This is a genomic window from Rhodanobacter sp. C03 (assembly GCF_002001175.1).
Lineage (GTDB): Bacteria > Pseudomonadota > Gammaproteobacteria > Xanthomonadales > Rhodanobacteraceae > Rhodanobacter.
In genome coordinates this window covers 1,153,433-1,266,913 of sequence record NZ_MUNT01000001.1, presented here as the reverse complement: position 1 = coordinate 1,266,913, position 113,481 = coordinate 1,153,433, and the positions used below count along the sequence as shown (strand labels likewise).

106 protein-coding genes and 1 tRNA gene (2 of these 107 only partly in view) are annotated in these 113,481 nt (G+C 63.1%); 45 read left to right on the top strand and 62 right to left on the bottom strand.

Annotation, left to right across the window (positions count from 1 at the left end):
• The 5 genes from B0E48_RS05420 to B0E48_RS05400 form a co-directional block, all read right to left on the bottom strand.
• Positions 1–1,939: the 5' portion of a two-component regulator propeller domain-containing protein gene (locus tag B0E48_RS05420; RefSeq protein ID WP_077516589.1), read on the bottom strand. Its footprint begins 989 nt before the window's first position; 1,939 of the gene's 2,928 nt are visible here — the first part of the coding sequence; the start codon lies at positions 1,937–1,939; its stop codon lies beyond the left edge, outside the window.
• Between the two features lie 248 nt (positions 1,940–2,187).
• A complete protein-coding gene (locus tag B0E48_RS05415) occupies positions 2,188–2,646 on the bottom strand; it encodes a DUF3617 family protein (RefSeq protein WP_168170289.1) in 459 nt (152 codons plus the stop codon).
• A 94-nt stretch (positions 2,647–2,740) separates the two neighbouring features.
• On the bottom strand, positions 2,741–3,991 hold the full coding sequence (locus B0E48_RS05410) for a DUF6596 domain-containing protein (protein WP_077516585.1): 1,251 nt from the start codon (positions 3,989–3,991) through the stop codon (positions 2,741–2,743).
• 2 nt (positions 3,992–3,993) lie between these two features.
• Positions 3,994–4,341, bottom strand: a complete 348-nt coding sequence (locus B0E48_RS05405) for a YciI family protein (protein WP_077516583.1) — start codon at positions 4,339–4,341, stop codon at positions 3,994–3,996.
• A 209-nt stretch (positions 4,342–4,550) separates the two neighbouring features.
• Positions 4,551–5,666 carry a twin-arginine translocation signal domain-containing protein gene (locus B0E48_RS05400; protein WP_077516581.1) on the bottom strand — a complete coding sequence of 372 codons (1,116 nt, stop codon included), beginning with the start codon at positions 5,664–5,666 and terminating at the stop codon, positions 4,551–4,553.
• Positions 5,667–5,766: 100 nt separating this feature from the next.
• Here B0E48_RS05400 and B0E48_RS05395 point away from each other — a divergent pair, with 100 nt between their 5' ends.
• The gene (locus B0E48_RS05395) at positions 5,767–6,705 is read left to right on the top strand and encodes a LysR substrate-binding domain-containing protein (RefSeq protein ID WP_077516579.1); all 939 of its coding nucleotides are present in this window, start codon (positions 5,767–5,769) and stop codon (positions 6,703–6,705) included.
• Between the two features lie 187 nt (positions 6,706–6,892).
• Here B0E48_RS05395 and B0E48_RS05390 read toward each other — a convergent pair whose 3' ends face one another.
• The 3 genes from B0E48_RS05390 to B0E48_RS05380 form a co-directional block, all read right to left on the bottom strand.
• A complete protein-coding gene (locus tag B0E48_RS05390; RefSeq protein WP_077517016.1) occupies positions 6,893–7,468 on the bottom strand; it encodes a DUF924 family protein in 576 nt (191 codons plus the stop codon).
• A gap of 20 nt (positions 7,469–7,488) precedes the next feature.
• Entirely contained in the window at positions 7,489–9,114 is a 1,626-nt protein-coding gene (locus B0E48_RS05385) for a TIR domain-containing protein (protein ID WP_139350151.1), read from the bottom strand.
• 279 nt (positions 9,115–9,393) lie between these two features.
• Positions 9,394–10,788 (bottom strand): M20/M25/M40 family metallo-hydrolase, encoded by a 1,395-nt coding sequence (locus B0E48_RS05380; protein WP_077516575.1) that lies wholly within the window; start codon positions 10,786–10,788, stop codon positions 9,394–9,396.
• Positions 10,789–11,207: 419 nt separating this feature from the next.
• Here B0E48_RS05380 and B0E48_RS05375 point away from each other — a divergent pair, with 419 nt between their 5' ends.
• Positions 11,208–11,561: a hypothetical protein gene (locus tag B0E48_RS05375; protein ID WP_254423852.1), complete on the top strand. Its 354-nt coding sequence runs from the start codon at positions 11,208–11,210 to the stop codon at positions 11,559–11,561.
• A gap of 73 nt (positions 11,562–11,634) precedes the next feature.
• Positions 11,635–12,960: an MFS transporter gene (locus tag B0E48_RS05370; protein WP_077516571.1), complete on the top strand. Its 1,326-nt coding sequence runs from the start codon at positions 11,635–11,637 to the stop codon at positions 12,958–12,960.
• Positions 12,961–13,021: 61 nt separating this feature from the next.
• On the opposite strand, the gene B0E48_RS05365 is transcribed toward B0E48_RS05370, so the two are convergent.
• The 4 genes from B0E48_RS05365 to B0E48_RS05350 all read right to left on the bottom strand — a co-directional run bounded on the left by B0E48_RS05365 (position 13,022) and on the right by B0E48_RS05350 (position 16,416).
• Positions 13,022–15,010 carry a TIR domain-containing protein gene (locus B0E48_RS05365; RefSeq protein ID WP_168170288.1) on the bottom strand — a complete coding sequence of 663 codons (1,989 nt, stop codon included), beginning with the start codon at positions 15,008–15,010 and terminating at the stop codon, positions 13,022–13,024.
• A 70-nt stretch (positions 15,011–15,080) separates the two neighbouring features.
• Positions 15,081–15,512: a DUF1801 domain-containing protein gene (locus B0E48_RS05360; protein WP_077516567.1), complete on the bottom strand. Its 432-nt coding sequence runs from the start codon at positions 15,510–15,512 to the stop codon at positions 15,081–15,083.
• Positions 15,509–15,922: a VOC family protein gene (locus B0E48_RS05355; RefSeq protein WP_077516565.1), complete on the bottom strand. Its 414-nt coding sequence runs from the start codon at positions 15,920–15,922 to the stop codon at positions 15,509–15,511. Before B0E48_RS05355 ends, B0E48_RS05360 begins: the two co-directional genes overlap by 4 nt.
• A gap of 29 nt (positions 15,923–15,951) precedes the next feature.
• Positions 15,952–16,416: a helix-turn-helix transcriptional regulator gene (locus B0E48_RS05350; protein ID WP_077516563.1), complete on the bottom strand. Its 465-nt coding sequence runs from the start codon at positions 16,414–16,416 to the stop codon at positions 15,952–15,954.
• Between the two features lie 173 nt (positions 16,417–16,589).
• Here B0E48_RS05350 and B0E48_RS05345 point away from each other — a divergent pair, with 173 nt between their 5' ends.
• Complete coding sequence (locus B0E48_RS05345) at positions 16,590–17,120, top strand: polymer-forming cytoskeletal protein (protein WP_077516561.1); 531 nt, start codon at positions 16,590–16,592, stop codon at positions 17,118–17,120.
• On the top strand, positions 17,117–17,482 hold the full coding sequence (locus tag B0E48_RS05340; protein ID WP_077516559.1) for a hypothetical protein: 366 nt from the start codon (positions 17,117–17,119) through the stop codon (positions 17,480–17,482). Before B0E48_RS05345 ends, B0E48_RS05340 begins: the two co-directional genes overlap by 4 nt.
• A 46-nt stretch (positions 17,483–17,528) precedes the next feature.
• On the opposite strand, the gene B0E48_RS05335 is transcribed toward B0E48_RS05340, so the two are convergent.
• Positions 17,529–18,239: a hypothetical protein gene (locus B0E48_RS05335; protein ID WP_077517014.1), complete on the bottom strand. Its 711-nt coding sequence runs from the start codon at positions 18,237–18,239 to the stop codon at positions 17,529–17,531.
• A gap of 235 nt (positions 18,240–18,474) precedes the next feature.
• Here B0E48_RS05335 and B0E48_RS05330 point away from each other — a divergent pair, with 235 nt between their 5' ends.
• Positions 18,475–19,377, top strand: a complete 903-nt coding sequence (locus tag B0E48_RS05330; protein WP_077516557.1) for a hypothetical protein — start codon at positions 18,475–18,477, stop codon at positions 19,375–19,377.
• Between the two features lie 126 nt (positions 19,378–19,503).
• On the opposite strand, the gene dsdA is transcribed toward B0E48_RS05330, so the two are convergent.
• From dsdA to B0E48_RS05315, 3 genes are all read right to left on the bottom strand, one after another.
• Entirely contained in the window at positions 19,504–20,865 is a 1,362-nt protein-coding gene (gene dsdA / locus B0E48_RS05325; RefSeq protein WP_077516555.1) for a D-serine ammonia-lyase, read from the bottom strand.
• Positions 20,866–21,018: 153 nt separating this feature from the next.
• Complete coding sequence (locus tag B0E48_RS05320) at positions 21,019–21,468, bottom strand: nuclear transport factor 2 family protein (protein WP_077516553.1); 450 nt, start codon at positions 21,466–21,468, stop codon at positions 21,019–21,021.
• Entirely contained in the window at positions 21,465–22,028 is a 564-nt protein-coding gene (locus B0E48_RS05315) for a hypothetical protein (protein ID WP_077516551.1), read from the bottom strand. Before B0E48_RS05315 ends, B0E48_RS05320 begins: the two co-directional genes overlap by 4 nt.
• A gap of 104 nt (positions 22,029–22,132) precedes the next feature.
• On the opposite strand from B0E48_RS05315, the gene B0E48_RS05310 reads away from it, so the two are divergent.
• Positions 22,133–22,561, top strand: coding sequence for a helix-turn-helix domain-containing protein (locus B0E48_RS05310; RefSeq protein ID WP_343124592.1), 429 nt, complete (start codon positions 22,133–22,135; stop codon positions 22,559–22,561).
• A gap of 235 nt (positions 22,562–22,796) precedes the next feature.
• On the top strand, positions 22,797–24,743 hold the full coding sequence (locus B0E48_RS05305) for a CocE/NonD family hydrolase (protein ID WP_077516549.1): 1,947 nt from the start codon (positions 22,797–22,799) through the stop codon (positions 24,741–24,743).
• 54 nt (positions 24,744–24,797) lie between these two features.
• On the opposite strand, the gene B0E48_RS05300 is transcribed toward B0E48_RS05305, so the two are convergent.
• A complete protein-coding gene (locus B0E48_RS05300) occupies positions 24,798–25,934 on the bottom strand; it encodes an SRPBCC domain-containing protein (RefSeq protein WP_077516547.1) in 1,137 nt (378 codons plus the stop codon).
• Positions 25,931–26,314: a metalloregulator ArsR/SmtB family transcription factor gene (locus B0E48_RS05295; RefSeq protein ID WP_077516545.1), complete on the bottom strand. Its 384-nt coding sequence runs from the start codon at positions 26,312–26,314 to the stop codon at positions 25,931–25,933. The genes B0E48_RS05300 and B0E48_RS05295 overlap by 4 nt, the downstream gene beginning before the upstream one ends.
• A 185-nt stretch (positions 26,315–26,499) precedes the next feature.
• On the opposite strand from B0E48_RS05295, the gene B0E48_RS05290 reads away from it, so the two are divergent.
• Together B0E48_RS05290 and B0E48_RS05285 are read left to right on the top strand one after the other, a co-directional pair.
• Positions 26,500–27,255: a M90 family metallopeptidase gene (locus B0E48_RS05290; protein WP_077516543.1), complete on the top strand. Its 756-nt coding sequence runs from the start codon at positions 26,500–26,502 to the stop codon at positions 27,253–27,255.
• A 219-nt stretch (positions 27,256–27,474) separates the two neighbouring features.
• Positions 27,475–28,461 (top strand): hypothetical protein, encoded by a 987-nt coding sequence (locus B0E48_RS05285; protein ID WP_254423851.1) that lies wholly within the window; start codon positions 27,475–27,477, stop codon positions 28,459–28,461.
• 73 nt (positions 28,462–28,534) lie between these two features.
• On the opposite strand, the gene B0E48_RS05280 is transcribed toward B0E48_RS05285, so the two are convergent.
• Positions 28,535–28,789 carry a hypothetical protein gene (locus tag B0E48_RS05280; RefSeq protein WP_077516541.1) on the bottom strand — a complete coding sequence of 85 codons (255 nt, stop codon included), beginning with the start codon at positions 28,787–28,789 and terminating at the stop codon, positions 28,535–28,537.
• A gap of 168 nt (positions 28,790–28,957) precedes the next feature.
• On the opposite strand from B0E48_RS05280, the gene B0E48_RS05275 reads away from it, so the two are divergent.
• Both B0E48_RS05275 and B0E48_RS05270 read left to right on the top strand, forming a co-directional pair.
• Positions 28,958–29,788: a restriction endonuclease gene (locus B0E48_RS05275; RefSeq protein WP_077516539.1), complete on the top strand. Its 831-nt coding sequence runs from the start codon at positions 28,958–28,960 to the stop codon at positions 29,786–29,788.
• Between the two features lie 73 nt (positions 29,789–29,861).
• Entirely contained in the window at positions 29,862–31,586 is a 1,725-nt protein-coding gene (locus tag B0E48_RS05270; protein ID WP_077516537.1) for a restriction endonuclease, read from the top strand.
• A gap of 971 nt (positions 31,587–32,557) precedes the next feature.
• Here B0E48_RS05270 and B0E48_RS05265 read toward each other — a convergent pair.
• The 6 genes from B0E48_RS05265 to B0E48_RS05240 all read right to left on the bottom strand — a co-directional run bounded on the left by B0E48_RS05265 (position 32,558) and on the right by B0E48_RS05240 (position 37,541).
• The gene (locus B0E48_RS05265; protein WP_077516535.1) at positions 32,558–33,262 is read right to left on the bottom strand and encodes a hypothetical protein; all 705 of its coding nucleotides are present in this window, start codon (positions 33,260–33,262) and stop codon (positions 32,558–32,560) included.
• A gap of 135 nt (positions 33,263–33,397) precedes the next feature.
• Positions 33,398–34,273, bottom strand: a complete 876-nt coding sequence (locus B0E48_RS05260; protein WP_077516533.1) for a DUF2806 domain-containing protein — start codon at positions 34,271–34,273, stop codon at positions 33,398–33,400.
• 177 nt (positions 34,274–34,450) lie between these two features.
• Entirely contained in the window at positions 34,451–34,807 is a 357-nt protein-coding gene (locus tag B0E48_RS05255) for a methylmalonyl-CoA mutase (RefSeq protein WP_077516531.1), read from the bottom strand.
• A gap of 127 nt (positions 34,808–34,934) precedes the next feature.
• Positions 34,935–36,200: a HAMP domain-containing histidine kinase gene (locus B0E48_RS05250; RefSeq protein ID WP_077516529.1), complete on the bottom strand. Its 1,266-nt coding sequence runs from the start codon at positions 36,198–36,200 to the stop codon at positions 34,935–34,937.
• Positions 36,197–36,895: a response regulator transcription factor gene (locus tag B0E48_RS05245; protein ID WP_077517008.1), complete on the bottom strand. Its 699-nt coding sequence runs from the start codon at positions 36,893–36,895 to the stop codon at positions 36,197–36,199. The genes B0E48_RS05250 and B0E48_RS05245 overlap by 4 nt, the downstream gene beginning before the upstream one ends.
• Before the next feature lie 70 nt (positions 36,896–36,965).
• On the bottom strand, positions 36,966–37,541 hold the full coding sequence (locus B0E48_RS05240; RefSeq protein ID WP_077516527.1) for a Spy/CpxP family protein refolding chaperone: 576 nt from the start codon (positions 37,539–37,541) through the stop codon (positions 36,966–36,968).
• Positions 37,542–37,805: 264 nt separating this feature from the next.
• Here B0E48_RS05240 and B0E48_RS05235 point away from each other — a divergent pair, with 264 nt between their 5' ends.
• Positions 37,806–38,546, top strand: a complete 741-nt coding sequence (locus B0E48_RS05235; RefSeq protein WP_168170287.1) for a hypothetical protein — start codon at positions 37,806–37,808, stop codon at positions 38,544–38,546.
• Positions 38,547–38,622: 76 nt separating this feature from the next.
• On the opposite strand, the gene B0E48_RS05230 is transcribed toward B0E48_RS05235, so the two are convergent.
• The gene (locus B0E48_RS05230; RefSeq protein ID WP_168170286.1) at positions 38,623–39,567 is read right to left on the bottom strand and encodes an RDD family protein; all 945 of its coding nucleotides are present in this window, start codon (positions 39,565–39,567) and stop codon (positions 38,623–38,625) included.
• A 218-nt stretch (positions 39,568–39,785) separates the two neighbouring features.
• Here B0E48_RS05230 and B0E48_RS05225 point away from each other — a divergent pair, with 218 nt between their 5' ends.
• A complete protein-coding gene (locus B0E48_RS05225) occupies positions 39,786–40,301 on the top strand; it encodes a lysozyme inhibitor LprI family protein (RefSeq protein WP_254423850.1) in 516 nt (171 codons plus the stop codon).
• Between the two features lie 27 nt (positions 40,302–40,328).
• On the top strand, positions 40,329–41,867 hold the full coding sequence (locus tag B0E48_RS05220; protein WP_077516521.1) for an XVIPCD domain-containing protein: 1,539 nt from the start codon (positions 40,329–40,331) through the stop codon (positions 41,865–41,867).
• A gap of 16 nt (positions 41,868–41,883) precedes the next feature.
• Here B0E48_RS05220 and B0E48_RS05215 read toward each other — a convergent pair whose 3' ends face one another.
• The 5 genes from B0E48_RS05215 to B0E48_RS05195 all read right to left on the bottom strand — a co-directional run bounded on the left by B0E48_RS05215 (position 41,884) and on the right by B0E48_RS05195 (position 48,230).
• Positions 41,884–42,174, bottom strand: coding sequence for a HigA family addiction module antitoxin (locus tag B0E48_RS05215; protein ID WP_077517006.1), 291 nt, complete (start codon positions 42,172–42,174; stop codon positions 41,884–41,886).
• A gap of 139 nt (positions 42,175–42,313) precedes the next feature.
• Positions 42,314–42,910 carry a 2'-5' RNA ligase family protein gene (locus B0E48_RS05210; protein WP_077516519.1) on the bottom strand — a complete coding sequence of 199 codons (597 nt, stop codon included), beginning with the start codon at positions 42,908–42,910 and terminating at the stop codon, positions 42,314–42,316.
• 5 nt (positions 42,911–42,915) lie between these two features.
• Positions 42,916–46,458: a methylmalonyl-CoA mutase family protein gene (locus B0E48_RS05205; RefSeq protein ID WP_077516517.1), complete on the bottom strand. Its 3,543-nt coding sequence runs from the start codon at positions 46,456–46,458 to the stop codon at positions 42,916–42,918.
• A 225-nt stretch (positions 46,459–46,683) separates the two neighbouring features.
• On the bottom strand, positions 46,684–47,616 hold the full coding sequence (locus tag B0E48_RS05200) for an alpha/beta hydrolase (RefSeq protein WP_077516515.1): 933 nt from the start codon (positions 47,614–47,616) through the stop codon (positions 46,684–46,686).
• 11 nt (positions 47,617–47,627) lie between these two features.
• Positions 47,628–48,230, bottom strand: a complete 603-nt coding sequence (locus B0E48_RS05195) for a TetR/AcrR family transcriptional regulator (protein ID WP_077516513.1) — start codon at positions 48,228–48,230, stop codon at positions 47,628–47,630.
• A 215-nt stretch (positions 48,231–48,445) separates the two neighbouring features.
• Here B0E48_RS05195 and B0E48_RS05190 point away from each other — a divergent pair, with 215 nt between their 5' ends.
• From B0E48_RS05190 to B0E48_RS05170, 5 genes are all read left to right on the top strand, one after another.
• Positions 48,446–48,769, top strand: a complete 324-nt coding sequence (locus B0E48_RS05190; RefSeq protein ID WP_077516511.1) for a YXWGXW repeat-containing protein — start codon at positions 48,446–48,448, stop codon at positions 48,767–48,769.
• 128 nt (positions 48,770–48,897) lie between these two features.
• Positions 48,898–49,254 (top strand): YXWGXW repeat-containing protein, encoded by a 357-nt coding sequence (locus tag B0E48_RS05185; protein WP_077516509.1) that lies wholly within the window; start codon positions 48,898–48,900, stop codon positions 49,252–49,254.
• A gap of 147 nt (positions 49,255–49,401) precedes the next feature.
• Positions 49,402–49,752 carry a YXWGXW repeat-containing protein gene (locus B0E48_RS05180; protein WP_077516507.1) on the top strand — a complete coding sequence of 117 codons (351 nt, stop codon included), beginning with the start codon at positions 49,402–49,404 and terminating at the stop codon, positions 49,750–49,752.
• 248 nt (positions 49,753–50,000) lie between these two features.
• On the top strand, positions 50,001–51,104 hold the full coding sequence (locus tag B0E48_RS05175) for a Glu/Leu/Phe/Val dehydrogenase dimerization domain-containing protein (protein WP_077516505.1): 1,104 nt from the start codon (positions 50,001–50,003) through the stop codon (positions 51,102–51,104).
• A 130-nt stretch (positions 51,105–51,234) separates the two neighbouring features.
• The gene (locus tag B0E48_RS05170; RefSeq protein ID WP_077516503.1) at positions 51,235–52,392 is read left to right on the top strand and encodes an isovaleryl-CoA dehydrogenase; all 1,158 of its coding nucleotides are present in this window, start codon (positions 51,235–51,237) and stop codon (positions 52,390–52,392) included.
• A 5-nt stretch (positions 52,393–52,397) separates the two neighbouring features.
• Here the strand turns inward: B0E48_RS05170 and B0E48_RS05165 are convergent, their stop codons facing one another.
• The 6 genes from B0E48_RS05165 to B0E48_RS05140 form a co-directional block, all read right to left on the bottom strand.
• The gene (locus B0E48_RS05165) at positions 52,398–54,269 is read right to left on the bottom strand and encodes a beta-galactosidase (protein WP_077516501.1); all 1,872 of its coding nucleotides are present in this window, start codon (positions 54,267–54,269) and stop codon (positions 52,398–52,400) included.
• An 85-nt stretch (positions 54,270–54,354) separates the two neighbouring features.
• Positions 54,355–56,346, bottom strand: coding sequence for an enterotoxin (locus B0E48_RS05160; protein ID WP_254423849.1), 1,992 nt, complete (start codon positions 56,344–56,346; stop codon positions 54,355–54,357).
• A gap of 210 nt (positions 56,347–56,556) precedes the next feature.
• Positions 56,557–59,640: a TonB-dependent receptor gene (locus B0E48_RS05155; RefSeq protein ID WP_254423848.1), complete on the bottom strand. Its 3,084-nt coding sequence runs from the start codon at positions 59,638–59,640 to the stop codon at positions 56,557–56,559.
• A gap of 186 nt (positions 59,641–59,826) precedes the next feature.
• A complete protein-coding gene (locus B0E48_RS05150; RefSeq protein WP_077516498.1) occupies positions 59,827–60,756 on the bottom strand; it encodes a 1-phosphofructokinase family hexose kinase in 930 nt (309 codons plus the stop codon).
• Positions 60,753–61,676, bottom strand: coding sequence for a carbohydrate kinase family protein (locus tag B0E48_RS05145; RefSeq protein ID WP_077516496.1), 924 nt, complete (start codon positions 61,674–61,676; stop codon positions 60,753–60,755). Before B0E48_RS05145 ends, B0E48_RS05150 begins: the two co-directional genes overlap by 4 nt.
• On the bottom strand, positions 61,673–62,866 hold the full coding sequence (locus B0E48_RS05140) for a tagatose-6-phosphate ketose isomerase (RefSeq protein ID WP_254423847.1): 1,194 nt from the start codon (positions 62,864–62,866) through the stop codon (positions 61,673–61,675). The genes B0E48_RS05145 and B0E48_RS05140 overlap by 4 nt, the downstream gene beginning before the upstream one ends.
• Before the next feature lie 102 nt (positions 62,867–62,968).
• Here B0E48_RS05140 and B0E48_RS05135 point away from each other — a divergent pair, with 102 nt between their 5' ends.
• From B0E48_RS05135 to agaR, 3 genes are read left to right on the top strand one after another with little or no spacing between them, the layout of a single operon-like run.
• Positions 62,969–63,874 carry a fructose-bisphosphate aldolase gene (locus tag B0E48_RS05135; protein ID WP_254423846.1) on the top strand — a complete coding sequence of 302 codons (906 nt, stop codon included), beginning with the start codon at positions 62,969–62,971 and terminating at the stop codon, positions 63,872–63,874.
• Positions 63,875–63,895: 21 nt separating this feature from the next.
• Positions 63,896–65,137 carry an amidohydrolase family protein gene (locus B0E48_RS05130; RefSeq protein ID WP_077516493.1) on the top strand — a complete coding sequence of 414 codons (1,242 nt, stop codon included), beginning with the start codon at positions 63,896–63,898 and terminating at the stop codon, positions 65,135–65,137.
• Positions 65,134–65,931 (top strand): transcriptional repressor AgaR, encoded by a 798-nt coding sequence (gene agaR / locus B0E48_RS05125; RefSeq protein WP_077516492.1) that lies wholly within the window; start codon positions 65,134–65,136, stop codon positions 65,929–65,931. The genes B0E48_RS05130 and agaR overlap by 4 nt, the downstream gene beginning before the upstream one ends.
• A gap of 58 nt (positions 65,932–65,989) precedes the next feature.
• On the opposite strand, the gene B0E48_RS05120 is transcribed toward agaR, so the two are convergent.
• A complete protein-coding gene (locus tag B0E48_RS05120) occupies positions 65,990–68,821 on the bottom strand; it encodes an autotransporter serine protease (protein ID WP_077517000.1) in 2,832 nt (943 codons plus the stop codon).
• A gap of 223 nt (positions 68,822–69,044) precedes the next feature.
• Between B0E48_RS05120 and B0E48_RS05115 the strand changes: the two genes are divergently transcribed.
• The 3 genes from B0E48_RS05115 (at position 69,045) to B0E48_RS05105 (ending at position 72,572) form a co-directional block, all read left to right on the top strand.
• A complete protein-coding gene (locus B0E48_RS05115) occupies positions 69,045–70,229 on the top strand; it encodes an acetyl-CoA C-acyltransferase (protein ID WP_077516490.1) in 1,185 nt (394 codons plus the stop codon).
• 160 nt (positions 70,230–70,389) lie between these two features.
• The gene (locus B0E48_RS05110; RefSeq protein WP_077516488.1) at positions 70,390–70,794 is read left to right on the top strand and encodes a hypothetical protein; all 405 of its coding nucleotides are present in this window, start codon (positions 70,390–70,392) and stop codon (positions 70,792–70,794) included.
• A gap of 170 nt (positions 70,795–70,964) precedes the next feature.
• On the top strand, positions 70,965–72,572 hold the full coding sequence (locus tag B0E48_RS05105) for a carboxyl transferase domain-containing protein (RefSeq protein WP_077516486.1): 1,608 nt from the start codon (positions 70,965–70,967) through the stop codon (positions 72,570–72,572).
• Between the two features lie 42 nt (positions 72,573–72,614).
• Here B0E48_RS05105 and cgtA read toward each other — a convergent pair whose 3' ends face one another.
• The 4 genes from cgtA to B0E48_RS05085 form a co-directional block, all read right to left on the bottom strand.
• Positions 72,615–73,694 (bottom strand): Obg family GTPase CgtA, encoded by a 1,080-nt coding sequence (gene cgtA, locus B0E48_RS05100; RefSeq protein WP_077516484.1) that lies wholly within the window; start codon positions 73,692–73,694, stop codon positions 72,615–72,617.
• Positions 73,695–73,804: 110 nt separating this feature from the next.
• On the bottom strand, positions 73,805–74,062 hold the full coding sequence (gene rpmA, locus B0E48_RS05095) for a 50S ribosomal protein L27 (RefSeq protein ID WP_077516482.1): 258 nt from the start codon (positions 74,060–74,062) through the stop codon (positions 73,805–73,807).
• Between the two features lie 19 nt (positions 74,063–74,081).
• On the bottom strand, positions 74,082–74,396 hold the full coding sequence (rplU, locus tag B0E48_RS05090; RefSeq protein ID WP_077516480.1) for a 50S ribosomal protein L21: 315 nt from the start codon (positions 74,394–74,396) through the stop codon (positions 74,082–74,084).
• Between the two features lie 160 nt (positions 74,397–74,556).
• On the bottom strand, positions 74,557–75,078 hold the full coding sequence (locus B0E48_RS05085) for a DUF2059 domain-containing protein (RefSeq protein WP_077516478.1): 522 nt from the start codon (positions 75,076–75,078) through the stop codon (positions 74,557–74,559).
• A gap of 163 nt (positions 75,079–75,241) precedes the next feature.
• Here B0E48_RS05085 and uvrA point away from each other — a divergent pair, with 163 nt between their 5' ends.
• From uvrA to B0E48_RS05065, 4 genes are all read left to right on the top strand, one after another.
• On the top strand, positions 75,242–78,181 hold the full coding sequence (uvrA, locus tag B0E48_RS05080; RefSeq protein ID WP_077516476.1) for an excinuclease ABC subunit UvrA: 2,940 nt from the start codon (positions 75,242–75,244) through the stop codon (positions 78,179–78,181).
• Positions 78,178–78,675 (top strand): thioesterase family protein, encoded by a 498-nt coding sequence (locus tag B0E48_RS05075; RefSeq protein WP_077516474.1) that lies wholly within the window; start codon positions 78,178–78,180, stop codon positions 78,673–78,675. The genes uvrA and B0E48_RS05075 overlap by 4 nt, the downstream gene beginning before the upstream one ends.
• Positions 78,676–78,766: 91 nt before the next feature.
• Positions 78,767–80,236 carry a DUF4139 domain-containing protein gene (locus B0E48_RS05070; RefSeq protein WP_077516472.1) on the top strand — a complete coding sequence of 490 codons (1,470 nt, stop codon included), beginning with the start codon at positions 78,767–78,769 and terminating at the stop codon, positions 80,234–80,236.
• A gap of 22 nt (positions 80,237–80,258) precedes the next feature.
• Positions 80,259–81,017, top strand: coding sequence for an enoyl-CoA hydratase/isomerase family protein (locus tag B0E48_RS05065; RefSeq protein WP_077516470.1), 759 nt, complete (start codon positions 80,259–80,261; stop codon positions 81,015–81,017).
• 111 nt (positions 81,018–81,128) lie between these two features.
• Here the strand turns inward: B0E48_RS05065 and B0E48_RS05060 are convergent, their stop codons facing one another.
• From B0E48_RS05060 to B0E48_RS05050, 4 genes are all read right to left on the bottom strand, one after another.
• Positions 81,129–81,980 (bottom strand): sulfurtransferase, encoded by an 852-nt coding sequence (locus B0E48_RS05060; RefSeq protein ID WP_077516468.1) that lies wholly within the window; start codon positions 81,978–81,980, stop codon positions 81,129–81,131.
• Positions 81,977–82,570 (bottom strand): CoA pyrophosphatase, encoded by a 594-nt coding sequence (locus B0E48_RS05055; RefSeq protein WP_343124593.1) that lies wholly within the window; start codon positions 82,568–82,570, stop codon positions 81,977–81,979. The genes B0E48_RS05060 and B0E48_RS05055 overlap by 4 nt, the downstream gene beginning before the upstream one ends.
• Positions 82,570–82,761 carry a DUF1289 domain-containing protein gene (locus B0E48_RS18165; RefSeq protein ID WP_139350148.1) on the bottom strand — a complete coding sequence of 64 codons (192 nt, stop codon included), beginning with the start codon at positions 82,759–82,761 and terminating at the stop codon, positions 82,570–82,572. Before B0E48_RS18165 ends, B0E48_RS05055 begins: the two co-directional genes overlap by 1 nt.
• An 82-nt stretch (positions 82,762–82,843) precedes the next feature.
• Positions 82,844–83,569 carry an FKBP-type peptidyl-prolyl cis-trans isomerase gene (locus B0E48_RS05050; RefSeq protein ID WP_254423845.1) on the bottom strand — a complete coding sequence of 242 codons (726 nt, stop codon included), beginning with the start codon at positions 83,567–83,569 and terminating at the stop codon, positions 82,844–82,846.
• A gap of 166 nt (positions 83,570–83,735) precedes the next feature.
• On the opposite strand from B0E48_RS05050, the gene B0E48_RS05045 reads away from it, so the two are divergent.
• Complete coding sequence (locus tag B0E48_RS05045; protein ID WP_077516464.1) at positions 83,736–84,518, top strand: enoyl-CoA hydratase-related protein; 783 nt, start codon at positions 83,736–83,738, stop codon at positions 84,516–84,518.
• 17 nt (positions 84,519–84,535) lie between these two features.
• Here B0E48_RS05045 and B0E48_RS05040 read toward each other — a convergent pair whose 3' ends face one another.
• The 6 genes from B0E48_RS05040 to B0E48_RS05015 all read right to left on the bottom strand — a co-directional run bounded on the left by B0E48_RS05040 (position 84,536) and on the right by B0E48_RS05015 (position 91,505).
• Positions 84,536–84,916, bottom strand: a complete 381-nt coding sequence (locus B0E48_RS05040) for a VOC family protein (RefSeq protein WP_077516462.1) — start codon at positions 84,914–84,916, stop codon at positions 84,536–84,538.
• Positions 84,917–84,939: 23 nt separating this feature from the next.
• The gene (locus B0E48_RS05035) at positions 84,940–85,860 is read right to left on the bottom strand and encodes a DUF1684 domain-containing protein (RefSeq protein ID WP_077516460.1); all 921 of its coding nucleotides are present in this window, start codon (positions 85,858–85,860) and stop codon (positions 84,940–84,942) included.
• Positions 85,861–85,930: 70 nt separating this feature from the next.
• Positions 85,931–87,745 (bottom strand): DNA mismatch repair endonuclease MutL, encoded by a 1,815-nt coding sequence (gene mutL, locus B0E48_RS05030; protein WP_077516458.1) that lies wholly within the window; start codon positions 87,743–87,745, stop codon positions 85,931–85,933.
• Positions 87,746–87,805: 60 nt separating this feature from the next.
• Positions 87,806–89,362 (bottom strand): N-acetylmuramoyl-L-alanine amidase, encoded by a 1,557-nt coding sequence (locus tag B0E48_RS05025; RefSeq protein WP_077516456.1) that lies wholly within the window; start codon positions 89,360–89,362, stop codon positions 87,806–87,808.
• A 183-nt stretch (positions 89,363–89,545) separates the two neighbouring features.
• Entirely contained in the window at positions 89,546–90,019 is a 474-nt protein-coding gene (gene tsaE, locus B0E48_RS05020; protein WP_174566710.1) for a tRNA (adenosine(37)-N6)-threonylcarbamoyltransferase complex ATPase subunit type 1 TsaE, read from the bottom strand.
• Positions 90,012–91,505 (bottom strand): NAD(P)H-hydrate dehydratase, encoded by a 1,494-nt coding sequence (locus B0E48_RS05015; protein WP_077516452.1) that lies wholly within the window; start codon positions 91,503–91,505, stop codon positions 90,012–90,014. The genes tsaE and B0E48_RS05015 overlap by 8 nt, the downstream gene beginning before the upstream one ends.
• A 15-nt stretch (positions 91,506–91,520) precedes the next feature.
• Between B0E48_RS05015 and queG the strand changes: the two genes are divergently transcribed.
• Positions 91,521–92,618, top strand: coding sequence for a tRNA epoxyqueuosine(34) reductase QueG (gene queG / locus B0E48_RS05010; RefSeq protein WP_077516450.1), 1,098 nt, complete (start codon positions 91,521–91,523; stop codon positions 92,616–92,618).
• A gap of 49 nt (positions 92,619–92,667) precedes the next feature.
• On the opposite strand, the gene panD is transcribed toward queG, so the two are convergent.
• The 5 genes from panD to pcnB form a co-directional block, all read right to left on the bottom strand.
• Entirely contained in the window at positions 92,668–93,054 is a 387-nt protein-coding gene (gene panD / locus B0E48_RS05005) for an aspartate 1-decarboxylase (protein ID WP_077516998.1), read from the bottom strand.
• A gap of 98 nt (positions 93,055–93,152) precedes the next feature.
• Complete coding sequence (panC, locus tag B0E48_RS05000; protein ID WP_077516448.1) at positions 93,153–93,998, bottom strand: pantoate--beta-alanine ligase; 846 nt, start codon at positions 93,996–93,998, stop codon at positions 93,153–93,155.
• An 18-nt stretch (positions 93,999–94,016) separates the two neighbouring features.
• Positions 94,017–94,847, bottom strand: a complete 831-nt coding sequence (gene panB / locus B0E48_RS04995; protein ID WP_077516446.1) for a 3-methyl-2-oxobutanoate hydroxymethyltransferase — start codon at positions 94,845–94,847, stop codon at positions 94,017–94,019.
• A 54-nt stretch (positions 94,848–94,901) separates the two neighbouring features.
• Positions 94,902–95,381 carry a 2-amino-4-hydroxy-6-hydroxymethyldihydropteridine diphosphokinase gene (gene folK, locus B0E48_RS04990; RefSeq protein WP_077516444.1) on the bottom strand — a complete coding sequence of 160 codons (480 nt, stop codon included), beginning with the start codon at positions 95,379–95,381 and terminating at the stop codon, positions 94,902–94,904.
• Positions 95,378–96,733, bottom strand: a complete 1,356-nt coding sequence (pcnB, locus tag B0E48_RS04985; protein ID WP_077516442.1) for a polynucleotide adenylyltransferase PcnB — start codon at positions 96,731–96,733, stop codon at positions 95,378–95,380. Before pcnB ends, folK begins: the two co-directional genes overlap by 4 nt.
• 170 nt (positions 96,734–96,903) lie before the next feature.
• Here pcnB and B0E48_RS04980 point away from each other — a divergent pair.
• A tRNA-Glu gene (locus B0E48_RS04980) sits at positions 96,904–96,979 on the top strand.
• 154 nt (positions 96,980–97,133) lie between these two features.
• Positions 97,134–97,457 (top strand): ferredoxin FdxA, encoded by a 324-nt coding sequence (gene fdxA, locus B0E48_RS04975; RefSeq protein ID WP_077442435.1) that lies wholly within the window; start codon positions 97,134–97,136, stop codon positions 97,455–97,457.
• A 69-nt stretch (positions 97,458–97,526) separates the two neighbouring features.
• On the opposite strand, the gene B0E48_RS04970 is transcribed toward fdxA, so the two are convergent.
• Complete coding sequence (locus tag B0E48_RS04970; protein WP_077516440.1) at positions 97,527–98,120, bottom strand: hypothetical protein; 594 nt, start codon at positions 98,118–98,120, stop codon at positions 97,527–97,529.
• Positions 98,121–98,154: 34 nt separating this feature from the next.
• Positions 98,155–99,051 carry a 4-hydroxy-tetrahydrodipicolinate synthase gene (gene dapA, locus B0E48_RS04965; RefSeq protein WP_077516439.1) on the bottom strand — a complete coding sequence of 299 codons (897 nt, stop codon included), beginning with the start codon at positions 99,049–99,051 and terminating at the stop codon, positions 98,155–98,157.
• A gap of 125 nt (positions 99,052–99,176) precedes the next feature.
• Between dapA and B0E48_RS04960 the strand changes: the two genes are divergently transcribed.
• The 7 genes from B0E48_RS04960 to B0E48_RS04930 all read left to right on the top strand — a co-directional run bounded on the left by B0E48_RS04960 (position 99,177) and on the right by B0E48_RS04930 (position 105,690).
• A complete protein-coding gene (locus B0E48_RS04960; RefSeq protein ID WP_254423844.1) occupies positions 99,177–99,752 on the top strand; it encodes a glycine cleavage system protein R in 576 nt (191 codons plus the stop codon).
• 218 nt (positions 99,753–99,970) lie between these two features.
• Complete coding sequence (locus B0E48_RS04955; RefSeq protein ID WP_077516438.1) at positions 99,971–100,432, top strand: peroxiredoxin; 462 nt, start codon at positions 99,971–99,973, stop codon at positions 100,430–100,432.
• A 133-nt stretch (positions 100,433–100,565) separates the two neighbouring features.
• The gene (locus B0E48_RS04950) at positions 100,566–101,948 is read left to right on the top strand and encodes a PhoH family protein (protein WP_077516437.1); all 1,383 of its coding nucleotides are present in this window, start codon (positions 100,566–100,568) and stop codon (positions 101,946–101,948) included.
• A 170-nt stretch (positions 101,949–102,118) separates the two neighbouring features.
• Complete coding sequence (locus tag B0E48_RS04945; protein WP_077516435.1) at positions 102,119–103,219, top strand: class I SAM-dependent methyltransferase; 1,101 nt, start codon at positions 102,119–102,121, stop codon at positions 103,217–103,219.
• Positions 103,220–103,279: 60 nt separating this feature from the next.
• Positions 103,280–104,236, top strand: coding sequence for an aspartyl/asparaginyl beta-hydroxylase domain-containing protein (locus B0E48_RS04940; protein ID WP_077516433.1), 957 nt, complete (start codon positions 103,280–103,282; stop codon positions 104,234–104,236).
• A gap of 58 nt (positions 104,237–104,294) precedes the next feature.
• The gene (locus tag B0E48_RS04935; RefSeq protein WP_077516431.1) at positions 104,295–105,197 is read left to right on the top strand and encodes a sigma-70 family RNA polymerase sigma factor; all 903 of its coding nucleotides are present in this window, start codon (positions 104,295–104,297) and stop codon (positions 105,195–105,197) included.
• A 37-nt stretch (positions 105,198–105,234) separates the two neighbouring features.
• On the top strand, positions 105,235–105,690 hold the full coding sequence (locus B0E48_RS04930) for a carboxymuconolactone decarboxylase family protein (protein ID WP_077516430.1): 456 nt from the start codon (positions 105,235–105,237) through the stop codon (positions 105,688–105,690).
• A 65-nt stretch (positions 105,691–105,755) separates the two neighbouring features.
• Here the strand turns inward: B0E48_RS04930 and B0E48_RS04925 are convergent, their stop codons facing one another.
• From B0E48_RS04925 to grxC, 3 genes are all read right to left on the bottom strand, one after another.
• Positions 105,756–106,769, bottom strand: coding sequence for an isocitrate dehydrogenase (locus B0E48_RS04925; protein WP_077516428.1), 1,014 nt, complete (start codon positions 106,767–106,769; stop codon positions 105,756–105,758).
• A 210-nt stretch (positions 106,770–106,979) separates the two neighbouring features.
• Positions 106,980–107,378 (bottom strand): carboxymuconolactone decarboxylase family protein, encoded by a 399-nt coding sequence (locus B0E48_RS04920; protein ID WP_174566719.1) that lies wholly within the window; start codon positions 107,376–107,378, stop codon positions 106,980–106,982.
• The gene (grxC, locus tag B0E48_RS04915) at positions 107,357–107,620 is read right to left on the bottom strand and encodes a glutaredoxin 3 (RefSeq protein ID WP_077516424.1); all 264 of its coding nucleotides are present in this window, start codon (positions 107,618–107,620) and stop codon (positions 107,357–107,359) included. The genes B0E48_RS04920 and grxC overlap by 22 nt, the downstream gene beginning before the upstream one ends.
• A gap of 115 nt (positions 107,621–107,735) precedes the next feature.
• On the opposite strand from grxC, the gene B0E48_RS04910 reads away from it, so the two are divergent.
• The 4 genes from B0E48_RS04910 to ppk1 all read left to right on the top strand — a co-directional run.
• Positions 107,736–109,418, top strand: coding sequence for a M48 family metalloprotease (locus B0E48_RS04910; protein ID WP_077516422.1), 1,683 nt, complete (start codon positions 107,736–107,738; stop codon positions 109,416–109,418).
• A gap of 82 nt (positions 109,419–109,500) precedes the next feature.
• Positions 109,501–110,190: a phosphate regulon transcriptional regulator PhoB gene (gene phoB / locus B0E48_RS04905; RefSeq protein ID WP_077516994.1), complete on the top strand. Its 690-nt coding sequence runs from the start codon at positions 109,501–109,503 to the stop codon at positions 110,188–110,190.
• A 256-nt stretch (positions 110,191–110,446) separates the two neighbouring features.
• Positions 110,447–111,541: a phosphate regulon sensor histidine kinase PhoR gene (gene phoR / locus B0E48_RS04900; protein WP_254423878.1), complete on the top strand. Its 1,095-nt coding sequence runs from the start codon at positions 110,447–110,449 to the stop codon at positions 111,539–111,541.
• A 35-nt stretch (positions 111,542–111,576) separates the two neighbouring features.
• Positions 111,577–113,481: the 5' portion of a polyphosphate kinase 1 gene (gene ppk1 / locus B0E48_RS04895; protein ID WP_077516418.1), read on the top strand. 189 nt of this gene lie beyond the right edge of the window; only the first 1,905 of its 2,094 coding nucleotides appear in the window; it begins with the start codon at positions 111,577–111,579; the stop codon falls past the right edge of the window.

The window sequence follows — 113,481 nt, the reverse complement described above, 5'->3', positions numbered from 1 at the left end:
TCGCGACTGGCGGACTCTGCCGGTTCACACGCTCGTGCTTCGGATCAACGATGACCACGCCGTTGGCCGTGCCGAACCACATGCGCCCGTCGCGCGTGCGCCACGCCGGCGTCTGCGAGGCGCCGTTGGCCTGCTGCGACAGCATGCCGTCATTCTTGCCGTACCAGTGCGGCTCTATCTGCTTCAGCGTACCGCGGTCGAGCGCGTCGAGGTCGGTCCGCGCGAGCCGTGCAATGCCGCGATTCGAGCTCACCCAGAAGTGGCCCGCATCGTCGTCGAGCATGGCGAACACCGCGTCGCCGTAGAAGCCCGCCCGCTCGGTGAAGGTCTGCACTTTCTGCCTGCGAATGCGCATGAGGCCGAGGCTGGTACCTAGCCAGAGGTCACCATCGGGTTCGGGATGAAACGCGAACACGCTGATGCCCGGCAAGCCATCGGTGCCGCAGCGGTCGACCACCCCATCGTGCAGGCAGCGCAAACCGCTGCGCTCGCCGATCCACAGACGCCCGGCCGGATCCTCGTACAGGGCGCGCGTGTCGTCGCCGCGCGTGCCCTGAAGCACGCTGACCTTGTCACCGCCGATCTTGTCCAGCGTGATCTTCGCCACACCCTGCAGGCTCGCCACCCACATGCCGCCATCGCGACTCGGCGCGAACGCGAACACGATCGTACCGGGCAGGCCATCGCCGACGCCGAAGTTGCGTACCGTGCCATCGGGCGCGATCCGGCTCACCCCATCGGTCGATCCCACCCACAGGTTGCCAGCCGCGTCGGACTCGATCGCACGCAGCAGCTGACTCGACAACTTGGCGTTGATCGCCGCCGCCGGCACCAGCACCTGGTTCTCGTATCGCGACAGCCCCGAGCCGTCGGTGCCGATCCAGAGCGTTCCCGCGGGATCCTGATAGACGGCGCGTACCGCATTGGAATCCATTTTCCCGGTGACAGTGATGAGCTTCGAATCGCTGAAGCGATGGATGCCGCTGGAAGTGGTTCCCATCCAGAGGTTGCCTTCGCTATCCTCGAACATCGAGCGCACGGTCTCGCCGACCAAGCCGGCCAGCGTGTTGTCGCATTCGAGGCGCGCGGCCGTCAGGCGGCAGATACCCACGCCGCCGAGCGGCGCGAACCACATGCTGCCGTCGCGATCACCGTACAGGGTATAGATGCGCTTCCCATCGAGCGCGGCCACGCGCGGATCGCGCTCGAAGCGCCCATCGCGGTAGCGCACGGGGCCGGCCTGCGTGCCCACCCAGACCGTGCCGGCATGATCGATCGCGAGGCTGTGGACGGCGTTGGTCGGCAGGCCGCGCCGGGTGTCGAATGTCTCGACGTGACCATCGAGCCAGTGCACGACACCGAAATCATCGGCGGCGATCCATATGCCGCCTGCCGCATCGGCCACGATCGCGTGATAGAACCCGCGCGGCGGAAACCCGCTTTCCTCACCCAGCAGACCGATCCCTTTCGCGCCCATCCGCGCGACACCGGCATTGGTGGTCAGCCACAGCGCGCCGCCACGATCCTGCACGATGCCTAACACGCTCTTGATGTTTGCCGGCAGCGCCACCGGCTCCAGCTCGCGCCCACGGCGGCGGTACAGCCCGTTATTCAGCGTGCCGACCCACAACGTGCCGTCACGATCGACATAGACTGCGGTGATCGCCGTGCTCTTCAGCGCCGGTGCCACACGCGGGTCGATGGTGTCGAATTCCGCGCCGCTGTAGTGCACCAGGCCACCGTACGTCGCCAGCCAGATCGAACCGCCGTTGCCCTGTGCGATCGACAACACCGTGCCCTGCGGCAGCTGGTTCTCGTACCAGACATGGGTCAGCTGCCCGATCGCGCGATCGGGATCAAGCGCGCGGGCCGGCGACACCGCCAGCAAGCTGCACACCACCAGGACAAGTGACCCCCATCCCCTGATCCAACGATTCATGTGCAATCCAATCGCTCCCCTGCGACCCGGCCTGCCATCCAGCAGCGCGCCTATCGGCCGTCGGTCCCGAAGACCGATGCGTGGACTATCGCATATCCCGGTGAGGGTGACGGCCTGACCGTTTTCGCGGGCTACTGGGGCAAGGTCATGACGGCCCCGCCAAAATCGGCACTCCTGCAACCCTTCGATCTAGGAAATCGCACTCCAGCCCCTGCTTCGACCCCTTACATCCGGCGCTGCCTTCGTGGCTAATGCACGATGCCCGGCTTCATCCCGGCCGGGCAGCTGCCCAGGTATGTCTGGTCACTGATCATCGTTTGATCCGTTTCGCCATTCATGGCGGGGGTGTAGCTGACATGGGATTCGGAGTGCACTGCCGCGTCACTCTGGAACGTGGTCGCTGCCTTCGAGTCAATCACCGTACCTGCGATGGCACAATGCATTGCGAGGGAATACACATTGCCACTGAGGCTTTCGTTGCTGATGGTGCAACCCTTCATATTTCTCATCACTGCCTCTCCCGCCTTGTCGGAAGCATGGTCGCGGCAAACCTTCATCGTGTTCTCGGACTTCTTGCCGCCTGGATTACCAATGGTCTGGATCCGGACCAGCCAGAGTCCTTCCTTCGTTGGTGGGTGATCGATGGCATAGGCCGTCCCAATCGGCATCGCGAGCACAGCCACAACGGAAATCATCAGCTTGTTCATCGCGGTTTCCTCCTTATCCAGGCAAGTGCCGCGTAGCCTACTCCCGATCAAGGCGGGGCAGAGCCCTTTTCCAATCCAGTGCACAGGGACCGACTCAGCGCGGTAATTCAGCCTGCCGTCCCTGCAGGAAGCGCCGGACGGCGGGGTCGCCGGCGAGGCCGATCGCGATGTCGAAGGCAGCGCGAGCTTCGGGGTAGGCATGGGTTCTGGTCAACAGCGTCGCGCGTGCTGCCCAGTAGGGTTGGTAGTCGACGAGCCGGCCGTCGGCAGCGAGTGCATCCACGATCTCGAGTGCGGCGCGCGGACCTTGCAGTTCCGCGATGGCCAGCGCGCGATTGAGGGCGACCACCGGCGAACCGGAAAGAGCGAGTAGTGCGTCGTAAATCTGTACCTCGGGCGTCCAGTCAGTGCGCCCGCTGCAGCGACGCTCGACATGCGCGGACTGCAGCGCCGCTTCGAGCTGATAACGACCGATGTGACCCAGCGCGCTTGCACGCAACAGCAGCGCTTCGGCCTCGGCGATCATCGCGGCATCCCACCGCGCGACATCCTGCTCGGCCAGCGGTACGTAGTCGCCGTCCGTATTGCGGCGCGCGCGGCGCCGTGCCTCCGCATGTAGCATGCAGGCCAGCAGGCCCAGCGCCTCTGGTTCCTGCGGCAGCAGCCCGGCCACCAGACCAGCGAGGAACAACGCTTCGGCGGTGAGATCACGCCGGATCACATCGGTGCCGCCGGGATCGCTCCAACCCTCCGCAAAGGCGGCGTAGATCGCATCCAGCACACCGTCCAGCCGTCCGGCCAGCTCGTCGCGTGTGGGGATGGCAAACGGGATGCCGGCCTCGCGGATCTTCTGTTTCGCCCGCCCCAGGCGTTTGCCCATGGCGTCAGGTGAAGCGAGAAACGCCGAGGCGATGGTCTTCGCATCCAGCCCGAGTACGGCCTGCAACATCAACGGCGCGCGGATGCCCGCATCGATGGCTGGATGCGCGCAGGCGAACAGCAGCGCCAGGCGCCGATCCGGAATGGCCGCGTCATCCATCACCGCCGATGTGGTCTCGCCGACCTCCGCCAGGATCTGCAACTGCACGGCCGCTGCTTCGCCACTGTGACGGCGCCGGATGCCATCGATCCCCTTGCGCCGGGCCACGGTCAGCAACCATGCCTCCGGATTCGCCGGACAACCGTTGAGCGGCCAGTCCGCCAACGCCGCGGCAAACGCTTCCGACAACGCATCCTCGGCCGCCGCCACGTCACGCATGGCGGCGGCCAGAAAGGCGATCAGCTTGCCGTAGCTGCGGCGCGCGACGGCGTCCGCGATACTGCGCGCCAGCGCCGCGCGACCCAACCCTACATGCTCCACACCGGCCGCACTTCGATCGTGCCATGGCTCGCCCCGGGGCAACGTGCCGTCCAGGCAAGCGCCGCATCCAGGTCAGGTACGTCGATCAGGTAGTAGCCGGCCAACTGCTCCTTGGAGTCGATGTAGGGGCCATCGAGCACCTGCGATTTGCCGTCCACCACATGCACGGTGGTTGCAGTCGTGCTGCTTTGCAGGCGGTTCGAGCCAACCAGTACACCCGCCGTCTTCAGCGCCTGCGTATACGCCCCATAGGCCGCGACACCCTGCTCCTGTTCGGCCGGCGTCATCTGCGACCATCCGTTCTCGTTTGAATACAGCATCAACAGATATTGCATCGGGATTCTCCGCATTGAGTAATCGGCAGGCAGTGTGCGCCGCCATTCCCATGACGCGCGAGGTTCGGTGATTTGGACAGCACCGATCTTATCGGAGGTCGACGCGGGCAAAAACGACCGATCCTTTTGTTCCCTGCATGGTGCCGATGCTCTGACACGACGTTGCGAAAATCGCCTTCGGTATGCTCGCATTGGAGAAGGAAAAGCTCTCAGGTCGTTCGCGCAAAGTCGCTGACCCAGTTCAGCTCCCAGGTCGCACCACCGTTCGCCGAGCAGGACTGTTCCCAGCGCGCCGAGTGCGGGGTGATGCGCGACCAGACCACGCGCGTCTTGATCGGACGGCCATCCAACTGGTCGTCGCCGATGAAGGTGCCGACGTCGCCCGTGCGGCGACCGCGCACGGGTGGCTCGATGACCGAGGGCGTCCCGCCATCGAGCCACCAGCTCAGCCACTGCCCGCTCGCCCGGTCGAAGGCGCGCAGGCCAATGCCGCGTATCGTGCCGGAGGGCAAGGCCATGACGTTGTCGCCTGCGTTGCCATACCCGCCAAGCACCGGCCAGTTGACCAGCGTGCCGCCGAAGCTGTCCCAGTCGCGATTGCCGACCAAACGGTGGCGAAGGCGGCGGTGCCGTACGTTCCACGACCCCACCAGGAAATCGAAGTCGTGCGGCGCACCCGCCAATCTGGGCAGCGGCGTCGGCACAGGCGAGGTACGCGTGAAGTAGTTGCGCCAGTTGACCTCCCAGCTGGCACCGTCGTCGGCGGAGAACGCCTGCTCCCACCATGGCCGTGAGCTGTGGATGTCGTTCCAGCGGAAGCGCATCGTGATCGGACGGCCCTTGAGCGTGTCATGCCCGACGAAGAGGCCGGTATCGCCGTGGAAGCCGCCCAGCACGGGTGGATCGATGTGCGCCGGGTTGCGCCCGTCGAGCCACCAGATCGACCACTTGCCGCTGTCGGGGTCGAACGCGCGCAAGGTGAGTCCACGGTAGGGATCGCCGGGCAGCTCGATCACGTTGTCGTCGATCGTTCCCAGACCACCCATGGTCAGCCACAACGCGCTGCGGCCGGTAAACGTCTGCCAATGTGTGTCGCCGGCCAGGCGTTCCTTCAACCGACGGTGCCACACGTCCCAGTTGCCGACCAGCCACGCCCAGTCGCGCATGTGATCGTCGTGTTCCATGAGCCTGCCGCTTGCCACCACGGGCGAACCAGGCCGCGCCCCGACCCACTCCGGCAGGCCAAGTACCGCGGCCCCGCCGGCCAGCGCCAGGGTCCTGAGGAACGTACGACGCGAAAACGGGATGGCAGGATGGGAAGGCATGAGACGGATCCTTGCGGAGGCGAGGAACAGGATCCTGATCATGGCGAATACGGCGCACGGTTGACCACGCGAAAGCGGACCTGCAGCATAAGGCAGACTTATGGTCGATCCGCACCGCTTCCCGTCCCTTTTGGCCATCCGTGCGTTCGAAGCCGCGGCCCGCCTGGGCAGTTTCGCGCGGGCGGCACAGGAACTCGACACCACAGCAGCATCCGTCAGCTACCACGTGCGCCGTCTTGAGGAGCAGATCGGCGTAAGGTTGTTTGCACGTTACCCGCAGCGGGTGGAACTGACCGAGCCCGGTCAGCTGGTCGCGCATGAAGCCATCAACGCCTTCGCCGCCTTGCGCGCCAGTTTCATCCGCGCCGCCAACGTGGACGAGGCGCGACTGTCGCTGACGACCCTGCCAACTCTTGGCACCAGCTGGCTGACACCGAAGCTCGGCCGCTTCCGCGCGAAACATCCGGAAATCGCACTCGACCTCGACCTGTCGCCAGACGCTCAAGACCTCAGCGCCGGTCATTTCGACGCAGCCATCCGCAACGGCCATGGCCGCTGGCCGGGTCTGCGCACGACCGAACTGCTTCCCAGCATCTTCATGCCGCTGTGCGCACCGGCGCTGAAGGACGCCGCCGCAAGCATCGCCGACCCGCGCCGTCCACTGGACGTTCCGCTACTAGGCCGGTCCGACTGGTGGACGCTGTGGTACCGCACACGGGGTTTCGACGACGTCGTCCTGCACGGCCGGTTCGGCACTCATCTGTCCGCCGAATACCTGGACATCGCTGCGGCGGTGGCCGGCCACGGCATCGCGATCGGCTCGCCAATCCTGTTCCGCAACGAGATCGAAGCCGGTCGACTGGTGCCAGCGCATGATGCCGTCGCCAGCGATGGCCGCGCCTTCTGGTTTACCTTCCCGATCGCCCGACAGCACAGCGGCAAGATCGCCATGTTTCGCGAATGGCTTTGCGACGAAGCGTCGCGCGATCGCGATGCCGCCCACCACTACATCCGCAGGGCGGTCATCGTCGAACCGTGACAACAGGTAGCGCCGGGCTGGTCAAGATTTTTCGGATAGCTCTGCGCGACAACTGCCCTCGTACCGGATTCGACTTCCTCCGCCCCATGGGTTCTGTATCAGGAATTCTCCCCGGCACCTTTTCTTTTCCACGACAAAAAAGTCAAAGCCGATCCTGACCCATCGTGACTACGCTCCGCGGAACCATTCAGAACGAACTCATCGGCGACTTCAGGAACGCGATCTCCTCCGGCGTCGAGCGTCGACCCAGGGTGGCGTTGCGGTGCGGAAAGCGGCCAAAGCGATCGATGATGACCTGATGCGCAATCGCGTACTCGGTCATTTCCGGATCGCCGAGCGGTTCAGTCAGATTGACTGACAGCTGCTGGTCGTGAACATCCTCGCTGTGCTCGAACGGGAGATAGAGGAAGCGCTTTTCCTGGACTGCCATCGTGGCGTCGTAACCTTGGTCGATGGCGGAGCGGGCGATCCGGCGCGCGAGCGGATCGGCAGCGTAGGCACGCGCATCATCGCGGAAGATATTGCGCGAAAACTGGTCGAGTACGATCACCGCGGCGAGCATGGTGCGTGGCGCCGCCAGTCCACGTTCCTCTTCCGCAAGCAGGTGTGCGTGCAAGTCGAAAAAATGATCGCGGATGCGCGCATCAAGCGCGTCATTCTTCTTGAACCAGTCGGCATGCGAGAGCTCCTCAAACCAGAAGCGCAGAACATCGCCGACCCACGCTGGCTCGATGGCTTCGGATTCATGCGTGCTAGCTGACATCATTCCTCCAGGTCGCGGGTTCAAGTCGGCAAGCCGGCCAGCAGCAGGCTTTCGGCCAGGTGCTCGGCATCGGCCGTTTTTTTGTACGGCTCCTTGCTCATGAAATGTCGCATGGAGAAATCGGGTTTCATCGCCACGCAGGTGGACGCGCTGGTGCGGGCCTGGTCCATGTTCCCGAGCCGGGCATGGCAGCAGGCAGAAAACGCGGCGGACCGGTAGTGGCTGGCGGACAGGTGTTCGAACATCGCCAGTGCTTCCTCGTCCCGATGCAGGCTCATGAGTGCCTGGCCGATCGAGCGCCAATACCATGGCTGATCGAAGTACGGATCAATCTCCTTGGCCCGCTTGAACCACGCCAATGCTTCTTCGGGCTGACCGAGATAGATCAGGATGATGCCCATATCGGCGTTGTTCCATTGGTTGTTCGGATTGATCTCGATTGCCCGCTGCATGTGTTGCAGTGCCATGTCGAACGAGCGCCGCAGCAGGCAGACCTGCGCCATGATGGAAAAGCAGGTGCTGTCGTTTTCGTCCAGTTCGACCGCCCGCCGTGCCAGCACATACGCTTCCGCGAGAAGCGCGTCCGAGTCGTCTGGACCGTCGCGCCACTGCCCGGAGCGGATGGAGGCCAGTAACGCGTGGGCCATGCCATAGCCGGAATCGAGCTCGATAGCTTTCTCGAACAGCTTCTTCGCTTCCTCCGCACCACCCGGATCGTCCCAGGACAATGCATTGCCCTTCAGCACGTATTCGTAGGCCGCGAGATTCGCCGGATTCTTGCGCGCCCGTTCGGCATGCGACACCTGCACGCGACCGACGAGCGTGCTGACGATCGTTCGCACGACCTCATCCTGCACGTTGAAGATGTCGGCCGACTCACGGTCGAATTTCTCGGCCCAGATGTGGTCGCCAGTTTCGGTGTCGATCAATTGTGCGGTGATGCGGATGCGTTCGCCCATGCGCCGGATGCCGCCCTCGACGATGAAACGCACATTCAATTCGCGGGCCACGAGTTTCACATCGACAGCGTCGCCGCGGTAGCGAAACGACGCCGAGCGCGAACGCACCGCAAGGAAACGCCAACGCGACAGCTCGGTAATGATGTCCTCGGTGATGCCGTCACTCAGGTATTGCTGCCCGGGATCGGCGCTCAGGTTCCCGAACGGCAGCACGCAGATGGCCACGCGTGTGGATGCGACGCCTGGAACAGACGGTAGCGGAACGGACTTCACCGACTCAGGTGGGCGCCCGGCATGCCGGGCGATCTGGCCTTCGAGTGCCTGCAGCAGTTCATTGAGTTGCGGGCCGCCAGCGGACACCGCCGCATCGTCGAGTTCGATGGTATGGAATGCGCGCACATCGATCGGCAGAATCGCGTTATCGAATCGCACGGGAACGAGGATGTCGCGATCGGCGGCGTCACGCGCCTCGCCGCGAACCCAGCGCGAATCTACCGAATGCGCGGTCCAGACGACCAGGACAGCGGCAGCGATCTTCAGTTCGGCATCGATCTGGCGGTCGAACTCCTGGCCGGGAAGGATTTCCGGATCCCACCAGACCGACCACCCCCGCGCCTCGATCGCCGCCACGAGCGGTGCGACGCGAGCCTTGTCGCGGCGGGAGTAGGAAACGAAGACATCGGCCATGCCTGTGCCACCTTCGATCGTGCCGGTCGCCGCAATCCGTTCGGCCCGCAATCACCCCGCCGCCATGCGCATGACAGCGGCAGGAGCGGCGTTACATATTGCGCCGGCATTTCCCACCCACGCCATACAACGCGTGGCCGATCTGCCCTAGGCCATGCGTCTTCACCGCTTCCATCGGCGATTCGAAGCGCGTTCTGGCGATTGCGAGCGGGTTTCAGCAGGCAGTCCAGGGGACATTCCGAAGGAACAACCAGGAATTGCCCCTGACACCTTTTGTTTTCAGTGCGTCACTGCAGCCGGCGAGCGCTCGAAACTGCCCGCATAGCCGGGAAACACCACCGGGCTTTCGTAGCCGTCGGCAGAGACGGACGACACGCCGAAATACCAGTCGTCGATCACCACGTCCTTGATGACAGCATGGTCGACGTCGCCGACAGCTCGCGCGAACTGCCATTGCGGCGCAGTGGTATCGCGCCAGTGCACGCGGTAGCCGGCCGCCGCAGGCACCTTGTGCCATGTCACCGTGGTGTCGGTAGCCAGAGAGCCGGCGATGTCGACACCCGTGGGCGGTGCGGGCGCCCGGCTCAAAGCCGCCATCGTGATCGTGTTGAGTGCCGTGACATGCGCCAAATAGCGGAAGTCAATGCCGTCGATCGTGTCGCCGTAATGAACGCCGCGATCGTGGTCGGTATTGCCGACACGCAGATCCTGATGCTGGCGCGTGTAATCCTCGTGGCCTTCGCTTACGCGTACTGCCGGGAAGCCCGCTTCGAGGAACGGCACCTGATCCCCGCCCCGGCTGTAGCGATCGGTGCGATAGACCATGTGCACATGGAAATCCGGCAGGTACTGCCCCGCCAGCTGCGACATCAGGCGTGCGAGATTGCGCGAGGGCGAATCCACCTCGCCACCATGGTAGCGACGGTAGTTGGCCTGCGCGGGCGTTTCGTTGCTCTTGGTGCCTTCGGAGAACACGCGTACGACAGTATTGTCCCGCACGCCGTTCTGACCCCGGCTGTTACCGACGATGTCGTTGTTGAGATCGGCCTCGACGGCCCAACCCTTCGCGACCGCGTAGTCGGCCAGCACCTTGCCGCCGTACAGCCCCTGTTCTTCGCCGGATACCGCGGCGAACACCAGGGTGGCCTGGTTGTCCTGCTTCGACAGCAGGCGTGCCGCCTCGATCAGCGCAGCCACACCGGAAGCGTCGTCATTCGCTCCGGGCGCATCGCTGGTGGCATTCATGACATCGGTGACGCGCGAATCCAGATGGCCGGTCATCACGATCACCCGTTGCGGATCGGTGCTGCCGCGCTTGATCGCGACCACGTCCATCACGTCGGTGGGCTGCGGTACGCGCTTGCCGGTGAACGTTTGTGCCGGCGTAACCACCTCGATGCAGCCGCCGCAATCATGTGAAATCTGCTCGAAGCGGGCTTTCACCCAGCGCCGCGCGGCGCCAATGCCACGCTTGTCTGACCGGGTATCGGACAAGGTGTGGCGTGTGCCGAAACCCACCAGGCGGCCGATCGTCGCATGCAGCTCGGCCTCGCTCGGCGCCGCCGCCAGCGCATGCAGTTGCAGCTGTTCGCGCGGTTCGGCCGTTGTCTGGGCCTGGCAGGCAAAGACAACACCGAGCAATACGAGCGTGAGCAGCCGCTGGCAACCGATCATGGGGAACCTCCTCCGGGAAAGCGCCGACCTTACTACGCTTGCGGTCCACGCCTCACAACCCAGACACATCCACCTTGACCAGCTTGGCAATAATCGTGTCAGCGACAATTTGAACGACCCGGTGGCCGGCCGGCAGCACCGGGATTTGTCCCCGACACCTTTTCCATCACGGTCAGCCATCGTGGCTCACCTTGGCCGAGTGCTTTTCAACGCCCTGCTAGACTCTGTCAGCCGGCTCCCGCCGAGGTTTCGTCGGGGTACGGAGGGTGCGGAATTCTCCACAAGTCTTGCAGGGGTTGGGTGTCATGGCCATGCCGTTGTCGTGGAAAATCGGAGCCGGCGTGGCGGGTTTGATCGTCGCCGTGTTTGCCTGGAATGGGCTTTCCCAATACCTTGCGGCGCGCCACGCCGATGAGCTCATGCGCGATTCCGCTCGCGCCGCCGCGCTGGATGCACAACAGGCCAAGGCGCACGCCGAGCAATACCATGCACAGCTGGCGGCCAATCTGAAGCAGCAGCGTGAGGACTTGTCCAACACGTACCAGCAGGTGAACGAGCAGGCGCGGCAATACCAGGCCGAACAGGCCATGCGCCTGGACAAGCAGCACCAGGAAGACCTTCGCGTACAGGCGAGTTACCGGCTGGACCAGAACCAGCAGTGCGCCGACGGCATCGTGATCAACCGCAGCGGCTCAAGCTTCACGCAAGCTGTCGGCAAGGATGGCGGGCCGATTCCATGCAAAGGTGATCTGGCGACCGAACCGCTGCGCTGATCCTGCAGCGCCATCGGCACGGCTGCGTCAGGTATTGTCCCTGACACCTTCTCGCTTCCGGCAATCCGACGGCATGACCTCGACCGAAAAGCGCAGTACCCCCGAAATCTCGCGTGCCTCCATGGTGGTCGCAGCGCTGTCGACGGTGGTGGAGTGGTACGACTTCACGCTCTACCTGTATTTCGCCACGGTGCTGTCGCGGGTGTTCTTTGGTGGCGGCGCCAACTCGCTGCTGGCCACACTCGCCGGGTTCGCCATTTCCTATGGCATGCGGCCACTGGGCGCGATGGTGTTCGGACATATCGGCGACCGTGTCGGGCGGCAGCGCACGCTGGTGCTGTCGATGATGCTGATGACGCTGGCGATGCTCGCAACGGCGTTGCTGCCTGACTATGCCGCGATCGGGCCGGCGGCGGGCGCCCTGCTATTGCTGCTGCGCTGTTTCATGGCGTTCTCTGTCGGCGGCGAATATACGGGCGTAGTCGCCTACCTGCTGGAAGGCGCACGCGAGGACCGGCGTGGCTTGATTACCTCGCTGGCCTCCGCTGCCAGCGAGGTCGGCGCGCTGTTCGCCGTGACGATCGCCGCACTGACGGTCGGCGCGATGAGCACCACCCGTCTCGACGCATGGGGCTGGCGCATTCCGTTCTTCGTGGGCGCGGCGCTGGCCGGCTGCGTCTGGTTCGCCCGATCCACCATGGAGGAATCGCCGGATTTCCTGCGACAAGTGAAGCAGCGGAGCGTGCCCACGTCCCCGCTCCGCTACACGCTCATCCATCACCGGCCAGCACTGTTGCGTACCTTCGCCATCTCGGCGCTTGGCTCGATCACGTATTACGTCGGCATCACCTATGTGCCAGCTTTCCTGAGCTCGTCGGGCATCCTCGCCGAAGGCCGCTCGCTGTGGCTGTCGACCGTTGCCGCGGTGGCAGTGATCCTGGTCACACCGCTGGCCGGTGCGCTCTCCGACCGGGTCGGACGCAGACCGGTGCTGATCTGGCTGGGCATCGCCGGCATGCTGCTGCCGCTGTCGATGTTCGGCCTGATGGCAGGCGGCGGCGAACTGCACATTGCCGCCAGCGCGATCGTGCTGGCCTGCCTCGCCGGCGGCGTGAGTGCGGTAGGCGCCCCGGCGACCGCCGAGCAGTTTCCCGGCGAAGGCCGACTCAGTGGGTTGGCCCTGGGCGTGACCGTCGCCACCGCCATCTTCGGCGGCCTGACACCTTTTCTCGCCGAGCTGTTCGTCCGGATGACCGGATGGATCGCCCTGCCCGGCGCCATGATCGCCGTCGTCGCCCTGGCTGTGATGCCCGTGTTGCTGACCATGCCGGAGACGCAACCGGGACTGGCCAGAGCGCATGCCCGAGAGCAGCCCACAAAAGAGGTCCCGGAGAACTAGCCAGCAAAGAGCTGCCGCTGACCTCGACAGCGAAATGGCGACACCGTTTTTGCATGCCCGGCTAACGCGCCAGCTTCTCCGCCACGGCACGGCAGTCGTAAGGTGCGTCTCTCGCCGTGCAGAAATCCGGCCACTTCGTCGCCTTCCAGATCGCGACGAGGCCCAGCTTCGCGGCCAGCGGCATGAAGCGTGGATCGGCGCGGAACTTCGCAGCGTAGGGTACAAAGAACGGCCACGGATTTCGGGCGTAAGGCGCGTTGCGCAGAGGCGTTCGCATCTCGCCGAGACTGGCATAGGCATCGTCGACGCGACCGATCGCCATGAAGTTGGTCGCCGCGTTGAAAGCACCTTCCGGGCCGACATAAAGCGCCTTGATCGCACCAGCCGCCGCCTCGACCGTGGCTGGCGACGGATGCGCCCTGGCATTCGCCTCCAATCGGTCCAAGTGCAGGCGCGCCTGATTTTGGCCCGCCGTGAGTACGGGATCGTCAAGCGTCGCGGCGGCCTTTGCCGGGTCGGCGTAGCGCACCGCCAGGATCATCGCAAAACCCTTGAATGCATTGTTATCGGGCCAGGTCTTCAGCGCCGTGGCCAGCATCGCCTGCGCCTCGTCGACGTGATCGAGGTCCGCCAACGTCTCGATGACCTTCATCGTCTTGGGCCAGAATTGCGGTCCCGAATTGGCTCCGCGCATCGCATAATCGAGCGCTTCGCGAGTGCGGCCGACGCTGATGAGGTTGGATGCGTAGAAGTAGTTTCCGATCGGATCGTCCGGGTTGAGCGTCAGTGCTTGCGTGAGGTCAGCCTGCGCCGCCGACCATTCGCTGATCTGCGTCTTGATCATGCCGCGTCCCACCCAGGCGGCCGAGTTGCGTGGATCGATCGCGAGCGCGCGTGCCGCGGCATCCAGCGCTTCCTTGCGTGCAGCAGGCTCGTCGTCATCACTTTCCCCGACGATGAAGCCGTTCATTTCGGCCAGCGTGCCCCAGCCCTGCGCGAAATCGGGGGCCAGTCGGGTGACGTCACGCAGCAGCTTGCGGGTTTGCAGGTCGTCGCCGCTCGGCAGCGCTTCGCAAGCCTGCAGATAGACCTTGAGTGCCTCGACGCTGACGATCGAGCGGTCGCGCGCAGTCTCGTCGAGCGCGCAAACGAACACCGCGCCCATGCGTACCTCGGCCTCGTGATGCATGGCGTCGGCCTCGGCGATCGGCCGCGTCAGGTTGGTCGACCAGATGATCGCGCCATCCGCCGCCGAGTTCAGCGTCAGCGTCGCGCGCAGGCTGCCCGCCTCGCTACGGACGCTGCCGTTCAACGTGAAATCGGTGGCGTTGGCGGCGGGAGCTCCTGCGGCTGTCCCGTCGAGCACCCGCAGCGTGGAGCCGCCGGACGTGACGATTTGCGCGAGATCGGCGGCAAAGCCCTGCGAGAAGGACGCCGACGCCTGATCACCGGGCAGCGTATCGAACGCAGCGACACGGATGCTCGGCGCTCCGCCATGATCGACCTTCGGCCAGTAGACGAAAAACGCGGCCAGCAACGCGACGATGGCGAATGCGGCGACGATCAGCGTCCTTCGACTCAGCCAGCCCGGCAGGCGAGCGCGTCGGTCGCGCAGCAGCGGCTCGGTCGCAGGTCCCTGCGTGTCCAGCCATTCGATCAGCTTGCACCACGCCGGATCGTTCGGCGACTCGCGCCAGCGCGACAGGTCGATGGACTGTTTCAACATGAAGGCCAGCGGGACGGTGCACGGTTCGATCAGGACCGGCACGAGCTTGGAACGGTCCTGTGCGTAATGCGCCTCGCTGCGAACCCAGTCGGACGCGACCGAGCGCGTCGACCACAGGACGATGACGCTCGCCGCCGCCGCGATCTCCTGCTCGATCGTCGCATCCCATGCCTGGCGCGGAGTCAGGCCTTCGTCCCACCATACCGTCCGGCCGCTCTTGCGCAGCGCAGCGACGATCAAGCCGGCCCGGGCGCGATCCTCTCGCTTGTAGCTAAGAAAGATATCCGCCACGCCGATACCCGCGTCCCATGGTCCCCCGATCATCGTAGCAGGCCCATGCGATCGCGAAGTCAGGAACAATTTGGCGAATGCGATGGCAGTCTGACCGACTAAATCAAGACTTGCCCCTGGCAACTTTCTTGCCGGCAGACGCATTCAATGCCGCTGCGGCGCGAATCAACGCCTTCAACGCCTTTTCATCGATCTTGTCGCCTTTGTGGAAATCGATGGCGCGCCGGGTGTTGCCGTCGAGACTGGAGTTGAAGAGGCCTGACGGATCCTCCAATGAGGCGCCCTTGGCGAAGGTCATCTTCACGGCGTTCTTGTAGCTCTCGCCGGTGCAGATCATTCCACCGTGGTACCACACCGGAACCCCTCGCCACTTCCACTCCTCGACCACGTCGGGAACGGCTAGTTTGATGATCGCGCGAACGTGGGCGAGCGTCTCGCCACGCCAATCGCCGAGTTCCTTGATCCGCGCATCAATCAGCTTGGAGGGAGCGTCGCCTGAGCTTGCTTCTTTCGCGCCGCTCTTCTCGTTCTTCATGAGCGTCGCTCCTGCACGCGCAGAAGGTTACCCGCGGGATCGCGCACAGCGCAGTCGCGAACGCCGTACGGCTGCTGGGTCGGTTCCTCGACGATCTCGGCGCCGCTGGCCTGGATCCGCTCGAAGGCGGCGTCGAGGTCTTTGGTAGCCAGCAGCATGATGGCGTAGGTGCCCTTGGCCATCATCTCGGTGATAGTGCGTTTCTCGTCATCGGTGACGCCTGGGCTGGCGGCCGGCGGATACAGGACGATGGACGTGCCGGGCTGGTCGGGCGGCCCGACCGTGATCCAGCGCATCCCGTTGTAGCCGACATCGTTGCGCACCTCGAAGCCCAGAGTGTCGCGATAGAACGCCAGCGAGGCGTCCGGGTCGGTTTGCGGAAGAAAGCTCGCGTGAATATTGATATCCATGGTCGTCGTGCTCGATGTGAGTGGAGCCGTCATGCTAGATCCGGCTCGGTGTTCTGCGCTTCTCCATTCCTGATCGGTTGCGTCCTGACCGGTCGCGTCACTTGTCTCGCCACGCAGGATGGCATGCCCGCGGTCGCGGCCGCCGCGTCACGCCGATACACGCTGGGCGGTACTCCAGCCAGCTCGGTGAAGCGCGTGCTGAAGGTGCCCAGCGATGCGCAGCCGACCGCGAAGCAGACATCGGTGACGCTGAGGTCGCCACGACGCAGCAGCGCCATCGCGCGCTCGATGCGCCGGGTCATCAGATAGCTGTAGGGCGACTCACCGAAGGCGAGCTTGAACTGGCGGCTGAGATGCCCGGCCGACATGTGCACGCCGCAGGCGAGTGCCTCGACGTCCAGCGGCTGCGCGTATTCCCGATCGATCCGGTCACGCACGCGACGCAACCGCGCGAGGTCGCGCAGGTGCTGTGCAGCGGGTGGTTTGCTCGTCATCTGAGTGATCGTCCCACTTGGCGCCTGAGTGCTCAAGTCCATAACAAACAGCCAATTAGGAAGCGAACCTGAACCTAACCCTGCTTTTGCGCAGGTAAGTGACCCTGACCCCGTTTTTGCATGCCGTTTGGGGGGTAGGCTGACCCTCCGTCTGACAGAACTGGAGTCCCGCCATGGCCTTGTGGAAAGAACCCGTCAAGACCTCCGCTGCCGAAACGCCCGAAGCCATGGACCTGGCGCGCCTCGGCATCCCGGACACGAAACCCGAAGCGCAAACGCCAGTGCAGCCCGCATTCCGCCCCACGCCCACGCCTGCGCAGGGCAAGCCCAAGACCGAATCGCTGATCGCGCCCGATATCACCATCGAGGGCAAGATCGAAGGTGCGGGCCATGTGCGCATCGCCGGCAGCTTCAAGGGCGACATCAACGTGCGCGGCGACCTCACCATCGAGCAAGGCGCCAAGGTGACCGGCAGCGTGCGCGCCGAGAAGGTCATCATCGCGGGCGAACTGATCGGCAACATCGAATCCGCGGCGCACGTGGAATTGCAGCAGAGCGGCGCGCTGACCGGCGACCTGAAGGCAGGCTCGCTCAGCGTGGCGGCAGGTTCGCGCATGCGCGGCCAGGCCGAGTTCGGCTGGGACGACGCGAAGGACGGCAGCAGCGCGCACAAGACCCAGGGACACAACGGCACAGCTTCGTGACCAGCGCAAACTCGGGCGCGGCGGGGGCGACGCGCACCTGTCCGCACTGCCGGGAGACCATCCTGGAAAGTGCGGAAGTGTGTCCCGCCTGTCGCCACAAGCTGCGCTTCAGTGAGACCACCAGCGCTACCAAAGCGCCAGCGTCCGTGCCGCTGCGCGTGGAAGGCAGCTTTCGCAATCCCGCCGACAGCGGTGCGTGGGAATACTCGATGGTGCTGACCATCCGCAACGAACGCGGCGAGGAGATCGCGCGCAAGCTGGTGGGCGTCGGCGCCATGCAGCCGGACGAACAACGTACCTTTACCCTGAGCGTCGAGATGAACCCCGCCAGCGCGGGCGGCAAGCGCAACACATGGCATTGATGCCACATGCACTCTCAGCCGCTAACGCGGGGCGGCGCCGCTGCCGCTACATCGCCGGCGCGGGCGTTCCGTCAGACCACTTGCCGGCCGAAACCATGAACACTCTTATTTTCTCGGGAACCTGAAACTGCGGGTTCAGCATGATCGGAGAGCCTGACAAGTCGGCACCCCAGTCCGCTTCAAGTGGCACATAGAACATCAGGTGAGGCATCCAGTGCCCCACGCCATCATTCAGGTAGCCCTGCTTCGACATCATGTAGCACATCGCGCCAGGTTCCAGCGGTGGCAACTGCTTGCTGGCGAGTGCAGCCTTGATGCCTTCCATGATTTGACTCCTGGATTGTCCGGCGAGAGCCAGCTCGGTCCTCTTGTAGGTTATCGGCAGGATGGATCGTGCCGCCTGCGGGTTGAAGCAGGTGGGTCCACGCAACTTGGGATTCCAGAATTCCGGAAAATCGAACTGTGCAGACCAGGACCGATCGACCATGCATACAAAGCCGTTCTTGCCTTCGACCGCGGTGACATAGCCATGCGGCCCGAGCACGAGGATCGTGGCTTCCGCGGAAATGGCCTTGGGCGCCGCGCTTCGCGCCAATGCGATTTCCGCATCGCGATCCGCCATCAGGTATTGGGATAGCGGCGCCATGCTCGGATAGGCAGGTTGCGGATTTTTAGCTGCCGAACTATCAGCAACGGCTATGGCCAAAAGCAGGCTTAGCACCACGCCAATCTTCAAGCGGCCGGCATCTTGCTTCATCTCATTTCTCCCGATCGGATAAGGCGCCAGTGAGAGAACCTCTTCCACGACGAACAAGATAGAGCGAAATCGACACTCGATCGGAACCGCGCATCATTACAAGTGGGTCAAGCCCCTCTCCAGACCAAGCCTCCTGCAAGGGGCGCTGAGCCGGTCAGCTCTCCACGCATTGGCCGCTACCCGCTATGCTCGGCCTGCACGGCGCGGGGGCGCCGATCATCAGGGAAGCAACACCATGACGACACGATCCAGGGGACCGTCGGCCGGCTTTGGCTGGCTGACGAAGGGCTTCAGCGTAGGCTTCCGCCATCCAAAGCCACTGCTCGGAGGGGCAGCCTTCCTGGCGGTGGTGTGCCTGTTGCCGTCGCTGATCACGATGCCGCTGCAATTCCACGCGATCAACGCAGGCACGCCGTTGAGCCCGGCCGCCTTCGGTTGGATCATGGCGGTCTCCATGCTGCTCAGTCTGCTGACCGTGCCGCTCTACGCGGGCTATCTGCAAGTGGTCGATGCAGCCGAGCGTGGGCTGCCGGCACGCGCACTCGACATCTTCAAGCCCTATCGCGAAGGCGAAGCATTGCGCCTGATCGGCTACGGACTGGCGATCATTGTGGTCTATGTCGCCATGTTCGGTATCGTCATCGCGGCGACGGGAGGTGGCGTCGCCAGCTGGTACATGCAAGCGTTCACTGCACAGGCCAACCATCAACCGCCGCCAACGGCGTTGCCCGACGGCTTCGGGCTCACCATCGCACTGTTCATGGTGCTCGGCCTTTTCATGATGGGTTTCTATGCGATCAGCCTTGGCCAGGTCGCGCTGCGCCGCCGCAACGTGTTCGGTGCCATCGGCGACGGCATGATCGGCGCGCTGAAGAACGTATTGCCGCTACTCGTATTCGCGCTGACCTCCATTCTTGCCTGGATTGCCGTGACCATCGTCCTTGTGATCGTGATCATGCTGCTCGCCCTGCTGGCCAAGCTCATCAGCTCCTGGCTCGTGCTCGTGGTGATCGTCCCGTTTTATATCGCCCTGTTCCTGGTGATGTTCACGGTAATGTTCGGGGTGATGTATCACCTGTGGCGTGATGTGTGTGGCGACGACAGCGTGACCGGCATGGCGCCGGCGCTCGCCGCCTGATCTGGCGTCATTCACTCCCATACGAAGGCGGCCTCGGCCGCCTTCGTCATTTGCGCCCGAAACAATTGTCTCTGCGCTGGCCCGATCAGCTCTTTGCGGAAACCCTACCCCGGGAATCAACGCATCTCACACTGCGGTTGAATCCTTCGCCAGTAACCGGCGGCCCTTGTCCAGATAGGTTTGCATCTCATCTGGCGGCACCATGTTGCCACCGGTGGCCCAGACCAGATGGGTGGCTTGCGCCATGGCGTGGCTGTCCAGGCCAACACGAATCAGATAGCCCTGTTCACCATGAACTCGGGCGATGCCCGGCACGCCGGCGAGCGCAGACGGTTCCAGGCGCACACCCTCGCTGCGCTCCATCAGCGCCAACAAGCTGTACATCTCCTCATCGCTGACTGTGTAGTAGCCATCCACCAGACGCTGCATGGCTTTCCCGACAAAACCCGAAGCGCGCCCAACCGCCAGTCCATCGGCCGCCGTCATGTTGTCGATGCCGAAGTCCTGCACGCTTACCGCGTCGTGCAGGCCGGTATAGACGCCCAGCAACATGCACGGCGAGTGCGTGGGCTCGGCGAAAATGCAGTGAACCGCATCGCCGTAGGCCAGCTTCAGGCCGAAGGCCACGCCACCAGGTGCGCCACCGATGCCGCAGGGTAAATAGACGAAGAGTGGATGTTGCGCATCCACGGCTATACCGGCTTCCGCCAATTGCTTCTGCAGTCGCTCGGCCGCGACCGCGTAGCCCAGAAACAGGTTGATCGAGTTTTCATCGTCGACGAAATGGCAGGCGGGATCGAGCTCGGCCTGCTTGCGGCCTTCGGCAATGGCCACGCTGTAATCGAATACATACTCGATGACCGTCACGCCGCGCGAGCGCAACATGTCTTTCTTCCATTGCCGCGCATCCGCGGACATGTGCACCGTCACCTGAAAGCCCAGCGCCGCACCCATGATGCCGATGGACAAGCCCAAGTTACCGGTGGAGCCGACCGCTATCTTGTATTGGCCGAAGAAGGCCCGGGCCTTGTCGCTGTCCAGCACCGCGTAATCGTCGTCAAGCCTCACCAACTTTCTCGCCAACGCCAGATCCTCGGCGTGCTTGAGCACTTCATAGATGCCGCCGCGTGCCTTGATCGAGCCGGAAATCGGCAGATGGCTGTCCCGCTTGAGCCACAGCGATCCGCCCAAGGTCCGACCGTAGCGCTCGCCCAGCAACGCATGCAGCTTGGGCAAAGGGCAAACGTCCGACTCGATGATGCCACCGCTGGCTTCCGTCTCCGGAAACACGCGCCGGAGGTAGGCAGCAAAACGCGTCAATCGCGCACTGGCATCGGCGACGTCTGCCGCCGTCAATCCCACATCAGCCATCGACTCCGCGACCGGAGCCACCGCGGGATTGAACCAGCTGGTTTCCCGCAGCGCGACCAGCTCGCGAATCAGCGGATGGCTGGCGTACCAGCTTTCAAGTGCTCTTCCGGAAATCATGACCCGCCTCTTTGGACAGTCGAAAGCTGTGAGAGGCATGGATGGTGTCAAAAAAACGGAAGGGTGTCAGGGTGTGCCAGTCAAAACGGGGCGACGTACTCAAGTCTGCCGGGTAAGCGAGGACATACCGAGGCGTCCCGGTTTCGCACGCCGTTATGGAACACGCGTGACTTGCGCATAGACGGCTTGCCACCGACCGCCTCTCTCTTCCCATACGTACACGATGCGCAGCTTCCGCGACTGATGCCTGCCGTCCTGCGTCCATCTGAGGTTTAGAAGTCCACCGGTGATTGCACCACCGCTCCACGCACGATCAATTCTTTCCTCGATCGCATAAGGGTCGATCTTGAATCCCGGAAGGTTGAAATCGGCGAGGAACTGCCGCTTGTCTTCGACCGACGCGTTCGAGTTCACCAGGATGAAGTCGTCCGATACGAGCGCGCTCAAGGTGCCAACGTCGTTGTGTGTTTGCGCCTGCTCGTAGGCTTTGATCGTTTGCACCAAAGCGGGTGGCAACGTACCCGCAAAGGTCGATAACGAGACAGCAAGCAGGACAGAAGCCAGGATTCTTTTCATGATTTGCGGGGCCTTGGCGAGCGTCATGGATCAAGCCGGACGTCCGTGGCAACCCAGTTCAGCTCCCAGGTTTTCCCGCCATCCGCCGAACAGGATTGCTCGAAGCGATCGGAGGTGGGGGTGATGTCAAGAAATACGTCACGGACCAGCACCATGCGCCCGTTGATCGCTTCCTCGTCGTAAAACTCGCCACGCCCATGCTTGAACTCGCCTACGGTCGGAACGCTGAATGCGCCGCCGCGACTCGTGGCGTAGTTCAAGCTCCACTGATGAGACTGAGGGTCGTAGAGGCGAACACTGACACCCTCGATGTGTCCCGCTGGACCATCGACTTCCAGTTCGACCAGATTGGCCTTGCCGCCCCAGATCTTTCGCACCACCGAGGTGCCGTTGTAATCCACCCACTGATGAGAACCGGCCAGAGGGTTGAGTAGCCGATGGATGTGGGTTTTCCAGGTACCGATTTCGAAATCGAAATCGTGGCTTCCGTCGATGGCCGGCTTTTGAGCAAGGCCCTGAGACATTCCGCCGTTCGGCCATAGCAAAATGCTCACCACCCAAACTGCAAGCACAGGTACAAAACGCATGTTGCCTCCGAACTCGTTCGATCGCACTGGCGTGCCGACTTGCGAATTGACAAGGCCAAGCGTAAAGAAGCTGTGCTGCCCGCACCAGAACGTACCTTGAGGTAATGATGAATTACTTGGCTCGACGAAATCTCGTCCACAACTGCCCCTTGACGGCGACATGGGCGGCGATTGGCGGCAAGTGGAAGATGACGATCATCTACTGGCTTGCCGAAACGCCGCGGCACTTTGCTGCGTTGCGCAGAAAGCTGAATGACGTTTCGGATGGCATTTCCGAAAAAGTTCTGACGCAGCAATTAAGCGAGCTGGTGGCAGATGGCATCATCACCAGGCGAAGCACGGGAGCCATTCCGGCGCCCGTGGTCTATTCGTTGAGCGAGTATGGAAATTCAGTTCTTCCCATGCTCGAAGCGGTCAAGGTGTGGGGCGCAAGGCATCTGGAGAGAACCCGTGCAGCGAGCGGGAACGCGCAAGGCGAGATGAGCTGCATGGCAGTTCGGTCACTTGAGGATGGTCTGATCATCCAGCGCTAGTGACGGCAACCATCACGTACGTCGTCGCCTCATACTCGCCAATGGATACATGCCGCCTCGCAGCGGAATTTCGCCCCCTGATTTGCTGCGCTTGAGCGCAGCGGTTCGCTCGGCGAGCGCACTTGTTCCATTCAATCCCTCTTTGTGCACGGTTGCAAAATCCCTGCGAACATTCCCATAGTGGCAAACGGCAGCCATCAAGGATTGCTGACTCCCCCAAGAGGACCCTCTGCACATGAAAAAAGCCGCCCTGGCCTCGGCGCTCGTTTCGCTCGCCTGCCTCCTTTCAGTCGCCTCGCCTGTAGCACCCGCAGCGGGCTCCGATACCTCGAAGGTCACGCCCGACATGATCCAGACCGCGTCGGACATTCCGGCCGACTGGAAGCAGCCGCAGGGCAACTTCGACTACGTCAAGCGCGAAGTCATGATCCCGATGCGCGACGGCGTGAAGCTGCACACCGTGCTGCTGATCCCGAAGGATGCGCACAGCCTGCCGATGCTGCTCGAGCGCACGCCTTACAACGCCAGCGGTTTCATGCCGAACAAAAGCCCGCACATGGCTGACGCGGTGTGGTCGGGCGACAAGGACTGGGCCGACGGCAGCGCCATCCTGGTCTGGCAGGACGTCCGCGGCAAATACGGCTCGGAAGGCGAGTACATCATGACGCGCCCGCCGATGGGGCCGCTCAACCCGACCACCACCGACGACACCACCGACGCCTGGGACACCATCGACTGGCTGGTGAAGAACATCAAGGAATCGAACGGCAACGTCGGCATGATCGGCTCGTCCTACGATGGCTGGACGGTTGCCATGGCACTGCTCCACCCGCACCCTGCGCTGAAGGCCGCCGCGCCGGAAAGCCCGATGATCGATGGCTGGATGGGTGACGACTGGTACCACTACGGCGCCCTGCGCCAGGTGAACCTCGACTACTTCAGCGGCCAGACGAGCAAGAAGGGCGAAGGCGAGGGCATCCCGCGCGCGAACTACGACGACTACACCAACTTCCTCGACGCCGGCTCGGCCGGCGCCTATGCCGAGGCCAGCGGCTTCAGGCAGCTGCCCTGGTGGAGCCGCTTCTCGGCACACCCCGCCTACGATGCCTTCTGGCAGCTCCAGGCGCTCGACAAGCTGCTCGTCGCGCATCCCTCCGACGTCCCCACGATGTGGCTGCAAGGCCTGTGGGATCAGGAGGACATCTACGGCGCCGTGCATGCCTGGGAAGCGCTCAAGCAAGCCGGCCACGGCGCCAACAACCACCTCGTGATGGGCCCCTGGTGGCACAGCCAGATCAACCGTGACGGCTGGAACATGGGACCGCTCAAGTGGCCCGGCAACACCACTGCGCAATTCCGCCAGAACGTGATGATCCCCTGGTTCAACCACTACCTGCGCGGCACGCCGCTGCCCAAGCCGCTGCCCGAGGCGATGATCTACAACCCGGTCGAGCAGCACTGGGACGGCTTCGCCGACTGGAAGGTGGCAAGCGATCAGCAGCTCACCCCGCTCTACCTGCAGGCCGATATGGGTCTGGGCTTCGAGCCGCCGAACGGCGGCGGCGACAGCTACGTCGCCGATCCAGCCAAGCCCGTGCCCTATCTGCCACGCCCAATCCCGACCCAGAACGAGGATCGCTGGCGCACCTGGCTGGTCCACGATCAGCGCTTCGTGGTGGACCGACCCGACGTGCTGACCTACACCACGCCGGTGCTGAGCAAGACCGTGCGGCTCGAAGGCGCACCGATCGCCGACCTCTTCGCCAGCACCACCGGCACCGACGGCGACTTCGTGGTCAAGCTGATCGATGTCTACCCCGGCACCGATCCCACCGATCCCGCCATGGGCGGCTACGAGCTGCCGGTCTCGCTCGACATCTTCCGCGGGCGCTATCGCAAGAGCTTCGCCGACCCTTCACCGATTCCGGCGAACCAGGTGCAGGAATACAAATTCCGCCTGCCCACGGTGAACTACGAGTTCAAGCCCGGCCACCGGATCATGGTGCAGATCCAGTCCAGTCTGTTCCCGCTCTACGACCGCAACCCGCAGACGTACGTGCCCAACATCCTGTTCGCCAAACCGTCGGACTACCAAAAGGCGACGGTGACGATCGAGCACGGGCCGGATGGACGCAGTGCCGTGCTGTTGCCGGTGGTGGCGGGCTCAACTGCCAACGACTGACCCGGTTAGCGGGCGAGCAACGCCACGACCGGCGTTGCTCGCCCGCCTGCTTCGCTATGCCGCATTCGCCTTGCGCAGCGGCGTCACGTTGGACGCTTCACCCTTGCCTGCAAGATCCGGCTCGGCGGAGATGAAGCTGGGCCGCGCCTGCATCACCGCCTGCGCACGTTGCACGTTGGGATACCTGGCGAGCAGCGCCGGGCCTTCCGGCATCTTCGACAACGAGTACAGCAAGGGTGCGGCGAGGTAATCGGCGATGCACGGCGCGTTGCCCACCAGGAAGTCGCGCTTGCCGTAGCCCGCGTCGAGCGTAGCCAACACGCGCTCGATATCAGGCAAGGCGGCGTCGATGATCGCGCGGTTCGGCTGCCCACCCTCGCCCGACGGGAACATGTACTGCAATACGTAGCGTTTGACGATGGCATCGTAGCCGTAGTCATCCATCGCGCTGTACCACTGTTCGGCACGGGCACGGGACGTGACGCCGCTCGTGGGCATCAGGCTCAGTCCATCGAAAGCTTCGTCGATGTAGCGCAGGATCGCCCGCGTTTCGTAGAACTGCAGCGGGCCGTCATACATCGCGGGTATGCGACCGAACGGATGGATGGCGTCAACGTCAGGCACATGCGGCGCCAGCGGCTTCAGCGTGTACGCCACGCCCTTCTCCGCCAGCGCGATGCACACGGCGCGCGTATAGGGGCTGATCGGGCTGCCCACCACCACCACATTGCCTGCCGTGCCCTCGGGATCGAGGTAGTCCACCAGTCGGTTGAAGACCGAGGTCCAACCCTGGTAGTGATCGTCGCGCACCGCGGCATCGGGGAAGCCCGTATGGCGCATATGGAGGTGCGTGCCGCCGTCTTTCTCGGTCAGCGTGACTTCAATGAGCGACGTACGTGCCGCCACATCGCCTTCGCCATCCCATGTCCAGGTGTAGGCGAGAAATGAAGGGCGCTCGATCACTTGGTAGATGCCGCTCGTGCCGTGCACGGTGCCGTCCCTCGTCACCATGGTGATGCGATAGCGCCCGCCGACACGCACGTCGGCACTGACTTCGCCAACGTGGAGGCCACGCGGGCAATGCCAGGCCGACATGGCGGCCTCATCGGTGAAGGCTTCGAAGACCTTCTCGCGCGGTGCGCGGATGAAGCGGGTCATTTCCAATTCGAAGGTTGCGGCTTGGGTGGTCATGGCTTTTTCCTCGGTGCACGCGGTGCGCCTCTGGCGGTTTTCCTTGCCTCGGCGCGATGGGTTCGCTCAACAAATTCGACCAGTCGATCCAGGTTGCCTTCCCAATGGCGGCGATACGCCTCCAGCCAATCGTGCGCATCGTGCATGGGCTTCGCCCGGAGACGGCAAATACGCCAGCGGGCATCCACTTCCCGCGCGATCAACCCCGCGCCTTCCAGCACCCGCAAGTGTTTGGAGATCGCTGGTGCGGACATGTCGAACGGTTCGCCCAATTCCCCCACCGTGGCCTCGCCCCTGGTCAGGCGGGCCAGGATGGCACGGCGCGTGGGATCGGCCAGCGCAGCGAAGGTGATGGACAGTGGATCGTCGGTATTTGCCATGCCTTCAATTAACCACTTGGTTAATCGATAGTCAAGTGCCTTCGCATGGCGACTCGTGAAGACGCACTGTTTCTCGCACTTTCCATGGCCGAACGGATGGCTGCGACCAGGCCATCAATCGACGCGCTTCGAGAGAGTCTCACCGGAGCCCTTGCTTTCGCTACAACGTCCTCCAACTCGTGCCGATGTTCGACAAAATCAGAAACTGGCGCATACGGCGCACCGTCGCCCGGCATCCGATCGCCGAACCACTCTGGCGAGACGCGCTGCAGCGTTGTGCCGCGGCACGTCGGCTCGGCGCTTCCGACCAGGCCACGCTGCGCGTGCTGGCAACGCTGTTCCTGGAGAGCAAGTCGCTTGAGCCGACCCAAGGGTTGCAACTCGACGACGCCGATCGCGTCCTGCTCGCGGCGCATGCGTGCCTGCCCATCCTGAAACTGGGCCTTGATTGGTACGACGGTTGGCACAGCGTCATCGTGTATCCGGACGCGTTCGTTCCACGTCGCCCAAAAATCGATGCAGCGGGCGTCGTTCACGAGACCCACACCGTGATGGCCGGTGAGGCATGGGGGCGTGGGCCGGTGATCCTGTCTTGGGCGGAGGTGCTGACTGGCGGAAATAAGCCGGGGCACAACGTGGTCGTCCACGAAATGGCACACAAGCTCGACATGCTCAACGGGGACGCCAACGGCTTTCCGCCCTTGCACCGGCGCATGGATCGCCGCGTGTGGTCGCGGGTCTTCTCGAGCGCGTGGGATCGCTTGAAGGAGGAACAAGCCAACGGGGCCGAGTTGCCGATCGACCCGTATGCGCTTGAAAGCCCGGCCGAGTTCTTTGCGGTGGCCAGCGAGCAGTTTTTCGAGGCGCCGGCAAACTTGCGCCAGCACTTGCCGGACGTTTATCGGCAGCTTGAGCTGTTTTACCGGCAGCACCCGTTCTGAGCGCTTGATGTTCAATCAAGGCGGGCCAGCTCACTTCGTACCCGTTTCCAATCAAGGGAACCCTGAGTGAAAGAACCTGTCTACCGACGTTGGTCGCAACACGCGCTGGCGGCATGCGCAGGTTTCGTGTGTGGTAATGGGCTTGAATAAGGCAGTGTCATCGAACGTTCCGGGCAGGTCCTACATCCGCAAGAGAAGGATCGTGCACGCGGTCTGGCCTTGCTCGACAGCGAAACGCGCGCGACCCTGAGTCGCAGGCGCTGGCAACAGCCGCCGTTGACGCGCCAGGCGCAGGCACTCACGTTGGCTTTGGTCCTGGTACTGCACGCGCTGTTCGTACTGGCACTGTGGTACGAGATGCAGCTCAAGCCGCCACATCTGGCGGCGGTGCGTATCGATAGCAATCAGATGCTGGTCGTGCGTCTGATCGATCAACCGGCCAAGCCGCGCGCCGCGCAACCGCCTGAGCCACCCACGCTGCCCAAATTGGTGCCGCCTCCGCAGGTGCTCCCCCGCGTTCGACCCGTGACGCACGAGAAGTCACCCCGTGACGCGATGGTCGTGCAGGATCATGAACCGGCACCTGCGCCGGCGGCCTCCGTGACCACGCCGGCCGCCGTCAATTTGCGGCTAACGCCCACCACGGAGACCTATGCAACAACAAGCGCCGCGGCCAAACCGGCCAAGCCCGCGGACGATCGTCAGATCATGCAGCACGACAGCAACCGGATGCAGTACAAGGCCACTCGCTTTGAAAAATATTTCCCGCCACCGAACGAGACGGCCGGTGGTGCGGTGGGTCGCCATATCGGCGATGCGCTCAAGGCGATCGCCAAAAGCATGTGCGATCCCACCAAGAAGAGCACGGCTTCCAACTTGTTGTGCGAGGTGCCTCCCCTGCCGCCTTCACCCAAGGATCGCGACGAGCGTCTCAACCTGCCGCCACCACCGCTGGCCGACGATCCGAATCCGTCCACACCGCCGCCACTGTCGAGCTGCATCGCCGAGTACAAGGCAGACAAGCCGCTGTCGGACGGCTGCCCGATAAACACGCCCGATCTGGCCTTCAAGGCCGAGATGCGTGAATGCATCGATCTGTTCCGTGCAGGCAAGCGCCTCAAGACATGGTGTCCCCTCGATACGCCCAAGCGCGCAGCGGCCGAGTCGTCGACGCCAGCGGCTTCCTCGAGTGTGGGTTTGCATTGAGCACGGTCGACCACACGTAGCGGCAGGTCTCGGAAAACCGGAATCAACCAAGGCCGGGCAGAACTCGTTTCGTCTATTTCCCAGCCGCCTCGATTTCCGCCGCCTTCTGCGCGAGTTCCTTGATCTTGAGAACACGCAACAGTTCAGACTTTTTGAGTCCTTCGCGAGCCTCTTTGATCACTTCGTGTGCCAGATTTTGGCTAGTGTGATGCCGCTTCGCGTCGATAGCGGCATCCAGCCGTTGCTGGGCTGCCTTGATCGCTTTATCGACGCGGTAGAGGGGAGCGTGCGGGTTCGTGGTCAGCGGTGGATCGTAGCTTTTCGTCATGGTGTTTCTTCGTGATCAGGAAGGCACGATAGCCCGGTTGACCCCGCTCCGCTCACGTATCGTCGTTAGCCGCTTGAATAATCAAAGCGGGCCAGAGCCATTTCAGTTGGTCGCCCATCGCAAGATTTCGCGCTATGGTTCGCGAACGGCATTGACTCAGGGGGAGACATGGCCAGGCGTAGGGAAAGCTGGATCGAGGTTGTTGCCTCGATGCCATGGCCGGTCGGCATCGTACTAGGCCTTATCGGGAATATCGCCATCCGTTACGGGATCGGCTGGTTTTTCAAGTCGAGTACAAACCCTTTCTTGTCAGCCATTGGCAAGCAGGCCGCTGCGGGTAGTTATGCCGCCATTGGATGGATGCTGCTTGGCGCTTGCTGGATTGGTGCCCTTGCCTCTTTCGTCGGCCAACGCAAACGCCGGCATCTGCTAAATACACAAACGGGGCTCGACAGCATTCGAGCCATGAGCTGGCGTGAATTCGAAATGCTGGTAGGCGAAGCGTTTCGTCGCCAGGGCTACACGATTCAGGAAACCGGTCTCGGTGGCGCCGATGGCGGCATCGATCTGATTCTGCGCAAGGATGGCAAGACCACGCTCGTGCAATGCAAGCAATGGAAAACACAGCGTGTCGACGTCAAGGTCGTGCGGGAGATGTTTGGTCTGCTGGCACATCACGGCGCCGCTGCGGTGAAGATCGTTGCGGTAGGTGACTACACTGCGGACGCGCAACGCTTCGCACAAGGCAAACCGATTGAGCTGATCCATGGTGAGGCGTTGCTTGCGATGGTGCGTGAAGTACAGACCCCGACGCTAACCAAAGCGGCAACGGTAACGACCAGACCCGTCGTTACGACCATGCCTGCGCCGGCACTCTCAGCGAATCCAGTCTGTCCGAAGTGCGGTGCCGATATGGTTCAGCGGTCGAATCGTCAAACCAAAGACCACTTTTGGGGTTGCGCGAAGTATCCAGCTTGTCGTGGCACGAGAACGGCATGACCGAAACAAGTAGTTCTGGCACCTTTGCTCAGCATTAACCCGTTGGTTGTTGCCAAATCAGAAGAGACAACGAATGAATGATTCACTAGTTCGAGTGGGTAACGTGCAACCCAAATACACAGCACGCGGAACGCTATCGTCGTTCTCAATCGAGCTATGGCACGACGGCTTAAATGAGCATCGCGAAATCAAAAGCTCCGATCCTGGCGTCTTGAAACACAAGGTCGATGCCGTCGTAACGAAGTGGGAGGAAAAGTGGGCCTCGAAGCAGTTGCTAATGAAGCGTCACGCGAGCGCTGAAGCTGCTGCTGCTCAAACAGAGGAAGCACAAGCGGAACTGGCCGGATGCGAGCAGATACTGCAAAAGGCCCTCAGTGTGGATGCTCGTGTCGACTGGGAAGCGCTCAAACTTCATGATCCCTTTGTTTGGGACATTGAGCGCAGCAGCGTGCTTCGGTACCGGGCACCCGCGAACGAACCCGTGGGGGTTTTTCCGGTAAAGCTTCCTCCCGTCCCAGACTCCAAGGCCTATAGACCTAGGTTGCAGTGGTATCACACATTCCTTCCTTGGCTCCGCAAGAAGTTGGAGCAAGACTCAGTTAGTCGGTATCGGGCAGCTACCCAGGCATTCGATCAGTTGGCAGCTGAGGCACGCCTTGCGGAGCGCAGCCGCGCCATAACTCTAGAACAGCAGAGAGCCGCCTATACGCAGGTCGAGTCGGAATACGCTGACGAACAGCGCGCGGCCGACGCCCATGTGGATGCGCTACACAAGGGATGGCAGAACAAGGAAGCCGAGTCCATCACCGGGCATGCAGATTTAGTCCTTGGCGCATCCAAATATCCTTCGTGGCTGAAAACCGACTATTCAGTCGCGTATAGCGCCGAAGCTGGAATGCTTGTCGTTGATTATCAATTGCCCGCACCGGCAGAGTTGCCGACCTTGGAGCGCGTTACTTACGTCAAGGCGCGCAACGAAAGTGTCGAAAAGCACGTCATCGAAGCGCGAAGCAAAAAGATGTACGACTCGACCTGCTACCAGATCACGCTTCGGACATTGCGTGAATTGTTCGAGGCCGACGAAGTCGATGCGTTGAGCGGCGTCACGTTCAACGGATGGGTAGAGGCCGTAAACCCGGCGACTGGGATACTAGAACGTGGCTGCATACTTTCGGTACAAGCAATCAAGGCTGAATTTCTAGCGTTTGATCTGTCCAAAGTCGACCCCAAGGCCTGTTTCAAGCTACTTCGAGGTGTAGCAGCAAGCTCTCTAGCTGGACTGGCACCGGTACGCCCAATGCTTCAACTTGCTACCGACGACTCGCGATTCATCGCCGGCCGCGAATTGGCCGACAATCTCGACGAATCAGTGAACCTGGCCGCTATGCCGTGGGAGGATTTCGAGCACTTGGTCCGCGAACTCTTTGCAAAAGTATTTTCGGGCAATGGGGCGGAGGTCCACGTTACACAGGCATCGCGCGATGGCGGTGTGGACGCAATTGCACTGGACCCCGATCCGATCAAAGGAGGAAAAATCGTGATACAGGCAAAACGCTACACCGCAACCGTAGGAGTAAGCGCCGTGCGCGACCTCTACGGCACTGTGATGAACGAAGGTGCCAACCGCGGCATTCTGGTAACGACCTCCGACTTTGGACCAGATGCATATCGCTTCGCTCAAGGGAAGCCACTCACGTTGCTTAGCGGGGGTAACTTGCTTTCGCTGTTGGCCGAACATGGCCACCGGGCGCGGATCAACCTTGCTGAAGCTCGGCAAGCCTTCACAGATGCACGCTGATCGAAATAAGAGGTGGAGAATCAAAGGGTCAGAGCCCGTTCCGCAAAGGGGCTGGAAGCAATTAATTTGATTTAATTCCCTCCGTCCCCTTATGCCCCCAAGAACCCAATTAGTTTCAGCTAAGTCAAAATCATTTCCCTTAAGCGTTTCAGAAATGCTCGAAACCGAAACCACTGCTTTATTTAAAATAAAACTATCCAAATCAACCAAATTCGCCTTCTGAAGCGCAATCATGTACCTTGCCTTCTTCAATGAATCCTTATGTTCGAACTCAGAGAAGTAATCCTCTTTGCCCCAATTTTTGGCCAACAGCTTTGAATTTTCAACATGATGTTTTAAAGCAGGACCAATCTCATATGCAATATCTATGGCGAGTGACAAGGTACTGACGTAGCCTGAGAAATCGCTAGAAGCTAATCCGCCGGAGTCATCTGGAGATAGGGAGTTTATTCGACTGATTCGGTCATAGTAAGTCTTCAGCTCGGCGCCGTATGGAGATGAAATCAGCTCAACAAAGAAGGCCTCGTATATAGCGGACCCCAATTTCGGTAGCGGACTCGTAACTTTGACTAGATTAGTCTTCCCTGACGAACTCACGTCATAGGACCTTGACAGCCATAATGGGAGAACACGATCAAGATGGTAAATTAAAGACGATTGGTTTCGACATATTTCCATTAAAGCTGCGGCAAGGGCAGCCACTTGTCTGGTCTGGTACTCAGTTTGGAATTGGAGACGGGCAGCTCGAATCGTGGAGCTTGCGCCAAGCCATGCCCCGAGCAGCACAGCCAATCCACCGACCATAGCACCGATAAATCCGCTATCAGTTGGAATTTCCATGAAAAACACTCCATGTCACTCGAAAACAAAGGGGTCAAGTTCAATTAATCACGAAGGAAATGTCTCTCGCACTCTTGCTTTTGGCGGACCGAACTCACTCAGAGAAATTATCCCTGACGCTTATTCCCTGTCTAGTACGCGCCGGAGCTTGCTGCTCTCGTTGCAATGGTGTCGCCAGCAGAGGTGCAGTCGGCTTTCTGTATGCCCTTCCACTTGGCATAGTTTGCCTCATCGAGCGCCTCCAGATACTGGCTGGAAGCGTTGAAGGCGTGTGTGCATCGATCATCAAACGTTCCGCCGCTCAAATCATGCTGGTAACTATCCGCATAAGAATTAGCATCGCTCAGGCGCCAACGACGGGCACCACCGGTGGCTACGCGAAGATATTCCTGATATTCAGCTGCTTCGCTTTTGAGCTTCGGGTCTTGCGTGATGGCCCTGTCATCGTGCTTTGGAAAATTAGATTCTTCTCTCTTCTCCCAATGTTGGCTATCAGGTAAGCAGTCCTTTCGCGATTTCCGATCCCATTTCTTCCAGTTTTCCTCGTCTCCAGCTTCCGCGTAAGCGGTCGTCAGAACCATGGACGCGTGGCAGATATCTCCGTTGGTACCGTACTTGGTCGAAAGTGCATAGCGCTGAAAGGCTTCATCTGCTTCGGACGCGGCGCGGACGCGGTTGGTATACGAATCACTAAGGTCATTCCAATCGCTCGTTTTGAAGTCATCGAGTGTCTTGTCGTGTGTCTTCGTGGCTGGCGAAGGCGCGTCTAAGTCAGGCTGTCCTTCGCAAGCGAGAAGTAGTAGGCAGATAAGGGCAATCGATATATTGCGAATCATCGTGTTCGGTCAACTTCAGGCAAGGGCTCTGGCCCAGTTAGTTTCTTACTAGTAAGGGGCTCTGACCATGCTAGCTTTCCGTCCCTTTCCCCGGGAATTGTCCTTTGCACTTTTCCTATCCTTTATTCGAATAGATCAGGCATTCGGTACTGCCTGCTGGGCTGGTGAAATAATCTTGTAGCCGAGTTCCTGCCACTTCTTCAACGCGTACTCTTTGAAATCCGGTAGCGGAGTTGCAACTACGATCCGTGCGAGCTCGTTCCCCGCCCTCGTAAACAAGACATTCCCTAACTGCATGGAATTTTCACTCTCCTGTGGCATTTCAACTACAACAGGTTGGCCACCGTAGAGGACAACGAATCGCTTCGGTAAACCGAGTCGTTGGTAGCCCCCGATACTGTTAAATGTAATCAGACCCAGACTATCCAGATGACTCACTGACTCAAAGTTGACGCCGCTGCTTCCGTAAATCGCATGCTGAGCATCGTAGACAAGGGGTGAGGGATTGCCGATCACCCATACATACGAACACAGTTTCGAAAACAATTCGGCGTCCCTTTTGTCCAGCGACGCGATCAGTTCGATCGTCCTCTTCGAGAACGATCCTGGCGCATTGGCTTCCCCCGCCAGGATGCTGGACCACACAGACTGCATCTGCTGATCAGAGATCAATCGACACCGATCGAAAAAGTGCGTCAGCCAGTCTTGTTCAATGTTTTCGGGCTTCGCCTCTTCGTTCAGATGTGGGATCGCCTGCGCGGTGATGTCCTCGATGTTTTCCTGCCGCTTACCTTCCTCCCTGACCATCCTGACTAATGCACGCTGCTCGATTTCCGAGACCTGGACGCGTGCGTTGGCCTCGATCAGGGCGGCATCAGCTTCCGCCCGTGCAATCCGTTTGATCTGCCAAGGCTTGGCGATACCCCCGACCGCATCCGATATCTTTTCGATCAACACCGTCGCCGGCTTCGAAATATTGCCGAGATTGACCAGCCCGCCATCGTCAGTCATTGCTGCTTCCTTTTTTCTCTCGACCTAAGCCTATCAACCGATAACACTGCCGATTGCTTTGCGGCCTGTCCGTGACTCCGCTTCTTGTCATTATTTTTCTTTTCCAACACCGCCCTCTGCCAGATGTGGCAGCGCTGACGAGCCAAACCCTTTCAGTGAGCTAACGCTTTCTGCGTCTCACATATTCCGCCGATACTCCCCACCCACGTCATACAGCGCAGGACTGATCTGCCCCAGCGAGTTGTACTTCACCGCTTCGATCAGCTGCTCGAACACATTGCGCCGATCGCGTGCCGTTACCTGCAGCACCTTGAGGCTGTCTGAGGCCAGCGCATTACGCGTCTCGCCATAGCGCTTCACGTTGGCGATCCGCTGACCCTTCTCTTCTTCCGTAGAACGGATCAGCTCGATCTCAGTGGCGATCTCGCCGCCGTGATACCCAGCCGACGACGCGCGCTGGAAGGTGTTGCCGCCGATCAGCGGCAGCAAGCCGCCGTGCATCTTGCTGCCTTGATTGAACAGGCTGTGGACCATCGACTCTTCCTAAATCGTGCTGCGCTCTGCAGGCAACTAGTTTCCATCGTCGAGCCATCATAAGACGTCGGGACGATCCACGCCCGCTCAAACCGCCACAAACTCCGAGCTGCCGTCGCCGAATGTCTCAGCTCGCCTCACCCGGCGCCGGCAAAGTCAGCTCGAATACGCACCCTCCACCCACCCGCGGCAGACAACGCACACTGCCATGGTGGCGATCGGCGATCTGCCTGACCAGGGCCAGCCCCAGCCCCCAGCCGCTGCCGGTTTCCGCGGTGTTGGCTGGGCGGTAGAACGGCTCGAAGATGCGTTCGCGCTCGGCTTCGACAATGCCCGGCCCGCGATCGCTGACCTGCAGGATGCGCTGGCCGTGGCCGTCGATGCCCAGCTGGGCATCCACGCCCTGGCCGCCGTATTTCAGCGCGTTTTCCAGCAGGTTGCGGATCAGCCGGCGCAACAGCCGCCCATCACCGCGGACTTCCGCGGGGACGACCTCGAATGCGATGTCGAGCCGCGAGCTCTCTTCCGCCACCAGCGCCGCCAGATCCACCGGGTCCTGCGGCGGCGCGGTCGTGACGGCGTCCAGTTTGCTGGACAGCAGGATCTCCTCGATCTGCTCGCCGATCTCGGCGCAGTCCTGGCGCATGCCGTGCAGCAACTCGGCGCGCGGTGCCGTCTCGTACAGTTCCAGCGCCAGCCGCACGCGCGCCAGCGGCGAGCGCAGCTCGTGCGAGGCGTTGACCAGCATGCGGCTGTGCGCTTCGAGCAGGCTCTCGACATGGTCGGCCATGCCGTTGAAGCTGGCCGCCAGGCTCGACACTTCGTCCTGACCGGATACCGGAGCGCGCACGCTGAGGTCACCTCCGCCGAAACGATCGACATCGCTGGCCAGCGCCTCGAGCCGTCGGGTCAGGCGGCGCACCACCGGATAGGTGCCAAGCGCGACGGCCAGTGCAATCAGGCCGATCAAGGCGAGTCCACCCAGATGCATTTGCAGCGAGTCCGTATGCTCGCGGGCGACGACCATGCGACCGTCGTCCAGCTTGATCAGCCGCGACACCGACATGCCGGGACCCGGCTTGCTCTGCGCGACCACGGCGGGGCTGCTGATGCCAGCCTGATTGCCGGCGCTCGCCAGGCGGACTCCCTGATGGTCATACAGGGCCAGCCCTTCGATCGGCGGCACCACCAACCGAGCCAGCGCTGCCTGCAACACTTCGGCGTTGCCAGCTGGCGGCAACGCCTGGCTGACCAGCGCCCCCATGAAACGGTCGTGATCCGTGTTGGCCGCGCGCTCGGCGGTGAATTGCCACAGCAACATGAAGAGGATGACCACCACCACCAGCGAGGCCAGCGTGGTCAGGTAAATGCGTACGTACAGGCGCTGGATCACAGCGGCGCTCCGTCGTCCTGCACGCGGGTGAACAGGTAGCCGACCCCGCGCAGGGTGAGGATGCGCTTGGGCTGCTTGGGCTGATCCTCGATCGCGGCGCGGATATTGGAGATATGCACGTCGATGGTGCGGTCGAACGCATCCATCGCGCGCCCCGCCACGCAATCGAGCAGCTGGTTGCGGCTGACCACGCGGCCGGCGCGTTCGGCCAGCGCCAGCAGGATGTCGAACTGGTAGCTGGTGAGGCTGCGGCACTGCCCATCCAGGCGCACCTGGCGCGCCTCGCGATCGATCTCCAGCCGACCGAAGCGCAGGATCGGATTGACCAGCGCGGTACCGCGACGCAGCACCGTGCGCAGCCGGGCCAGCAGTTCGCGCGGGTCGAACGGTTTGGGCAGGTAGTCGTCCGCACCCAGTTCGAGACCGACCACGCGATCGGTGGCTTCGCCGCGTGCGGTGAGCATGATGATCGGCACGCCGGTGGATTCGCGCAGCTGGGTGCACACGTCCAGGCCGCTCGCATCGGGCAGCATCAGGTCGAGGATGATCGCGTCCGGTGGCGCGCGCCGCTGTTCGGCCAGCGCCGCGCTGGCGGTGTGCCGCGAGGTCACCTGGTAGCCGCTCTGCGACAGGTATTGCTCCAGCATCCCGCACAGGCGCTCGTCGTCGTCGATGATCAGGATGCGTTGGGACACAGCTTGGCTCACTGCATGGCGGATGCAGCTGCCGCCCGTGCGGCGGCAGCTGCGGATCATGGGCGACGCATCACATGGCGTGATGTTGCGCCATGTGCGAGTCCATCATCTGGTCGATCTCGGCGCCCAGTTTCACACGTTGCGCGGGTGTCAGGGTGCGCGCGATCGCCACCGCGGTGTCCGACAGGCGCTGGCTGGCCGAGAGTGCCAGACGATCCTGCTCGGTGCGCAGGGTCGCGATGGCCGAATCGTCGATCGGGTCGGCGGCGAGCAGCGCCTTCAGGTGGCCGAAGGAGGCGTGGTAGTTCTGCATGTCGGCGTGTTCGGCCGTCATCGCCTGCTTCATGAGGGCCTGGATCTGTTGCTTCTGCGCATCGCTGGCACCGGCCTCGGTCAGCACCTTGTCGAAATGGGCGTGCAGTTCTTCCGGCGATTGGGCGCCCCCATGCATGTTCTGGAAGAAGGAGCTGCCACTGTCGGTGGTGGTTGCACTGACCGCGCGCGCCAGGTTCGGCACGGTCAGATACACGGCGGTCGAGCCGATAGCGAGTGCGGCAGTTAGCGCGAAGCTGCGCAGCAGCGTGGCCTTCCAGTGCGGGCCACGGGATGAGGCTGGGGTCAATGCGGTTGTTGTCGTGTTTTTCATGACGGGTACCTGTAGTTGGAATGTGGGGAATTGCCGCGACCATCGGATCCGCGGACAGGTACAGCGTGGCCGTCGCACGTTCAGCCCGAACAAGCGCCTTGTAAAGTTTTATTTAGAAGCCACGCGGCGTCGCTGTGACCCGCGCAGCTTGCGCGGGCGGTTTGCAAATCTTTACCTGACCCAGACATTCCCCAAAGACGCTACCGCTAGCGTGTCGGCCAGCATGGCGATTCCCGACATGCACCGCCCATAGGAATGATTGCGATGCTCCACGATGCCGCGATGCCCACTGACCCGTCCCTGCAGCGCACCCGCACCGCGGGAATCGCCATAGCAGCCGCCACCATCATCTCGACGATTTTCGTCGCACTCGATCACAGCGGTGGCGGCAACAATCCGCTGGAGGTTCTGCAGGGCATCGCCCGACTGCAGGGACTGAAGGAACTGGTGCATGCCGTGGCGATTGCCAGCGTGTGTGCCTTCGCGTTCGGCTATGCCACGCTGGCACGACGACTCGGACTGCACCGGCCGCTGGTACTGGCGGGTCTGACCACCTATCTGATCGGCTGCATCGCCATGATCGGCGCGACGATCACGGACGGCTTCGTGACCACGCATATCGCGATGGATGCGATCACCGCCACGCCCGAGCGCGTCGCCTTTGCCTACAACCTGATCCGCTACGCCGGCGTTGCGCTCAACGACATGGCGAAGCTGGGCTGGCTGCTGCAAGCCGCCGGCACACTGGCTTGGTCGGCTGCACTGGTGCAGGAGCGCGGATTCCATCGCACCGCCGGCGTAGTCGGCGTGCTGTCGAGCCTGCTGGTCATCGCCCTGATCGCCGGGTCAGCAACGTACATGACCATGACTTCCCTGCTCAGCGTGCTGGTGGCGCAACTGGTCTGGAATGTCGCGGCGGCCGTGCTTCTCGTGCGCAAGCCGGCCAACGCCGGAGCGCTCTCGCGGCAAGCAGACGGCGACGCTGCCATGCAGGCAATGACGTGAGCCGGTGATGCATGGCTCGACGGTGACGATGGTTCAAATGAAAAGGCCGCCTTTCGGCGGCCTTTTCATTGCTGGTTTATTGCAGTTCATCCGGCTTGAACGAATACCCATGCTTCTTCCAACCCGACGCGATGCCCATGTCGTAACCGTAGACCAGAGTCACCACAACGGCATTCTCGCTGGCGATATCCGGGTCGGCTTTCGCCATCAGCTGCGCGATGCGCTTGGCCATGGCGTCGTCTTCGGTCAGTGGCGCATCCAGTCGCAGCGATGACTGCAGGAAATGCGTGGTCCTGCCGTTCATGGATGTCCATCCGCGTACGACTTGCGCTGTCATGACGTGTGGCTGGGTCGACAGTATTTGGTACAGCGGCAGGATGCCCGCGAAAGTCTGGGTCTGCGCGAATCGGCTTGCTACCGCAGGCGCGCTCAGGGCGATAACGCCGAGCAGGGCCACCACGACGATATGCCCACGCCACATGATGGGAAACGGCACTGCTTGCGCCGCACGATCGAAACGCTCCACGTACGAACCCACCGCCAGATCGTGAAGGGACTGCCGCGTGCGGCGATTGAAAATGTAAAGGTAGACGATGGCGAACATGCCACCGAATACGACAAGAGCGAGCAGGTAACCCAACGGCGTCGACATCGCCAGCTTGGGATCGACCGGCAGGCCATTGGCAAAGAACGGAATTCCCAGCACGACGTAGCGCAGCAGCGAGCGTGGCAATGACAGCAACTGGTCGTGGGCATCAACGACACGCACACCAAGCCAGCGTTTGCCCAGCGTCTGTCCGCCGCCGATGCGACTGTTGCAGATGCCGAAATAGGCCAGCGCAATCACAAAGCCGATCAGCTTCGCATAGGCGCCCATGCGCGCGAACGTATCGAAAAGCAGCGCACCCATGATCAGGCCGACAATGCCGAGCAGAATCAGGTCGATCACTAAGGCGCCTAGACGACGCCAGAAGCCGGCAATCTTCCGATCCGGCCAACCTTCCCCATGCAATGCGTCCATGTACTTCCCCCTGAAGTCGGGACATCTTGCCCCAAGAATCATCGGGAGGCGAGGTGCGCTGCGACAAATGCGCCGCCTTCATGTTGGTGATCATCCAAATCGCCCCCGCGCCATTCCCCCACGCCATTTCCCGAGCACGCTCACATTTTGCGGCGAAGCACCGATGCTAGGCTTTCCTGGCAAAGGATTTCAGGGTCCGTCTTTCTTAAGGAGTTCGCATGTTTCCCTTCCAGCTTGCAACTGTGCCGCGGCGATCCCGCGGCAAGAAATCCACGATCAGGAGCACCAGCATGAAAACGGCAAGGACGCTCACCGTCGCTTTCGCCTTGCTCACCTACGGGGCGATTGCAATCGCTTCTGACAGCACAAGTCAGGTCATCCGCCGCGAGGCACCGAAAGGCATCACGACCACGTTCTATACGTGCATCGACAAGGCCGGCTCCGACACCATCGCTATCGGCGCGTGTCAGACCACGGAGAAGACCACGCAGGACGCGCGGCTCAACACTACGTACAAGGCGCTGCTCGGCAAGCTCCATGGCAAGGCGAAAGACCAGTTGATCAGCGCCGAGCGCGCCTGGCTCAAATTCCAGAACGAGGATGGCACGTTCCAGACCCTGCTCTACGGCGATGAAATCATCGACAACCTCGACTTGTCACAGAACGAGATTTTCAGCCTGTGCAAGAGGGCTGACGAATTGGACAGGTATTTGTCCCTCGCTAATGGCCTGTAAGCACATCACTGTTAAAGGAGTAACACGATGCCCACCCCCAACACACACGATATTGATTCGCTTACTGGTGCCACGTATTTCGTGGTCGGGCGCGGCACGGAAGGCGGCCAGTCTCCTTATCGACTCGCCATCGCTGGCGTTACCGACGCTGATTGGGGCCAGGTAGATAAAATCGCCGCCAACAGTGGCTATTCGCTGGGCACAATCCAGGTCGATCTCGGCCAGCGTGGAACCTGGGCACTCGGTGCAACCGACGGCGCCACGCTAAAGCCTGGCGAAACCACTTACGTCGACAGCATCATCGATCAGGCAGCGAAGTACGCGAAACCTCATGATCTGAAGTTCACGTCGGATACGGCGCAACTTCGCACCGATCTGCTGACACATGGCGATGGCGAACGTGGCCATAACAGCCTCACCTTCATCGACACTGACACGCGCGACAGCATCAATGCGTGGGCATCGTCCGAAGACGGCCAGAAGTGGATCCACAAGAACATCGACTATCCGCAGGTCAGGCAGGCGACGCAGTCGGCCATGGACATGCTGGACAAGTACGGCAAGAACATTCCGGAAGACCGTCGCTTGGAGACTGTCGCCATTCTGGCAAAGACGGAGAACCAGATCCCCTCGCAGATGGCGAAATTCGAGAAGGTGCTGAAGAGCGGCGGCGATTACAACGACGTGCTCGCCGAGGCCAGCGACTTAAAGCGCTATCACCGCTTCTACGATGGCCTGAAGGCCGCCGCTCTGGCCGAGCAATACAAGAACGTTTACGCGGACCCGGAGAAAGCGGCCGCTCTCGACCGCGCGCATGCCAAGGTAGGAGATGCGAATTTCGATCCCTCGAAGTCGGCAAGCGACCCAGACATCAAGGAAGCCCTGAAAGCGATCGGCCAAGGTGGACGTGCCCACACTCCGGGTGACCATGGTTCATTGCGCTTGGGCTCCCACGGCGACAAGGTCATTGGTTTGCAGACCGACCTCGCCAAGCTGGGTTTCACCGACGCGCACGACCGTGCATTGCATCCGGACGGCGACTTCGGCCCAGGCACAAAGGCTGCGGTCGAAAAGTTCCAGCGCGCGCATCACATGACGCCCGATGGGATCGCCGGCCCGAAGACGTTGAACGCTTTGCGGATGGCCGTGCAACCGCCGCAGCCGACGCTCGCCGATGCCACGCACCCCGGCAACGGGATGTACCTGCAGACACTGGGTGCCGTGCAACGCCTGGATGCGCAACAGGGACGCACGCCGGATCAGCGCAGTGACAACCTCGCGGCGTCACTGGCGGTCGCCGCCCACGGCAACGGCATGAGCCGGGTCGATCATGTCGTGCTGAGCGATGACGCTACTCGTGCGTTCGCCGTGCAAGGCGACACCAACTCCCTGTTCAAACGCTATACCGACGTCAACGTCGCCCAGGCAGTCGGTACGCCTCTCGCGCAGAGCAGCGTCCAGTGGCAGCACGAAATTCAACAAGTCGCCCCGGTCCAGAGCACGCCGTCCATGCAACAGACACAAAACCCGCAGGCAGATCAGCCGGCGATGCAGCGCTCACCGTAGAGGTCTCGCAGAATCCTCACGCCGCAATCCGCTCGATCTGGTCGACAGCTTTGCCGAGTACACGATGAGCCTCTTCCAGATCGTAGTCTGCCTGGAGTCCGAGCCAGAAGCGTTCACTGGTCCCCAGAGCCACGGCCAGACGCACCGCGGTATCCGCCGTTACACCACGCTTGCCGAGCACGATCTCGTTAATACGGCGCGGCGGCACGCCTGCAGCGCGCGCCAGGGCGTTCTGGCTGATGCCCATGGGCGTCAGAAACTCCTCAAGCAAGACTTCGCCGGGATGGATGTTGGGCAGGCTCTTCATGATCGACTCGTTGGTGTCAGTGGTAAACGACGATCTCCACGTCGTGGGCGTCACCATCAATCCATCGGCTCTCAACAGCCGAATGGCTGGTCAAATAGAAACGTCAACCGCCATATGGCGCAAGGCCTCATGAAGAAGGTCACGTAAGTGACCAGCGAGCCTGATGTAGATGCTCGGTGTGACCAACATTGCTGACAACGAGATCGACCGCCTTGACTCGAAAGCAGATTGGCTCCACCAGCTGACGCTCGATAGGCAGGTTATCGCGATATCCGAGCGTGATATGCGGCTCACTCATCCCGCGCGACCCCGACAGCCCGAATGGCTTCTGTGCATCCGCCAAAGCCAGACGCAGTCCATGCACATCACGCATCCCAGCGGCATCGGCCACGACAACAAGAGCGCGATTGTCACTTCCGAAGCGAGCACTTGTCTTCAACGTAAGTTCGAAGGATGGGCATGAGAAACGCTCCGCAGCCAGCTTCAGCGCGACATCCAACGGCTGCCGCTGCTGCTTCGATTTTCCACACTCTGCCACGCTGACGTGCAGGATTTCCGACGGCCGCGGAGTCACACCTGACAAACCCAGTTGCCGGAAAATGCGCTTTTGCCACTCGACAATACGCGGCAAGTCCTGCGCAGATGGATAGATGGCGAAGAACGTCGGCGCGATGTGACGAATCGCATCGAACCCGATGACGTCAGGTGCCAACGAACCGAGAAAGAGGTCGTCCATTCCCGTTACATGTTTCTGCGGTACTCCCCACCCACGTCATACAACGCATGACTGATCTGCCCCAGCGAGTTGTACTTCACCGCCTCGATCAGCTGTTCGAACACATTGCGCCGATCGCGTGCTGTCACCTGCAGCACCTTGAGGCTGTCTGAGGCCAGCGCATTGCGCGCCTCGCCGTAGCGCTTCACGTTGGCGATCTGCTGGCCCTTCTCTTCTTCGGTCGAGCGGATCAGTTCGATCTCGGTGGCGATCTCGCCGCCGTGGTCCTTCGGCAGGAAGGTGTTGACGCCGATGAGTGGCAACGAGCCGTCGTGCTTCTTGTGCTCGTAATACATCGATTCTTCCTGGATCTTGCCGCGCTGGTACATGGTGTCCATCGCGCCGAGTACGCCGCCGCGCTCGCTGATCGCCTCGAATTCCTTGTACACGGCCTCTTCCACCAGATCGGTGAGCACGTCGACGACGTAGCTGCCCTGCCACGGGTTCTCGTTGAAGTTGAGGCCGAGTTCCTTGTTGATGATCATCTGGATCGCCACCGCGCGGCGCACGCTTTCTTCGGTGGGCGTGGTGATCGCTTCGTCGTAGGCATTGGTGTGCAGGCTGTTGCAGTTGTCGAACAGCGCATACATCGCCTGCAGCGTGGTGCGGATGTCGTTGAACTGGATCTCCTGCGCGTGCAGCGAGCGGCCGGAGGTCTGGATGTGGTACTTCATCATCTGACTGCGACTGCTTGCGCCGTAGCGCTCGCGCATCGCGCGCGCCCAGATGCGGCGGGCGACGCGGCCGATGACGGTGTATTCCGGGTCCATGCCGTTGGAGAAGAAGAAGCTGAGGTTGGGCGCGAAGTCGTCCACGCTCATGCCGCGCGCGAGGTAGTACTCGACGATGGTGAAGCCGTTGCTGAGGGTGAAGGCGAGCTGGCTGATCGGGTTGGCGCCCGCTTCGGCGATGTGATAACCGGAGATCGACACCGAGTAGAAGTTGCGCACCTTGTTGTCGACAAAGTACTGCTGGATGTCGCCCATCATGCGCAGCGCGAATTCGGTGCTGAAGATGCAGGTGTTCTGCGCCTGGTCTTCCTTGAAGATGTCGGCCTGCACAGTGCCGCGCACCGCCTGCAGGGTTTCCGTCTTGATGCGCGCGTAGGTTTCCGCATCCACCAGTTCGTCGCCGGAGACGCCAAGCAGGCCCAGACCCAGCCCTTCGTTACCCTTGGGCAGGTCGCCGTGGTACTGCGGGCGCTGCACGTCCTTGTAGATCGCGGCGATCTTCTTTTCGGCAGCGGCCCAGCGGGCGTCGTCTGCGCGCAGGTACTTCTCGACGTTCTGGTCGATCGCGGTGTTCATGAACATTGCCAGGATCATCGGCGCGGGGCCGTTGATGGTCATGGAGACGGAGGTGCTGGGCGCGCTGAGGTCGAAGCCGGAGTACAGCTTCTTCATGTCGTCCAGGGTGGCGATGTTGACGCCGGAGTTGCCGATCTTGCCGAAGATGTCCGGGCGCGGCGCGGGGTCTTCACCGTACAGCGTGACCGAGTCGAACGCCGTGGACAGGCGCGTGGCGGCACCGCCCTGGCTGAGGTAATGGAAGCGGCGGTTGGTGCGCTCGGGCGTGCCCTCGCCCGCGAACATGCGGGTGGGATCCTCGCCGCTGCGGCGGTACGGATACACGCCGCCGGTGTACGGGTAATGGCCCGGCAGGTTCTCGCGACCGAGGAAGCTGACCAGCTCGCCCCAGTCCTTCGACTTCGGCGGCGCCACCTTCGGAATCTTCTGGTGGCTGAGCGAGTCGCGGTAGTTCTCGACGCGGATGACCTTGTCGCGCACCTTGTATTCGTTGACGTCGGCGGTGACCGACTTGTACAGCGCCGGCCATTCGCGCAGCTGGTGGATGGCTTCGTGGCTGAGTTCTTTGAGGGCGGCGTTGTAGCGTTGGCGCAGCAACAACAAGGAACGGTCGACGGGGTGCTTTTCTGTAGGAGCGGCTTCAGCCGCGACATGCGCCTCGGTCGCGGCTGAAGCCGCTCCTACAGGTGATGCGGGAGCAGGATGAAGATCAGCGTTGCGGTACAGCTCCAGCGGACGCGGCAACTTGTCATCACCGAGCTCCTTCAGCGCCTCATAGTAGTGCTGCGCCTTGCTGGCGTATTCGGCCTGATGCTCGATACCGCTGTTGATGCTGCGGCCCTGCTCGGCGATCTCGGCGAGGTAGCGCACGCGGCTGCCGGGAATCAGGACGGTGGCGCGCGGCGACTTCAGCGTAGTGTCGAGCTGCGGCGACCATTTCTCTTCCGTCAGCTTGAGCTTTTCGCGCATCAGGCGGCACAGGTTCGAGAACATCCAGGTGACGCCCGGATCGTTGAACTGACTGGCGATGGTGGGATACACCGGCACGTCTTCGTCTTTCAGGGTGAAGGCGGTGCGGTTGCGCTTCCACTGCTTGCGCACGTCGCGCAGCGCGTCTTCGGCGCCGCGCTTGTCGAACTTGTTGAGCACGACGAGCTCGGCGAAGTCGATCATGTCGATCTTCTCGAGCTGGCTGGCGGCGCCGTATTCGCTGGTCATCACGTAGACCGGGAAATCGACCAGGTCGACGATCTCCGAATCGCTCTGGCCGATGCCGGCGGTCTCGACGATGACGAGGTCGTACGGCTGGCTCTTCAGGAAATCGATGCAGTCGTGCAGCACGATGCTGGTGGCAGCGTGCTGGCGGCGCGTGGCCATCGAGCGCATGTAGACGCGATGGGACCTCAACGAGTTCATGCGGATGCGGTCGCCGAGCAACGCGCCACCGGAGCGGCGACGGGTCGGGTCGACTGCGAGCACGGCGATGCGCATCTGTGGAAACGCGTGCAGGAAGCGCAGCAGCAGTTCGTCCACCACCGACGACTTGCCTGCGCCACCGGTGCCGGTGAGGCCAAGCACCGGCGTGTGCTTGCCGGCAAGTTTCCACTGCTTGCGCTGGTGTTCGAGTTCGGTGTCGCTGAGCTTGCCTTCCTCGATCGCCGAGAGCATGTGGCCGATGGAGATCTCGTCGTCGATGTCGACCTTGGGCACCGTGTCGGTTTCGGACTCGGCACGCTTCGTCGCGGCCGAACCGGCGCGATGCATCACGTCCTCGATCATCTCGGTGAGGCCGAGCTTCATGCCGTCGTTCGGGTGGTAGATGCGCTCGACGCCGTAGGCTTGCAGCTCCTTGATCTCTTCCGGCGTGATGGTTCCGCCGCCGCCGCCGAACACGCGGATATGGCCGGCGCCGCGTTCCTTCAGCATATCCACCATGTACTTGAAGTACTCGACGTGACCACCCTGGTAGGACGACAGCGCGATCGCGTCGGCATCTTCCTGCAGCGCGGCGCGCACCACGTCTTCCACCGAACGGTTGTGGCCGAGGTGGATCACCTCCGCGCCCTGCGACTGGATGATGCGGCGCATGATGTTGATCGCCGCGTCGTGGCCATCGAACAGGCTGGCCGCGGTAACGAAGCGCAGCGGCGTGGCTTCAGCCTGCGTGGCGCCGGCGGGGACGTGCTTGGCGGGGGAACTCATGGCAACTCCGACATCGTGTGCTTGAACTTCACGATTCTAGTGGATCGTGAACAAGCGCGCGGTGTCGGGTGCGTACCCTGGCGTACGGCCATGCGCCGCAGCCGGCCGCTCTCTGTAGGAGCGACTTCAGTCGCGATGCTCTGAGGCTTGTCGAAATGCAAGATCAAGAGCGTCGCGACTGAAGTCGCTCCTGCATGTGAAAAATGCAGCGCGTGGCTGTGCGGGCTACACGCAGAGCGACAGGTTCGGACTGCCGACCACCCGCGTACCCACCTCTTCGCCACGAACGAAGGCGAGCGCGGCGTCGATCACTTCGGGCGCATCGAGCACCCGGCGATGGCCGAGTCCCTGCGTGGTGAGCAGGCGCGCGCCGGGCCAGTACTGGGCGTAACGCTCGCCCTCGCCCCACGGCACATCGTCATCGTCGAGATCGTGCACGATCAGGCCGGGCGCACCCAGCGCTGGCAGATGGTGATGCACCTGCAGTTGCTCGACACTGACGCCGGTGCGGCGCAGCAGCCACAGATAGAACGCTTCACGCAGATAGCCGCCAAGACGCACGAAACGGAAGAAGCGACCGACGGCCGCCGCCATGTCGGCGGCAGGCGCCACCAGGATCAACTTGCGCGCGTGCCAGGCCTCATCCTGCGCCAGGGCGACGGCTGCGCCACCGAGTGAGTGGCCGATCGCCAGCGCCGCCTCGCCGTAGTACTGGCCGATCGCGTGCACGGTATCGGTGAATTCCGGCAGCGTGCACAGCTTGCCGCTGCTGTAGCCGTGGCCGGGTTGATCGAAGGTGACTACGGCGAAACCCTGCGCGCGCAGCTTCGCCACCCACGGCAGGAAGCGCAGGCCGAAGCTGGACCAGCCGTGCACCAGCAAGGCGTAGGGTTGTGTCGCCGGATCGCCCCAGACATAGGTGGCGATGGTTTCGCCATTGATCTGGAGCTGGCCCCGCTGCATCTCGTCATCGCCCTGCGCGGCCTGTGCGCGGCTGCGGCTGCTGGCGAACGGCGTGGCGAACAGGCGCGCGGCACGATTCACCGTGCGCAGCGGCGCCAGCCGGCTGCCAAACGCAAAGCCGGCACGCACGGTGCCCAGCTTGAAGCGGGCGCCGAGCCCGGGACGAATGATCGAGGTATTAGCTCTGGAGGACATGTGCGTACTCCTCAGGATTGCCAGCTGCGCCAGAGACGCTCGAAGGCCTGCGCGGCGCGTTTGCCGGCCTCGTCGAACCCGAACAGCCCGGCATCGTGGTGCAGGCCGAGCATCAGGGCGTAAATCTCGAACGCGAGCTGGGCGGTATCGGTATCGCTGCGCAGGTGCCCTTCCGTCACGGCCTGTGCGATGGCTTTCTGCAATCCGTCACGCCACGCAGCCTGCTGCGAGACCACTTTATCGTGCAGTGCACCATTTCGTCCATCGTATTCGCTGGCCGCGGATAGCAGCACACAGCCGCTCTGGTATTCGCGCCCCCATTCGGTCCAGTGCGCCACGATGGCGCGCAGGCGCAGCAGGCCGCGCGGCTGCTTCAGTGCCGGCAGCAGAACCTTGGTCGCGAAGCGCTCGCCGCCGGCATCGAGCACGGCCAGCTGCAGGTCTTCGCGGGAGCCGAAATGGGCAAATACGCCACTCTTGGACATGCTTGCAGCAGCCGCAAGCGTGCCAATGGACAAACCTTCGAGGCCGTCCTTGCGGGCCAGCGCATAGGCGTGATCGAGGATCAGTTCACGGGTGGAGGCGCGTTTGCCGGGCTGGGTTGCCGTAGTCATGCCGGATAAAATAGCACGACCGTTCGTGCATTTCATCAACAAAATGATCCGACTTCACTCTTCCTGCAAGAGCATCCCCGGAAAATATCTTCGAATGCGATCGCTGGGTGGGCCGCCGGAACCTGAACGAGCTCGATGGACAAGGTCAACACGCCCGCTGCCACGCCGTTATCGTTACTACAGCCGCGTCATGCGGTGACAACGGAGGAACCTTGATGAACAGCCTGCCCCTGAAATTGGCTCTACTTGCCGGCCTCGGACTGACCTTCGCCGGTGTCGTGTATGCACCGCCGGCCGCAGCACAGGTTTCGGTTGGCGTCGGCATCAACGTCGGGCCACCCGCACCGCGTTACGAGCGCGTACCACCGCCGCGCGCGGGCTACGTATGGGCCCCGGGCTATTGGCGCTGGAATGGCCGACGCCATGTATGGGCCGGCGGCTATTGGGTTCATGCCCGCCCCGGCTACCACTATCGTCCTGCGTACTGGGCGCACGGCCGTGGTGGCTGGCGCTTCCGCCAGGGCTACTGGGGTCGCTGAACACGCAACAACCTGCGAAGAGCGGACTGCTGTCGTGAAGGCTTCCGCCCCATGACACTGCGCAACACAATGCAACGTTACGCAACGCCGCACCACACCCTCAACCTTGATCAGGAAGACTGTTGACCATGTCCATTCGCCTTGTTGCCCTCGCTTCCCTTGTCACCGTCACTGCACTGGCTGCTGGCTGTGTGGTGGAGCCGGCGCGCCCGATCTATGCGCGCCCCGCCCCGGTCTACGCCCCCAACCCGGGGTATGTGGAAGTGGTGGCGCCACAGCCGCCGCCGCCGATGTTCGTGGAAAATGTAGAGCCACGCCCCGGCTTTATCTGGGCCCGCGGCTACTGGCGCTGGGATGGCCGGCGCTATGTGGCGGAACGCGGCCATTGGGAACACATGCGGCCGGGCTACCACTACGCGCACCCGCACTGGGAACAGCGTGGCGACGGCTGGCACTGGCGCGCCGGTGTGTGGGTTACCGGCTGATACGTCCTGCGTCTGATTCGTGGAAACGCCCCGCCTGCCGGGGCGTTTCCATATTCGCCGTGACCATCCGCGGCGACGGCATCCCTCAGCAGTAAACTCCTTCGTGACACACCCGCTCGATCCATTCCCGATACGGAGCAACATTCCATGGTTCACCGCGTTGTTGCGTTTGCCCTGCTCGCTGGCGTCACTGCACTGGCCACCGGTTGTGCTGATCAGCCGGGTCGACCACCGGTCGTCCATCACCCCCTGATGTACCGCACTTACGCGGGAGACCTGGTGGTATCGCGGGCGCCGCCGCCGTTTGTCATCGAGCCGGTCCAGATACGCCGCGGTTATGTCCGGGCCCACAGCTACTGGCGCTGGGATGGTCACGACTACGTGGCAGTCCCCGCCCAGTGGATACCCGAGAAGCCCGACTCCCGCTATGTGGACGCCAGCTGGGAGCAGCACCGCGACGGCTGGCATTTCCGCCCAGGCCACTGGATCTCCCTCTGAATCACGTCCGCTACTAGCCTTCAAGCGGGACTTTTCGTGCATCTGCAGCTTCAATACGCCAGCGACTTGCTGCGCCGCGGCATCACCTCGCGACGCGACGTACTAAACTTCGCGCCTTGATTCATCGCCCCGGCTTCGGTCGGGGCGTTGAGTTTCCGGCTTTCACGCCCTTTGACGGGGCCGTCCCCAGCCCCGCCAATCCTCTGTAGATGCCCTCCGGCACCGTAAATCATGGAGTCACCGTTCCAATGATCTTTGAAACCATCGCCAAGACCGGTCACGAAGAAGTCGTGTTCTGCCACAACAAGGATGCCGGCCTGAAGGCCATCATCGCGATCCACAACACCGTGCTGGGCCCCGCGCTCGGCGGTTTGCGCATGTGGCCGTACAAGACCGAGCAGGAAGCGGTGAACGACGTGCTGCGCCTGTCGCGCGGCATGACCTTCAAGAACGCCGTGGCCGGCCTGAACCTGGGCGGCGGCAAGGCGGTGATCATCGGCGATCCGAGCAAGGACAAATCCGAAGCGCTGTTCCGCGCGTTCGGCCGCTTCGTCAACTCGTTGAACGGCCGCTACATCACCGCCGAGGACGTCGGCATCGACGTCAACGACATGGAATACGTGTTCCGTGAAACCGAATACGTGACCGGCGTGCACCAGGTGCATGGCGGTTCGGGCGATCCGTCGCCGTTCACCGCCTACGGCACGCTGCAGGGCCTGATGGCCGCGCTGCAGTTCAAGCACGGCAATGAAGACGTGGGCAAGTACAGCTTCGCCGTGCAGGGCTGCGGCCACGTCGGCAGCGAGTTCATCAAGCTGCTGCGCGAACAGGGCGCCAAGGTGTTCGTCACCGACATCAACAAGGATGCCGTGCAGCGCTGCGTCGACGAGCTCGGTTGCGAAGCCGTGGGCCTGGACGAGATCTACGACGTCGACGCCGACGTGTACTCGCCGTGCGCGCTGGGTGGCACCGTCAACGCACAGACGATCGACCGCATCAAGGCGAAGATCATCTGCGGCGCGGCGAACAACCAGCTGGCCACCGACGAGATCGGCGACGAACTGCAGAAGCGCGGCGTGCTGTACGCACCGGATTACGCGGTCAATGCCGGCGGCGTGATGAACGTGTCGCTGGAAATCGACGGCTACAACCGCGAACGCGCGATGCGCATGATGCGCACGATCTATTACAACCTGGGCCGCATCTTCGAGATCAGCAAGACGCAGAACGTGCCGACCTACCTGGCCGCCGACCGTCTGGCCGAGGAACGCATCAACGCGATCGGCAAGATCAAGCTGCCGCACATGGGCAACAACGGCACCCGTTTCCAGGGCCGCATGCGCGGTCAGTAAGCAAAATACTTACTGTCACAGAAGAAGCCGCCAGTTCCCTGGCGGCTTTTTTGTTGGCCCCGCGGCATCTGCCGGCACTGCCCGCGCACGTAGGCTAAAATCGGCACTCTGCACACCAAAGGAGTTCGTGATGCGCCCGTTTCCGCTTGGAGAAGATATCGACTTGCTGCGCCATACGGTGCATGCATTTGCGGAAAAGGAGATCGCTCCGCGCGCTACCCAGATCGATCACGACAACCTGTTCCCGGCGGACCTGTGGCACAAGTTCGGCGAGATGGGCCTGCTCGGCATGACCATACCGACCGAGTACGGCGGCACCGGCATGGGTTTCCTCGCGCACATGGTGGCGATGGAAGAGATCTCGCGCGCATCCGGCTCGGTCGGCCTGTCGTACGGCGCGCATTCCAACCTCGCCGTGCAGAACATCTTCCACAACGGCAACGAGGCGCAGCGGCGCAAGTACATCCCGAAGATGTGCACGGGCGAATATATCGGCGCGCTGGCGATGAGCGAACCGGGTGCCGGTTCCGACGTGGTCGGCTCGATGACCTGCAAGGCCGAGCAGAAAGGCGACGTGTGGGTCGCCAACGGCTCGAAGATGTGGATCACCAACGGCCCTGACGCCGACGTGTTGCTGGTCTACATGCGCACCGCGCCGCGCGTCGCCGGCAGCCGTTGCATGACCGCCTTCATCGTCGAGAAGGGCATGAAGGGTTTCTCGACCGCGCAGAAGCTGGACAAGCTCGGCATGCGCGGCTCGAACACCTGCGAGCTGGTGTTCGAGGATTGCGAGATCCCGCACGAGAACATCGTCGGCGAGGTCAACGAAGGCGTGCGCGTACTGATGAGCGGCCTCGACACCGAGCGGCTGGTGCTGTCCGGCGGCCCGCTCGGCCTGATGCAGGCGGCACTCGATCTCGCCCTGCCCTACGTGCGCGAGCGCAAGCAGTTCAACGCGCCGATCGGCACGTTCGGCGTGATGCAGGCGAAGATCGCCGACATGTATACGCGACTGCAATCCTCGCGCGGCTTCGCCTATATGGTGGCGCAGCAGTTCGACAACGGCGTGAAGTCACGCATCGATCCGGCGGCGTGCCTGCTCAATGCGTCGGTCAATGCGGTGCAGGTGGCACTGGAGGCGATCCAGACGCTCGGCGGCAACGGCTACATCAACGAGTTCCCGGCCGGCCGCCTGCTGCGCGACGCCAAGCTGTACGAGATTGGCGCCGGCACGAATGAAATCCGGCGCATGCTGATCGGCCGCGAGTTGTTCCACGGCAAGGCCTGATCCAGTTAGGCATGCAAGGTCGTCGCGCCATGCATCGGCGCAGCGACGGTCTGGTGCAGATCGAAGATCATCAGTTCGTTGTCGCCAAGGCGGAACCATGACGCGGGACAGTACAACCGTTGCTGCGGACCGAGGTTCCAGTAACGGCCAAGCAACTGGCCATTGACCCAGAGATAGCCCTTGGCCCAGCCCGACATGTCGATATAGCTGTCGCCAAGCTGGTCGAGTCGCAAGGTGGCCTTGAAGAAAATACCCGGGCGCGATGGTTCGCTGACCACCGGTTTCAGTTGACGGATATAACCCTCGTCCAGCGGCAGGCTGTAGACGTTCCAGTCTTCGACCTCCTCATTACCGAGACGGATGCTGCCGACGATGCCCTTGCGATCGGCCATCGCCTGGCCGTAACCGACGTGACCGAAGCTGTCGACCAGGACGTCGAGCTGCGAAGTCTTGCCGTCTACGATGACTGGCAGCTCAACCCGGTTGCCTGCTCGCAGTTTGGCGTGCTGCACACGCGAAACGTAATCGACGTAGTGTCCATCGCTGAATACCGTGGCGTAGTCGCGCACACCGTCGAGCGTCAACGCTGCGGCGGCGGCAGGGATCTTCCTGCGATACAGCACCAGGCCATGATCCTGCGCGAACAGCAGTTCATTGGCCTGCGGTTTTTTCGCGGCCCTTGGCGCTGGCAGGTTGTCCCATAGCGAGGCATGCGCCACCGGCGTGATCGCCGCGAAACGGATCGCCGCTGGTGGCGCCGGCACATCAGACAGCGGCTGCGTTGCGTGCTCGGCAAGCAATGCGCGGAACGCATGATAGTCAGGCGTAGCTTCGCCGCGCTCGTTGATCGGCGCACCATAGTCGTAGCTGGTGATTACCGGCTCGAAATGCGAGTAGTCGCCCTTCGCGTTGGCGCCGGCGCTGAAACCGAAGTTGCTGCCGCCGTGCACCACGTACAGATTGAACGAACGGCCCTGTTGCAGAAGCTCGCGCAATGTCGCCACATAATCGCCGCGCTGGAAGTCCGGGTCGCCCCAGTGTGTGAGCCAGCCCGGATAGCCTTCACCGACCCACACCGGCGCCTCGCCGGCTATCGTCTGCGCCGTCGCGAAGTCGGTATCGCCATCCAGACCCAGCGCCGTGCCGGGCGGATAGGTGTGTTGTTGCTGGAGCTGGCCGAGGCCATCGGAAATCGTGAACGGGCCACGGATGCCATGCGCTTCCCACAGTGCCTGCAACTGTTTGAGGTAGTCCAGATCATGGCCGAACGAGGCGTATTCGTTCTCCACCTGCAGCATCAGCACGGGACCGCCGTTGTACGCCATCAACGAATGGATGAGCGGCGCGATCGCGTCGATGTAGCGCTGCACGGCGGCCATGTAGTCGGGATCGTCCTTGTTGCGCACGCGGATATCCGGCTTGCGCAGCAGGTACGGCGGCAGCCCACCGTAATCCCACTCGCCGCAGATATACGGGCCGGGCCGCAGATAGACCCACATGCCCTCGCGCTGGCACAGGCGGATGAACTGGACGAAGTCCCGGTTGCCCGTATGCAGGTCGAACACACCCGGCTCGCGCTCCAGGTGGTTCCACATCAGGTAGATCGAAATCGTGTTGAGACCCATCGCCTTCGCCATGCGGATGCGATGCAGCCAGTACTCGGCAGGGATGCGTGCCGGATGCATCTCGCCACTGCGGATCTGCATCGGCTTGCCATCCAGCATGAAGCTGTGTGCCTTCAGCTCGAGTCGGTGCGGACGGCCATCCGGGATTTGCCCAACCACCCTGCCTGTCGAAACCGGGAAGGCATGACTACGCACGCTCAACGCAGCCAGCGGCGTCAGTGCCGTCAGGCGCAGAAAATCCCGTCGCAGCATGAGTCTTCTCTCGTCAATCGATGACCGGTGACAGCAAGCTCAAGGCAGACAGGGATTGCACCGTCTGCCGTGAGCTCTGGCGCACTCAAGAGCCGGATTTTGCCGGCGTCAGTTCCAGTGTCAGCACCTCGAACGGTGCCAGCGTGATCGTCTGCGGATGGTCCGCGTCCACTGCCAACGCAGGCTTGCCGGCATCGGCCTGCCACGGGCTGTGCGCGCTGAACTGGCGTGCCGCATCGGGTGGCAGCTCCAGTTGGCGCTGCAGATCGATCACCGCCAGCTGCGGCTTCGCATCCGGATTGCGCAGCGTGATGATGGCCTTGGCCGGGGACCACGAGGCCCAGCCGTACACATTCAAGCGGCCAGGATCCCCACCGATCCAGTGCGTATCACGCAGCACATCGGAGTTCGCACGCGACCAGCGCGCGGATTCGGCGAGTACGTCCCAGTCTTGCGTGCTCAGCAGCGACGGTGTGATGTACATCTCCTGCAGCTCGGTGCCGGTAGCGAAGTACGAGTGCACCTCGTTGGCGAAATCGTGGCCCGAATCGGTGTTGAGCTTGCGGTTTTCCTTCGCATAGATGATGCCGTGGAGCATCAGCGAATTGATCGGGAACAGCGGGCCCTTGATCACGATGTTCTGGTAGGTCTGCTGATCGCGATAGGTGATCCAGCGCTCGCGTGTGCTGCCGACACCGGTTTCGCTGTCGTCCTCGCCGTCACGCCAGATGGTGTCGGCGTAGCGCAGCCAGAACGGCGACGGATAGGTACCGGTGGTGAGGTTGATGAAGGTGTCCGGCTTGTCCTTGCGGATGTCATTAATCAACTGGATCGCCGCAGCGAAGTCGCTGTCGAAGCGGCTGCCCGGAAACACGCTGTCGGCATTGCCGGTGCCATCGAACTTGAACTGGTTGATGCCGTTCTTGTCCAGCAGATCCATTACCGCATCATGAAAGCGCTGGTAGTACTTCGGGCCGGACAGCGCGAGGCCATCCTTGACGATCTCGTAGCCGGACTTCGCGCCGCGCTCTGCGCGTTCCTTGGCCGGCGGACCGTAGCCGCCCCATGGCGACAGCCACACACCCGGTGCCGCACCGTATTTGGCCGCGGCCTGCTGCAGCGGCACGAAGCCATGCGGGAAATCCTTGCTGAAATGCCAGCTGCCGCTGCGGTCGTCCCAGCCATCGTCAAACAGATACGAGTCGAGCGTGACACCACGCTTTACATGCAGCTCGTTGCCAATCGTATTGATCCGGTCCAGCGCCTGCGCTTCGGTGTATGGCGTGAAGTAGCCGATGTCGTACCACGAGTTGTAATGCAGGAAGGTGCGATACGGATGCGCCCGTTCGCGCTCGATGTAACCGGCGAAATCACGACGCATCTGACCCTCGCGCACCACGCCGATCACCGCCGAGTAATCAATCGTCTTGCCCTGCTCCAGCGGCAGCGTGCGCGACAGTGTGAGTCTCACATCGTTGTGGCGCACCTCGCTGTCCGACAATGGATACTCGAAGCCGAGATAGACATCACCGGCCGTTACCGGCGAACCCTGCACATCGCCGATGACCTCGGCATCCGCCACCTGGGTCTCCAGCAACGACACCTTGGCAATCTTCTCGCCCTGCTTCAGCGCGGTGATCGACACCAGCTCGCGCAGGTAGGGTGAGCCATCACGCTGTACAAGTTGCCAGTCGACCCGGAAGCGACCCTCGGCATCACCGAAACTGGCCTGGATCGACTTGCCGGGAAGACGTTCGACCAGACGCGATGCGTTCGCGTTCACCGGCAGCGCCTGTTCGTGCGGCGCAGTCAAAAGGCGCATGTCGGCGGCACGGATGATCTTGCCATCGGCCATGACCAGCGCAAACGGCGCCAGCATCTTGAGCGACTGCTGATGCACGCGGTCAACGATGACCATGTCAGTGAGATGCTGCTGATCGATCTTCCAGCTTGCCTCGATTGCGGCGTTGCCGAAGCGATCGAGGCCGGCCTGGTCGGAGAACGTCGCCGCGCCGGGCTGTAGTACGAGCGAGCCGGTGGCCACGCTGTCGCCGGCATGCGCTGTACTCGTGACCATCAGGGCCGCGCACAGACACAAAGTCATACGTGAAATGCGCGCAGACGTGTGCCGCGAAGTGGTGGCCGCGGCCGCACTGCTGACAACTGACGGACTGAAACCAAAGGGAAACATGGCTACCTCTTCATTTGATTGATTCGACCGCTACCACTTGACGGAACCGACGGATGTATTCGAGTGGCGTGCTATGGCACGCCACTCGACGACGCCTTACTGGAACGTGTAGCGCACTACCAGTTGCGTGGTGCGCGGAGCCTGCCATGTAGCCGCCCCATAGGAAGGATTGAGCAGCCACGGGCTGCCATTGCTTGGCACGCTGCCCTGGTCATAGATCTGGTTGGAGTCAATGCGCCCCATGCGGTTGGTGATGTTCTTCACCTGCAGATCCACGCTCAAGTGATTCGCCTGGTTGATGGCCCAGTCGTAACCCACGCCGAGATTCCACTGCCAAAAGAACGGCAACCTTCCCGCATTGCCTAGCGGCGCTGGCAGGCCATTGCAATAGTGGCTCCCTGCCCCGTACTGCGAGGCCGGGTTGTCGACATCCGGATAAGTACCAATACAACTCAACGGTTCGCCGGTGTGCATGACGAGCGTACTGCCAATGCGCAGGCCGGAACTGAAGTAGTACACACCATTGATATTGAGCGCATTGCGAATATCGCCGGCAAGGTCACCGTGGCCATATTCCATCAGCCCCGGAAAATCCCAGTAAGTCTGCTCACCCGGACCACCACCCGTACGCTCGCTGAGATTCAGCAGGCCATCGTCGTTGCCGTACAGATGCGCCCAGGTATAACTGACGTCGACAAAATACGGCTCTGCCACCGTGCGCTGATGGGAGAGCTCCAGCGTGAGGTGCGCGTACCTGCGCGCGGGCGGAGGTCCGAACACGCTGCCTGGAATGGTCAGTTGCTGCAGCTTGCCGTCACCGTTGTAGTCACGGGTGAACACCTGTGCGATGCCGGGGTTGAATTCCGGGCAGCCGCTTGCATCCACGTAGTTCGGATAACCGTGCGTCTGCGCCCAGTCGGTGATGCCCTGGTTGTAGCAGACATCGTCGATGATGCGTTTGAGCTGGCTGAAACCTGCTTCGGCCATGGACGTCCAGTTTGAACCCAGGCTCTTCTGCAAGTACACCTGGAACTCATATTGGTAAGGTGCCTTGATGTTCGAGGTGGCGACGTTGTAGTACGTGGGTGCCTGGCCATTGACCAGAGTCTCCTGCTGCCCGATCTGGCTCAGGCCAGTGGGTGCCTTGGTCGTCGGATCCATGCCGGTATAGGTGTAGTACCGATTCCACGTATAAGCCGCACCGGCGGCACCGTTGTTGACACTGGACGGAATCGCCAGGGCATATTTGCCAAGGTTGACGCCCAGCTTGGTCGAACTGTCGCCGTCGACATCCCACGCCAGACCCAGCCGGGGTGACAGGATCGGCATGCGCAGGAAATTCTGGCCGTTGATGTTCTTGTTGATGAACGTGTCGAAACGCGCTCCCATGTAGGCCACCCAGCGATCGGCAACCTGCCAGTAGTCGTCCGCGTAGAGTGCCTTGTTGACCGTGCTGAATGCACCACCGTTGGCTATGTAGGACTGCTGCACATACTGGCCATTGGCAGGCGCAGGCGAGCCATTCCCCAATAACGTTCCCGGCCGGTCGTAATAAGTCCAGTCGCCGCCTTCGGTGGTTGCATTCGTATTGTTGATGTAGTGCTTGTAGTGCTCGGCACCGATCGTGAGCTTGTGGTCACCGATGTTCCAGGTGAAATCACCCTTGAAGCCGCGCTTGTAATACTGGAATGGGTAGAGCTGATCGGGTGTATTGGAAATGCCGATGTTGCGGGACTTGCCGGTGGGATCCACTTCAGTCACATAAGGCAAACCGGTGCCCGAGCTTGAGGTTGGACTCAAGGACGACTGACTGAGATAACCTCCCATCACGCGCAGGGCCATGTCGTCGTTGATCTGCCAATGGTAATTGCCGATCAGGAACTGGTTCTTGACCTTGGCTGCATTCCAGCCGTAGTAACTGCCGACCGAATGTGGGTCATAGTCGGTAGCAAGCGCGTACTGGTTGGTGAAGCTGTTGTTCCAGTCTTTCTCTCCCACCACATTCAACGACTGGTTGTTGGTGATGTTCCAGGTCAGGTTGACCAGCGCGTTCTTGTCGCGACTCGAATTGTCGTATTGGAAATTCTGCCCATTGCTTGTCGATGTGTTCGGCGGGGTATTGCCCAGCATCGCGAAGAAGAACAGCTTGTCCTTCACCAGTGCCCCCGAAGCCCACAGATACTGGGTGGCGCTGCTGCCATGGGTATTGGCAGAGTCGTAGTTGTAGTAGCTGCCGTCGGATGCGTACGAGTTGTGCTGGCGCGGTTCGAGCAGCCGTGACGTGGGCGGCGTGTAATACAGCGAATAACCCGCCTGAAAATTATTCGAGCCCTGCCGCACGGTGGCCGACATGATGCCGCCGGTAGCATTGGTCCAACCGGTGCTGCTGTTGGCGCTCAATATCTGCACGGAGCTCAGCGCTTCGGCCGGCAAGGCGGTTGCACCCAGGCCGGTGTAGTCGTAGGTGGTGTCGAATTCGTTGTAGTAGGAACGGTTCTCGGCCGGGCTGGCACCACCCATCTGGACCAGGCCGGTGGTCTGGTCGTCGTAGCGCACATTCGACTTCAGCAGCGCGATGCTCTCCAAACCACGCCCGGTCGGCAGCTGATTGACCAGGTTCATGCTGTAGTTGCTGGACAGTTCCGGTGTGCTGACGTCGATCGGTATGACATCCGTGTCACGCGCCACTCCGCTGACATGAATCGTGGAAAGCGTTGCCGCATTCACGGCCGATGCGGAGGTACTCGTGGCAGCGGCGATGGAGGCGGTCGGCACTACGGTCTGCACGTTCGGACTTACCGTAACCGTGCGCGTGCCAATGACCTCATCGCCTTGCGATACGGTCACCGTGTACTTGCCGGGATTGAGGCCAGCCAGGTTGTAACGCCCATCGTTGTCCAGATGCAGCTCCCGGTGATAGCCGGTACTCGCATTGCTTACTTCGATCGTCACGTTCTTGGCATTCGGCTCTCTGCCATAGAGGCCGCCGGTGATCGATTGTGCCATCGCGACATTCGCGCCAAATGCGCTCAGTAGCGCCACGGCGAGCATGGTTCGCTTGAAACCGCCAGCTTTGCTTACCCTGCCTACCTTGTTTCCGCCCTGTGCATGCGCGACAGCAGGCAGCCACTTCGTGCCATTACCTTCGACGGTAAAACCACCATTCTTTTCGCTACACATGAACTGCCTCTCCCGTGATTCGCTATCGCACTGCGCAGAAATGACATCTCCCCTCTGTCGCAGACCGGTCTTGGATACCTGTGGAAAATTCCCATTCCCACGACTTGTTTGCACCTTCACCAAATTTCGAGCGCAAGTGTCTCCACCGGACCGGTTGATGGTCCGTTTTGACTCCCTGCTTTTCAGTCAAGCCAGGCGGTGCACTCGAACCTGAGAGAGCAACGCCTCTACCGCCCGCCGTTCGACGAAACCGGTTTCCTCACCTTGCGCATTGGCGGCGCCGCAAGCGACGCCCAAGCGCAAGGTTTCTTCCAAATTCATGCTCCGCGCCATGCCTACCGTGACGCCGGCCAGCAGGCAGTCGCCCGAGCCCACCGTGTTGCACACCTGCGCCAGCTCGATCGCGGCATGCCAGACGCCACTCGCATCGGCAGCCACCGCGCCCAGCGCGCCCATCGTCACTACCGGCATCGCGATGCCGCGCGCATGCAGTTCGCGAACCGCATCCACCGCCGTCGCGAGATCGCCAATCGGACGTCCAAGCAATTCGGTGATCTCGTCGCGATTGGGTTTGACCAGAAAAGGTTGCGCCTGCATGGCGTGCTGCAGCAGCTCGCCGCCGGCGTCGACCAGACAACGCTTGCCGGCATCGCGCACATGCGCGGCCAGTTCGGCATAGGTGGCTGGTGCAAAGCCACGCGGCAGGCTGCCGGACAGCACGACCAGATCACTGTCATCGACGCCACGTCGGAACGCCCGCAGCAACGCCTCCTGCTGTGCACTGTCCAGCAACGGACCCTGACCGAGGATTTCGGTGATCTGGCCGCTCGCATCCTGCAACGCGATGCAGGTGCGCAGGTTGTCGGCGACCTCGATGCCGTGGAACAACACGCCGCGTTCGCACAGCTGCCGACCGATCATGTTGCGGTGCGCCGGGTCGACCAGGCCGACCAGTTGCACGCGCTCGCCCAACGCGGCAATCGTCTGCGCCACGTGCAAGCCCTTGCCGCCGGGATACACCTGTTCATCGAGGGCACGACTGACTTCGCCGGGACGCAGCATGTCCAACCGGATGAGCCGGTCGATCGCCGTGTTGAAGCCGATGACGGTGATCACGGTACGTTCGCCAGCAGGGTATCCACTTCCGACACGCTGGCCTGGCCGACCGTACCGCCGGTACGTCGCGTGGAGAGACTGCCGCAGGCACTCCCCCAGCGCATGCAGTCACGCAGCGTCTGGCCGCGCAGCCACGCATGCAGAAAACCGGCGTCGAACGAATCGCCGGCACCGGTACTGTCGACCGGCTCGACGGCAAACGCCGGCACTTCGAGCAGTTGTCCCTGATCCAGGCTGGCGCAGCCGAGCTGGCCGCGCTTCACCACGGTTTGCGTGCGTCCGTTGTGCAACGCACGCAGGCCATTGAGCACCTGCTCGCGGCCCGTGATGGCCGCCAGCTCCATCTCGTTGGGCAGGAACAGGTCGACTTCCGCCAGCGTGTCGAGCAGGTCGGACGCCCACGTCTGCTCTGGATCGAAGCCGGGATCGAGCGAGGTACTCAGACCGGCCGCATGCGCACGCGCGAACAGCGCGCGGCAATCCGGCCGCAGCGCAAGCTGCAGGTAGTACGAGGAAACATGCAGGTGATCGGCGCCGGCCAGCAACGCGTCGTCCACTTCGTCCGCACGCAGCGCGGCAATCGCGCCGGGGAACGTCACCAGCGCGCGATCCTGCGGCGTCGACAGTGAGACGGTAACACCGGTGCGCAAGGTCGCGTCCGGCTGCACGGCGGCAATGTCGATGCCGGCGGTACGCAGCGCATCGAGACAATAGGCGCCCCAGCTGTCGTCACCGAGCTTGCCGTGGAACGCCACGGGATTGCCCAGCCGGGCCAGCCCCATCGCACAGATCATCGAGGAACTGCCAGGCGTCATGCAGAAGTCGTCGGCCAGCACCTCGCGGCCCGGCGCGGGCAACGCATGGCAATGCTTGAAGACCAGATCGACGTTGATTTCGCCGACGACCAGGATGCGCTTCATGCTTCCTCCCCATGCCCGTTTTTTGAGCTGCGCTCGCTGTGCATCGGAAAGTGCTCGACCACACGCGTCAGCACGCCCTGCGACGGCGTATCCGGCTTGCCACCGAGCTCCAGGCAACGGAAGAACGCGAGCAGTTGTCCGACGACCACATCCGCCAACAGCGGCAGTGCATCGTCCGCCGCATCCAGACCCGCCAGCTCCACCGCCACATCGTGCGGACCCAGCACATCGGTCGGAATGCCTTCGCCCACCAGCACCCGGGTCATGCCGAGTTGCTTGCGCGACAATTCGCGCAGCAGGTCGAGTTCGTATGCACGCACCGCCGGATCGGGCGACAGGAAACCGACCACCAGACTCCGCTCATCCAGACTGGACATCGGTCCGTGGCGCAGGCCGAGATAAGTCTCCGCCATGGTGACCACGGCGCCGCCGCTCATTTCCAGCATCTTCAGCGCGGACTCGTGGGCCGCGCCGAGCGCACCGCCGCTGCCGAGATAGACGACGTTACTGAATTCACCGCGGGCAACCGCCGCGAGCGCATCGGTCTGCTCGTCGAAGATGTGCTGGACGCTGCGCGCCAGCCGGTTCACCGCGGCGCTGGTGTCGTTGCCTTCGCGCTGAACCAGACCGAAGCCGGCCAGCAACAGGTTGGTGAAGCTGCTGGTCATGACCAGGCTGCGGTCATTGGTGCGTTCGTCGAGCACCAGGACGGTGACGCGCGGATCGTTGCGATAACGGGTGGCCAGTTTGCCATCGGCGTTGCAGGTGATGACCAGATGGCGGTAGTCGGGGGCATCCGCCAACAGGCGGTCTACTACGCCGCTGCTTTCCGGGCTATCGCCTGAACGCGCCAGCGAAATCAGCAAACCGGCTCCGGGTGGTAGCACACTGCGCCAATGCGTGAGCAAGCTGCCCGCGGCGATCGCCTGTGTCGAGATGCCCAGGCCGAGCTGCAGGTGGGGCGCCAGGCATTCGCCGATATACATCGAGCTGCCCGAACCGGTCAGCACGATATGGCTCGGGCGCGGCACCAGCGCTGCCTGCAGTTGCTCGCGCAACTGCGGCTGGCACAGCAGGTCGGCCGTGCCCAGCCAGGTCGTCGGCTGCTGCAGAATCTCGCGAATGGTATCGGCATAGCCACGCGCCTGCTGCTCCGCCAACGGCGCCGCAAGCAGCGCATCCAGCGACATCGAAAATTTCGTTTGCTTGCCTAATTTTGACATTTTGCCAAATTCGATTGAATATGAAAGTATGTAGCTTCCGAACCGAGAGTATTCGAAATGAAACAAAGCTTGCAAGAGGTTTCGAACACTGGCAGCCAACTTTCCCGGCTCGCCCTGTCCCATGGCAAGCGCACTCGCCTGTGGCGGCTGCTGTATGGCCACGGCCCGCGCAATGGCAGCTTGCTGGTGCTGCCGCTTGATCAGGGACTGGAGCATGGTCCCACCGATTTCTTTCCCCACCCACCGGCCGTCGATCCGAGCTACCAGTTTGAGCTCGCCGCGGCCGGGGGCTTTTCTGCCATCGCGCTGGGCATTGGCCTGGCCGAAAAGTACATGACCGAGTACTGCGGCCGGGTGCCGCTGATCCTCAAGCTCAACGGCAAGACCAATATCGCCAGCGACGCCGAGGCCACCTCGCCGCTGTTCGCTTCGGTCGAGGATGCCGTGCGCCTCGGTGCCGACGCGGTTGGCTACACCATGTACGTGGGTTCGCCGCGCCAGCACGACGAGATTCGCCAGTTCGAGAAGGTGCGCCAGGATTGCGAGCGCTTCGGCATGCCGCTGGTCATGTGGGCGTATCCCCGAGGCAGCGCCGTCAACGCCAAGGGCGGCACGAATACCTTGTACGCGCAGGATTACGCTGCCCGCGTCGCGCTGGAGATGGGTGCCGACATCGTCAAGCTGCACGAACCGAATGACAGCCTGGCGAATGTGCCGGCGCCCTACGACAAGCTGCAGGAAGACGCCGGCGCGCGCTGCGCACGCGTGGTGCGTTCGGCCGGCCGCACGATGGTGCTGTTCTCCGGCGGCGAGAAGAACGACGATGACGCGGCGGTACTGCGCAAGGTCGAGTTCTACATGCAGTCCGGCGCCAACGGCGTGATGTTCGGTCGCAACATGTGGCTGCGTCCGTTCGAGCAGGCAGTGGCGCTGACGCGACAGGTACATGACATCATGGCGAAATATCCGCGCTGAGCAGGTGAGGCAGGTCGTTCGATGAGTCACAGCTCTTCCAGGTCACCGCAGCAGCTGATGCAGGCCGGCTGCCTGTGCTGTGCACCGCCCACCGGCGCCGGCACGGTCAAGGTCGAAAGCAGCAAGAATCCGTTGCAGACCCAGCCGGACGCCGGCAAGAGCGGGCTACGACTGAAGGACTTCTGCCCGCGCAGCATGCTGCAGGTGCCGAAGACGCACATCGAGCGCCCGCGTTTCCCGGTGATCGACGTGCACGCGCACCTGACTTGGTCGAGCAGTGTCCGCAACGGCATCTCAGTAGGCGAAGAAGTCACCCTGTTCGCCCAGCCCGAGGATCTGCTGCCGGTCATGGATCGCAAGGGCGTCCGCACCCTGGTGAACCTCACCGGTGGTGTGGGTGCCGGGTTGGAAAAGAGCATCCGCAGCTTCGACCAGGCCGCACCCGGGCGTTTCCTCACGCTCACCGAGCCATCGTACGAACACTTCCCCGAGCCGAACTACGCGCAGTTGCAGGGTGACGCAATCGCTCATGCCAAACGTGTCGGCGCACGTGGCCTGAAACTGCTGAAGACGCTGGGCCTGTATCTGCGCGAGCGGATCGACGAAGGCCCCTTGGTGGCGGTGGATGACCGCCGCTTCGATCCGATGTGGGAAGCCTGCGCCGCGCACGACATGCCGGTGTTCCTGCACGTTTCCGATCCAGAGGCATTCTTCCTGCCCACCGACCCGACCAACGAGCGCTACGAGGAACTGGCCAACCATCCGGACTGGTCGTTCTACGGCCCGGAGTTCCCGAGCAACGCGGAGCTGCTCGCCGCACGCGACCGCATGATCGCGCGCCACCCGAAGACCACTTTCGCGCTGCTGCACGTGGGCAACAACGCCGAGAACCTAGCTGCGGTTGCTGCGTGTCTGGATCGCTACCCGAACACCGTGATCGACATCAGCGCACGCGTCGGCGAACTCGGCCGCCAACCGCGCATCGCACAGCGCTTCTTCGACCGGTACCAGGATCGCATCCTGTTCGGCACCGACGCGGTGCCCTCGCCGTACGGTGACGACGTGCCGCAGCAACTGTTCGGCGACGAGCTGTACGAGATCTACTACCGCTTTCTGGAAACCGAGGACGAGTACTTCGATTACGCGCCGGCGCCGACGCCGCCACAGGGGCGCTGGTCGATCTACGGACTCGGTTTGTCGGACACGATTCTCCGCAAGATATACCATGACAACGCCGCCCGACTTCTGCATATCGACCCATGAGTGAAACCCCGATCGCCTCCCGCCGCCTGCTGGTTGAAGAACGCCGCCGCCTGATCGTCGAACTGGTGGAACAACAGGGCCGCGCCACGGTGGAAGAACTGGCGACACGCTTCAACACCTCCACGGTGACGATCCGCGGCGATCTGGAAGCGCTCGCACGCAGTTCGGCGATCGCCCGCTCGCACGGCGGTGCCTTGCCGGTGGCACCGACAACGAACGACACGCCACTCAATATCAAGGAAACCCGCTGGCATGCGCAGAAACTGCGCATCGGTCAGGCCGCGGCGAAGATGATCCAGGATGGCGAAACGATCATCCTCGACTCCGGTTCGACCACGGTGGAGATCGCCCGGCAGATTCGCCAGATGAAATTCGAATCGCTGACCGTGATCACCAACGCGCTGAACATCGCGATGGAATTGTCCGGGCTGCCGCAGATTCGCGTGATGATGCTGGGCGGCATGCTGCGGCAAACCTCGTACTCACTGGTCGGCCCGGATGCCGAGCAGGCACTGGCGAAACTTTCCGCCGACCGGCTGTTCCTCGGCGTCGACGGACTCGATCCCGAAGTCGGCGTGACTACGCCGGACCCGCTCGAGGCGGCGCTGAATGCGCTGATGATCCGCGTCTCGCGCCAGACCATTGCCGTGCTCGATGCCAGCAAGCTGGGACAGCGCAGCCTGTCGGTGATCACCCCGGTGCAGAACCTGCACATGGTGATCAGCGACACCAGCGCCCCCGCCGAAACGGTCGAAACCCTGCGGGCTGCCGGCGTGCAGGTCGTGCTGGTCTGACTCAGCTGGCGGGCGACGTCGCCGCCGAAGCACACGACGTCGCCAAACGCACCCGCATTCAGAACGCCCAGCTGAAATTCAGCGTCGCCATCTTCGCCTGCTGGCTCTGGCCGAAGTACTGATCGTAGCCAAGCTGCAGATTGGCGCGCGGCGTGATGCCCCAGCCCAGCGAGGTACCGACCACACCGCCATAGCGCGACAGGCCGATGCCGCCGAGCGGCGCGTACTGGTTGACCCCGCTGAAGCTGGCGTCGAACACGTCCCCACGCAGGCCGAACGATTGCTGCCACAACGCCCGCGTCTGCAGGCTGAGAGTGCCACCACCGGCCAGTGTCCAGTCCCGCGAGGCACGCAGGCCCACGCCGGCCTGCCAGCGCGATACGGTCTGCGCACTCGACTTCAGGCCGAAGCCGTCGGCACCCAGTTCGTCGAAGCCGTCGCGCTGGATCTGTGCGTACTGCAGATTCACGTAGGGCGTGACCTGGGTGCGACCGAGTGCCAGCCGATAGCCGCTTTCACCATAGGCCACGCCGTAAGTGCCGTTGCTGTCGCTGCCGACACCGGCGGATGCGCCGCCCAGCTGCAGCTGACGATTCATGTCCTCGCGGTAATCGCCGAACCCGAAGCGACCCATCGTGTACCACGAGCCGCGGATCACGCCGCCATACAGCATGCCTTCCAGTGCATGGCTGTAGCCATGGTCCGCGCTTTCGCTGAGCTGGCCCAGACCCTGGCTCTGGCTCAGCGCATAACCGGCAAAGCCATCGCTGCCGATACGCTGATCCGCACCGACCATCACACCGCTGAGGTCGTAGCCGACATCGCTATAGCCGCTGCGCGACATGTCGCCGTGATAGCCGATGCTCTGCGTCCAACCGCCCGCCAGTGGCGTATCGAGCAGGTGGTCGAAGCGATCGGACAACGCACGCGTGCCGGCGTCGATCGCCTCGAATGTCATCGCGGCGCTGGCTGCATGCAGCTGGCCGGACAGGCTTTCCAGCGAACTCTGCACGGCGGCGACGCTGGTCGATTGCTGGAGGCTGGCGGCGGCCTGGATGAAACCTGCACTGACCGGACTGGTTGTGCCCGATGGCACAGTCGTTGCGAGCTGGGTGTCAATCTGCCCGAACGCGTTCTGCACGCGCTGTGCGGCACCAAACGAAGCGGCGGTATACGCCAGCCCCTGGACTGCGGTGACCTGCACCTGCTGCACGTTGAGCCATGCGTTGTTGGCGTCATAGCCAAGCGCTGCCGTGAGCATCACATTGGAGGCCGTGTTCAAGGCGCTGAACGTGCCACTCAGGCCACCGGTGGCGCTGAGTACTGTCGTATGCGAATTGACCACGTAGCCCGAGTTCGTGCCGGTCACGAACAGATCACCGCCGCTCAGGCTGGCGCTGCCGGTGACATTCAGTGCCGAACCCAGCGACACCGCCAGTCGGCCGGCGCCCTGTTGCGTGTAATTGCCGCCTACTGTGACATTGCTGTTGCTGACACCGAGCACCCCGGCATTGGTCACGCTGCCGCCGATGGTCTGGGTGCCGCTTACCGTGGCGCCGGCACTGATGCTTACACTGGAGGCCAGCGAATTCGCGGTCAATGTGCCGCCCTGCACCTGGGTCATGCCCGTATAACTCGACGGCTGGGTCAGGTTGAGCGTGCCAGTACCCTGTTTGATCAGGCCGCCGGCACCGGAGATCGGATTGTTCCAGCTCGAACTGCCGCTGAAACTGACTGTGACGTCGCCCCAGTTGAATTGCATGGGTCCGTTGACCGCCTTGCCGACATCCAGCTCGCCGTAACCGAAGGTTGGATTCGGCTGCGAGCCGCCGAGCGGATCGGCGGTACCCAGCAGGGTCTGCCGCACCAGGTCATTGGTGAAATACGGATAGGCCTGCCATACCAGCGCCGCCGCGCCCGATATCTGTGGTGCGGCAAACGATGTGCCTTCCACGATGTAATAGCTCGGACTGGTGGTGCTGGCCGTGGTGCCTTTGTCCAATACGATTACATCGCCTGGCGCAGCCAGGCAGTAGTTCATCGCGATGCCGCACTTGTCGGAATAGCTTTCAAGCTGGGTCGGGTTGTTGCTGTTGACCGCAACCGCGACCAACCAGCCCTTTTCCAGCTCCGGCGCAAAGCTGGGCAATGCCGCGATATCGCTGGGATTGGCCGCAGAGTCGTTGCCGGCGGCGAACACGACCAGGCCGCCATGCTGCAGCACGAACGGATCATAGGCAGCGCCAAACGCCTGGTTGATCGATGCGTTGGTGGTATCCCAGTAAATGCCGCCCCAGGAGTTGTTCATCACCTGCACGCCGGCACTGATCAGGGCCGGATTGAGGGTCTGCGCGAAGAATGCGGCATCGGCGGCGGTGACCGGATTGCCCTGGCCCGAGCCGTCATCCGTCGGCTCGGTGTCGTTGATGATGCGCGCCGACACCAGGCTGGCGCCGGGCGCGATGCCACCGGGGAACTGGGCGAACGGCGTGCCAGCGGCGATCCCTGCCACCCAGGTGCCGTGGCCAACCACGTCATCGATCGAGGTATTGTTGGTCGAGGGATCGACGTAGATCAGTTCCTGCAACACCCGTCCTGACACCGTCGGATTGCTGCGCATGATGCCGCTGTCGACGATGCCGATAGTCACGCCCGTACCGGTATAACCCTGCATGTGCGCCGCATAGGTATTGGTGAGCGAGAGCTGGGCGTCGAGTGGTGGCGGTGGCAGCGCGGTCGACGGGGGTGGCGGTGCAGGCGGACCCGCCGGGGTCACCGGCGGTGGCTTGACGTTGCTGCCACCACCTCCTCCACAAGCGCTCAGGCTCAGCGCCATGGCTACCAGCAGTGTCATTTCACGATGCCGCAACCCCGAACCAAGCGTTTTCATCATGCGCCCCCGCGATGCTGTCCAAGCCCTGCACCACGTGCGTGCCGGACACGTCGCGATGCCTCCCAGTGCGCATCTTGACACAACGAAAATTCAATGAAATATCCCGCGACACGTATCCGACGCCGAGCCGGCACGGTTTGCCGTATTTTGCGACAGGCTGCGATAATCGCGGGGTTATCTGTCAGGCGTTCGCGCCTTCTGTCTTCAAGTGGAGTTACCCATGTCGGATCTCAGTGTCGTCATCGCCGGAGCCAAGCGCACGGCCATCGGCTCCTTCCTTGGCCAGTTCACCGGTGTCCCCACCACGAAGCTGGGTGCCACCGCGATCCGTGCTGCGCTAGAGCAGTCCGGAGTCGCGCCGGCCGATGTCAGCGAGGTAATCATGGGCTGCGTGCTGCCGGCCAACCTGGGCCAGGCGCCGGCGCGCCAGGCGACCCTGGGCGCCGACCTGCCGGCCAGTGTCGGCTGCACCACGATCAACAAGGTATGCGGATCGGGCATGAAGGCGATCATGTTGGGGCACGATCTGATCAAGGCTGGCTCGGCGACCGTCGTGGTAGCCGGCGGCATGGAGTCGATGACCAACGCGCCGCACATGGTCAATGCACGTACCGGCATCCGTTATGGCGACGGCCAGCTGATTGACCACATGGCATGGGATGGTTTGACCAATCCGTACGACGGCAAGTCGATGGGCGTGTTCGGCGAACTGTGCGCCGACAAATACCATTTCACCCGCGAGGACCAGGACGCGTTCGCCATCGAGTCGGTCAAGCGTGCGCAGGCCGCACAGCAGAACGGCGCGTTCGCCGGTGAAATCGCTGCGGTCACCGTGAGCGGTCGCAAGGGTGATGTGCTGGTCGATACCGACGAGCAGCCGGGTCGCTCCGACATCGCCAAGATCCCGACCCTGAAGGCCGCTTTCCGCAAGGAGAACGGCACTATTACGGCGGCCAGCTCATCGAGCATCTCCGACGGTGCCGCTGCGCTGGTGCTGCTGTCGGCCGATGACGCGAACAAGCGCGGTCTGAAACCGCTGGCGCGCATCGTCGCGCATGCCACGCATGCGCAGGAGCCCGAGTGGTTCACCACCGCGCCGGTCGGCGCGATCCAGAAGGTGCTGGACAAGGCCGGCTGGAAGGTGGCCGATGTCGACCTGTTCGAGGTCAACGAGGCGTTCGCGGTGGTCGCGATGACGCCGATGAAGGAACTCGGCATTGCGCACGACAGGCTCAACGTCAACGGCGGTGCCTGCGCGCTGGGTCACCCTATCGGCGCCAGCGGCGCCCGCCTTGTGGTGACCCTGCTTAATGCCTTGAAGACGCGTGGTCTCAAGCGCGGCGTTGCCAGCCTGTGCATCGGCGGTGGCGAGGCCACGGCGATTGCGGTGGAATGTATCGACTGAAATCAGGTCGCCATACCCATTTCGTTACCCCGCACATGACGCCCGGTTAAATCGGCGTTTAATGCGCCCTGAAGCACGATTATAAAAAATGTGGCGCAATTTCCGCGAAAGCGTTATTAATACACGGCCAAATGGCATTCCACGGCATAGGAGATCCACCATGAAGTTTACGCGTACCCTTCTCGCCTCCGCGCTCGTCGCGTTGCTGGCGGCTTGCAGCAACGGCGCGCAGGATTCCGCGCAGGACGCCCAGAAGTCGGCTGACACCGCTCAGCAGGCTGCTGATACGGCACAGCAGGCTGCTGCATCTGCGACCGCTGCTGCTCCGGCCGCTGCTCCGGCTTCCACCGCTGCTGCTCCGGCTTCCACCGCTGCCGCCCCGGCCTCGACCGCTGCTGCTCCGGCTTCGACCGCTGCTGCTCCGGCCAGTGCCATGAGCTCGATGAAGAGCGCCGCCACCAACGCTGCCGACGCTGCCAGCAAGTCTGCTGACGCTGCCAAGGATGCCGCCAGCGCCGCCAAGGATGCTGCGGCCAAGGCCAAGGACGCGATGGCGGGTCATTAATCCCCTTCATCAGCAACCGAAAAACCGGCCGCCTTGTGCGGCCGGTTTTTTTTCGCCCGACTGCAAGACAACCGGCGCCGGTTCAGATACATGGCAGCGACGGCTATCATCTGGCGCTTGACCACGCTGATCGCCACGAACCATGAGCATGCAGCTATGAGCCCGCACCTATGAGTATTCTCGCCTCGCAGATCGATTCCCGTTCGCCCGAGTTCCAGGCCAGCAGCGCGCAGTTACGCAATGTGGTGGACGACCTGCATCGCGAGCTGATCCGCAGCGCCGAAGGTGGCGGCCCCAAGGCACGTGACAAGCACACAGCCCGCGGCAAATTGCTGCCGCGCGAGCGCATCCGCGCCCTGCTCGATCCCGGTTCACCGTTCCTGGAACTGTCGCCGCTGGCCGCCCACGGCATGTATGACGATGCGGCGCCCGCCGCCGGCATCATCACCGGCATCGGCAGGGTCAACGGGATCGAAGTCGTCGTCGTAGCCAACGATGCCACAGTCAAGGGTGGCACCTATTTCCCGATCACCGTGAAGAAGCACCTGCGTGCGCAGGAAGTGGCGCTGGAGAACCGCCTGCCCTGCGTCTACCTGGTCGATTCCGGTGGCGCGTTCCTGCCGCTGCAGGACGAGGTGTTTCCGGACAAGGAGCACTTCGGCCGGATTTTCTACAACCAGGCACGCATGTCATCGCTCAATATTCCGCAGATCGCGGTGGTGATGGGCTCATGCACCGCTGGCGGCGCCTATGTGCCGGCGATGAGCGACGAGACGATCATCGTGCGTGAACAGGGCACGATCTTTCTCGGCGGTCCACCGCTGGTGAAGGCAGCTACCGGCGAGGTGGTGGATGCGGAGACGCTGGGTGGCGCGGACGTGCATACGTCCATCTCCGGCGTGGCCGATCACTATGCCGAGAACGATGCGCATGCACTCAGCATTGCGCGCGACATCGTCGCCAGTCTCAACCGCAAGAAGGACATGCCGCTGGCGTTGCGTGCACCGGTCGAACCGAAGTATCCGGCCGAAGAACTGTATGGGGTGATCCCGCAGGACACCCGTCGCCCGTTCGATATCCGCGAGGTCATCGCGCGCATCGTCGACGGTTCCGAGTTCCACGAATTCAAGGCGCGCTACGGCAAGACTCTGGTCACCGGCTTCGCGCATATCCATGGCTACCCGGTGGGCATCATCGCCAACAATGGCATCCTGTTCGCCGAAAGCGCGCTCAAGGGCGCGCACTTCATCGAGCTGTGCAACCAGCGCAATGTGCCGCTGGTGTTCCTGCAGAACATCACCGGCTTCATGGTCGGCAAGAAATACGAGCAGGCCGGCATCGCGAAAGATGGCGCCAAGATGGTCACCGCGGTGGCCTGTTCGCACGTGCCGAAATTCACCGTGGTGATCGGCGGCAGTTTCGGCGCCGGCAATTACGCGATGTGCGGCCGCGCCTATGGCGCCCGCTTCCTGTGGATGTGGCCGAACGCACGTATCAGCGTGATGGGCGGCGAGCAGGCCGCAAGTGTGCTGGCCACGGTGAAGCGTGACGGCATCGAAGCTGCCGGCAAGACGTGGAGTGCCGAAGAGGAAGAGGCCTTCAAGGCACCGATCCGCGACCAGTACGAACGCCAGGGTCATCCTTATTACGCCAGCGCACGGCTGTGGGATGACGGCATCATCGACCCGGTCGACACCCGTCGCGTACTTGGTCTGGCGATCTCCGCGTCACTCAATGCACCGATCGAGCCGCAGCGCTACGGCGTTTTCCGCATGTAGCCAGATGGCAAGTGTCGGCCAAGTCTGCCGACACTTGCCGCTTCAGTCTTGCGGCACTTCACCGCGCAGCCGCACGTCGTTCGGCAGCATGTCGACACGCTCCACGCTTTCCTCGCGCTGCGACTCGAAGAAGCGCTGCACCTGCTGACAGACGGCCATGGTGTTTTCGCGGGCGATAGCCGAAACCAGGAACCACGGCTGGGTCCAGTTCAATTCGGCGATGATCTTTTCCGCGACCGCCTCGCGCTCATCCTCGGCCAGCATGTCGGCCTTGTTCAGCACCAGCCAGCGCGGGCGTTCGAGCAGTTCCGGATTGAATTTTTCCAGCTCCCGTTCTATCGCACGCACCTGCCCGGCCACATCGGTACCGTCGATCGGCGCGATGTCGACCAAGTGCAACAGCAGACTGGTACGGGCCACATGGCGCAGGAACTGGATGCCCAGTCCGGCGCCGTCCGAAGCACCCTCGATCAGGCCGGGAATGTCGGCGATCACGAAACTCGAATCAGTACCCAGGCTGACCACGCCCAGATTCGGAACCAGCGTGGTGAACGGATAATCCGCCACCCGCGGCGTCGCCGCGGAAACCGCCCGGATGAAGGTGGATTTGCCGGCATTCGGAAAGCCGAGCAGTCCCACATCGGCGAGCAGGCGCAGCTCCAGCTTCAGTTCGCGCGCTTCGCCCGGCGTACCCGGCGTGGCCTTGCGCGGCGCACGGTTCACCGACGTCTTGAAGTGGATGTTGCCCAGGCCGCCCTTGCCGCCCTGCGCGACCAGCATGCGCTGGCCGTTGCCGGTGAGATCGCCGATCACCTCGTCGGTATCGACGTTGGTGACCATGGTGCCGACCGGCACCCGAACGACCGTGTCTTCGCCACCCTTGCCGTACATCTGGCTGCCCATGCCGTTCTGTCCGCGCTGCGCCTTGAAGCTGCGCTGATGGCGGAAATCGACCAGGGTATTGAGGCCTTCGTCGGCCACCAGCCAGACCGAGCCGCCAAAGCCGCCATCACCGCCGTCGGGGCCACCGAACGGGATGAACTTCTCGCGGCGGAAGCTGATGCAGCCATTGCCGCCATCGCCAGCCTGGATCTTGATATTGGCTTCGTCGACGAATTTCATGGTTGGGGTCCCGCACTCTTCATAGATCAGGGACAGGATAACCGGACGGCTTCCTGCACAAACGAAAAGCCCCGCCGAAGCGGGGCCTTCGCTATCGCATCGCGTAAGGCTTACGCCTGCACGACGTCGACGAAACGGCGATTCTTGTCGCCGCGAACTGCAAACTTGACGGTACCGTCGACCAGCGCGAACAACGTGTGGTCACGACCCAGGCCCACGCCGGTACCCGGATGGAACTGGGTGCCGCGCTGACGGATGATGATGTTGCCGGCTTCGATGGCCTGGCCACCGTAGATCTTGACGCCAAGGTATTTCGGGTTCGAATCGCGACCGTTGCGGCTGGAACCTACGCCTTTTTTATGTGCCATGACTTAGTGCTCCAGTTGCTCAGGCGTTGATGCCCGTGATCTCGATTTCGGTGAAATGCTGACGGTGACCCTGCTGACGCTTGTAATGCTTGCGTCGGCGGAATTTGATGATGCGGATCTTGTCGGCACGGCCGTGCTTGCGAACGGTGGCGCTGACGGTGGCGCCTTCGACAACCGGCGCACCAACGGTGACCGACTCGCCGGTACCGACCAGCAACACCTGGTCGAAGCTGATGGTGGCGCCTTCTTCGGCGGTCAACAGCTCCACGCGCAGGACGTCGCCCTGCATGACACGGTACTGCTTGCCACCGGTCTTGATGACTGCGTAACTCATGGGAATGCCCTTCTGTCGTTATTCTCTTGGGTATCGCCAGACCCCAAACAGGGACTGACGAACCGCGGATTATAACGATCTTCCGAAGCGCTGGTCAAATACTGACCAAGCCACGCCCGCAACCCCGCCGGGCTCTGGCCTCGCGTCAGCGCTCACCGTATCAGTGCGCGGGCTTCGTCAGCGGGGCTGGCGCAGTGGCTGCCGGACTGGCCGGGCAGCGTCCATTGGCGTCCAGGGTGCCTTTCTGTTCCAACTGCCGGACCATCGCCTGGCCACGTTCGCGCCCCCATTGCTGGCCAACCTTCATACCCTCGGCCATGGTCAGCGGCAGCTGTGTGATCACCTTCTGGCCCAGCGGCGACTGGTAGAACTTCAGCAGACCGGAGACATCCTCGGCGGTGAAATGGCTCTGATAGACCGGCACCATGCGGCCCAGCAGCTGCTGGGCACCGCTGGCGTCGATGAAATTCTGCCAGTAGGCCGCCGGTACGCATGGCACCGCCCGTCCCATCACACCAGCCATTTGCGCGTTCATCTGGCCGAACATCTGGCTCATGTGCATCACCTCGAACAGCTGGCGCACCTGCTGCTCGCTGGGCTGTGCTGCGATCGCCTGCCCGGTTGCCCCACATGCCAGCATCACGCCTGCCGCGATCCCGATCCACTGATTACGCTTGATCATCCCCACTCCCCCTCCAGACGATGCCGCAACAGGCGGCAAACGCGCATTTAGCCATAGCCATCGCAGCAAGGGAAACCGCTCATCCACTGATCCGGCCGATTTGTTTCAATGAACTAACGAAACTCCTTGGTATAGTAAAGGTTCTCCCCCATATCTCGGCGCAATGGACACCATACGCATCCGCGGCGCACGCACGCACAATCTCAAGAACATCGACCTCGACCTGCCTCGCGACAAGCTGATCGTGATCACCGGCCTGTCCGGCTCCGGCAAGTCCTCGCTGGCGTTCGACACGATCTATGCCGAGGGACAGCGACGCTATGTCGAGTCGCTGTCGGCCTACGCGCGGCAGTTCCTGTCGATGATGGAAAAGCCCGACGTCGACCATATCGAAGGCCTGTCGCCGGCGATCTCGATCGAGCAGAAATCCACCTCGCACAACCCGCGCTCCACCGTGGGCACGATCACCGAGGTCTACGACTACCTGCGCCTGCTATATGCCCGCGTCGGCACGCCGCGTTGCCCGGACCACGGCATTCCGCTGGAGGCACAGACGGTCAGCCAGATGGTCGACGCCACGCTTGCGCTGGACCCGGAGAAGCGCTTCATGCTGCTGGCGCCGGTGATCCGCGAACGCAAGGGCGAACACATGCAGGTGTTCGACCAGTTGCGTGCGCAGGGCTTCGTGCGTGCCCGCGTCGACGGCACCGTGTTCGATCTCGACGCGGTGCCGCCGTTGACCTTGCGCCAGAAGCACACCATCGAGGTGGTGATCGACCGCTTCCGCCCACGTGACGATATCAAGCAGCGGCTGGCCGAATCGTTCGAGACCGCGTTGCGGCTCGGCGACGGGCTGGTGATCGTGGTCAACATGGACGATGCGAAAGCGCCGGAGCAATTGCTGTCCTCGCGCTATTCCTGCCCGGTCTGCGACTACTCGCTGCCGGAGCTGGAGCCGCGCCTGTTCTCGTTCAACTCGCCGGTCGGCGCCTGCCCGTCCTGCGATGGTCTGGGCGTAACCCAGGTATTCGACGCCACGCGCGTGGTCGGCCATCCCGAACTGCCGTTGTCCAACGGCGCCGTGCGCGGCTGGGATCGGCGCAATGCGCACTACTTCCAGCTGATCCTGTCACTGGCAGCGCACTACGGCTTCGACGTGGACACACCGTGGCAAAAGCTTCCGGCAGACATCCAGAAGGCCGTGCTGTACGGCAGCGGCAAGGACAAGATCGCGTTCCGCTACATCACCGAGCGCGGCGGCAAGGTCACCCGCGAGCATGCGTTCGAGGGCATCCTGCCGAACCTGGAGCGGCGCTACAAGGAAACCGAATCGCCCGCAGTGCGCGAGGAGCTGGCGAAATACATCAGCGATCAGCCTTGCCCGGCCTGCGAAGGCCAGCGATTGAATCGCTCGGCACGCAATGTGTTCGTCGCCGATCATGCACTGCCATCGCTGACCCACCGCTCGATCGACGATGCACTGGCGTTTTTCGCCGATCTCAAGCTGGCCGGCTGGCGCGGCGAGATCGCGGTGAAGATCGTCAAGGAAATCCGTGAACGGCTGACCTTCCTCAACGATGTGGGCCTGAACTACCTCACTCTGGATCGGCAGGCGGACAGCCTCTCCGGCGGTGAAGCGCAGCGCATCCGCCTCGCCTCGCAGATCGGCGCCGGCCTGGTCGGCGTGATGTACGTGCTGGACGAACCCTCGATCGGCTTGCATCAGCGCGACAACGAACGCCTGCTCGGCACGCTCACGCGTCTGCGTGATCTCGGCAACACGGTGATCGTGGTCGAGCACGACGAGGACGCGATCCGCATGGCCGACCACGTGCTCGACATCGGTCCCGGTGCCGGCGTGCACGGTGGCGAGATCGTGGCGCAGGGCACCGTGCAGGACATGCTCGATTCGCCGCGTTCGGTCACCGGCCAGTTCCTGTCCGGCGCGCGCGCGATCGAAGTGCCGGCCGTGCGCCGTCAGCCTGCCGACGCCGATGCGTGGCTGCATCTGAAAGGCGCCAGTGGCAACAACCTGAAGAATGTCGACCTGGCGATTCCGGCTGGCCTGTTCACCTGCATCACCGGCGTCTCCGGTTCCGGCAAGTCGACCCTGATCAACGACACCTTGTTCCGCCTCGCCGCCACCGAATTGAATGGCGCCGGCACGCAGCCGGCCGCGTACAAATCGGTGGCAGGCATGGAGCTGTTCGACAAGGTGGTCGATATCGACCAGTCGCCGATCGGCCGCACGCCGCGCTCCAACCCTGCCACCTACACCGGCCTGTTCACCCCGCTGCGCGAAATGTTCGCGCAGGTGCCGGAAGCGCGTTCGCGCGGCTATACGCCGGGCCGCTTCAGCTTCAACGTGCGCGGCGGTCGCTGCGAGGCCTGCGAAGGCGACGGCATGATCAAGGTGGAGATGCATTTCCTGCCGGACGTCTACGTGCCCTGCGACGTCTGCCACGGCAAGCGCTACAACCGCGAGACGCTGGAAATTCTTTACAAGGGCCACACGATTGCCGACGTGCTCGGCATGACGGTGGAAGATGCGCTGAAGCTGTTCGAGAACGTGCCGACCATCGCGCGCAAGCTCGACACCTTGCGCGCCGTGGGCCTCGATTACATCAAGCTCGGTCAGAGCGCGACCACGCTGTCCGGTGGCGAGGCGCAACGCGTGAAGCTGTCCAAGGAGCTGTCCAAGCGCGACACCGGCCGCACCCTGTACATCCTCGACGAACCCACCACCGGCCTGCACTTCCACGACATCGAGCAGCTGCTCGACGTGCTGCATCAGCTGGTCGATCAAGGCAACACCGTGGTGGTGATCGAGCACAACCTCGACGTGATCAAGACTGCCGACTGGGTCGTCGACCTCGGTCCCGAAGGTGGCGCCGGTGGCGGTCGCATCCTGGTCGCCGGCACCCCGGAAGCCGTGGCGGCCAGCGTCGAATCGCATACCGGCCATTTCCTGGCGCCGCACCTGAAACCGGCCAAGCCGAAAAAGCCCGGCACTCCCAAGCGCGTCAAGGCTGCCACCAAGCACATCGCCTCGGCCGACAAGTACAAGCCGATGCGCGGGAGCGGGAAGAAGAAAAGCTCATGAGTCCACGCAAGTCCACCACGCAGGCCAAGCCGACTGATGCCACGGTAGCGAACGATGCCACCGGGGCCGAGCCGAAAGCCAACAGCGATACTCCGTTGTACGTCGCATCGCTCGGCGTGCGCTGGCGTGACCTCGACGCGTTCAACCACGTCAACAATTCCAACTTCCTCACCTATCTGGAAGAGGCGCGGCTGCAGTGGTTGCAGAACGTGCGCGACTGGTTCAGCGAGGAGTCGATGCCCGTGCTGGCCGCCAGCGAACTGCAGTACCGGCGCCCGATCGAATGGCCCGCTTCCTTGCACATCGAGTTGCGCTGCACCCGGTTGGGCAACAGCTCGATGACGATCGCCCATCGCATCGTCGATGCCGACGACGCGAACCGCTTGTACAGCGATGGCCACGTGGTGATGGTGTGGATGAACCCGGCCACCGGCAAACCGGTGTCACTGCCTGCAACGATCCGCGCGGCGGCCGCAGTTCACCCGGGCGGCTGAGCGTCACTCAGCACAGAGTGACCGACTCGACGCACGGCATGCACACGCCGTCGCTATGATGGTGATCCGGTCTCACGATGGAATTCGCCCGATGACGACAGCACATCGCACCGCCCTCACCCTCGCCGCCGCTTGTGTTGTCGCCCTGGCCGGCGCCACGGCGCATGCCGCCGACACCACCTCGCTCACCCTGTACCGTAGCGACAGTGCTGCGCTGTACGCCAGCAACGGCGGTGGCAATGTCGATGATGGCTATGCGGTAGTGCGCGAACAGCGTGCGCTGACCCTGGCCGCGGGCACGCACGACGTGGTGATCGGCGACCTGCCCGGCTTCATCGATCCCGAAGCGCTGGCCCTGGGATTTCCTGGCGGCGATGCCAAGGTGATCTCGCAACGATTGCTGCTGGCGCAGGGAGCGAGCGCGGCGTTGACCGGATTGACTGGTCACACCGTGGACGTTCTCGGCGCCGGCGGCCTGTCGCTGGCCAGCGGCACCATGCTGCGGGCGGGTGATGGCCTGCTGGTGCGCGATAACAACGGCAACACCACCCTGGTCAGCAACTATGCGGCCGTGCGCACCAGCGGCGCGAATTTTCCGACCGGCGCCAGCCTGAGCCTGCGGGTGGATGCCGCACGCGCAGGCCAGACCAAGGCCGTACTCAGCTATCCCACCTCCGGCCTCGGCTGGCGCGCCGCCTATGTGGCGACGCTGCAATCAGGCGCAACCTGTCGCATGCAGTTCGAATCGCGCGCCAGCATCGCCAACCGCAGCGGCCGTGACTGGCGCGATGCGCAGCTGACCCTGATTGCGGGTGAGCCGAATATGGCCAAGGAATCAGCGCCACGTCCGATGATGGCGATGGCGCGCGGCTTCAACGCCAAGGCGGCGAGTGCCGACATGCCGCAACAGGACAGCGTCGGTGACTACCGCAGCTACACGCTGCCCGCTGCGGTCGACCTGCCCGACAGCAGTGTCAGCCAGGTGCCGCTGTACGCGAGCCGCGCGCTGGATTGCGAGCGCACCGCACTGTACGAGAACGGCAACAGCTATCAGCCGCAGCAGCCGATCCTGAGCCAGGATTTCAGCCAGGGCGGCGGCAGCACGATCATCAGCACCCTGAAGCTGAAGGCGTTCGACAGCCTGCCGGCCGGCTATCTGCGCGTACTCACCGCCGACCGCAACGGCACACCGCAGTTCATCGGCGAAGGCCGCATCAACGACACTCCGAAAGGCAGCGACGCCACGATCACGCTGGGTACCGCATTCGATCTGCGTGCCGAGCGGACGCGTACCAGCTTCAACGCGGACAAGACCGGCCGCACCATGGACGAAGCGTTCCGTATCAACCTCAGCAACGCAGGCGACAATCCGCGCATAGTGACCATACGCGAACATCCCTCGCGCTGGAGGCAGTGGACGCTGACTTCCTCCAGTAGCAAGCCCAGCCAGCAGACACCGGATACGCTGGAGTTCCGTGTCGAGGTGCCGGCCAACGGCAACGCCACGTTGGACTATGCCGTGCGCTACAGCTGGACCGACGCCGACCATCCCCAACCGTAAATCATCCGAGCCGGAGTTCCCCATGCTCAACATCACCAACCACGACAACGGCATCCGCGAGATCCAGCTGGCCCGACCGCCGGTCAACGCGCTGAATCTGGAGCTGCTGCGCTCGCTGCATGCCGCCATCGATGACAGCGTGCGCGAAGGTGTCCGTGGCATCGTGCTGTCCGGCGCGCAGGGCCTGTTCTCCGCCGGCGTCGACGTACCGGCCCTGCTCGGCCGCGACCGCGCCGGCGTGCTGGAGTACTGGCATGAGTTTTTCGCGTTGTGTGGCGCCTTGGCCCGAGCACCGATTCCGCTGGTGGCGGCGATCACCGGCCACAGCCCGGCCGGCGGCGCGGTGCTGGCGCTGTTCTGCGACTACCGGGTGATGGCGGAAGGCCCGTACCGGATCGGCCTGAACGAGGTGCAGGTGGGACTGATCGTACCCGAGGCTATCCAGCTGGCACTGCGCCGGGTGGTCGGCACCTATCGCGCCGAACGACTACTGGTCTCCGGCGCCATGATCGACTCTGCCACGGCGCTGGCCTGTGGTTTTGTCGACGAACTCACCGGCGTCGACCAGGTCACCACGCGCGCGCTGCGCTGGCTGGGCGAACTGTTGGCGTTACCGTCACACGCGATGCTCGCCACCCGGACTCTGGCCCGCGCCGATCTCGCCGAAGCCTATGCCAATCTCGATGCGCTGCCGCTGGACGACTTCGTCGAGGCGTTCTTCCACCCACAGACGCAGGCAGTACTGCAGCAGCTGGTGGCTCGACTCAAGAGCAAAGGCTGAGACGCCTATAAGGAGCGGCTTCAGCCGCGATGCTTTTCATGCCATGCGAAGAGCTATCGCGGCTGAAGCCGCTCCTACGATCGCAGGGAGTCCCCGTGGGACAGAAAGGCGTCAGCTTTTCGCCACCGGCCGTGCCGGATCGCTGACCCAGCCACTCCACGACGGCGCGTACAGCCGCGAGCCGTGCAACCCCGCATACTCCATCGCCAGCAGGTTGTGGCAGGCGGTGACACCGGAACCGCACATATGCACCACCTGTGACGGTGCAACTGCGCCCAGCACCGCGTCGAACTCGTCGCGCAGTTGCGCTATCGGCTTGAAGCGGCCATCGCTACGCAGGTTGTCGGCAAACGGCCGGTTCAATGCACCGGGTACGTGACCACCTATCCGATCCAGTGGTTCGACATCGCCGCGATAACGTGCCGCCGCACGGGCATCCAGCAGCTGGCCGGCGGCACCATCCCGCAGCGCGGCATGATCGAGCAGCAGCTGGTTCGCGTCATAGCGCAGGGACACCTTGCTGGCCGGTCGCGCCACCGGCTGGCCGGTCTCGACCGGCAGCCCCGCCGCCAGCCACGCGGCATAGCCGCCATCGAGCACGGCAACCTGACGTACGCCTACCAGCCGCAGCAGCCACCACAGCCGCGCCGCGGCCAGCGCGCCGCCGGCCGTGTCATAGCTCACCACCTGCATGCCTGTGCGCCAGCCCCAGCTCGACAGCAGCGCGTTGAATGCCGGCTCCAGTGGCAGCGGGTGCCGACCCAGTCCTTCGGCTTGACGCGACAGATCGGACAGGTCGCGATCGAGGCTGGCATAAAGCGCGCCGGGGATATGCCCCTCCAGATAGTCGCGTGCACCTTTGCCGGGTTCGACCAGATCGAAACGGCAATCGACGATCAGCACGTCGTCCGGTGCCAGCGCCGCGAGGCTCGCGGCATCGATGAGCGTGGTGTGCAGGGTCATGCGTAGCCCATTCTCTGCAGCAGGTTGAACAGCATCGCGGCGGTGGCGCCCCAGATGCGATGACCGCCGTGAAGGAACTCCACCATCGGCCTTTGATGGCCGCGGAACTCCATCGTATAGCGGCGCAGGTTCGCCGGTTCCAGGAAGAACGTGATTGGCACCTCGAACACTTCGGCCACCTCGCCCGGTGCCGGATACAACGCGGCTTCGGCGGCGATCCGCGCCACCACCGGCGTGATGCAATAGCCACTGATCGTCTCGAAGCAATCCAGATAACCCAGCGGCGTCACCAAGGCGCGATCGAGGCCGATCTCCTCCTCGCTCTCGCGCAAGGCAGTGATCACTGCATCACCGCCATCGGCGGGATCGCAACGACCACCTGGAAACGCCACCTGGCCGGCGTGCGTCTGCAGATTGTCCGTGCGCACGGTCAACACCAGCCGTGGCTGCACGCCTTCGCGAAAACCGAGTAACACGGCAGCCGGTTGACGCTGCGTGCTGCCGAGCAGCTCGCTCATGTCCGCGTGGTTCCAGCCCGGCGCCGTCGGCGGTGCCGACAGCGGGCGCAACGCCTTGATCAGCGCCTCCATCACGGCAGTTCGCGCGTGGGCAGGATCACCTGCATGACGTAGCGCCGCTCGGCGTCGCTCATCACACGCCAGCGACCGATTTCATCGCCGGTGCGCTGGCAGCCCACGCAATAGCCACGCTCATCCAGCCGGCAAATGCCGATACAGGGGGTTAGCGGGGGGATTTCGGCGGAGCGTGGATCGTTCGGCATGCGTGGTCATGTTACCACCGGCATGCATCAGAGCCTGCTCAAAGCCCCCGGATACCCCGCGCTGGGGGCTTTGAACAGGCTCTCAGGGCCTGACTGGATCAGCCTTGATCTCGAGCAACTGGATATCGAACACCAGCGCCTCGTTCGGTCCGATCCGCGGCAACGCGCCTTCTTCGCCATAAGCCAGTTGCGGCGGAATCACCACCTTCCAGCGATCGCCCACATGCATGCGTGGGATCACATCGCGCCAGCCCGGAATGACTCCATTCACCGGGAAACTCACCGGAGCTCCGCGCGCCCAGGTGCTGTCGAATTCGGTGCCATCCACCAACATGCCGCGATAGTTCACCGTCACCATGCTGGTCACGGTCGGACTGACCGTGCCGGAACCCTTGCTCAGCACCGCGTACTGGATGCCCGAAGGCAGTTGCACCACGCCCGACTGCTGCCGGTTGTGTGCCATGAAGTCGGCACTCTTGCGCGCGTTGGCGTCAGCGATCCGCTTGAATTCGGCCAGCGCATTGGCATGCATCTGCCGCTCGAGGCTGCGCAGCTGCTGATGCATTTCCAGCATCGGCACCGTGGGATTTCGCTTCGCGTAGGCATCCTGGATCGCGCGCATCAGGACAGCAACATCCACATCCGGCCGACCATCGGCAAACTGGCTGCCAATCTGGTAACCAATCGCGTATGACAGCTTGTTCTTGTCCAGCTTCACCGGCGCATCGGCCGCCGGCGCGCGATTCTGTGCGTGCACGACGCCGACCAGCAGCAGCATGCCGAGCAGAGCGCAACGCAGATGTGTCATGCCTATCTCCATCGAGCCCTTCCCTATCGCGACTGTCGATCCAGACGGTCCATCCTAAGCGGTTCGCCGGATTCGTGCAGCGGTAGCGCACGTGGCTTGAGAAACCCGCCAGCGGCAAAGGTTCCCGCTGCTACCATCGCGTCCTTGCATCCATTGGGAGCCGTTCATGGCCTATCGCAACCTGGAAACCAGCAACCGTGGCGCCGTGCGCACCATTACGGTCAACCGTCCCGACAAGCTCAATGCGCTGAACCGCGACACCCTCAACGAGCTGACCCTCGCTTTCGCGCAGGCCGCGCAGGACGATGCCGTACGAGTCGTCGTGCTGGCCGGCGCCGGCGAGAAGGCCTTCGTCGCTGGCGCCGACATCGCCGAGATGAACGGTTACACGCCGGTGCAGGCGCAAGGCTTCTCACGCACAGGCCAGCGCCTGATGAGTTCTATCGAGCGGCTCGGCAAGCCGGTGATCGCACGCATCCAGGGCTTCGCCCTCGGCGGCGGCATGGAACTGGCGATGGCTTGCCATCTGCGCGTGGCCAGCGAAAAGGCCAAGTTCGGCCAGCCGGAAATCAACCTCGGCCTGATCCCCGGCTTTGGCGGCACCCAGCGCCTGCTGCGCTTGGCCGGTCGCGGTGCGGCGCTGGAACTGTGCCTCACCGGTGCCGTGATCAATGCACAACGTGCGTACGAATTGGGTGTCGTCACCCGCGTGGTCACAGCAGAGGCGCTGGACGAGGCCGTGAACACCCTGGCCGACCAGCTCGCTGCCGCCGCGCCACTGGCCGCGGCTGGCATCCTCGATGCGGTGCTGCAGGGCGGCGAGACTTCGATCGATCAGGGCCTGGAATTCGAGACGCAGGGCTTTGCGCTGGCGTTCTCCACCGAGGACATGCGCGAGGGCACCACGGCATTTCTGCAGAAGCGCAAGGCCGAGTTCAGGGGATATTGAGTCATGCCGGCAGATTGCTACACAGGCGGATTGAACACGGCTTCGATGCGATAGCCGTCAGGATCAATAACGAAGGCCGCAAAGTAATGCGGCCCGTAATTTGGCCGCAGGCCCGGAGCGCCGTTGTCTTGCCCACCGTGGCGCAGCGCGGCTTCGTAAAAGCGCACAACCGATTCGCGATCCTGCGCGGCAAAGGCCAGATGAAAACCCGGGCCCGGGACAACCACACTGTCGCCCCGCAGCTTGATCGCAAGCTTGTCACCGCCGCCAGGGACACCGTAGCCGACCGCAGTGTCATCGGCCCACACACGCACATAGCCCAGCGCATCGAGCGAAGCATCGTAGAAAGCGGCTGAGCGCTGGAGATCAACGACGCCGAGAGAGAGGTGATGCAGCATCGGCCGATCCTGTGGATTGCTTGTCAATCATGGTCTCCGCGGTATTTCTTCTCGCCTGCCGTAATGCGCAGGTCAAGCCGGTTCTCCGGCGGCGCCAGCGGACAGGTGGCGAACGGCGTGAACGCACACGGCGGGTTGTAGGCCTCGTTGAAATCGAGGATCACCTTGCCGTCCTTCGGCAACGCCGCGTACAGGAAGCGCGCGGCACCATAGGTCTCCTTGCCCGAGGTACGATCGGCGATCACGAAGAACAGCTCGCCACCCGGCTCCTCCTGGTACGGCAGCAGCTCATAGGTGTGGCCATCGTGCTGGAACACCGCCTTGCCCGGCACGTCGACCTTGTCGATCGTGCCGATCACCGAGCCGATCTCCAGCTTGTGCGGCGGGTCGAACGGCACCCAGGTCGCCACGATGTGCCAGGACGGATCGATCGGAAAATAATCGATGCCGAGAAAATTCTTGCGGGTGGCCGCATCGCTGTCCTTCACCCGCAGCGCCTTGCGACCGTCGCGATCGATCACGTAGAAGTTTGCCGCGCCGAAACTCACCAGAGTCGGCGACGCGTCACCGGTAACGTGCGCATCATCGACCAGCGCTGCTTCGGTCACCGCCTTGCCGTCAATCGTGGCTGCACTGTCCCTGGCCAGCGCGATATGCAAGGCGCCATCCTTCGCCAGCGTCACCGTGCCGAGATGTGCCGGCCCCGCCTTCAGCACGATGTCGTTGTCGGCCGCACTGCCAATACGGTTGTCACCCTCTTTCAGCCATTCCAGCCCGATCAGGCTCAGCCAGCCATCCGCCGCGGTAAGCCGCTGCAACCGGCCACTGCGCCATTGCTGGATCTGCTGTTCGTAGGTCGCCACGGGGGCGGTAACAGGTGTTTCGGCGTGCACGGCTACAACTCCAAAAAACAGGGCAACGGCAACAATGGCATGACGCAACATGGGCAGCGATCCGCGCAAGGCAGGAACCCCGAGTATGGCCGTCCGTTTGCACACAGGGCAAGTCGCGTGCTCAGCGACCACGCATGAACAGTTTGTCGAGTTCGGCCACGCTCAGCTGAATCCAGGTGGGTCGGCCGTGGTTGCATTGCCCGGAGCGTTCAGTGACTTCCATCTCGCGCAACAAGGCATTCATTTCAGGGATCGTCAGGCGCCGCCCGGCACGCACCGAACCGTGGCAGGCCATGGTCGAGAGCAGCTCGTTCTCCAGCTCCTGCAGGCGACGCGAACTGCCGTGCTGAGCCAGCTCGGACAGCACGTCGCGGCTGAGCTGACCGACATCCGCGCCTTCCAGCAGCGCCGGAATCCGTCGCACCACGATCGTCGCCGGACCACTGCGCGACATCTCCAGGCCCCAGTCGGCCAGCGCCTCGGCATGTTCCTCGGCCGCAGCAGCCTCCTTCGCACTGACCGCGATACTGAGCGGCACCAGCAGCATCTGCGAACGCAGATTGCTGCAGGCACGACCGGATTTCAGTTTCTCGTAAGTGATCCGCTCATGCGCCGCATGCATGTCCACCAGCACTAGGCCGTGCGCATTCTCGGCCAGCACGAAGATGCTCTTCAATTGGGCGATCGCAAAACCGAGCGGCGGCGTTTCGCCCTCCTCTGTCGCCGGCATCGGCACCTGCGCGCCCGATGATTCCGGCGACCCGCCGAGCAACGCCGCGTACCCGGCCAGCGGTGCATCACGCACGCCCAGGCTCAACCGGCTCTGACTCAACTGGTCCGGCCATGCCGATGCACTGGACGACGCGGATGACGGCACCGCGTACGACTCGTGCGAAGCGGACACCAGTTCGGTCGTCGGCAACGTACTCAAGCCTGCGCGCGTCTGTGCCAGTGCCTCGTGCAGGGTGCGGAACAGGAAGTCGTGCACCAGCCGCTGCTCGCGGAAACGCACTTCGTGCTTGGCCGGATGCACGTTCACGTCCACACCAGCCGGATCGAGTTCCAGATACAACACGAATGCAGCGTGCCGGCCATGGAACAACACGTCCGCATAAGCCTGACGCACCGCATGGGCAACGATGCGATCACGCACCAGCCGGCCATTGACGTAAAAATACTGCGAGTCGGCCTGTGCGCGCGAAGCGGTCGGCAAACCGACCCAGCCAGACAGATGCAGGCCGGCCATGGCGTGATCGATGCGCAGGCTCTGCGCTGGAAATTCCTCGCCCAGCACCTCGGCCACCCGTTGCAGCTCGGCCTGCTCGTTGCGGGCGGCCTTCCATACGCGCACCGGTTTGCCGTTGTGGCTGAGCCGGAACTCCACCGATCCACGCGCCAGTGCCAGCGATTTCAGCAGGTCGTCGATATGCGCGAATTCGGTGCGCTCGGCACGCATGAACTTCCGGCGCGCCGGTACGTTGTAGAACAGGTCGCGTACCTCCACGCTGGTGCCCTGCGGATGCTGCGCCGGGCGCGCTGCCTGCAACTTGCCGCTGTCGACCTCGATGCGGAACGCGGCATCCTGCCCGCGTGTCCGCGAGGTCAGCGCGAAGCGCGACACCGACGACACCGAGGCCAGCGCCTCGCCACGGAAGCCCATGCTGGCGACGTGTTCCAGGTCGTCGAAGCTGCCGATCTTGCTGGTCGCGTGCGAGGCCACAGCCAATGGCAGCTCGTCGACATGGATGCCGTCGCCATCGTCGCGCACGCGGATCAAGCGCGCTCCGCCGGCCTCGATATCCACCTCGATACGGCTGGCGCCGGCGTCGAGGCTGTTCTCGACCAGCTCCTTCACTACCGAGGACGGCCGTTCGATGACCTCGCCGGCGGCGATCTGGTTGATGAGTTCTGGGGGCAATACGCGGATCACAGTCATCCGCGAACTTTAGCAGCGAACGCGGATCGGGCCGCCGCTGGATAATGACGACGGGCGCGATCAGCCCGTCGGTATGGTCAAGACAGTACCGGCATGTACCGTGTCGGTATTCAGCTGGTTGGCATTCTTCAACGCACCGATACTGATGCCGTACTGGCGCGCGATGCTGCGCAGGCTTTCACCCTGCCCCACCCGATGCAGATCGCGCACACCCGCATCCGCGGGTGGCGAGGCATTGCTGGTCAGCGCGGTACCGACCGGCTTTGCAGCCATGCCGCTGTCGTCGCCATCCGGCCTGTTCGATGCCAGCTGGGTGCCGTTGCGGCGCGCTGCCTGCGCCGCAAACCAGGTGCCCGGTGGTGGTGTCGATTCGAAATAATTCTTCACGCCGCCCATCACGGCCTCGGCAAGCTGATTCTGATGCGCCGGATCGCGCAGTCTGCGTTCCTCGTCCGGATTGCTGATGAACGCGGTCTCGACCAGGATCGACGGGACGTCCGGCGAGCGCAGCACCACGAAATTGGCACGCTCGACATAACCACGATGGGTCGGGCCGAGCTGGCCCAGCGCCCTGAGCACGTTGCCGGCCACCACTTCACTGGCCTGCATCGCCCAGCCCTGCTGCAGATCCAGCAGCACCTTGGCCAGCCCGTCGTCCTTATCATCCAGCGTGGTGCCGCCGATCAGGTCGGCGCGGTTTTCGCGGTCGGCCAGCCAGCGTGCCGCCTCATTGGTCTTGCCGCGGGGCGACAGCACCCACACCGACGAACCCTTGGCGTCATCGCTGGTGAAGGAGTCCGCATGGATCGCCACGAACAGGTCGGCATTGTTCTCACGCGCAATCTCATAGCGACGCTTGAGGTCGATGAAATAGTCACCGTCGCGCGTCAGCACGGCCTTCATGCCCGGCTGGCGATTGATCTGGGCGGCCAGATCACGCGCCACAGCCAGCGTCACATTCTTTTCCAGCGTGCCACCGGGGCCATGCGCACCCTGATCCTTGCCGCCGTGACCGGCATCGATCGCGATGATCACATTGCGCTGACCGTTCAGCAGGGCCGCCGCCTGCTCGGTCGCCGCGCGGCTGCTGTGCGAGGAGCTGCCGCGTCGTTGCGGCAGCACGACCGCTGAGCTGGCCGAAACCATCGGCGCGACGGCCGGCTCCACCAATTTCGCGGGGGCCTCGGGCTGCGTGGTGGCGATGGACGTGGCGGTGTTGCCACCGTCCGGATAAAAATCGAGCACCAGCCGGTAATCCGTGCCGCTGGTCGGCTTCAGCACGAAGCTCTTCAGGCGACTGCCCGGAACCACCTTTGCGGTCAACTGGAGCCGATCACCGATACGGGCATGACTCATGCCGCGGAACAGTCCCTGCGCGACAGGGTCGGAAAAAGCGCCAGTGGCCTGGCTGTCAGGCAGGTCCACCACGATCTGGCCGTCAGTCTGGCTAATCGTGTATTGCAGGGGGCCGGAGGCATCCAGCACGACGCGGGTGTAGTCGGGGCCAGCCCAGACGCGCGCATGCTGCAAATCGGCGGCCTGCACCGCACAAAGTGGCAGCGCCGCCAGCACCGCGGCGATGACAAAACCACCCAAGTTGTTCAGGTTACCCCTCATGCGCCGCATTGAAGCGCAGTCAACTGGTGATTGCAAGAGTATTTTCCCTTCAATATCCATAACCTGCAGATCATTCATCAAGCTACATCAAGTTATCGACCGCAAGCCACGCATTTCGAACAGATCCTGACCCGAATCAGCTGAGCGACAATTTCTCCCGGAGGAATCGACACTTAAGCCTGCTCAGGGCAGGCGCGAAAGCAACTGCTCGCCTCGTGCCGTGAAGGCGCGCAGCCGCGCGTGGCGGCCGTGTCCGGCGTAATCCAGATGCACAGCCAGATCGGCGGCCGGCAATGCGCCAGCACCGCGCTCAGGCCACTCCACCAATACCACAGCCGCCGGATCGGCCAGCGCATCCAGTCCCAGCCACTCCAGTTCACCCGGGTCGGCAATCCGGTACAGATCGAGATGCCAGGCGGGTCGCTCCGCGGCGATGTAGCCCTCGATCAGGCTGTAGGTAGGACTCTTGATGCGCTCGCCCACGCCCAGCGCGGTCAGCAGGGCTCGCGCGAAACTGGTCTTGCCGGCGCCGAGCGGGCCATGCAGATAGAGCACCAGGCCATTGTCCAGCGCACTCGCCACTCGCTTACCCAGCACAGCGGTAGCCGTCTCGTCAGGCAACGACCACTGCCGCTCGAAATCAAAACGCTCAGCCATGCACATGCCCCGCCAAGCCGTTGCCAAGCGTACGCAGCGGCGCCAGCAGGTCACTCGCCAGCAGCCCGCGCTCGCCATGCTGCGCGGCCAGATCGCCGGCGCGCGCGTGCAGACCCACCCCTAGGCACGCGGCCTGCCACGCCGTGCAGCCCTGCGCCAGCAATGCCGCGACGATGCCGGTGAGCAGATCACCCATGCCACCCGACGCCATGCCGGGGTTGCCCCACGGACAGACGTCCAGACGTCCATTCGGATCGGCGATCAGGCTGCCCGAACCTTTCAGCACCACGATGGCGGCATAGCAGCGCGCCAGTTCGCGTACCGCAGCAAAGCGGTCCCGTTCGACATCTGCCGTTGACACACCCAGCAAGCGAGCCGCCTCGCCCGGGTGCGGAGTCAGCACGGTCGGCACGCTGAACGTGCACGGCTTGTGCGCCAGCAGGTTCAGACCATCGGCATCGAGTACCAGCGGCTTGTCTGCATTCAGCGCGGCCTGCCACAGTGCGTGAGCCCAATCGCCCTGCCCCAGGCCCGGTCCGAGTGCCAGGACACTGGCGCGCCCAAGCAACGGTATCAGCGACGGCACTCCCTCGACCGCGTGCACCATCAATTCCTGGCGCGTGGCATTCAAGGCCAGCACGTGTTCGGCCCGCGTTGCCACGCTGACCAGTCCAGCGCCGGCGCGCAAGGCGGACTCGCCAGCCAGACACGCCGCACCGGCCATGCCGTGATCCCCACCGATCACCAGCACATGACCGTTCGAGCCCTTGTTGGCGTAGCGGGCACGCGGCGGTAGCGCATCGGCGATCAACAGCTGGGCATCGGGTTGAACGCGCGCGCAGATGCTCTCGGGCACGCCCAGGCTGGCCAGTTCCAGCTCGCCAACCTGATCCGCCGCGCGTCCCGTGTGCAGCCCACGCTTGCCGACGATAAACGTCACGGTGACATCCGCGCGGATCGCCGCCCCGGGGCAGTGCCCACTGTCGGCATTCAGCCCGGTAGGTATATCCAGTGCCAGCACCGGCTTGCCGCTCGCATGGATGCCATCGATCAAACGTGCCGCGGACGGCTCGGGCGCACGATTGAGACCAAGGCCATACAACGCGTCCACAAACACGTCTGCCATCGGCAACCGGCTTTCCGCATCCCACAGACGCACCTGGCCACCAGCAACCTCCCATTCGCCTCGTGCCAGCGCCGCGTCGCCGTGCGCTGTCGCGTTCAGCGCCACCAGCTCGACCTGCAATCCGGCTTCACGCGCCAGCACACCGAGCAGGAAACCGTCGCCACCGTTGTTGCCGGGCCCGCAACAGATGCCGATACGGCGAGCCTGCGGCCAGTGTCGACGCAGGCTGGCGAGCGCCGCACTGGCGGCACGACGCATCAGATCGTGACCGGAGATGCCCATGGTGGCGAGCGCCGCGCGCTCCATCTCACGCACCTGTTCGACGGTGTAGAGCGCGCTGCGATGGGGATGGGCTGACATACGCGAATTATAGGCATGGCCCGCATCTACAATAGACAGATGTCCACGACCGATGTCCGCACCGCTCCCGATTACGCCGCGCTGGCCGGCGACATCAAGCGCTGGGCCGTCGAACTGGGCTTCGCCGAGGCCGGCATCAGCGGCACCGATCTGGGCGAGGACGAAGCGCATCTGCAGCGCTGGCTCGAGCATGGCCATCACGGCGAGATGGAATACATGGCCCGCCACGGCACCCGGCGCAGCCGCCCGGCCGAACTGGAGCCGGGCACACAACGCGTCATCTCGGTACGCATGGATTACATCCCGCCGGGCACCGCGAACGCGTGGGACGTGCTGGCGGACGGCGAGGCCGGCTACGTGTCGCGCTATGCGCTGGGCCGCGATTACCACAAGCTGATGCGCAACCGCCTGCAGAAGCTGGCCGAGTGTATCCACACCGTGGTCGGCGACTTCGGCTATCGCGCTTACGTGGATTCCGCGCCGGTGCTGGAGAAGGCTCTGGCGCGCAACGCGGGGCTGGGCTGGATCGGCAAGCACACCGTGCTGATCAATCGCCACGCCGGTTCGTATTTCTTTCTAGGCGAGCTGTATACCGATCTGCCGTTGCCGATCGACACACCGGCCAGCGCGCACTGCGGCAGTTGCAGCCGCTGCATCGAGATCTGTCCGACTCAGGCGATTCTCGGACCGTACCGGCTGGATGCAAAACGCTGCATTTCCTATCTCACGATCGAACTCAAGGGCAGCATTCCGGAAGATCTGCGCACGCCAATCGGCAACCGCATCTTCGGCTGCGACGACTGTCAGCTGATCTGTCCGTGGAACAAGTTCGCACAGGACACCAGCGAGCCCGACTTCGCCCCGCGCCACAGCCTCGACGGCGCGAAGCTGGTCGAACTGTTTGCCTGGAGCGAGGACGAGTTCCTCAAACGTACCGAGGGCATGGCGATCCGCCGCACCGGTTACGAAGGCTGGTTGCGCAATATCGCGGTGGCGCTGGGCAATGCACCCTCGTCTGCCGAGGTGACAGGCGCGTTGCAGTCCCGTCAGGGACACGCCTCCGACGTGGTGCGCGAGCATGTGCAGTGGGCGCTGGACAGACATCGAAGCTGATGCGGCCGCGATGAATCAGGCGCCACGACTACGGCTCAGCAGAACCCGATCAGACAGCTGCCATCTGCTTGGGAATCGAGCGGTTGGTGTGCGAGATGCGATTGTTGGCATCAGCGTAGACCAGCGTCGGCTGGAACTGTTTTAGCTCCGCCTCCGACAGCTGCGCAAAAGCGGCGATGATGATCAGGTCGCCCGGCTTCGCCCGATGCGCGGCACTGCCGTTCACCGAGATGATGCCGGAGCCTTCTTCGGCACGCAGCGCATAGGTGACGAAGCGCTTGCCGTTGTTGATGTTCCAGGCGTGGATCTGCTCGTACTCGCGGATACCCGAGGCATCCAGCAGCACGCCGTCGATCGCGATCGAGCCTTCGTAGTGCAGCTCGGCATGGGTCACCGTCGCGCGGTGGATCTTGGCCTTGAGCATGTTCAGGTGCATGACGTTCTTTCCGGCAGGGACGCTGCGAAGCTGGGCATTATCGAACCGTTGACGCTGCATCGCAACATCGGCGGTTTCGGTCACGATATGCGGGCCGCTCAGTCGAACAGCAAGTTGTCGATCAGACGGGTCTGGCCCAGGCGTGCCGCAATCAGGGCGATCAGGCCGTCACGCTGGCCTTCGGCCGGCTCGGCCAGGTCCTCGGCGCGGCGGATCACCGCGTAATCGGGTACGAAACCGGCACGCATCAGGCGTGCCGCGGCGACCTGCTCCAGCGCACGCCATGCATGGCCCTTGCCCAGCAACTCACGCATTTTCAGCAAGGTATCGTGGATCAGCGGCGCGCGTGCACGCTCCTCGGCGGACAGGTACTGGTTGCGCGAGCTCAGCGCCAGCCCATCATCGGCACGCAGGGTGGGTGCGGCCATCACCTTCACCGGCAGCGACAGATCCCGCACCATCCGTTCGATCACCTTCAGCTGCTGGAAGTCCTTCTGCCCGAACACGGCCAGATCCGGCTGCACCAGGTTGAACAGCTTGCAAACCACGGTGGCGACACCGTCGAAATGTCCGGGCCGATGCGCGCCTTCCAGCGTCTCGGTGATCTGCGGCACGCGCAGGCTGACACTGTGTTCTGCACCAAACGGATAGATCGTGGCCACGTCCGGTGCAAACAGCAGGTCGCAATCCTGCTCGGTCAAGGCTGTCTGATCCTGCAGCAAGGTGCGCGGATAACGTTCGAAATCCTCGTTCGGACCGAACTGGGTGGGATTGACGAACACGCTGGCGACCACCCGGTCGGTACGCGCCCGCGCCAGCTTGATCAGCGATTGATGACCCGCATGCAGGTTGCCCATGGTCGGCACGAAGCCCACCGTCTGACCCTTGGTGCGCCAGCCGCGAATCGCGGCGCGCAGGGCGGGTGCATCCTGGACGGTTTGCATGGTGCGGTGACTCGCTGATCAGTTGAAACAATGTTCGGGCGCGGGAAACGCACCGTTGCGCACATCCTCGGCATAGGCAGCGATCGCCGCTGCCACCGAATCGCGCCCAGCCAGAAAATCCTTGCTGAACTTCGGTCGCTTGCCCGGCGTGATGCCGAGCATGTCATGGATCACCAGCACCTGTCCGTCGCAATCCGGGCCGGCACCGATGCCGATGACGGGAATGTTCACCGCAGCGGTCACCCGCTCGCCCAGACTGCTCGGCACACCTTCGAGTACCAGCAGATCCGCACCGGCTGCCTGCACCGCCAGCGCCTCGGCCAGCACGTGATCGGCGGCTGTCTGTTCGCGACCCTGGATGCGGAAGCCACCGAACTTGTGCACCGACTGCGGCGTCAGCCCAAGATGCGCGCAGACCGGTATCGCGCGTGCGGTCAGGGCGGCAATCGCCTCGAGGATATGCGGCGCCGCACCTTCGATCTTCACCATCGCCGCACCGGCTTCGCCGACCAGCCGCGCACCAGCTTCCAGTGCATGCGCTACATCGCGATCGGCCATGAACGGCATGTCTGCGACCAGCAGGGTCGACGACAGTCCACGGGCCACTGCGGCGGTGTGATAGACCATGTGATCGAGCGTCACCGGCAGCGTGCTGGCATGGCCCTGCACCACCATGCCGAGCGAATCGCCGACCAGCGCAACGTCAACGCCAGCCGCCTCCAGCTGCCAGGCAAAGCTGGCGTCATAGGCGGTGAGCATGACAATGCGCCGCCCCTGCGCCTTCATCGCACGCAGGCCCGGCACGGTCACCGGCTTGCGTTCGGGGGTACTGGCGTTTTGCACGTACACGGCAATTCCTGGGTAGTTGCAGGCACCGATTATCCGGCGCGCCACGAGAAGGGCTCAAGGCAATTTTTCACAACCGGCAAGATCGAGCTGCGCCAGCAGTTCCGCCACCGTGCCCTGTCCAGGCAGCCGCAGCGTCGGCGCAAGATCATGCAACGGCAGCAGCACGAATGCACGTTCAGTCATGCGCGGGTGCGGCAGGGTCAAACGGGCATCGTCGAGTTGCACACCCTCGACATGCAGCAGGTCCAGATCCAGTGTGCGCGGTCCGTTGCGTTCGGCACGCACGCGGCCGGCGCGCTGCTCGATCTCCAACAGCCCATCAAGCAACGCATGCGGCGACAGCGAAGTATCCACCAGTACCGCGGCATTGACGAACGGCGGTTGTTCCAGCATGCCCCATGGCGGCGTGCGGTACAGCGGCGAACACTGCAACAGACGGGTATCCGGCAGGTTCGCCAATGCATTCATGGCGTCAAGCAACTGCTGCTTCGGATCACCCAGATTGCTGCCCAGCGCGATATAGGCCAGCGTCACACGGAACCCGATTTGTCGCCAGGTCTGCGTCGACGCCGGCGTGGACGCGGCGGCTTGCCAGCTACCGGCACGGGAATATGGTCGCTCGCGCTGCCGCCGCCTGCCGGCAGCGCAGCAGCCAGCACTTCCTGCGGCAACTGTTGTGCATGTGCCCACCACTGGCCAAGCTCGTGCATCGCCGGCGATTCGGCCGCGCGCAGCAGCAGGAAATCGAACGCGGCGCGAAAACGCGGATGCGTCATCAGGCGGAATACGCGCTTGCGCTGCACCTGCTCGAAGCGTGGCTGCAGCGACCAGATCTCCTCCATGGTGAAGGTGAACCGGCGCGGGATTGCCACCCGCTGGCATTGCTCGCCGACCACCTGGGCGGCGGCGCGTGCCCACGCCTCGTTGCTGTCCTGGCCCCGCGCGATCCAGTGGTGCGCTACATCGCGCACCTCACCCCACAGCAGTACCGCAAACAGGAACGCCGGGGTGACCGACTTGCCTTCGGTGACCCGCGCATCGGTATTGGCCAGACCTTGCTCGACCAGCGAACGCAGCGCCTCGTCACCACGCTTGAGTGCCCGCGCCGTCACCGGAAACAGGAATTTCAGCAGGCCGCACTGTTCCAGCATGCGGAAACTCTTCAAGCCGTTGCCGCTGAGGAACATCTTCAGCGATTCGTCGAACAGCCGCGCCGGCGCCGCCTCTGCCAGCAACGGCCCGAGGCTCTCGAACGGCGCCATCGCCGCTGCATCGATGCGCATGTCGAGCTTGGCCGCCAGCCGCGCGGCACGCAGCATGCGTACCGGATCCTCGCGATAGCGGGTGACCGGATCGCCGATCAGGCGCAATGCACGATCTTCGAGATCCTGCATGCCGCCGACGTAGTCGCGCACCGAGAAATCGCTGATGTCGTAATACAGCGCGTTGACGCGGAAGTCGCGGCGTATCGCGTCCTCCTCGATGGTGCCCCAGATATTGTCGCGCACGATGCGGCCGTCGACGATGTGGCGATCGCCCTCGCCGCCCTCCTCGCCGAGACCGCGGAACGTCGCCACTTCGATGATTTCCGGCCCGAACACCACATGGGCCAGACGGAAGCGACGGCCGATCAGGCGGCAGTTGCGAAACAGCTTCTTCACCTCATCCGGCGTCGCGTCGGTGGCGACGTCGAAGTCTTTCGGCTGCAGGCCCAGCAGCAGGTCGCGCACTGCGCCGCCGACCAGATAAGCCGCAAAGCCGGCCTCGTTCAGCCGATACAGCACCCGCAGCGCTGCCTTGCTGATGTTCTTGCGGGAAATGGTGTGCTGATCGCGCGGAATGATCCGCAGCGCTGGCGTGGGGTCGATCCTTGATTCGAGGTTCAAGCGGTCAGAATCCTTGTGCGGCGAAGCCGCCCTGGTGTTCAACGAGTTGCGCTGCCCGCTACTGCAGGTGCACGCACGGGCAGTATATGTTGCGGACGGCGAAAGCCGATGCGCGCCAGACATTGCCGGACGAAACAATTCCGTTATACTAGCGCGCCTCGCAGGATAACGCTCCCTTCGTCTAGTGGCCTAGGACACTGCCCTCTCAAGGCGGGAACACGAGTTCGAGTCTCGTAGGGAGCACCATTTTTATTTGTGCAATCTTCCATGATTGCCGTTGTCTGGAAAGGTCCCGACAACTCGCGCACCTTGGCTATTGGCCAGATCAGAAGCGGCCATCCATGGCCGCACTCTTCGCAAGAGCCTCCTCGACCGCCATCCATACGGCTGAATTGCTTCCATGACTTTCGTCGTCATCGACAACTGCATCAAGTGCAAATACACCGATTGCGTCGAGGTCTGCCCGGTCGATGCCTTCCATGAAGGCCCCAATTTTCTCGTGATCGATCCAGACGAGTGCATCGACTGCACCTTGTGCGAGCCGGAGTGCCCGATCAACGCGATCTACCCGGAAGACGATGTGCCGGCCGGCCAGGAAGCCTTTGTCGCGCTCAACGCGGAACTGGCGAAAGACTGGCCCGTGATCACCGAGCGCAAGGACAGCCCGGCTGACGCCAAGGACTGGGAAGGCAAGCCGGACAAGCTCAAACTATTGCAGCGCTGAATCCCGCGCCCTCTCCAAACAAGAACGCCGCCCTTGAGGCGGCGTTCTTGTTTGCGGGGTTTGGAGCGCTCAGTTGCCCAGACGCGACTTCAGCGTGTCGATCACCTTGGCCACGGCACCGGCATTGCCCTGCGCGCGGATCTCGCTGGCATTGGTGCCACTGTTGCCGATGCTGATCTGCACCGGATACGTGGAACCGGCCGATGCAGTGCTGGAATTGCTCTTGTCATGGCTGAACATGCGGCCGAAGAAGCCTTTCTTCTTTGGTTGCTTCGCGATGGCGCTCGGCACACTGAGCGTGTAGCCATGGGCAGCATCGTCATGGCCGGCCACCTGGCCCAGGCTGCCATCCTGCAATACCTCACCCACCTTGCGATAGGTATTGTCGACACTGTCGGCCACCACGAAACCATCGGCGATCTGGCCGTCGGCTCCGTTGAGACGGGCGACTGCTCCGTTCGAGGTCGGCTGGTTCGCACCCGCCGGCGGGATCGCCAGCGCATCGCTGGTCGAGGGCCGGTCCAGTGTCGGCGGAATCTCCAGTGGCGATTCCTGCTGGGCGGTGTCCCACGCCTTGTGCGAGCGGAACATGCCGCAGCCGGAAAGCAGCAGCCCGCTGAGGGCCACGGCCGACAAGGCCACGAGAAGTGAGGTTTTCTTCATGTAATGGGATTCCGTAAGTAAATCAGGCAACCGGTCAGCTGGCCGCAGTCGTCAAGGATGCCAGACTGGACAGCGCTTGGTGCAATCGGGCGCGATCCGGACCGTCGTTCAGTTCAACCAGGGGCAATCTCGGCAATGGCAGACCCAGCCCCAGCAATGGCAGGCCCGCCTTGACCGCGATCGGGTTAGGCGCGCAGTTGAGCGCCTCTACCAATGGCTCAAGTATCGCATGACACCGCGCCGTGGCAGCATGATCGCCGCCCACAGCCGCATCGCACAATGCCCGAAATGCCTGCGGCGCCAGGTTGGCCACCACCGAGATCGTACCGGCTGCACCTGCCAGCATGGCTTCGCCGGCACTGCCGTCGTCACCGGACAGATAGACGAAATCCGTGCGCACAAGTTCCGCCAGCGCCGAAATCCGTTCGCGATCGCCGCGCGCCTCCTTGATGCCGATGATCGCCGGGTGCTCGCGCAACCCGGCAACTGTCGACGGCAGCAGGTCGCAGCCGGTACGACCAGGCACGTTGTACAGCACCACCGGGAGGCCACCGCGTTCAGCCACTTCGAGAAAATGCCGGCGCAGGCCCTCCTGGGTCGGGCGCACGTAATACGGTGTCACCACCAGCGCCGCATCGGCCCCTAACGCCTTGGCCCGCTGGGTCAAGGTGACGGTCTTTGCGGTACCGGCTTCGCCGGTGCCGGCGAGCACCGGCACGCGGCCAGCCACGTGTTCGACTGCAAACGCCAGCAGCCGATCGAACTCGTCGTGCTCCAGCATGTGCGCCTCACCGGTGGAACCGGCGACTACCAGCGCCTGCGTGCCGCCGGCAAGCTGATGGTCGAGCAGTCGGCCGAATGCCGCCAAGTCAAGGGCACCGTCGGCCGCGAACGGGGTCACCAGCGCGCAGATGCTTCCACGAATGTTCAAGACTCGATTCCGCTACGGATCCAACCGCGCATGTTACTTGTCGCCTCAGGAGACGGGCAAGTAAGCTCGATCGGAGTAATCTCATCGTTTCCGCATCACGCGGCATGACGCCACAGGTAGAACCCTTGAAACCTACTTCCGTCCCTTCTGCCCCGGTTGCGCGTGCTGGCAACGATAATCAGCTGCTGATCCAGGCACTCACGCCGGCGAACAAATCGCCGTTGCTGGCACTGGCCAAGCGCATCGCCGACGCCGGCTGCAACCTGTCCGAGTCACGCGTGTCGACGATCGGCACGGAGATCTCGCTGATGCTGCTGGCCAGTGGCGCATGGGATGCACTGGCCAAGCTGGAAACCGCCGTGACCAAGCTGGCCCGCGACGAGAGCCTGCGACTGGTGCACTACCGTACCGGCCCGCGCGAGAACAGCTCGCACCTGTTGCCTTATCTGGTCGAGGTGGTCGCGGCTGACCGGCCCGGCATCGTGGCGCGGATCGTGGAGTTCTTCACCCAGCACGAGATCAGTGTGGAGCAGCTTAATTCCACCCGTTACCAGGCGATGCAGACCGGCGCGGAGATGTTCCAGGCCCAGTTCACCATCGGCATCCCGGCGGAGATCCATATTGCCGCGCTGCGCGACGATTTCCTCGAGCTGTGCGACGGCCTGAATCTGGATGCGATCATGGATCCGGTGAAGTTCTGAGCATCGCGCGATCCGGGGCGTCTGACAAGGACTGTTATCGGCGGGCACGCACGCGCTAGTCTTGCTCCCGGACTACCGAGGAACCCTGCATTGCCGTCAGTGTGCCGATCCAACCCGATCGCCTTCTGCGCACCGCCCGCAGTGTTCACCGTCAGCCAGTTCCCGAATCTTCCTTTTCATCTGTGTGCGCAGCGGCTTTCCGCTGCGCAGGAATAGCCATGCCCGAAATTGGCAAGAAAATCCCTTCCCTCAGTGGTGTCACCAACGACGGTCATGCATTGAAACTGACCAGCCTGAAGGGTCAATGGGTGGTGGTGTATTTCTATCCCAAGGACAGCACACCCGGCTGCACCAACGAAGCAAAGGATTTTCGCGACCTGTACCCGGCATTTCGCCAGCGCCATGCGGAGGTCATCGGAGTGTCACGTGATTCCGTAAAATCGCACGCTAATTTTGTCGCGAAGCAGGAATTGCCGTTCCCGCTGGTTTCCGACCCCGATGAAACCTGGTGCCAGGCATTCGATGTGATCCAAGAGAAGGTGCTGTACGGGAAACGTTATCTGGGCATCGTACGCAGCACCTTCCTGATCGATCCCGACGGAAAACTGGTCCAGGAATGGCGCGGAGTGAAAGTACCTGGCCACGCCCAGGCCGTGCTCGACACCATTCCCACCCAGTGACCGAGCCACTCTTTACGGTATTCACCCGCATGGCTTGCCGGCAACCAGCCGGCGCTCCGTGCCGTCATCACGCTCCCGCGGTGCGCCGTGCATCGCGGCTCTTTCATCTCCCCACCAGCGAGGACACTTCCGCATGACCGGAAGCAAGCGCATCTACGCTCTCGACACCAACGTCCTGCTGCATGACCCGACCTCGCTGTTCCGCTTCGAGGAACACGACGTCTTCATCCCGATGACCGTGCTGGAGGAACTGGACGAAAAAAAGAAAGGCGCCTCGGAAGTCTCGCGCAACGGCCGCCAGGTCAGTCGCTTCCTCAACGAGCTGATCGAGCTGGGCAAGCAGCATGACCTCAGCGAGGGACTGGAACTGAGCAACCCGCAGGGCATCAAGCTCAAGCGTGGCGGCTCCGTCGGTCGGCTGTATTTCCAGCACCGCACCAGCAGCAACGGTCACACCAAGGCCGACAACCAGATCCTGTCGGCGGTGATCGAGCTGCGCGACCAGAATCCCGATCGCGCGGTGATCCTGGTCACCAAGGACATCAACCTGCGGATCAAGGCGAGCATCAACGGCATCGTCGCCGAGGATTACGAGAACGATCGTGCGCTCGATGATTTCTCCCTGCTGTACACCGGCTCGACCGAGCTGCCCGAGGACTTCTGGGACAAGCATCCGGAAGTGCAGTCCTGGACCGAGCGCGGCCGCACGTTCTACAAGGTGGATCGGCGCGAGGAGGATGCCTGGCATCCCAACGAGTGTCTGTTCCTTCCCGGTGAAAACGCGGTCGAACTGCGCGTGCTGCATATCGACGACGCCACCGCCACCCTGGTGCTGCTGGACGACCACTCACATGCCAACCATCATGTGTGGGGCATCGGTGCACGCAACCGCGAGCAGAACTTTGCGCTCAACGTACTGATGGATCCGGACGTCGACTTCGTCACCCTGCTCGGCAACGCCGGCACCGGCAAGACCTTGCTGGCACTCGCTGCCGGCCTGGCGCAAGTGATGGATCAGCAGCGCTACCGCGAGATCATCATGACCCGCGCCACGGTCTCGGTCGGCGAGGACATCGGCTTCCTGCCCGGCACCGAGGAAGAGAAGATGACACCGTGGATGGGTGCATTGACTGACAACCTCGAAGTGCTCGCCAATCCCGAGGACGGGGGCAGCTGGGGACGCCAGGCGACCAACGATCTGCTTGCCTCGCGCATCAAGATCCGCTCGCTCAACTTCATGCGTGGGCGCACCTTCCTGTCGCGTTACCTGATCATCGACGAGGCACAAAACCTCACCCCGAAGCAGATGAAGACGTTGATCACGCGCGCCGGCCCCGGCACCAAGATCGTCTGCCTCGGCAACGTCGAGCAGATCGACACGCCCTACCTCACCGAAACCACCTCCGGCCTCACCTACGCGGTGGATCGCTTCAAGCAGTGGGAGCATTCGGCACACATCACCCTGCGTCGTGGCGAACGCTCGCGGCTGGCGGATTTCGCGGCGGAGTCCCTTTAAGCTCGACTGCATGCAACGCACGTGGCCCCGCTGCCGGCGCTCAACGTCGGCAGTGGGGCGAGCATCCAGCGTGATCCAAAACCGTTACGCGCACGCAATGTGGTACTGGTCGACCCAATCCATCGCATGATTCATCCTGCCGCAGGCCGTGATCAGATAAAGTCCGCGTCATGTCCTTGAGTACCTTTGCCTACCGCCATCGCCTGGTCGCCAAGCGAACCATTGCTGCCCTTGCCAAGGTGCTGCCGGCTACAGCAAGCCGCAGACTGCGCGCCTTCGCGGAACGCGCAGCATTCAACTTGACGCCGCAATACCAGGGCGAGACATTGCCGCCGATCTTTGGCTACTGGTCGAGCCGTTATCTGGCGCCCGACGCACACCGACTTGGCATCGACTCGCCGGAATCGTTCTTCCTCAGCCGCATCCGGCAAAGTGCGTCAGCCGGCAACACACCGGTGCGCGTACTGAGTGTAGGCACAGGCGCCTGCGACATGGAGGTGGGTCTGGCCGAACAACTGAAGGCAGCCGGGGTGCAAGCGCACATCACTTGCATCGATTTCAACCCGGCACTGATGCGCCGAGCTGCCGCCACGGCACAGGCTCGCCAAGTCAGCGCCTTGATGGCATTCGAGGCACGCGACTGCAACCTGGCGTTCAAGCTGCCGCCGCAGGATGTCATCATCGTCAACCAGTTTTTCCATCACGTCACCGAGTTGGAGACATTCTGCCGCTCCCTGCGCGATTCACTGACGCCGGGAGGCACGCTGCTCAGCTCCGACATCATCGGTCGCAACGGCCATTTGCTATGGCCGGATGTGGAAACCGAAGTGCAACGGGTCTGGGCAGAATTGCCGGCCGCCAAGCGGCACGATCGTCACTTCAACGCGATGCAGACGCGCTACCGGCCGATCGACCACGCCGCCTATTCCAACGAGGGCGTGCGAGCGCAGGATATCGTCGGTTGCCTGCTGGCTGAGTTCGACTTCGAACTGTTCTTCAGTTTCGGCGCTGCCATCGTGCCGTTCATCGAGCGGCGGATCGGATTCAATTTCGATCCGCAGCAGGTGGACGATCAGGCACTGATCGATCGTATCCATGCGCTTGACGCAGCAGCGCTGTCGACAGGCCGCTACCCTGCCGCCAACATGATCGCCGCGCTGCGCCACAAGGGCGCCGTCACACAGGCGCCGGTACATGAACCAATCACTGCCGAGCAGCATGTGGCCCTGACCGAGCAGCAGCGTGCGAAGACCATGTCGGTTCGTGGATAGCGCCCATCCGCAAGCGAGTAGAATAAGAGTCGCTGCCATTTCACGGTTGTGCCCACGAACATGATTCTTGCCCCTCGCCTCGTACTGCTGGCCCTGTTTTTGCTGTTTGCGCTATGCGTACTGCTGGTGCACCTGCGCGGGCGGACGCGGCTGCGCTTCGATCGCCAACTGGTCGATCACTCGGCGATCTTCGCACCCTACAACCTGCTGATGTACGCCTTTTCGGCCGTGCCGGCGCGACCCATTCTCGATCGCCGCGGCTTCCCGCAGCTGGATCTGTTGCAGGCGAACTGGAAGGTCATTCGCGACGAGGCTGCGCACCTGTTCGACGAGGGTTATATCCGCGCTGCCGCGAAGAACAACGATGCCAGCTTCAACAGTTTCTTCAAGCAGGGCTGGAAGCGTTTCTATCTGAAATGGTACGGCGAGCCACTGACCTCCGCCGAAGCATTGTGTCCGCAGACGGTGGCCCTGCTTAAGTCGATTCCCAGCGTGAAGGCGGCGATGTTCGCGCTGCTGCCACCCGGCAGCAAGCTCAACCCCCATCGCGATCCGTTTGCCGGTTCGTTGCGTTACCACCTGGGCCTGATCACGCCGAACTCGCGGGACTGTCGCATCTTCGTCGATGGCGAAGAGCATGCCTGGGGCGACGGCAAGGACGTGGTGTTCGACGAAACCTATGTGCACTGGGCCGAGAACAAGACCGGGCAGACCCGGGTGATCCTGTTCGCCGATATCGAGCGGCCATTGCGCACGCGCTGGATGAACGCGATCAATCATCGCGTCGGCGTATTCATGGGCAAGATCACCGCTTCGCCGAACACCGAGGGCGAAACGGAGAAAACCGGTTTCGTGAACCGGCTGTTTGCGCTCAGCCAGCGCAAGCGCGGCGCCGGCCACGCATTCAAGGCGGCCTTCAAGAGCCGCTATAAGAAGCTGTACAAGGCCTGCAAGTACCTCGGCATCCTGCTGCTGATCTGGCTGATCTTTCTCGCGCCGTGGCCCTTGTTCCGCTGAGCGGTCACATCGCGTGATCCTGGTGCGTCCTTGATGCATCAAGCCGACGGAGAACGCCATGGATCTGCACACCACCCTGTTCCAGCAGCACCGTTCGCGCCTGTTCGGGCTGGCCTATCGCATGCTGGGCACGCCCGCCGATACCGAGGATGTGCTGCATGACGCCTGGCTGCGTTGGCACTCACAGGATGCCGACGCACTGGACGATGCCGCGGCGTGGCTGGTCACTGTTACCACCCGGCTGTCGCTGGATCGCCTGCGCCGCGCCAAGACCGAACGCGCACACTACCCCGGCCCCTGGCTGCCAGAGCCACTGATCGCGGAATCCGAACAGCCGGAAGCGCAACTGGAACGCGCCGAGAGCCTGACCCTGAGCTTCCTGCTGTTGCTGGAACGGTTGAGCGCGGAGGAACGCGCCGCCTTCCTTCTGCGCGAAGTGTTAGATTACAGCCATGCCGAGACGGCCGCGATGCTCGGCATTGGCGAGGACGCCTGCCGCCAGCGTGTGCATCGGGCGAAACAGCGGCTACGCGAGGATCGCCCACGCCAGGCGATGCCGAACATCGACACCCAGCGGCGTCTGCTCGAACGCTTCATGCAGGCCCTGCAACAGCCTGACATGTCCACGTTGCGGGCCCTGTTTGCCGAAGATGCCATGAGCGTTGCCGACGGTGGCGGCCTGGCACGGGCCACCCTGCACCCGCTGCACGGAGCCGAGCGACTGGCCCGGTTGTACATGCAGATTGGGCTGCAACAGCAGTGCTACGGCGTGCGCCACGAGATCCGTCAGCTCAATGGCGCACCGGCCCTGTTCGGCTGGCATGGCGACACGCTGATCTCGGCCAGTTGGATCGACGACGACGGCGAGCGCATCACTGCGGTGCACTCCCTGCGCCACCCCGGCAAGCTCGCCCGGCTGGCAGCTGTCACGAAATCGGCATCATCGGCGTCCTTGCATTGAACGGCCACTACCGGCTGCGCACCGCAAGGAGAACCCCATGCCCCGTTTCAATGCCACCAAGCGCCCCGATGCCATGAAGTCACTGTTCGCCCTGGGCGAATACGTCAGGAACTGCGGCCTCGAGCAAAGCCTGATCGAACTGGTGCTGATGCGCGCATCTCAACTCAACGGCTGCGCCTATTGCCTGGACATGCACAGCAAGGATGCCCGCGCCGCTGGCGAGACCGAACAGCGCCTGTACCTGCTGCAGGCTTGGCGCGAGGCACCGTTCTACAGCGCGCGCGAACGCGCTGCGCTGGCCTGGTGTGAGGCGGTGACCCGGCTCGACCCAGTCCACGGCGTACCCGACGAGGTCTACGAGCAGGCCCGCGCCCAGTTCGGCGAAAAGGAACTGATCGACCTCAACATGGCGGTCATCCTGATCAACAGCTGGAACCGTATTGCCGTTCCCTCGCAGGCCGACGTTGGCAGCTACACACCGGCGAAGCACTGAATCCCCCGCCATGAAAAAAGCCGCGGCTGATCGCCGCGGCTTTTCCGTATCGAGGCGGTTGATGCTCAGCCCTTGATGCGCTTGACGATGGCGTCGGCGAAGCTGTCGGTGCTGCCCTTGCCGCCGAGATCCGGCGTGACCTGCGCATGATCCAGTTCCACCGTGGCGCGGATCGCCTGGCGCAACTGATCACCCTTGGCCACCAGATCCAGATAGTCGAGCATGTCGGCGGCGGCCAGCAGCAGCGCGCACGGATTCGCAATGCCCTTGCGGGCGATGTCCGGCGCCGAGCCGTGCACCGCCTCGAAGATCGCCGCGTTGGTGCCGATGTTGTCACCCGGCGCCAAGCCCAGGCCACCGACCAGACCGGCGCACAGGTCGGACAGGATGTCACCGAACAGGTTGGTGGTGACGATCACGTCGAACTGCTCGGGCTTCATCACCAGCTGCATGCAGGTGTTGTCCACGATCATCTCGTTGAACTCGATCTGCGGGTATTCCTTGGCGATCTCGCGTGCCACGTTGAGAAACAGGCCCGAGCTGGTCTTCAGGATGTTCGCCTTGTGCACGGCGGTGATCTTCTTGCGGCCCTTCTTGATCGCCAACTCGAACGCGTAACGCACGATGCGCGCGCTGCCCTTGCGGGTATTGCGGATCATCGAGATGGCGGTCTCGCCATCCTCCGACAGCGTCTGTCCCTCGGACAGATAGGCGCCCTCGGTGTTCTCGCGCACGGTGATGATGTCGATGTTCTCGTAGTGCGACTTGGTGCCCGGAAAGCTCACCGCCGGGCGCACGTTCGCGTACAGGTCGAAGTGCCGGCGCAGGGTCACGTTGATCGAGGTGAAACCACCGCCGATCGGCGTGGTCAGCGGACCTTTCAGCGCCACCTTGCGCTCGGCGATCTTGTCCAGCGTAGCCTGCGGCAGCAAGTCGCCGTGCTTGTCCAGTGCAACCATGCCGGCGTCGACAAATTCGTAGGCGAGACCGCAATCCAGCGCGTCAAGCACACGCAGCGTGGCCGACATGATCTCCGGACCGATGCCGTCGCCGGGGATCACGGCAATTGTCTTGCTCATGGGGGAACTCCTGATAGCGGAAACTGACGAGCAGCACGTGCGGAAGAGAAACGGGCACGTGCTGAAACCGGCCAATTATCCCCGATGCAGCGCGACGCGAACAGGGCGAAGGCCTAGCAAGGCGTTGCAAATACTCGCACGCAGCATTGCGAAAAGCCGCAGACGATCATGCGATGACGCGATCGTCCGGTTATCCGCTGAAGTGTCGGCTCAGGCGTGATCGGCGCAGGCGGTCTTGTCGCTTTCGCTGCCCGACTCAAGCTGGTCGAGCAGATCCACCGCGCGGCGCAGATGCGGTATCACGATCGAGCCACCCACCACCAGACCGACGCTGAATACCTCGAAGAACGCATCGCGCTCGACGCCGGCTTCCTTGCACTGCGCCACGTGGTAACTGATGCAGTCGTCGCAACGCAGTACCAGCGAGGCGACCAGGCCGAGCATCTCCTTGGTCTTCACGTCCAGCGCGCCGGCCTTGTAGGTCTGCGTATCCAGCGCAAAGAAACGCCGCACGACCTGGTTGTCCTCGGCCAGGATGCGCTCGTTCATGCGCTGGCGGAACGCGGTGAATTCGGCGAGTTTGTCGCTCATGCGCCTTGCTCCAGCAATTGCGTCAACTTGCCGCTGCGGTCGGCGGCCACCAGCTCGTCATAGCCGCCCACGAACTGGTCGTTGATGAAGATCTGCGGCACCGTGCGGTGCCCGCCACTGCGCGCCAGCATGGCATCGCGCTGGACCGGATCGGTATCGACGCGGACCTCGCTCCACGCCAGTCCCTTCGACTTGAGCAGGTTCTTGGCGGCCACGCAGTACGGGCATACGGCGGTGGAATAGACCTCGATCTTCGACATCACAACACTCCGGGACAACGGGTAAAGACCGCCATCAAGATGGGGACGCCAGCCAGCCTCTCAAGTACTGAACCGGCGACGCCAGCCGCGGTCACAGTGCTATTGTCGCCTACCCATGACCATGACACCACGACGACCCGCGCCACGCCTGCTGGCGGCTCTGATCACCGCCGGGCTGGCCTGTGCCGCCAGCGCACAGCAGGACGTGCGCCTGCCGGATCTGGGCAGCTCCGCGAATGCGCTGATCTCGCCGCAGGAGGCGCAGGATTACGGCGCCTCCATGCTGCGCCAGATGCGCGCACTGGACATGGTGGTGGACGACCCGTTGCTGGACGACTACATCAACGACCTCGGCTACCGGCTGGTCGCCAACTGCGACAAGCCGAAGGATCACTTCGCGTTCTTCATCGTGAAAGACCCCGAGATCAATGCCTTCGCCGCGCCTGGCGGTTACATCGCGGTGAATTCGGGCCTGATCACGATCACCCAGAACGAGAGTGAGCTGGCCGGCGTGATCGCCCACGAGATCGGCCATATCACGCAGAACCACCTGCAGCGCGCGTTCGAGGATTCCAAGAAGGATGCGCCGCTGATGGCACTCGTGCTGCTTGGCGCAATCGCCGCCGGTGCCGGTGGCCACAGCGGTGACGCATCCATGGCGGTGCTCGCGGGTGGCCAGGGCCTGATTGCGCAGAAATCGATCAATTTCACCCGCCACGACGAGATCGAGGCCGACCGCGTCGGCATCCAGACGCTGGCCAATGCCGATTTCGACCCGAATGCGATGGCCGACTTCTTCCAGCGCATGGAAGACGTCATGAGCACGGGCGCGGGTGGCGAAGACGTGCCCGCCCTGCTGCAGACCCATCCGGTGACGACCGCACGCATCAGCGACGCCAAGGCGCGCGCCGGTGCCCTGATCGCGGCGCAGAAGCTGCGGCCGTCCAGCAGCGGCATGGATCGCACCCAGTGGGAAAAGAGCACCGCACCCATCCCGTTCGTCAAGGATCCCAGCGCACTGACTCAGCCATTGGCATCGGCCGATCGCAAGGACACTTGGGCACTGATGCGCGAGCGCGTGCGCGTACTGGCCGGCGACGCCCCCAAGCTGGCGCTCTTCTACGCATCCAGCCTGCAGAATCAGCACGGCTTCGACACCACCGCGAATCGTTACGGCTACGCGCTGGCGCTCACCCGCAGCGGTCGCGGTGCGCTGGCGATCGATCAGCTGCAGCCGTTGCTGAAGTCGTACCCGGACAACCTGATCCTGCGCCTGGCACTGGCCGATGCCCGGCTGCAGGCCGGCCAGCGCGCCGCCGCACTGGTCAGCTACAGCGATCTCAATGCGCAGTCGCCGCGCAACCGCGCGGTGGCGCTGGCCTACGCCGAAGCACTCACAAATGGCGGCGACACCAGCCAGGCGCGCCAGGCAGCAAGCCTGCTGCGACCGCTGCTGGACAACGCCAGCGAGCCGGAAATCTACAGCGCCTACGCCCGCGCCAGCGACAAGGCCGGCGACAACATCCGTGCCGGCGAGGCCTTTGCCGATGCCAGCTATTACTCCGGTCGCCCGTTCGACGCGATGGAACAACTCAAGCGACTGCTCAAGCGCGACGATCTGGACTACTACGCACGCGTGCGTATCCAGGCGCGCATCGCCGAGCTGACCCCGCTGGTGCTGGAGCTGCACAAACGCAGGATCAAGACCGACGACAGCCCGGACGGTCAACAGCAGTGGCAATCACTGAACCCGTGCGATGGCCGGCTCTGCTTCGGCGCCGGCGGCCCGCCTGCATGACACCCTGCTAGCATGGATGTCATCGACGCGTAACATTCATGCGCTGCAATATCTTCGTCATAAGCCACCGGCAGACCACGGCGTGCACAAACGCATCCTGATCGTAGAAGACGAAGTATCAATCCGCGAAATGATCGCGTTTGCCCTGCGCAAGGCCGGCATGGACGCGATGCAGGCAGCCGATGCCCGTGCCGCCCAGCTGGCGATCTCCGAACAAGTACCCGACCTGATCCTGCTCGACTGGATGCTGCCGGGCACCAGCGGGCTGGAGCTGGCCCGGCGCCTGCGCAAGGAAGAGCTCAGCCGCGAGATTCCGATCATCATGCTTACCGCGCGCGGTGAGGAGATGGACCGCGTCAACGGCCTGGAGGCTGGTGTCGACGACTACGTGGTGAAGCCCTTCTCCACCCGCGAGCTCGTCGCGCGGATCAAGGCGGTGCTGCGGCGCAGCCAGGGCGACGACGGTTCCGGCATGGTCGAACTGGGCAACCTGCGCATCGACGGCCCCGCGCACCGCGTGTTCGCCGGCGACGAACCGGTACCGATCGGCCCGACCGAATACCGCCTGCTGTATTTCTTCATGACTCATCCCGAACGCGTCTATTCGCGCACGCAGCTGCTCGACCATGTGTGGGGTGGCAGCGTGTATGTGGAAGAACGCACGGTCGACGTGCATATCCGCCGCCTGCGCAAGACGCTGGAGCCATGGAAGCTCGACGACATGGTGCAGACCGTGCGCGGTACCGGCTACCGCTTCTCGCTGAGCGCCTGACCCGCACAACGGGCTTGCGGTGGGAGGCGCTTTTGCCGATGCTGGCTTCCCGCCACCTTGAGCCCACCGGCACTCCGTCCGCATGGCCCAATCTGCAACATCCACATGGAAATTGCCGGCAGCCCTCGCGACTGCCTTGCTTGCGGGTGGCCTGCTGGGTTGGCTCGTGCATGGCCATGTCGCCAGCGGAGTCGCCCTGGTCGCGCTGGCGGAAGTCGTCTTGCTGCTGACCCGAATCCGTCATCAAGCGCAGCCCATGATGGCGGCACCGGCTTCCGCCAGCCCTCTTCAGCATGACCGTTTCATGACGCGTTCCCGCCGCATTGCCTCCAGTCTGCGCGACTTGCGCAACGCCGCCAGCCAGTTGCCTGACGCCGTGGTACTGCTCGATCAGGATCAGCAGGTGCGCTGGTTCAATCATGCCGCCGAGAACCTGCTCGGGCTGCGCCGACCGATGGATCGCGGCGTTCTGCTGCAACAACGGCTGGCCACGTCGGATCTGTCCGACTGGTTGCGTGATGGCACCGAGGAACCACTCAACGACGTGGCCGCGCCGGGCCATCCCAACTGCCAGCTCAATGTCAGCATGCTGCCGTTCGGACGCCGCCAGCAGTTGTTGCTGGCGCGCGACATCAGCCATCTGAACCGGCTCGAACAGGTCCGGCGCGACTTCGTCGCCAATGTCTCGCATGAGTTGCGCACGCCGTTGACGGTGATCCACGGCTACCTCGAACTGATCGATCCGGAAGATGTGCCCGAGCTGGCGCCGGTGCTGAGCGAGATGCGCGCACAGTCGAAGCGGATGGGCCAGATCGTCGAAGATCTGCTCGCCCTGTCGCGACTGGAAACACAGCACCAGATCGTCGACGAACGGGTGCTGATGGCACCGCTGCTGGCCACCGTGCGCAAGGAAGCCGAGGCGCTGAGTCAGGGGCGTCACGAGATCACGCTCGAATCGACTGCCGAAGCCGATCTGCTCGGTTCGCCGAAGGATCTGCACAGCGCGCTGTCAAACCTGGTCAGCAATGCGGTGCGCTACACGCCCACCGGCGGCAGCATCGCGATCCGCTGGCAGCGCACACCGGATGGTGCGGTGTACTCGGTCAGCGATACCGGTTTCGGCATTCCGGCCTCGCACCTGGCCCGACTCACCGAGCGCTTCTACCGGATCTCCTCCAGCCGCTCGCGCGACAGCGGTGGTACCGGGCTGGGGCTGTCGATCGTCAAGCACGTGCTGAACCTGCATCAGGCGCAATTGCGGATCGAGAGCGCGCCGGGCGTGGGTTCAACCTTCGCCTGCCATTTCGGCCACGCGCGTTTGCTGCTGCCAGGTGGCAGCGACGAGGGCTAAGTTTCCTTGGCCTGCGCCTTGGGCCAGAATGACCCATGCATCAACCATCCCCCGCGTCGCCCAACCCACCCGACCTGAGCGCCCCCGGCCTGTACTTCAGCCGCGAGCTGGCCGCGCTGGAATTCAATTTCCGCGTGCTGGCGATGGCGCGCGATCCCGGCGTGCCATTGCTGGAACGGGTCCGCTACCTGAGCATCGTGGCGAACAATCTCGACGAATTCTTCGAAGTGCGGGTGGCGATGCTCAAGCATCACCACGCCTTCGGCTCGGCCGCGCCCGGGCCGGATGGGCTGCCTTCCGGCGAATTGCTGGCGCGGATCCGCACTCGTGCACTGGATCTGGTCACCGAGCAATACGCAACGTGGCAGGAGCAGCTGCGCCCGCAGATGGATGCCGCGCAGATCCACATCCTCACCCGCAAGCAATGGACCCCACGTCAGCGTCGCTGGCTGCAGGGTTATTTCGAGCATGAGGTGCTCCCAGTGCTGTCGCCGCTGGGGCTGGATCCGGCGCATCCGTTTCCGCGCATCCTCAACAAGACGCTGAACATCGCGGTGGTGCTGAAGGGCCGCGATGCGTTCGGCCACGAGGGCCACATGGCGCTGGTGCGCGCACCACGCTCGTTGCCGCGGATCATCAAGGTGCCGGCCGAGGTCAGCGGACCGGGCGAACACTTCGTGTTCCTCGCCGAGCTGCTGCAAGCCTTCGTCGACCTGATGTTTCCGGGCTTCAAGGTGGTCGGCTCGTATCAGTTCCGGGTCACCCGCAACAGCGAGCTGATCGTCGAGGAGGCCGAGGTGCAGAACCTGGCCCTCGCACTCAGCGAGGAACTGGTCGGCCGCGGCTATGCGCGGCCGGTGCGGCTGGAGATCGCCAACGATTGCCCGCAGGCGATCACCGCGATGCTGATCCAGAACTTCCAGCTCGAGGAAACCGATGTGTATCGCTGCGATGGCCCGGTCAACATCATCCGCGCCGGGCTGCTCTACGACTGGCTGGATCGCCCGGAACTGAAGTTCCCGCGTTTCAACTCGCAGCTGCCCGCAGCACTCGAAAGCGGCCGCAACAAATTCGAGCTGATCGGCCAACGCGACGTGCTGCTGCACCATCCGTACCAGAGCTTTGCCGCGGTGATCGACCTGCTGCGCCAGGCCACCGCCGATCCGCAGGTGCTGGCGATCAAGCAGACGCTGTACCGCGCCGGCGAGGACACCCCGCTGGTCGATCTGCTGGTGGAGGCTGCACGCAACGGCAAAGACGTCACCGTGGTGATCGAGCTGCGCGCACGTTTCGACGAGGAGGCCAACATCCGCCTGGCGACACGGCTGCAGGAGGCCGGCGTGCAGGTGGTCTACGGCGTGGTCGGTTTCAAGACCCACGCCAAGATGATGCTGATCGTGCGCCGCGAAGGCGAGCTGCTGCGCCGCTACGTGCATCTGTCCACCGGCAACTACCACCAGCTCAACAGCCGTACCTATACCGATATCGGCCTGATGACTGCGAATGCCGAGATCGGCGAGGATCTGCACAAGGTGTTCCAGCAGCTGTCGGGGCTGGGACCGATGATCAAGCTGAAACGTCTGCTGCATTCGCCGTTCACGCTGTACACCAGCGTGATGGCGAAGATCGAGCGTGAGACCGCGCATGCGCAGGCCGGACGTCCGGCACGCATCGTCGCCAAACTCAACGCGTTGAACGAGGCGCACGTGATCGAGGCGCTGTACCGCGCCTCGCAGGCCGGCGTGGAGGTCGATCTGATCGTGCGCGGTGCCTGCACCCTGCGCCCTGGCCTGCCCGGCATTTCCGAACGCATTCGTGTGCGTTCGATCGTCGGACGCTTCCTCGAACACAGCCGGGTGTACTGGTTTGCCAACGACGGTGATGCGGAAATCTATTGCGCCAGTGCGGACTGGATGGAACGCAACCTGATGCGGCGGATC

Excerpts from the sequence above, each read along its gene's own strand:
- B0E48_RS05415 (WP_168170289.1), bottom strand. The coding sequence starts at position 2,646 with ATGAACAAGCTGATGATTTCCGTTGTGGCTGTGCTCGCGATGCCGATT.
- B0E48_RS05405 (WP_077516583.1), bottom strand. The coding sequence starts at position 4,341 with ATGCAATATCTGTTGATGCTGTATTCAAACGAGAACGGATGGTCGCAG.
- B0E48_RS05400 (WP_077516581.1), bottom strand. The coding sequence starts at position 5,666 with ATGCCTTCCCATCCTGCCATCCCGTTTTCGCGTCGTACGTTCCTCAGG.
- B0E48_RS05395 (WP_077516579.1), top strand. The coding sequence starts at position 5,767 with ATGGTCGATCCGCACCGCTTCCCGTCCCTTTTGGCCATCCGTGCGTTC.
- B0E48_RS05390 (WP_077517016.1), bottom strand. The coding sequence starts at position 7,468 with ATGTCAGCTAGCACGCATGAATCCGAAGCCATCGAGCCAGCGTGGGTC.
- B0E48_RS05385 (WP_139350151.1), bottom strand. The coding sequence starts at position 9,114 with ATGGCCGATGTCTTCGTTTCCTACTCCCGCCGCGACAAGGCTCGCGTC.
- B0E48_RS05380 (WP_077516575.1), bottom strand. The coding sequence starts at position 10,788 with ATGATCGGTTGCCAGCGGCTGCTCACGCTCGTATTGCTCGGTGTTGTC.
- B0E48_RS05375 (WP_254423852.1), top strand. The coding sequence starts at position 11,208 with ATGCGCGATTCCGCTCGCGCCGCCGCGCTGGATGCACAACAGGCCAAG.
- B0E48_RS05370 (WP_077516571.1), top strand. The coding sequence starts at position 11,635 with ATGACCTCGACCGAAAAGCGCAGTACCCCCGAAATCTCGCGTGCCTCC.
- B0E48_RS05365 (WP_168170288.1), bottom strand. The coding sequence starts at position 15,010 with ATGATCGGGGGACCATGGGACGCGGGTATCGGCGTGGCGGATATCTTT.
- B0E48_RS05360 (WP_077516567.1), bottom strand. The coding sequence starts at position 15,512 with ATGAAGAACGAGAAGAGCGGCGCGAAAGAAGCAAGCTCAGGCGACGCT.
- B0E48_RS05355 (WP_077516565.1), bottom strand. The coding sequence starts at position 15,922 with ATGGATATCAATATTCACGCGAGCTTTCTTCCGCAAACCGACCCGGAC.
- B0E48_RS05350 (WP_077516563.1), bottom strand. The coding sequence starts at position 16,416 with ATGACGAGCAAACCACCCGCTGCACAGCACCTGCGCGACCTCGCGCGG.
- B0E48_RS05345 (WP_077516561.1), top strand. The coding sequence starts at position 16,590 with ATGGCCTTGTGGAAAGAACCCGTCAAGACCTCCGCTGCCGAAACGCCC.
- B0E48_RS05335 (WP_077517014.1), bottom strand. The coding sequence starts at position 18,239 with ATGAAGCAAGATGCCGGCCGCTTGAAGATTGGCGTGGTGCTAAGCCTG.
- B0E48_RS05330 (WP_077516557.1), top strand. The coding sequence starts at position 18,475 with ATGACGACACGATCCAGGGGACCGTCGGCCGGCTTTGGCTGGCTGACG.
- dsdA (WP_077516555.1), bottom strand. The coding sequence starts at position 20,865 with ATGATTTCCGGAAGAGCACTTGAAAGCTGGTACGCCAGCCATCCGCTG.
- B0E48_RS05320 (WP_077516553.1), bottom strand. The coding sequence starts at position 21,468 with ATGACGCTCGCCAAGGCCCCGCAAATCATGAAAAGAATCCTGGCTTCT.
- B0E48_RS05315 (WP_077516551.1), bottom strand. The coding sequence starts at position 22,028 with ATGCGTTTTGTACCTGTGCTTGCAGTTTGGGTGGTGAGCATTTTGCTA.
- B0E48_RS05310 (WP_343124592.1), top strand. The coding sequence starts at position 22,133 with ATGATGAATTACTTGGCTCGACGAAATCTCGTCCACAACTGCCCCTTG.
- B0E48_RS05305 (WP_077516549.1), top strand. The coding sequence starts at position 22,797 with ATGAAAAAAGCCGCCCTGGCCTCGGCGCTCGTTTCGCTCGCCTGCCTC.
- B0E48_RS05300 (WP_077516547.1), bottom strand. The coding sequence starts at position 25,934 with ATGACCACCCAAGCCGCAACCTTCGAATTGGAAATGACCCGCTTCATC.
- B0E48_RS05295 (WP_077516545.1), bottom strand. The coding sequence starts at position 26,314 with ATGGCAAATACCGACGATCCACTGTCCATCACCTTCGCTGCGCTGGCC.
- B0E48_RS05290 (WP_077516543.1), top strand. The coding sequence starts at position 26,500 with ATGTTCGACAAAATCAGAAACTGGCGCATACGGCGCACCGTCGCCCGG.
- B0E48_RS05280 (WP_077516541.1), bottom strand. The coding sequence starts at position 28,789 with ATGACGAAAAGCTACGATCCACCGCTGACCACGAACCCGCACGCTCCC.
- B0E48_RS05275 (WP_077516539.1), top strand. The coding sequence starts at position 28,958 with ATGGCCAGGCGTAGGGAAAGCTGGATCGAGGTTGTTGCCTCGATGCCA.
- B0E48_RS05270 (WP_077516537.1), top strand. The coding sequence starts at position 29,862 with ATGAATGATTCACTAGTTCGAGTGGGTAACGTGCAACCCAAATACACA.
- B0E48_RS05265 (WP_077516535.1), bottom strand. The coding sequence starts at position 33,262 with ATGATTCGCAATATATCGATTGCCCTTATCTGCCTACTACTTCTCGCT.
- B0E48_RS05260 (WP_077516533.1), bottom strand. The coding sequence starts at position 34,273 with ATGACTGACGATGGCGGGCTGGTCAATCTCGGCAATATTTCGAAGCCG.
- B0E48_RS05255 (WP_077516531.1), bottom strand. The coding sequence starts at position 34,807 with ATGGTCCACAGCCTGTTCAATCAAGGCAGCAAGATGCACGGCGGCTTG.
- B0E48_RS05240 (WP_077516527.1), bottom strand. The coding sequence starts at position 37,541 with ATGAAAAACACGACAACAACCGCATTGACCCCAGCCTCATCCCGTGGC.
- B0E48_RS05235 (WP_168170287.1), top strand. The coding sequence starts at position 37,806 with ATGCTCCACGATGCCGCGATGCCCACTGACCCGTCCCTGCAGCGCACC.
- B0E48_RS05230 (WP_168170286.1), bottom strand. The coding sequence starts at position 39,567 with ATGGACGCATTGCATGGGGAAGGTTGGCCGGATCGGAAGATTGCCGGC.
- B0E48_RS05225 (WP_254423850.1), top strand. The coding sequence starts at position 39,786 with ATGTTTCCCTTCCAGCTTGCAACTGTGCCGCGGCGATCCCGCGGCAAG.
- B0E48_RS05220 (WP_077516521.1), top strand. The coding sequence starts at position 40,329 with ATGCCCACCCCCAACACACACGATATTGATTCGCTTACTGGTGCCACG.
- B0E48_RS05215 (WP_077517006.1), bottom strand. The coding sequence starts at position 42,174 with ATGAAGAGCCTGCCCAACATCCATCCCGGCGAAGTCTTGCTTGAGGAG.
- B0E48_RS05210 (WP_077516519.1), bottom strand. The coding sequence starts at position 42,910 with ATGGACGACCTCTTTCTCGGTTCGTTGGCACCTGACGTCATCGGGTTC.
- B0E48_RS05205 (WP_077516517.1), bottom strand. The coding sequence starts at position 46,458 with ATGAGTTCCCCCGCCAAGCACGTCCCCGCCGGCGCCACGCAGGCTGAA.
- B0E48_RS05200 (WP_077516515.1), bottom strand. The coding sequence starts at position 47,616 with ATGTCCTCCAGAGCTAATACCTCGATCATTCGTCCCGGGCTCGGCGCC.
- B0E48_RS05195 (WP_077516513.1), bottom strand. The coding sequence starts at position 48,230 with ATGACTACGGCAACCCAGCCCGGCAAACGCGCCTCCACCCGTGAACTG.
- B0E48_RS05190 (WP_077516511.1), top strand. The coding sequence starts at position 48,446 with ATGAACAGCCTGCCCCTGAAATTGGCTCTACTTGCCGGCCTCGGACTG.
- B0E48_RS05185 (WP_077516509.1), top strand. The coding sequence starts at position 48,898 with ATGTCCATTCGCCTTGTTGCCCTCGCTTCCCTTGTCACCGTCACTGCA.
- B0E48_RS05180 (WP_077516507.1), top strand. The coding sequence starts at position 49,402 with ATGGTTCACCGCGTTGTTGCGTTTGCCCTGCTCGCTGGCGTCACTGCA.
- B0E48_RS05175 (WP_077516505.1), top strand. The coding sequence starts at position 50,001 with ATGATCTTTGAAACCATCGCCAAGACCGGTCACGAAGAAGTCGTGTTC.
- B0E48_RS05170 (WP_077516503.1), top strand. The coding sequence starts at position 51,235 with ATGCGCCCGTTTCCGCTTGGAGAAGATATCGACTTGCTGCGCCATACG.
- B0E48_RS05165 (WP_077516501.1), bottom strand. The coding sequence starts at position 54,269 with ATGCTGCGACGGGATTTTCTGCGCCTGACGGCACTGACGCCGCTGGCT.
- B0E48_RS05160 (WP_254423849.1), bottom strand. The coding sequence starts at position 56,346 with ATGGTCACGAGTACAGCGCATGCCGGCGACAGCGTGGCCACCGGCTCG.
- B0E48_RS05155 (WP_254423848.1), bottom strand. The coding sequence starts at position 59,640 with ATGTGTAGCGAAAAGAATGGTGGTTTTACCGTCGAAGGTAATGGCACG.
- B0E48_RS05145 (WP_077516496.1), bottom strand. The coding sequence starts at position 61,676 with ATGAAGCGCATCCTGGTCGTCGGCGAAATCAACGTCGATCTGGTCTTC.
- B0E48_RS05140 (WP_254423847.1), bottom strand. The coding sequence starts at position 62,866 with ATGTCGCTGGATGCGCTGCTTGCGGCGCCGTTGGCGGAGCAGCAGGCG.
- B0E48_RS05130 (WP_077516493.1), top strand. The coding sequence starts at position 63,896 with ATGAGTCACAGCTCTTCCAGGTCACCGCAGCAGCTGATGCAGGCCGGC.
- agaR (WP_077516492.1), top strand. The coding sequence starts at position 65,134 with ATGAGTGAAACCCCGATCGCCTCCCGCCGCCTGCTGGTTGAAGAACGC.
- B0E48_RS05120 (WP_077517000.1), bottom strand. The coding sequence starts at position 68,821 with ATGAAAACGCTTGGTTCGGGGTTGCGGCATCGTGAAATGACACTGCTG.
- B0E48_RS05115 (WP_077516490.1), top strand. The coding sequence starts at position 69,045 with ATGTCGGATCTCAGTGTCGTCATCGCCGGAGCCAAGCGCACGGCCATC.
- B0E48_RS05110 (WP_077516488.1), top strand. The coding sequence starts at position 70,390 with ATGAAGTTTACGCGTACCCTTCTCGCCTCCGCGCTCGTCGCGTTGCTG.
- B0E48_RS05105 (WP_077516486.1), top strand. The coding sequence starts at position 70,965 with ATGAGTATTCTCGCCTCGCAGATCGATTCCCGTTCGCCCGAGTTCCAG.
- cgtA (WP_077516484.1), bottom strand. The coding sequence starts at position 73,694 with ATGAAATTCGTCGACGAAGCCAATATCAAGATCCAGGCTGGCGATGGC.
- rpmA (WP_077516482.1), bottom strand. The coding sequence starts at position 74,062 with ATGGCACATAAAAAAGGCGTAGGTTCCAGCCGCAACGGTCGCGATTCG.
- rplU (WP_077516480.1), bottom strand. The coding sequence starts at position 74,396 with ATGAGTTACGCAGTCATCAAGACCGGTGGCAAGCAGTACCGTGTCATG.
- B0E48_RS05085 (WP_077516478.1), bottom strand. The coding sequence starts at position 75,078 with ATGATCAAGCGTAATCAGTGGATCGGGATCGCGGCAGGCGTGATGCTG.
- uvrA (WP_077516476.1), top strand. The coding sequence starts at position 75,242 with ATGGACACCATACGCATCCGCGGCGCACGCACGCACAATCTCAAGAAC.
- B0E48_RS05075 (WP_077516474.1), top strand. The coding sequence starts at position 78,178 with ATGAGTCCACGCAAGTCCACCACGCAGGCCAAGCCGACTGATGCCACG.
- B0E48_RS05070 (WP_077516472.1), top strand. The coding sequence starts at position 78,767 with ATGACGACAGCACATCGCACCGCCCTCACCCTCGCCGCCGCTTGTGTT.
- B0E48_RS05065 (WP_077516470.1), top strand. The coding sequence starts at position 80,259 with ATGCTCAACATCACCAACCACGACAACGGCATCCGCGAGATCCAGCTG.
- B0E48_RS05060 (WP_077516468.1), bottom strand. The coding sequence starts at position 81,980 with ATGACCCTGCACACCACGCTCATCGATGCCGCGAGCCTCGCGGCGCTG.
- B0E48_RS05055 (WP_343124593.1), bottom strand. The coding sequence starts at position 82,570 with ATGGAGGCGCTGATCAAGGCGTTGCGCCCGCTGTCGGCACCGCCGACG.
- B0E48_RS18165 (WP_139350148.1), bottom strand. The coding sequence starts at position 82,761 with ATGCCGAACGATCCACGCTCCGCCGAAATCCCCCCGCTAACCCCCTGT.
- B0E48_RS05050 (WP_254423845.1), bottom strand. The coding sequence starts at position 83,569 with ATGACACATCTGCGTTGCGCTCTGCTCGGCATGCTGCTGCTGGTCGGC.
- B0E48_RS05045 (WP_077516464.1), top strand. The coding sequence starts at position 83,736 with ATGGCCTATCGCAACCTGGAAACCAGCAACCGTGGCGCCGTGCGCACC.
- B0E48_RS05040 (WP_077516462.1), bottom strand. The coding sequence starts at position 84,916 with ATGCTGCATCACCTCTCTCTCGGCGTCGTTGATCTCCAGCGCTCAGCC.
- B0E48_RS05035 (WP_077516460.1), bottom strand. The coding sequence starts at position 85,860 with ATGTTGCGTCATGCCATTGTTGCCGTTGCCCTGTTTTTTGGAGTTGTA.
- mutL (WP_077516458.1), bottom strand. The coding sequence starts at position 87,745 with ATGACTGTGATCCGCGTATTGCCCCCAGAACTCATCAACCAGATCGCC.
- B0E48_RS05025 (WP_077516456.1), bottom strand. The coding sequence starts at position 89,362 with ATGAGGGGTAACCTGAACAACTTGGGTGGTTTTGTCATCGCCGCGGTG.
- tsaE (WP_174566710.1), bottom strand. The coding sequence starts at position 90,019 with ATGGCTGAGCGTTTTGATTTCGAGCGGCAGTGGTCGTTGCCTGACGAG.
- B0E48_RS05015 (WP_077516452.1), bottom strand. The coding sequence starts at position 91,505 with ATGTCAGCCCATCCCCATCGCAGCGCGCTCTACACCGTCGAACAGGTG.
- queG (WP_077516450.1), top strand. The coding sequence starts at position 91,521 with ATGGCCCGCATCTACAATAGACAGATGTCCACGACCGATGTCCGCACC.
- panD (WP_077516998.1), bottom strand. The coding sequence starts at position 93,054 with ATGCACCTGAACATGCTCAAGGCCAAGATCCACCGCGCGACGGTGACC.
- panC (WP_077516448.1), bottom strand. The coding sequence starts at position 93,998 with ATGCAAACCGTCCAGGATGCACCCGCCCTGCGCGCCGCGATTCGCGGC.
- fdxA (WP_077442435.1), top strand. The coding sequence starts at position 97,134 with ATGACTTTCGTCGTCATCGACAACTGCATCAAGTGCAAATACACCGAT.
- B0E48_RS04970 (WP_077516440.1), bottom strand. The coding sequence starts at position 98,120 with ATGAAGAAAACCTCACTTCTCGTGGCCTTGTCGGCCGTGGCCCTCAGC.
- B0E48_RS04955 (WP_077516438.1), top strand. The coding sequence starts at position 99,971 with ATGCCCGAAATTGGCAAGAAAATCCCTTCCCTCAGTGGTGTCACCAAC.
- B0E48_RS04950 (WP_077516437.1), top strand. The coding sequence starts at position 100,566 with ATGACCGGAAGCAAGCGCATCTACGCTCTCGACACCAACGTCCTGCTG.
- B0E48_RS04945 (WP_077516435.1), top strand. The coding sequence starts at position 102,119 with ATGTCCTTGAGTACCTTTGCCTACCGCCATCGCCTGGTCGCCAAGCGA.
- B0E48_RS04940 (WP_077516433.1), top strand. The coding sequence starts at position 103,280 with ATGATTCTTGCCCCTCGCCTCGTACTGCTGGCCCTGTTTTTGCTGTTT.
- B0E48_RS04935 (WP_077516431.1), top strand. The coding sequence starts at position 104,295 with ATGGATCTGCACACCACCCTGTTCCAGCAGCACCGTTCGCGCCTGTTC.
- B0E48_RS04930 (WP_077516430.1), top strand. The coding sequence starts at position 105,235 with ATGCCCCGTTTCAATGCCACCAAGCGCCCCGATGCCATGAAGTCACTG.
- B0E48_RS04925 (WP_077516428.1), bottom strand. The coding sequence starts at position 106,769 with ATGAGCAAGACAATTGCCGTGATCCCCGGCGACGGCATCGGTCCGGAG.
- grxC (WP_077516424.1), bottom strand. The coding sequence starts at position 107,620 with ATGTCGAAGATCGAGGTCTATTCCACCGCCGTATGCCCGTACTGCGTG.
- B0E48_RS04910 (WP_077516422.1), top strand. The coding sequence starts at position 107,736 with ATGACCATGACACCACGACGACCCGCGCCACGCCTGCTGGCGGCTCTG.
- phoR (WP_254423878.1), top strand. The coding sequence starts at position 110,447 with ATGATGGCGGCACCGGCTTCCGCCAGCCCTCTTCAGCATGACCGTTTC.